At 67.6% G+C, this 110,806-nt stretch carries 110 protein-coding genes and 4 tRNA genes (2 of these 114 only partly in view); 60 read left to right on the plus strand and 54 right to left on the minus strand.

The window, feature by feature from the left end; translation table 11 throughout:
* The 5 genes from infB to VA613_RS03850 form a co-directional block, all read right to left on the minus strand.
* A protein-coding gene (gene infB, locus VA613_RS03830) for a translation initiation factor IF-2 (protein ID WP_324780539.1) crosses the window boundary here: on the minus strand, positions 1 to 1,636 show its 5' portion. The gene continues 1,100 nt to the left of window position 1, outside the view; 1,636 of the gene's 2,736 nt are visible here — the first part of the coding sequence; the start codon lies at positions 1,634 to 1,636; its stop codon lies off the left edge, out of view.
* 17 nt (positions 1,637 to 1,653) lie between these two features.
* Positions 1,654 to 3,132: a transcription termination factor NusA gene (gene nusA, locus VA613_RS03835; RefSeq protein ID WP_324780540.1), complete on the minus strand. Its 1,479-nt coding sequence runs from the start codon at positions 3,130 to 3,132 to the stop codon at positions 1,654 to 1,656.
* Between the two features lie 21 nt (positions 3,133 to 3,153).
* Complete coding sequence (gene rimP / locus VA613_RS03840; RefSeq protein WP_407702879.1) at positions 3,154 to 3,579, minus strand: ribosome maturation factor RimP; 426 nt, start codon at positions 3,577 to 3,579, stop codon at positions 3,154 to 3,156.
* Between the two features lie 246 nt (positions 3,580 to 3,825).
* The gene (locus VA613_RS03845; protein ID WP_324780542.1) at positions 3,826 to 5,670 is read right to left on the minus strand and encodes a replication endonuclease; all 1,845 of its coding nucleotides are present in this window, start codon (positions 5,668 to 5,670) and stop codon (positions 3,826 to 3,828) included.
* Between the two features lie 146 nt (positions 5,671 to 5,816).
* Positions 5,817 to 6,617: a replication-relaxation family protein gene (locus VA613_RS03850; RefSeq protein ID WP_324780543.1), complete on the minus strand. Its 801-nt coding sequence runs from the start codon at positions 6,615 to 6,617 to the stop codon at positions 5,817 to 5,819.
* Positions 6,618 to 7,557: 940 nt separating this feature from the next.
* On the opposite strand from VA613_RS03850, the gene VA613_RS03855 reads away from it, so the two are divergent.
* Positions 7,558 to 7,812, plus strand: coding sequence for a hypothetical protein (locus VA613_RS03855; protein WP_324780544.1), 255 nt, complete (start codon positions 7,558 to 7,560; stop codon positions 7,810 to 7,812).
* A gap of 8 nt (positions 7,813 to 7,820) precedes the next feature.
* Here the strand turns inward: VA613_RS03855 and VA613_RS03860 are convergent, their stop codons facing one another.
* The 20 genes from VA613_RS03860 to VA613_RS03955 all read right to left on the minus strand — a co-directional run bounded on the left by VA613_RS03860 (position 7,821) and on the right by VA613_RS03955 (position 24,431).
* Positions 7,821 to 8,471, minus strand: coding sequence for an Eco29kI family restriction endonuclease (locus VA613_RS03860; protein ID WP_324780545.1), 651 nt, complete (start codon positions 8,469 to 8,471; stop codon positions 7,821 to 7,823).
* Positions 8,468 to 9,682, minus strand: coding sequence for a DNA cytosine methyltransferase (locus VA613_RS03865; RefSeq protein WP_324780546.1), 1,215 nt, complete (start codon positions 9,680 to 9,682; stop codon positions 8,468 to 8,470). Before VA613_RS03865 ends, VA613_RS03860 begins: the two co-directional genes overlap by 4 nt.
* Positions 9,679 to 10,101, minus strand: coding sequence for a very short patch repair endonuclease (locus VA613_RS03870; protein ID WP_324780547.1), 423 nt, complete (start codon positions 10,099 to 10,101; stop codon positions 9,679 to 9,681). Before VA613_RS03870 ends, VA613_RS03865 begins: the two co-directional genes overlap by 4 nt.
* Positions 10,102 to 10,118: 17 nt before the next feature.
* The gene (locus VA613_RS03875; RefSeq protein WP_324780548.1) at positions 10,119 to 11,444 is read right to left on the minus strand and encodes a site-specific integrase; all 1,326 of its coding nucleotides are present in this window, start codon (positions 11,442 to 11,444) and stop codon (positions 10,119 to 10,121) included.
* An 85-nt stretch (positions 11,445 to 11,529) separates the two neighbouring features.
* Positions 11,530 to 11,616, minus strand: a tRNA-Leu gene (locus VA613_RS03880).
* Between the two features lie 25 nt (positions 11,617 to 11,641).
* A tRNA-Cys gene (locus VA613_RS03885) sits at positions 11,642 to 11,715 on the minus strand.
* A 65-nt stretch (positions 11,716 to 11,780) separates the two neighbouring features.
* Positions 11,781 to 11,856, minus strand: a tRNA-Gly gene (locus VA613_RS03890).
* A gap of 62 nt (positions 11,857 to 11,918) precedes the next feature.
* Positions 11,919 to 12,485 (minus strand): CDP-diacylglycerol--glycerol-3-phosphate 3-phosphatidyltransferase, encoded by a 567-nt coding sequence (pgsA, locus tag VA613_RS03895; RefSeq protein WP_324780549.1) that lies wholly within the window; start codon positions 12,483 to 12,485, stop codon positions 11,919 to 11,921.
* A gap of 9 nt (positions 12,486 to 12,494) precedes the next feature.
* Positions 12,495 to 14,291 (minus strand): excinuclease ABC subunit UvrC, encoded by a 1,797-nt coding sequence (gene uvrC, locus VA613_RS03900; RefSeq protein ID WP_324780550.1) that lies wholly within the window; start codon positions 14,289 to 14,291, stop codon positions 12,495 to 12,497.
* Between the two features lie 3 nt (positions 14,292 to 14,294).
* Positions 14,295 to 14,480 carry a tautomerase family protein gene (locus VA613_RS03905; RefSeq protein ID WP_324780551.1) on the minus strand — a complete coding sequence of 62 codons (186 nt, stop codon included), beginning with the start codon at positions 14,478 to 14,480 and terminating at the stop codon, positions 14,295 to 14,297.
* Positions 14,481 to 14,482: 2 nt separating this feature from the next.
* A complete protein-coding gene (locus VA613_RS03910; protein WP_324780552.1) occupies positions 14,483 to 15,106 on the minus strand; it encodes a uracil-DNA glycosylase in 624 nt (207 codons plus the stop codon).
* Positions 15,107 to 15,171: 65 nt separating this feature from the next.
* On the minus strand, positions 15,172 to 17,058 hold the full coding sequence (feoB, locus tag VA613_RS03915) for a ferrous iron transporter B (protein WP_324780553.1): 1,887 nt from the start codon (positions 17,056 to 17,058) through the stop codon (positions 15,172 to 15,174).
* Positions 17,055 to 17,321, minus strand: coding sequence for a FeoA family protein (locus VA613_RS03920; RefSeq protein ID WP_324780554.1), 267 nt, complete (start codon positions 17,319 to 17,321; stop codon positions 17,055 to 17,057). Before VA613_RS03920 ends, feoB begins: the two co-directional genes overlap by 4 nt.
* Positions 17,322 to 17,446: 125 nt before the next feature.
* Positions 17,447 to 18,382 (minus strand): cation diffusion facilitator family transporter, encoded by a 936-nt coding sequence (locus VA613_RS03925; RefSeq protein WP_324780555.1) that lies wholly within the window; start codon positions 18,380 to 18,382, stop codon positions 17,447 to 17,449.
* Positions 18,369 to 19,448, minus strand: coding sequence for a beta-N-acetylhexosaminidase (gene nagZ / locus VA613_RS03930; RefSeq protein WP_324780556.1), 1,080 nt, complete (start codon positions 19,446 to 19,448; stop codon positions 18,369 to 18,371). The genes VA613_RS03925 and nagZ overlap by 14 nt, the downstream gene beginning before the upstream one ends.
* Before the next feature lie 25 nt (positions 19,449 to 19,473).
* A complete protein-coding gene (gene acpS / locus VA613_RS03935; protein WP_324780557.1) occupies positions 19,474 to 19,875 on the minus strand; it encodes a holo-ACP synthase in 402 nt (133 codons plus the stop codon).
* The gene (locus VA613_RS03940; RefSeq protein ID WP_324781216.1) at positions 19,872 to 20,675 is read right to left on the minus strand and encodes a radical SAM protein; all 804 of its coding nucleotides are present in this window, start codon (positions 20,673 to 20,675) and stop codon (positions 19,872 to 19,874) included. The genes acpS and VA613_RS03940 overlap by 4 nt, the downstream gene beginning before the upstream one ends.
* A 134-nt stretch (positions 20,676 to 20,809) precedes the next feature.
* Positions 20,810 to 22,312: a glycosyltransferase family 39 protein gene (locus VA613_RS03945; protein WP_324780558.1), complete on the minus strand. Its 1,503-nt coding sequence runs from the start codon at positions 22,310 to 22,312 to the stop codon at positions 20,810 to 20,812.
* Between the two features lie 51 nt (positions 22,313 to 22,363).
* Positions 22,364 to 23,764 (minus strand): sensor histidine kinase, encoded by a 1,401-nt coding sequence (locus VA613_RS03950; protein ID WP_324780559.1) that lies wholly within the window; start codon positions 23,762 to 23,764, stop codon positions 22,364 to 22,366.
* Positions 23,748 to 24,431, minus strand: coding sequence for a response regulator transcription factor (locus VA613_RS03955; RefSeq protein WP_324780560.1), 684 nt, complete (start codon positions 24,429 to 24,431; stop codon positions 23,748 to 23,750). Before VA613_RS03955 ends, VA613_RS03950 begins: the two co-directional genes overlap by 17 nt.
* A gap of 179 nt (positions 24,432 to 24,610) precedes the next feature.
* Here VA613_RS03955 and VA613_RS03960 point away from each other — a divergent pair, with 179 nt between their 5' ends.
* Entirely contained in the window at positions 24,611 to 25,585 is a 975-nt protein-coding gene (locus VA613_RS03960) for a glycosyltransferase family 2 protein (RefSeq protein WP_324780561.1), read from the plus strand.
* Complete coding sequence (locus VA613_RS03965) at positions 25,582 to 27,126, plus strand: ArnT family glycosyltransferase (protein WP_324780562.1); 1,545 nt, start codon at positions 25,582 to 25,584, stop codon at positions 27,124 to 27,126. The genes VA613_RS03960 and VA613_RS03965 overlap by 4 nt, the downstream gene beginning before the upstream one ends.
* Here VA613_RS03965 and VA613_RS03970 read toward each other — a convergent pair.
* Positions 27,089 to 27,481 carry a GtrA family protein gene (locus VA613_RS03970; protein WP_324780563.1) on the minus strand — a complete coding sequence of 131 codons (393 nt, stop codon included), beginning with the start codon at positions 27,479 to 27,481 and terminating at the stop codon, positions 27,089 to 27,091. The two genes, VA613_RS03965 and VA613_RS03970, sit on opposite strands and share 38 nt — an antisense overlap.
* A gap of 47 nt (positions 27,482 to 27,528) precedes the next feature.
* Between VA613_RS03970 and VA613_RS03975 the strand changes: the two genes are divergently transcribed.
* Positions 27,529 to 28,368, plus strand: a complete 840-nt coding sequence (locus tag VA613_RS03975) for a ChbG/HpnK family deacetylase (protein ID WP_324780564.1) — start codon at positions 27,529 to 27,531, stop codon at positions 28,366 to 28,368.
* A gap of 27 nt (positions 28,369 to 28,395) precedes the next feature.
* Here the strand turns inward: VA613_RS03975 and VA613_RS03980 are convergent.
* A tRNA-Ser gene (locus VA613_RS03980) sits at positions 28,396 to 28,485 on the minus strand.
* Positions 28,486 to 28,724: 239 nt separating this feature from the next.
* Between VA613_RS03980 and VA613_RS03985 the strand changes: the two genes are divergently transcribed.
* Positions 28,725 to 30,230 carry a hypothetical protein gene (locus tag VA613_RS03985; protein ID WP_324780565.1) on the plus strand — a complete coding sequence of 502 codons (1,506 nt, stop codon included), beginning with the start codon at positions 28,725 to 28,727 and terminating at the stop codon, positions 30,228 to 30,230.
* Here VA613_RS03985 and VA613_RS03990 read toward each other — a convergent pair.
* Entirely contained in the window at positions 30,227 to 30,760 is a 534-nt protein-coding gene (locus VA613_RS03990; protein WP_324780566.1) for an NUDIX hydrolase, read from the minus strand. The genes VA613_RS03985 and VA613_RS03990 overlap by 4 nt on opposite strands.
* A 168-nt stretch (positions 30,761 to 30,928) precedes the next feature.
* Between VA613_RS03990 and VA613_RS03995 the strand changes: the two genes are divergently transcribed.
* Genes VA613_RS03995 through VA613_RS04010 form a run of 4 tightly spaced genes read left to right on the plus strand, consistent with a single transcriptional unit; the run spans position 30,929 to position 34,420 of the window.
* Positions 30,929 to 31,972, plus strand: coding sequence for a MoxR family ATPase (locus VA613_RS03995; RefSeq protein ID WP_324780567.1), 1,044 nt, complete (start codon positions 30,929 to 30,931; stop codon positions 31,970 to 31,972).
* Positions 31,973 to 31,986: 14 nt separating this feature from the next.
* Positions 31,987 to 33,243, plus strand: coding sequence for a vWA domain-containing protein (locus tag VA613_RS04000; RefSeq protein ID WP_324780568.1), 1,257 nt, complete (start codon positions 31,987 to 31,989; stop codon positions 33,241 to 33,243).
* The gene (gene hslO, locus VA613_RS04005; RefSeq protein ID WP_324780569.1) at positions 33,240 to 34,109 is read left to right on the plus strand and encodes an Hsp33 family molecular chaperone HslO; all 870 of its coding nucleotides are present in this window, start codon (positions 33,240 to 33,242) and stop codon (positions 34,107 to 34,109) included. Before VA613_RS04000 ends, hslO begins: the two co-directional genes overlap by 4 nt.
* Positions 34,110 to 34,120: 11 nt before the next feature.
* Entirely contained in the window at positions 34,121 to 34,420 is a 300-nt protein-coding gene (locus tag VA613_RS04010; protein WP_324780570.1) for a hypothetical protein, read from the plus strand.
* Between the two features lie 572 nt (positions 34,421 to 34,992).
* Here VA613_RS04010 and VA613_RS04015 read toward each other — a convergent pair.
* The 9 genes from VA613_RS04015 to ampD form a co-directional block, all read right to left on the minus strand.
* Positions 34,993 to 36,159 (minus strand): pyridoxal phosphate-dependent aminotransferase, encoded by a 1,167-nt coding sequence (locus VA613_RS04015; RefSeq protein ID WP_324780571.1) that lies wholly within the window; start codon positions 36,157 to 36,159, stop codon positions 34,993 to 34,995.
* Entirely contained in the window at positions 36,156 to 36,929 is a 774-nt protein-coding gene (locus VA613_RS04020; RefSeq protein ID WP_324780572.1) for a M90 family metallopeptidase, read from the minus strand. The genes VA613_RS04015 and VA613_RS04020 overlap by 4 nt, the downstream gene beginning before the upstream one ends.
* Positions 36,926 to 38,218: a DNA recombination protein RmuC gene (locus tag VA613_RS04025; protein ID WP_324780573.1), complete on the minus strand. Its 1,293-nt coding sequence runs from the start codon at positions 38,216 to 38,218 to the stop codon at positions 36,926 to 36,928. Before VA613_RS04025 ends, VA613_RS04020 begins: the two co-directional genes overlap by 4 nt.
* A gap of 73 nt (positions 38,219 to 38,291) precedes the next feature.
* The gene (gene typA / locus VA613_RS04030) at positions 38,292 to 40,124 is read right to left on the minus strand and encodes a translational GTPase TypA (RefSeq protein ID WP_324780574.1); all 1,833 of its coding nucleotides are present in this window, start codon (positions 40,122 to 40,124) and stop codon (positions 38,292 to 38,294) included.
* Positions 40,125 to 40,189: 65 nt separating this feature from the next.
* Positions 40,190 to 41,464 (minus strand): hypothetical protein, encoded by a 1,275-nt coding sequence (locus VA613_RS04035; RefSeq protein ID WP_324780575.1) that lies wholly within the window; start codon positions 41,462 to 41,464, stop codon positions 40,190 to 40,192.
* Position 41,465: 1 nt separating this feature from the next.
* The gene (locus tag VA613_RS04040; protein WP_324780576.1) at positions 41,466 to 41,846 is read right to left on the minus strand and encodes a group II truncated hemoglobin; all 381 of its coding nucleotides are present in this window, start codon (positions 41,844 to 41,846) and stop codon (positions 41,466 to 41,468) included.
* 3 nt (positions 41,847 to 41,849) lie between these two features.
* Positions 41,850 to 43,046, minus strand: coding sequence for a formate-dependent phosphoribosylglycinamide formyltransferase (purT, locus tag VA613_RS04045; protein WP_324780577.1), 1,197 nt, complete (start codon positions 43,044 to 43,046; stop codon positions 41,850 to 41,852).
* Positions 43,047 to 43,088: 42 nt separating this feature from the next.
* Positions 43,089 to 44,669, minus strand: a complete 1,581-nt coding sequence (locus VA613_RS04050) for a phospholipase D family protein (RefSeq protein WP_324780578.1) — start codon at positions 44,667 to 44,669, stop codon at positions 43,089 to 43,091.
* Positions 44,653 to 45,213, minus strand: coding sequence for a 1,6-anhydro-N-acetylmuramyl-L-alanine amidase AmpD (gene ampD, locus VA613_RS04055; RefSeq protein WP_324780579.1), 561 nt, complete (start codon positions 45,211 to 45,213; stop codon positions 44,653 to 44,655). Before ampD ends, VA613_RS04050 begins: the two co-directional genes overlap by 17 nt.
* A gap of 88 nt (positions 45,214 to 45,301) precedes the next feature.
* On the opposite strand from ampD, the gene VA613_RS04060 reads away from it, so the two are divergent.
* The 6 genes from VA613_RS04060 (at position 45,302) to VA613_RS04085 (ending at position 48,587) form a co-directional block, all read left to right on the plus strand.
* A complete protein-coding gene (locus tag VA613_RS04060) occupies positions 45,302 to 45,847 on the plus strand; it encodes a hypoxanthine-guanine phosphoribosyltransferase (RefSeq protein ID WP_324780580.1) in 546 nt (181 codons plus the stop codon).
* Position 45,848: 1 nt separating this feature from the next.
* Positions 45,849 to 46,610, plus strand: a complete 762-nt coding sequence (locus VA613_RS04065; protein WP_324780581.1) for an S-methyl-5'-thioinosine phosphorylase — start codon at positions 45,849 to 45,851, stop codon at positions 46,608 to 46,610.
* Positions 46,611 to 46,631: 21 nt separating this feature from the next.
* Positions 46,632 to 47,354 carry a 16S rRNA pseudouridine(516) synthase gene (locus VA613_RS04070; RefSeq protein ID WP_324780582.1) on the plus strand — a complete coding sequence of 241 codons (723 nt, stop codon included), beginning with the start codon at positions 46,632 to 46,634 and terminating at the stop codon, positions 47,352 to 47,354.
* Positions 47,333 to 47,866: a peptide deformylase gene (def, locus tag VA613_RS04075; protein ID WP_324780583.1), complete on the plus strand. Its 534-nt coding sequence runs from the start codon at positions 47,333 to 47,335 to the stop codon at positions 47,864 to 47,866. The genes VA613_RS04070 and def overlap by 22 nt, the downstream gene beginning before the upstream one ends.
* Positions 47,867 to 47,982: 116 nt before the next feature.
* On the plus strand, positions 47,983 to 48,366 hold the full coding sequence (locus tag VA613_RS04080) for a flagellar biosynthesis regulator FlaF (protein ID WP_324780584.1): 384 nt from the start codon (positions 47,983 to 47,985) through the stop codon (positions 48,364 to 48,366).
* Positions 48,363 to 48,587, plus strand: coding sequence for a hypothetical protein (locus tag VA613_RS04085; protein WP_324780585.1), 225 nt, complete (start codon positions 48,363 to 48,365; stop codon positions 48,585 to 48,587). The genes VA613_RS04080 and VA613_RS04085 overlap by 4 nt, the downstream gene beginning before the upstream one ends.
* A 10-nt stretch (positions 48,588 to 48,597) precedes the next feature.
* On the opposite strand, the gene VA613_RS04090 is transcribed toward VA613_RS04085, so the two are convergent.
* The 4 genes from VA613_RS04090 to VA613_RS04105 all read right to left on the minus strand — a co-directional run bounded on the left by VA613_RS04090 (position 48,598) and on the right by VA613_RS04105 (position 52,753).
* A complete protein-coding gene (locus VA613_RS04090) occupies positions 48,598 to 51,147 on the minus strand; it encodes a [protein-PII] uridylyltransferase (RefSeq protein WP_324780586.1) in 2,550 nt (849 codons plus the stop codon).
* Positions 51,144 to 51,953: a type I methionyl aminopeptidase gene (gene map, locus VA613_RS04095; RefSeq protein ID WP_324780587.1), complete on the minus strand. Its 810-nt coding sequence runs from the start codon at positions 51,951 to 51,953 to the stop codon at positions 51,144 to 51,146. Before map ends, VA613_RS04090 begins: the two co-directional genes overlap by 4 nt.
* A gap of 140 nt (positions 51,954 to 52,093) precedes the next feature.
* Positions 52,094 to 52,381, minus strand: a complete 288-nt coding sequence (locus VA613_RS04100; protein ID WP_324780588.1) for a hypothetical protein — start codon at positions 52,379 to 52,381, stop codon at positions 52,094 to 52,096.
* A gap of 24 nt (positions 52,382 to 52,405) precedes the next feature.
* On the minus strand, positions 52,406 to 52,753 hold the full coding sequence (locus VA613_RS04105; RefSeq protein WP_324780589.1) for a hypothetical protein: 348 nt from the start codon (positions 52,751 to 52,753) through the stop codon (positions 52,406 to 52,408).
* 299 nt (positions 52,754 to 53,052) lie between these two features.
* Between VA613_RS04105 and VA613_RS04110 the strand changes: the two genes are divergently transcribed.
* From VA613_RS04110 to VA613_RS04195, 18 genes are all read left to right on the plus strand, one after another.
* Positions 53,053 to 53,769 (plus strand): response regulator, encoded by a 717-nt coding sequence (locus VA613_RS04110; RefSeq protein WP_324780590.1) that lies wholly within the window; start codon positions 53,053 to 53,055, stop codon positions 53,767 to 53,769.
* A complete protein-coding gene (locus VA613_RS04115; RefSeq protein ID WP_324780591.1) occupies positions 53,766 to 55,094 on the plus strand; it encodes an ATP-binding protein in 1,329 nt (442 codons plus the stop codon). The genes VA613_RS04110 and VA613_RS04115 overlap by 4 nt, the downstream gene beginning before the upstream one ends.
* 148 nt (positions 55,095 to 55,242) lie before the next feature.
* The gene (gene rpsB / locus VA613_RS04120) at positions 55,243 to 55,986 is read left to right on the plus strand and encodes a 30S ribosomal protein S2 (protein ID WP_324780592.1); all 744 of its coding nucleotides are present in this window, start codon (positions 55,243 to 55,245) and stop codon (positions 55,984 to 55,986) included.
* 111 nt (positions 55,987 to 56,097) lie between these two features.
* Positions 56,098 to 56,970, plus strand: coding sequence for a translation elongation factor Ts (gene tsf / locus VA613_RS04125; protein WP_324780593.1), 873 nt, complete (start codon positions 56,098 to 56,100; stop codon positions 56,968 to 56,970).
* A gap of 5 nt (positions 56,971 to 56,975) precedes the next feature.
* Positions 56,976 to 57,689, plus strand: a complete 714-nt coding sequence (pyrH, locus tag VA613_RS04130; RefSeq protein WP_324780594.1) for a UMP kinase — start codon at positions 56,976 to 56,978, stop codon at positions 57,687 to 57,689.
* 10 nt (positions 57,690 to 57,699) lie between these two features.
* Positions 57,700 to 58,269, plus strand: a complete 570-nt coding sequence (gene frr, locus VA613_RS04135; protein WP_324780595.1) for a ribosome recycling factor — start codon at positions 57,700 to 57,702, stop codon at positions 58,267 to 58,269.
* Positions 58,270 to 58,292: 23 nt separating this feature from the next.
* Positions 58,293 to 59,039 (plus strand): polyprenyl diphosphate synthase, encoded by a 747-nt coding sequence (uppS, locus tag VA613_RS04140; protein WP_324780596.1) that lies wholly within the window; start codon positions 58,293 to 58,295, stop codon positions 59,037 to 59,039.
* A 22-nt stretch (positions 59,040 to 59,061) separates the two neighbouring features.
* Positions 59,062 to 59,865 carry a phosphatidate cytidylyltransferase gene (locus VA613_RS04145; RefSeq protein WP_324780597.1) on the plus strand — a complete coding sequence of 268 codons (804 nt, stop codon included), beginning with the start codon at positions 59,062 to 59,064 and terminating at the stop codon, positions 59,863 to 59,865.
* Positions 59,862 to 61,043 carry a 1-deoxy-D-xylulose-5-phosphate reductoisomerase gene (gene ispC, locus VA613_RS04150; protein ID WP_324780598.1) on the plus strand — a complete coding sequence of 394 codons (1,182 nt, stop codon included), beginning with the start codon at positions 59,862 to 59,864 and terminating at the stop codon, positions 61,041 to 61,043. The genes VA613_RS04145 and ispC overlap by 4 nt, the downstream gene beginning before the upstream one ends.
* A complete protein-coding gene (rseP, locus tag VA613_RS04155; RefSeq protein ID WP_324780599.1) occupies positions 61,040 to 62,392 on the plus strand; it encodes an RIP metalloprotease RseP in 1,353 nt (450 codons plus the stop codon). The genes ispC and rseP overlap by 4 nt, the downstream gene beginning before the upstream one ends.
* 8 nt (positions 62,393 to 62,400) lie before the next feature.
* Complete coding sequence (gene bamA, locus VA613_RS04160) at positions 62,401 to 64,707, plus strand: outer membrane protein assembly factor BamA (RefSeq protein ID WP_324780600.1); 2,307 nt, start codon at positions 62,401 to 62,403, stop codon at positions 64,705 to 64,707.
* A 24-nt stretch (positions 64,708 to 64,731) separates the two neighbouring features.
* Positions 64,732 to 65,235 (plus strand): OmpH family outer membrane protein, encoded by a 504-nt coding sequence (locus VA613_RS04165; protein ID WP_324780601.1) that lies wholly within the window; start codon positions 64,732 to 64,734, stop codon positions 65,233 to 65,235.
* A 25-nt stretch (positions 65,236 to 65,260) separates the two neighbouring features.
* Complete coding sequence (gene lpxD, locus VA613_RS04170; RefSeq protein ID WP_324780602.1) at positions 65,261 to 66,292, plus strand: UDP-3-O-(3-hydroxymyristoyl)glucosamine N-acyltransferase; 1,032 nt, start codon at positions 65,261 to 65,263, stop codon at positions 66,290 to 66,292.
* On the plus strand, positions 66,289 to 66,729 hold the full coding sequence (gene fabZ, locus VA613_RS04175) for a 3-hydroxyacyl-ACP dehydratase FabZ (protein ID WP_324780603.1): 441 nt from the start codon (positions 66,289 to 66,291) through the stop codon (positions 66,727 to 66,729). Before lpxD ends, fabZ begins: the two co-directional genes overlap by 4 nt.
* A gap of 2 nt (positions 66,730 to 66,731) precedes the next feature.
* Positions 66,732 to 67,508, plus strand: a complete 777-nt coding sequence (gene lpxA, locus VA613_RS04180; protein ID WP_324780604.1) for an acyl-ACP--UDP-N-acetylglucosamine O-acyltransferase — start codon at positions 66,732 to 66,734, stop codon at positions 67,506 to 67,508.
* Positions 67,505 to 68,635 (plus strand): lipid-A-disaccharide synthase, encoded by a 1,131-nt coding sequence (gene lpxB, locus VA613_RS04185; RefSeq protein WP_324780605.1) that lies wholly within the window; start codon positions 67,505 to 67,507, stop codon positions 68,633 to 68,635. The genes lpxA and lpxB overlap by 4 nt, the downstream gene beginning before the upstream one ends.
* The gene (gene rnhB, locus VA613_RS04190) at positions 68,635 to 69,246 is read left to right on the plus strand and encodes a ribonuclease HII (protein ID WP_324780606.1); all 612 of its coding nucleotides are present in this window, start codon (positions 68,635 to 68,637) and stop codon (positions 69,244 to 69,246) included. Before lpxB ends, rnhB begins: the two co-directional genes overlap by 1 nt.
* Positions 69,247 to 69,268: 22 nt before the next feature.
* Entirely contained in the window at positions 69,269 to 69,730 is a 462-nt protein-coding gene (locus tag VA613_RS04195) for a CopD family protein (RefSeq protein ID WP_324780607.1), read from the plus strand.
* 7 nt (positions 69,731 to 69,737) lie between these two features.
* Here VA613_RS04195 and VA613_RS04200 read toward each other — a convergent pair whose 3' ends face one another.
* Entirely contained in the window at positions 69,738 to 70,133 is a 396-nt protein-coding gene (locus VA613_RS04200; protein ID WP_324780608.1) for a thioredoxin family protein, read from the minus strand.
* Here VA613_RS04200 and VA613_RS04205 point away from each other — a divergent pair.
* Positions 70,132 to 71,133 (plus strand): sodium:calcium antiporter, encoded by a 1,002-nt coding sequence (locus VA613_RS04205; protein ID WP_324780609.1) that lies wholly within the window; start codon positions 70,132 to 70,134, stop codon positions 71,131 to 71,133. The genes VA613_RS04200 and VA613_RS04205 overlap by 2 nt on opposite strands.
* 37 nt (positions 71,134 to 71,170) lie before the next feature.
* Here the strand turns inward: VA613_RS04205 and VA613_RS04210 are convergent, their stop codons facing one another.
* Entirely contained in the window at positions 71,171 to 72,331 is a 1,161-nt protein-coding gene (locus VA613_RS04210) for a GNAT family N-acetyltransferase (RefSeq protein WP_324780610.1), read from the minus strand.
* Positions 72,332 to 72,357: 26 nt separating this feature from the next.
* Between VA613_RS04210 and sucC the strand changes: the two genes are divergently transcribed.
* The 4 genes from sucC to VA613_RS04230 all read left to right on the plus strand — a co-directional run bounded on the left by sucC (position 72,358) and on the right by VA613_RS04230 (position 76,648).
* Positions 72,358 to 73,518, plus strand: a complete 1,161-nt coding sequence (gene sucC / locus VA613_RS04215; protein ID WP_324780611.1) for an ADP-forming succinate--CoA ligase subunit beta — start codon at positions 72,358 to 72,360, stop codon at positions 73,516 to 73,518.
* Positions 73,515 to 74,390, plus strand: a complete 876-nt coding sequence (gene sucD / locus VA613_RS04220) for a succinate--CoA ligase subunit alpha (RefSeq protein WP_324780612.1) — start codon at positions 73,515 to 73,517, stop codon at positions 74,388 to 74,390. Before sucC ends, sucD begins: the two co-directional genes overlap by 4 nt.
* Positions 74,391 to 74,399: 9 nt before the next feature.
* Positions 74,400 to 76,007, plus strand: coding sequence for an NAD+ synthase (locus VA613_RS04225; RefSeq protein WP_324780613.1), 1,608 nt, complete (start codon positions 74,400 to 74,402; stop codon positions 76,005 to 76,007).
* A 302-nt stretch (positions 76,008 to 76,309) separates the two neighbouring features.
* Entirely contained in the window at positions 76,310 to 76,648 is a 339-nt protein-coding gene (locus VA613_RS04230) for a P-II family nitrogen regulator (protein ID WP_324780614.1), read from the plus strand.
* A 40-nt stretch (positions 76,649 to 76,688) separates the two neighbouring features.
* Here the strand turns inward: VA613_RS04230 and VA613_RS04235 are convergent, their stop codons facing one another.
* Complete coding sequence (locus tag VA613_RS04235) at positions 76,689 to 77,516, minus strand: outer membrane protein assembly factor BamD (RefSeq protein ID WP_324780615.1); 828 nt, start codon at positions 77,514 to 77,516, stop codon at positions 76,689 to 76,691.
* Between VA613_RS04235 and rluD the strand changes: the two genes are divergently transcribed.
* The 3 genes from rluD (at position 77,515) to VA613_RS04250 (ending at position 79,754) form a co-directional block, all read left to right on the plus strand.
* Positions 77,515 to 78,492 (plus strand): 23S rRNA pseudouridine(1911/1915/1917) synthase RluD, encoded by a 978-nt coding sequence (rluD, locus tag VA613_RS04240; protein WP_324780616.1) that lies wholly within the window; start codon positions 77,515 to 77,517, stop codon positions 78,490 to 78,492. The two genes, VA613_RS04235 and rluD, sit on opposite strands and share 2 nt — an antisense overlap.
* Before the next feature lie 49 nt (positions 78,493 to 78,541).
* The gene (gene pgeF / locus VA613_RS04245; RefSeq protein ID WP_324780617.1) at positions 78,542 to 79,213 is read left to right on the plus strand and encodes a peptidoglycan editing factor PgeF; all 672 of its coding nucleotides are present in this window, start codon (positions 78,542 to 78,544) and stop codon (positions 79,211 to 79,213) included.
* 136 nt (positions 79,214 to 79,349) lie between these two features.
* On the plus strand, positions 79,350 to 79,754 hold the full coding sequence (locus VA613_RS04250; RefSeq protein ID WP_324780618.1) for a globin: 405 nt from the start codon (positions 79,350 to 79,352) through the stop codon (positions 79,752 to 79,754).
* Between the two features lie 33 nt (positions 79,755 to 79,787).
* Here VA613_RS04250 and VA613_RS04255 read toward each other — a convergent pair whose 3' ends face one another.
* Together VA613_RS04255 and nadC are read right to left on the minus strand one after the other, a co-directional pair.
* On the minus strand, positions 79,788 to 80,270 hold the full coding sequence (locus VA613_RS04255; RefSeq protein WP_324780619.1) for a GNAT family N-acetyltransferase: 483 nt from the start codon (positions 80,268 to 80,270) through the stop codon (positions 79,788 to 79,790).
* Positions 80,267 to 81,109 (minus strand): carboxylating nicotinate-nucleotide diphosphorylase, encoded by an 843-nt coding sequence (nadC, locus tag VA613_RS04260; RefSeq protein WP_324780620.1) that lies wholly within the window; start codon positions 81,107 to 81,109, stop codon positions 80,267 to 80,269. The genes VA613_RS04255 and nadC overlap by 4 nt, the downstream gene beginning before the upstream one ends.
* An 86-nt stretch (positions 81,110 to 81,195) precedes the next feature.
* Between nadC and clpB the strand changes: the two genes are divergently transcribed.
* The gene (clpB, locus tag VA613_RS04265) at positions 81,196 to 83,787 is read left to right on the plus strand and encodes an ATP-dependent chaperone ClpB (protein WP_324780621.1); all 2,592 of its coding nucleotides are present in this window, start codon (positions 81,196 to 81,198) and stop codon (positions 83,785 to 83,787) included.
* Positions 83,788 to 83,923: 136 nt separating this feature from the next.
* Entirely contained in the window at positions 83,924 to 84,589 is a 666-nt protein-coding gene (locus VA613_RS04270; RefSeq protein ID WP_324780622.1) for a phosphatase PAP2 family protein, read from the plus strand.
* A 12-nt stretch (positions 84,590 to 84,601) separates the two neighbouring features.
* Here the strand turns inward: VA613_RS04270 and VA613_RS04275 are convergent, their stop codons facing one another.
* Positions 84,602 to 85,339 carry a M48 family metalloprotease gene (locus VA613_RS04275; protein ID WP_324780623.1) on the minus strand — a complete coding sequence of 246 codons (738 nt, stop codon included), beginning with the start codon at positions 85,337 to 85,339 and terminating at the stop codon, positions 84,602 to 84,604.
* Positions 85,340 to 85,452: 113 nt separating this feature from the next.
* On the opposite strand from VA613_RS04275, the gene VA613_RS04280 reads away from it, so the two are divergent.
* The 7 genes from VA613_RS04280 (at position 85,453) to yrfG (ending at position 95,120) form a co-directional block, all read left to right on the plus strand.
* Positions 85,453 to 87,183, plus strand: coding sequence for an autotransporter assembly complex protein TamA (locus VA613_RS04280; protein WP_324780624.1), 1,731 nt, complete (start codon positions 85,453 to 85,455; stop codon positions 87,181 to 87,183).
* The gene (locus VA613_RS04285) at positions 87,180 to 90,950 is read left to right on the plus strand and encodes a translocation/assembly module TamB domain-containing protein (RefSeq protein ID WP_324780625.1); all 3,771 of its coding nucleotides are present in this window, start codon (positions 87,180 to 87,182) and stop codon (positions 90,948 to 90,950) included. Before VA613_RS04280 ends, VA613_RS04285 begins: the two co-directional genes overlap by 4 nt.
* Positions 90,951 to 91,102: 152 nt before the next feature.
* Positions 91,103 to 91,846 carry a 5'/3'-nucleotidase SurE gene (gene surE, locus VA613_RS04290; RefSeq protein WP_324780626.1) on the plus strand — a complete coding sequence of 248 codons (744 nt, stop codon included), beginning with the start codon at positions 91,103 to 91,105 and terminating at the stop codon, positions 91,844 to 91,846.
* The gene (locus VA613_RS04295) at positions 91,831 to 92,511 is read left to right on the plus strand and encodes a protein-L-isoaspartate(D-aspartate) O-methyltransferase (RefSeq protein ID WP_324780627.1); all 681 of its coding nucleotides are present in this window, start codon (positions 91,831 to 91,833) and stop codon (positions 92,509 to 92,511) included. The genes surE and VA613_RS04295 overlap by 16 nt, the downstream gene beginning before the upstream one ends.
* A 26-nt stretch (positions 92,512 to 92,537) precedes the next feature.
* Positions 92,538 to 93,464, plus strand: coding sequence for a peptidoglycan DD-metalloendopeptidase family protein (locus tag VA613_RS04300; protein ID WP_324780628.1), 927 nt, complete (start codon positions 92,538 to 92,540; stop codon positions 93,462 to 93,464).
* Positions 93,461 to 94,417 (plus strand): RNA polymerase sigma factor RpoS, encoded by a 957-nt coding sequence (gene rpoS / locus VA613_RS04305; RefSeq protein WP_324780629.1) that lies wholly within the window; start codon positions 93,461 to 93,463, stop codon positions 94,415 to 94,417. Before VA613_RS04300 ends, rpoS begins: the two co-directional genes overlap by 4 nt.
* Positions 94,418 to 94,439: 22 nt before the next feature.
* Positions 94,440 to 95,120, plus strand: coding sequence for a GMP/IMP nucleotidase (gene yrfG / locus VA613_RS04310; RefSeq protein ID WP_324780630.1), 681 nt, complete (start codon positions 94,440 to 94,442; stop codon positions 95,118 to 95,120).
* 16 nt (positions 95,121 to 95,136) lie between these two features.
* Here the strand turns inward: yrfG and VA613_RS04315 are convergent, their stop codons facing one another.
* A complete protein-coding gene (locus tag VA613_RS04315; protein ID WP_324780631.1) occupies positions 95,137 to 95,517 on the minus strand; it encodes an Mth938-like domain-containing protein in 381 nt (126 codons plus the stop codon).
* Between the two features lie 123 nt (positions 95,518 to 95,640).
* Between VA613_RS04315 and VA613_RS04320 the strand changes: the two genes are divergently transcribed.
* The 6 genes from VA613_RS04320 (at position 95,641) to msrA (ending at position 101,670) form a co-directional block, all read left to right on the plus strand.
* Entirely contained in the window at positions 95,641 to 96,891 is a 1,251-nt protein-coding gene (locus VA613_RS04320; protein ID WP_324780632.1) for a pyridoxal phosphate-dependent aminotransferase, read from the plus strand.
* Positions 96,892 to 96,920: 29 nt separating this feature from the next.
* On the plus strand, positions 96,921 to 98,234 hold the full coding sequence (locus VA613_RS04325; RefSeq protein ID WP_324780633.1) for a homoserine dehydrogenase: 1,314 nt from the start codon (positions 96,921 to 96,923) through the stop codon (positions 98,232 to 98,234).
* Positions 98,235 to 98,248: 14 nt separating this feature from the next.
* The gene (gene thrC, locus VA613_RS04330; RefSeq protein WP_324780634.1) at positions 98,249 to 99,691 is read left to right on the plus strand and encodes a threonine synthase; all 1,443 of its coding nucleotides are present in this window, start codon (positions 98,249 to 98,251) and stop codon (positions 99,689 to 99,691) included.
* Positions 99,692 to 99,743: 52 nt separating this feature from the next.
* Positions 99,744 to 100,421: a uracil-DNA glycosylase family protein gene (locus VA613_RS04335; protein WP_324780635.1), complete on the plus strand. Its 678-nt coding sequence runs from the start codon at positions 99,744 to 99,746 to the stop codon at positions 100,419 to 100,421.
* Between the two features lie 21 nt (positions 100,422 to 100,442).
* Positions 100,443 to 101,051: a glutathione S-transferase gene (locus VA613_RS04340; RefSeq protein WP_324780636.1), complete on the plus strand. Its 609-nt coding sequence runs from the start codon at positions 100,443 to 100,445 to the stop codon at positions 101,049 to 101,051.
* A gap of 85 nt (positions 101,052 to 101,136) precedes the next feature.
* Positions 101,137 to 101,670 carry a peptide-methionine (S)-S-oxide reductase MsrA gene (gene msrA, locus VA613_RS04345; protein WP_324780637.1) on the plus strand — a complete coding sequence of 178 codons (534 nt, stop codon included), beginning with the start codon at positions 101,137 to 101,139 and terminating at the stop codon, positions 101,668 to 101,670.
* Between the two features lie 147 nt (positions 101,671 to 101,817).
* On the opposite strand, the gene VA613_RS04350 is transcribed toward msrA, so the two are convergent.
* Complete coding sequence (locus VA613_RS04350) at positions 101,818 to 102,954, minus strand: helix-turn-helix transcriptional regulator (RefSeq protein ID WP_324780638.1); 1,137 nt, start codon at positions 102,952 to 102,954, stop codon at positions 101,818 to 101,820.
* Positions 102,955 to 103,148: 194 nt separating this feature from the next.
* On the opposite strand from VA613_RS04350, the gene VA613_RS14945 reads away from it, so the two are divergent.
* Together VA613_RS14945 and VA613_RS04360 are read left to right on the plus strand one after the other, a co-directional pair.
* Entirely contained in the window at positions 103,149 to 104,132 is a 984-nt protein-coding gene (locus tag VA613_RS14945; protein WP_407702863.1) for an FxDxF family PEP-CTERM protein, read from the plus strand.
* Positions 104,133 to 104,211: 79 nt separating this feature from the next.
* Positions 104,212 to 104,760 carry a hypothetical protein gene (locus tag VA613_RS04360; protein WP_324780639.1) on the plus strand — a complete coding sequence of 183 codons (549 nt, stop codon included), beginning with the start codon at positions 104,212 to 104,214 and terminating at the stop codon, positions 104,758 to 104,760.
* A 76-nt stretch (positions 104,761 to 104,836) separates the two neighbouring features.
* On the opposite strand, the gene VA613_RS04365 is transcribed toward VA613_RS04360, so the two are convergent.
* From VA613_RS04365 to VA613_RS04380, 4 genes are read right to left on the minus strand one after another with little or no spacing between them, the layout of a single operon-like run.
* Positions 104,837 to 106,564, minus strand: a complete 1,728-nt coding sequence (locus VA613_RS04365) for a glutamine--tRNA ligase/YqeY domain fusion protein (RefSeq protein ID WP_324780640.1) — start codon at positions 106,562 to 106,564, stop codon at positions 104,837 to 104,839.
* Positions 106,565 to 106,604: 40 nt separating this feature from the next.
* On the minus strand, positions 106,605 to 107,681 hold the full coding sequence (gene mnmA / locus VA613_RS04370; protein WP_324780641.1) for a tRNA 2-thiouridine(34) synthase MnmA: 1,077 nt from the start codon (positions 107,679 to 107,681) through the stop codon (positions 106,605 to 106,607).
* Positions 107,678 to 108,127: an NUDIX hydrolase gene (locus tag VA613_RS04375; protein WP_324780642.1), complete on the minus strand. Its 450-nt coding sequence runs from the start codon at positions 108,125 to 108,127 to the stop codon at positions 107,678 to 107,680. The genes mnmA and VA613_RS04375 overlap by 4 nt, the downstream gene beginning before the upstream one ends.
* Positions 108,120 to 108,662 carry a pseudouridine synthase gene (locus VA613_RS04380; RefSeq protein WP_324780643.1) on the minus strand — a complete coding sequence of 181 codons (543 nt, stop codon included), beginning with the start codon at positions 108,660 to 108,662 and terminating at the stop codon, positions 108,120 to 108,122. Before VA613_RS04380 ends, VA613_RS04375 begins: the two co-directional genes overlap by 8 nt.
* Positions 108,663 to 108,731: 69 nt before the next feature.
* Between VA613_RS04380 and icd the strand changes: the two genes are divergently transcribed.
* Positions 108,732 to 109,973 (plus strand): NADP-dependent isocitrate dehydrogenase, encoded by a 1,242-nt coding sequence (gene icd, locus VA613_RS04385; RefSeq protein ID WP_324780644.1) that lies wholly within the window; start codon positions 108,732 to 108,734, stop codon positions 109,971 to 109,973.
* A 60-nt stretch (positions 109,974 to 110,033) separates the two neighbouring features.
* Here icd and VA613_RS04390 read toward each other — a convergent pair whose 3' ends face one another.
* Positions 110,034 to 110,240: a cold-shock protein gene (locus VA613_RS04390; protein WP_312536198.1), complete on the minus strand. Its 207-nt coding sequence runs from the start codon at positions 110,238 to 110,240 to the stop codon at positions 110,034 to 110,036.
* A 272-nt stretch (positions 110,241 to 110,512) separates the two neighbouring features.
* Here VA613_RS04390 and VA613_RS04395 point away from each other — a divergent pair, with 272 nt between their 5' ends.
* A protein-coding gene (locus VA613_RS04395) for a PsiF family protein (RefSeq protein ID WP_407702865.1) crosses the window boundary here: on the plus strand, positions 110,513 to 110,806 show its 5' portion. 9 nt of this gene lie beyond the right edge of the window; only the first 294 of its 303 coding nucleotides appear in the window; its start codon is at positions 110,513 to 110,515; its stop codon lies beyond the right edge, outside the window.

The following is a 110,806-nucleotide window of genomic DNA, read 5'->3' on the forward strand; positions in this document are numbered from 1 at the left end:
ATTCCTCGGGCGTGACACCCTGGGCGACGAGCTCCTGGCGAATGCGCTCGGGGTTGGCGTCGGGCTTGTCGATCTTGTTGACGGCGACGACCAGCGGAACGCCGGCGGCCTTGGCGTGGTGGATCGCCTCGATCGTCTGCGGCATGACGCCGTCGTCGGCGGCGACGACCAGCACCACGATGTCGGTCGCCTTGGCGCCGCGGGCGCGCATGGCGGTGAACGCCTCGTGGCCCGGCGTGTCGAGGAACGTGATGACGCCTTTCTCCGTTTCGACGTGGTAGGCGCCGATGTGCTGGGTGATGCCGCCGGCTTCGCCGCTGGCGACGCGGGTGCGGCGGATGGTGTCGAGCAGCGACGTCTTGCCGTGGTCGACGTGGCCCATGACCGTGACGACCGGCGGGCGCGGATGCAGCTCGGCCTCGGTCGCCTCGCCGGCTTCGACGAGGAAGGCCTCGGGCGTGTCGAGCGCCGCCGGCTTGCCGATGTGCCCCATTTCCTCGACGACGATCATCGCCGTTTCCTGGTCGAGCACCTGGTTGATGGTGACCATGCTGCCCAGCTTCATCAGGGCCTTGATGACCTCCGCAGCCTTGACCGACATCTTGTGGGCCAGTTCGGCGACCGTGATCGTTTCGGGCACCAGCACCTCGCGCACGATGGGCTCGGTGGGGGCGACGAAGGTGGTTTCTTCCTGGCCACCCTTGGTCTTGCCCTTGCGACCGCGCCAGCCCGCCTCGGGGGCGGCGCCACCACGGGTCTTGAGCCCGCCCTTGCGGCGTGCGGCGTCGTCCTTCCAGCCGGCTTCCGCCTTCTTGACGGGTTTCTTCTCGCCTTTCGCCGCGCCGGGTTTCTCCGGCTTGTGCAGCGTCTTTTCAGTCGGCGCGGCGGGTGCGGCGGGCGCGGCCGCCTTCTGGGCTTCCGCGAGCTTGGCGGCCTCGCGGGCCGCTTCCGCCTGCTTGCGCAGGGCTTCGCGCTGCGCGCGGTCGGCGGCCTGGCGTTCCAGCAGCGCCTGGTGGCGGCGGGCTTCGTCCTCGCGCGCCTTGACTTCCGCTTCGTTGAGGATCGAGGCCTTCTTGACGCGGGTGCTCTTCTTCACCGCAGGCGCCGCTTCCGGCGCCGGTGCGGGCGCTTCGACCGGTGCAGGCGCCGCCTCGGCGACCGCAGGGGGCGGAGGCAGTTCGGGTGCGGCTGGCGGTTCGATCACGGGGGGCTGGGGGGCGGGCGCCTCGGCCTTGAGTTCCACGACGGGCGGGGTCGGCTCCGCGGCCTCCGGCGCGGGTGCGGGCGGGGCGGCCACTGCAGCTTCCGCGGCGGCCTGCGCCTCCGCTGCCAGGGCGGCCGGATCGCGTTTCACGTAGGTGCGCGACTTGCGCACCTCGACCTGGATGGTGCGCGACTTGCCCGAGCTGTCGGTCTTGCGGATCTCGCCGGTCTGCTTGCGCGTGATGGTGATCTTGGTCTTGCCGGTTTCGGCGGCGCCGCCATGCATCTTGCGCAGATAGTCCAGCAAGTGCGCCTTGTCCGCCTCGGTGACGGAGTCGGCGACATCGTTCTTGCTGACGCCAGCCGCCTTCAGCTGCTCCAGCAAGAGCTGGGGCGGCAGTTTCAGTTCCTGTGCAAATTGTTCAACGTTCATGCAGTCCTCGTGGCGTATCAGCCTTGGGCGAACCAGGGCGCGCGTGCGGCCATGATCAGTTGTTTGGCGCGGTCGGCGTCCATCGCGGCGATCTCGGTCAGTTCGTCGACCGCCAGCTCGGCCAGGTCCTCGGTCGTGTGGACGCCCTTGCTTGCCAGCAGGCGGGCAGTCTCGGCGTCCATGCCCTCGAGCGACAGCAGGTCGCCGGCGGAGGCCTCGACCTGCTCCTCGCCGACGATGGCGGCGGTCAGGAGGGCATTGCGCGCGCGGTTGCGCAGCTCGTTGACGAGTTCCTCGTCGAAGGCCTCGATCTCGAGCATTTCATTGAGCGGGACGTAGGCGACTTCCTCCAGCGTGGAGAAGCCCTCGTCGACCAGGATCTGGGCGACTTCCTCGTCGACGTCGAGCTTGGAAATGAACAGGTCGAGCGTCTTGCGGCTTTCGGTCTGCTGCTTTTCCTCGGCGGTCTCGCGCGACATGATGTTCAGTTCCCAGCCGGTCAGCTCGGACGCCAGGCGCACGTTCTGGCCGCCGCGGCCGATCGCCATCGCGAGCTGTTCCTCGTCGACCACCACGTCCATGCTGTGCTTGTCCTCGTCGACGACGATGGAGCTGACCTCGGCCGGCGCCAGCGCGTTGATGACGTACTGCGCGGGGTCGGCCGACCAGTGGATGATGTCGACGCGCTCGCCGGCGAGCTCGTTGGTCACCGAGGTGACGCGCGAACCGCGCAGGCCGATGCAGGTGCCGATCGGGTCGATGCGCGGATCGTGCGAGACGACGGCGATCTTGGCGCGCAGGCCGGGATCGCGCGCGGCCGCCTTGATCTCGAGCAGGCCTTCCTCGATTTCCGGCACTTCCAGCTCGAACAGCTTCATGATGAATTCGGGCGCGGTGCGCGACAGGATCACCTGCGGGCCGCGCGCGCCGCGGTCGATGCGCAGCAGATAGGCGCGCACGCGGTCGCCGACGCGCAGGTTCTCGCGCGGAATCATCTGGTCGCGGTGGAGGAAGCCCTCGACGCGGCCCGATTCGATGATCGCGTTGCCGCGGTCGATGCGCTTCACGACGCCGTTGACGAGGTGCTCCTTGCGGGCGAGGAAGTCCTGGATGATCTGTTCGCGCTCGGCGTCGCGGATCTTCTGCAGGATGACCTGCTTGGCGGCCTGGGCGCCGATGCGGCCGAACTCGACGTTTTCCAGCGGCTCCTCGATGTAATCGCCGATCTCGATGTCGGGATGCGTGTCCTGCGCGTCGATCAGCAGGATCTGGTAGCCCTCGTTCTCGAGGTCGGCTTCCGACACCACCTGCCAGCGACGGAAGGACTCGTAGTCGCCGGTGTTGCGGTCGATCGACACGCGCACGTCGGATTCTTCCTTGAAGCGCTTCTTGGTCGCGGAGGCGAGCGCCTGCTCGAGTGCCTCGAACACCACTTCCTTGTCCACGTTCTTTTCGCGTGCCAGCGCGTCGGCCAGCATCAACATTTCACGGCTCATATTCCCTCCAGCGCCTGCCGCTCAAACCATCGGTTTCAGCCGGGCCACGTCCACATTTCTCAGGTCGACCGACACTTCGGTGCCGTCGACGATCACCTTCACCACATCCGCTTCCAGACCGATGAGCTGGCCGCTCAGGCGGCGCCGGTTGTCCATCGGCACCCGCAGCTTCAGCGTCACCGGCTGGCCGGCGAAGCGCGCGTAATCCTGCGGCTTGACCAGCGGCCGGTCGAGTCCGGGCGAGGACACCTCGAGCCTGTCGTAGTCGATGTTCTCGACCGTGAACAGATGCGTCAGGTGGTTGCTCACCGCGACGCAATCGTCGATCGTGATGCCGCCCGGCTTGTCGATGAAGATCCGGATCAGGCCGCGCCCGGCACGCTCCAGCATCACCAGCTCGTAGCCAAGGCCGGCTAGCACGGGTTCCAGGCGGGCGGACAGATCCATCATCGCAAATCCATTGGCGTGCCGTGGTTTGGCACAAATAAAAAATGGGCGAACCGCCCATCGTCATTAAAAAACCGCAAAAATTATACCACTCGGGCCGGCGAACTGGAAGGTGGTGCCCGGAACCGGAATCGAACCGGTACGCCATCGCTGGCGAGGGATTTTAAGTCCTAAAGCGGACTCGCAACCCATTGAAGAAAAACGAAAATTCAACACAACTGGACACGATATTGGGCATCCTATTGTTTAAATTGGACATTTTTTGGACATGGGGAAGACTGCTTTTCCTTTGTCGACCCTCTTGACAACCTTCTGGCGCCGATTTACCGCCTTTTTCGGCACGCGCCCTTCAGGGCGGGGCCGATTATGCTCCCCCTCGACCGGGTTTTTCGGTTTACTTGGATAAATTTGTTTAACTGTAACCGTGGGCGCGGGGGGTGGCCGGTGGGTCATAAGCTTCCATTCATGTGGCCGCGTGATGGCAGGTTCGCCTCCCAGCAAATAGCCCACGAGCCTGGCGCCATCCTCGCCATAAGCCGTCCTGGTGTGCGCCATGAGTGGTTGGGATGGCGCTGTTTTCCCACCACCGGCGGCTAGGCCGCCGAGCAGGCGCAAGAAGGCGGCGGCGTCCTTAGTGGTGGCAGCCTGCCAAAGACTAGACGCCAGTTCACCCGGGGGAGCCGTCGAGAGTCGGCGAAGCTCCCGCCACTTGGTGAGCGCGCTGCGTATGCCAAACCATTGGATTCCGCGAATTCCCCACGTCGAGCGCCAAGCGCCGGCTCGGTCATCCTCGCTCTGTTTGATGACGTATTTCGTTACGTATGCGGCTATGGAGGCGTGAGCCGTATTAATCACAGCGAGTTCGGCCTGAGTTCCCTCATTCCCGAGCGCCGGTCGCCAGGTACCGGTAAGCGCATCTTCGGGATCGCCGAAGATGCAGCGGTGGTCCTCGCCTTGATGGTCGCGGATGCGAAGAGCGATTTTGCCCGGGAATACCTTAAGGGTCTCCGCCAGAACGGTGGCCCGTATGTCTGGCCGATATATCAGAAATAAATGCCAGTGTGGACATCCGTCCCCGTGCGGTTCGGCGGCCCGGAATCCACTGAGCGTAATATCTTGCTTAGCCAGGGAGGCCCGTATTTGCGCCCATCTACGGCCTATTTCTCTGTTGGCCAGGTCTGGCGTCGTGCCATCCCAGGAGGTTTTCCCAATCGCCGGGGCCGGGTGAAAACTTGGCTCTAGGGTCAGGGTGAGCATTGCCATTTCTAGGCCGTCAGCCTGCGCCAAGGCCTGCACCCCCGCGCACCACGCCCAAAATTCCGCGAGCTTGGCCTTGGTGGCTGCCTCCCGGGTAGGAAGGGGCTTGCAAATGACTTCTCCCGTGGCGGCATCCACTCGCTCGGCGGTCGTGTTTTTGAGCCACTCGTCTTGTCTCGCCAAGTTTTGCTGGCGCACCCTTACCGCGTGGTTACTCGCATACTTCATTCGCCCTCTGCCAACCATCCCAGCCAAGAGGTGCGCGTTTTCAACTGCCCGCATAATGATGCGGCGGATGGTTCTGCGCCACCACCTAGGCGTTTGAAGCCTGGCGCGCTTGGCTTTCGCGGTTTTGCCCGGGACCTCAAACGGGACGCCGAGCCAATGTTGAGAAACCCGGAGGATTTGCTCGTCGCCCCAAGCCGGCGTGTTGCATCGCTCGGCCAATACCTCGGCCGCGTCGCGGATGTCGGTCTCATTCCAGCGGAGGTGCCGTTTCCCAGCCACCTGGACCGCTTCGGCAATGCGGGCAACGGCCGCGTGCTCATCCCGTTCCTGCTGCTCGTGCAGCGTCCGAAGGACGTGCTGGCCGACCCTTTCTTGCAGGCTGCCATATCGGCCCTGGAGCAACCTTGCTGCTGGTGCAAAGGGCGCCGCCTCCGACGGGGAAAGCCGCCCGAATATTGGTAAGGCATCCCGACGCTGCTTATAGGCGCTGGCGATATCCGCCAGGAGCGCGCTTGCGTGTACGCGCAACTCATCAGGAAGGCCTTCTAGCAGGACTTCCGTGGGCGCGGGGGCGTATGGGGTAGGGAACAGGCCATGCGAACTCATGACCTGTATAGCCACCGCTGTTCAAACGAGAACGGCAGGGCAATAAAAAAGCCCGGGGAACCGGCCCCGGGCTGCCACGGCGTTGATTTATGCCGCGGTCTGAATAAGCAAAATTGTCGAGCGGTCCGGCCTGCCCCGCTCCTAACTCAAAAAAATGAAATTGCCTTGAAACTGTATAGCAACGACTCAAACGAAACGCGGTGGTCAATTAACTCGTCGGACCATCCAAGGTGCTTTAGGTCCTCCTTTAGGCGACTGGCAAAGGTTGGGGTGCAGATGAACACCACTCGCGCAAGCTCTACCCCGTCAGTTAACGGGGCGGGCTGCCAGATGTTGCCGTTACCAGTCCATATCCGTTTCAGCCAATCCAGGAGCTTTTGGTAGTCAGCCTGATTGCGTCGGCTGCGCTCGACCTCAATCCAGAATGCCCTACGACCATCCCGGACCAGGGCGTCGGGGCGCTTGCCGAATACACCAGATGACCCACCAAGCCAAAGGCCTTGCGCAATCTCGCGTTCAGTTGCAACTCGGAAGCCGTCGACGATGGCGCTGATCGCCAACTCGTTGGCGATGCAGCGGTGCAGATAGTGCTGGCTGCTATAGCGTCTCATCATGTCCTTGCCGGATTTTGCCGGGACCCCCAGTCGCTGGAGCAGCCTGGCACCGCTTTCCGCAAGCCCATATATCACCCCCCCGTCTGGAGCTTGCGCGCATAGCACGATGCGCTTGTCACGCAGCCGGCGGATGGTTCGCTGTGCCATACGCAGGCTGGAAGCGGTCGGCTCCAATGGCGTAAGGCTGGGGCCAGCTTTTGGCGGCTGGCTGCGCCATGACCGCCAGACGAGGACCGCGAGGTCCCGACTCCGCAGCCAACCAAATCGATGAAGGGCGCGCAGGATATTGGACTCGTTCTTTCTGGCGAGAGCACGACCGTCTTTAGCTTTCATGAGGTAACTCCGTAGTGGACATACCTCATATAGCTACGGCCTTGCCGTTCTGCTCCCCGTGCGCCACGGGGCGAACAGCGAGGGCGAATAGGAACAAAACCGACCAAGGCCACCACCACCTACCCGCATGCTGGACGCATGCTCGGCGGCTCGTGCGTCTGAACACCGCACGTGTCCCAAGACCAGGGGCGCCCCATGCCTTTCCTGACTCGCCGAGCGTGTCCCTCAACGCGTGGGAAACCCACTCCCCCCGGGCCCTTGGCGCGGGCTCCGGCTGCCGCCTCCGGCGCGTCGTCTTCGACTTGCGCTGAACTGGGTTTCCCACGCCTTTCGGCATGGGGCGCGGGCAAGCCCCCGCGCGTCATCGGCACCGTGGGCGGTTCCTGCCTCGGGCTGGGACGCCCGATTCTGACGGCGGCTCCCCCAACCCCAGGGCGTCCCCGCTTGGGCGGGGAGGCACCCTGGCGGGCTGCGGGCTGAACGCCCTGGCCCCACGCTCACCACGCGGCGATGGTTTCACCCTCGGCTTGGGTGGCGCGGCTCCCCACCCCGTCCAGCTTCGCTCGACGGCGTTCGCTGACTCGCCTGATGGCACGGACTGTGGCCAGACCGTGCCGAGCCTCGGCTTCGCAGCTAGGTCGTCCCCGTCGCGGTTACGACTATGGCCATCGCTTTTCCCTCGTTCTGCGCTGATGCCGGCAACTTGGTCCAACCCCGCCATGCCGCAAGGGTCTGGCACTCCGTGCACCCCGTCACCCGGTCCCTGCTGGGCTGCGGCTTCGGTGGTGCCCCTGGCGGTTTGGCTTAGTGGCTTGGTCCTGTCGCGTTCCGGGCGAAGAACTCAGGAAAGACGGCAGCACATAAACAGCCACCCCCTAACGCCGAGGCCGGAAGGCAGGGGGCTCGGAATCTTGGAATCCGGTCGAAATGGAGAGCGTTTATGAACTTTTGGGGTGACGTATGGCAGTGGTTGGGGTTTGGAAACCGTGCCGAGGATCGGCACGGCGGTATTCAGCACGAAAGCTGCATTAACCCCGCCAACGGGCTGCCGATGGCTGGCGGTTGCGGGGGCGTGGATATCGAGGGCAATCCCTATGGAGCGGATAAGCACACCTGGGGTGGCAGTTCTGTGGACACCGGCTGGCATAACGACAGCTGGGGTGGTGATAGTGGGTTTGGCGGTTGGGACGATTGACGTGTCGGTTACGTATCTGTCCCGATGAACCTGTCCGAGGCCGGGAACACCATGGTGCGTAGGTGGTTTTCCACGTCCCGTGCAACGTCCTCGGCGGTCTCCGGGCGTTCCTTGCATTTCACTGCCCACGGCCTGCCAGGATGCAGAGTGTCCCAGCGCGGTTTCATTCCCTCAAAACGGCCTTTGCCTGGTGTATGGCTTCCGAAGCCTTCACCGATGGAGTTCCAGACGGGTGCATAGCGGGCAATGAGAAGAGATTCACCCAGCGGTATCCAGATATCCTCGACAACCAGGAAGCGACAGTAGAAGTCGGCAATGTCCAGATTCTCGGCCTGATTGATGCTCTTGGCATGCTCTTTAAGGCGCTTCATCAGGTGCTTCCCGTTGTTGCCCGCGCCTACGCCACCCCCTTTTCGGGCGCCTTCGGGGATAGCCTTGCCGACGTATATTGGAGCCGCAAACTTATTGTCCTTGTTGCGCTTTGCAAGCTCGGCGTAAGGCTGGAGGTTGCCAGTGTAGTAGAGGGCGTAAATGCCCGCTCCATTAAAGTCGGGCAGCGCGCCAAGTGGATGGACCGCTTGGGATAGCAGGGCTTCAGCGACGGAGGCTCCGAGGTTTTTCCTGTCGAGCGGGTTGAACGGAATGATGTCGGCGGTCATGCGACGTTCCTGGCCCGTTGGATTTCGCGGGCGAGGTCGCGGGCTTGCGCGAGAATCAGCCGCTCGGCGACGCTAGAGGCCACCGTGCGCGCCAACATCACGGGCACCGCGTTTCCGAGTTGCCTCATGGTCTCGGTCCAGGAGCCGTGGAAGCGGTATCCGTCTGGAAAGGTCTGCAAGCGGGCCGACTCGCGGATGGTGAAATAGCGAACGCTGCCGTCGTCCTTCACCAGCATGTTCTCCCCGCCGGGGACGCCATGGTCTCCGGCTTTTAGGGTCTTGGCCGGCATGTCGAAAGGGCTGCCCGTGTGGCCGGGGTATGTCCGCGCTCCAGGCTGGAAGCGATGGTCGGGGATGTGCCTGTTGGACCGCTTCTCGGGGTTTGGCAAACCAATCAATGCATCCCTTACCGTGCGCCATGGAAGCGTATCCGGCGCAGCCGGATCGCTCGCGAGCCGGCGGACCCGTGCGGCGTATTTCTCGGGCATGGCAGGAGCGCGCATGCCATGGCGCCGCCAATACTCTCCCGTGACCCATTGGTCATACAAAAGTGCGTCAAGGCTATGGGTCGCGCGGGGGAAGGACCACTCGACACCAAGGTCGGAACGGAAACCAACGATAAAGACGCGCTCCCGCCGCTGGGGGACGCCATAGTCAGCGGCATTCACGAGGGTTGGCAGGACGTTGTAGGTAAGTCCCTTTCCTACCGCCTTGCCCGATGCCTTCTCCCGCTGGAGGCGCCGAAAATGGTCCAGCCAGTCCTCGCGCTTGCGGCGGACGATTTCGGGGAATGTCAGTTGCAGGAGGATGTATTGGTAATAGTTGGCGAAGGTCGAGCGAGTCAGCCCTTTGACGTTCTCAACGATGAAGGCGCGGGGTCTCAACCGACGAACGACATCGACTGTCGAGGGGAACATATCCCGGTTATCGTCATGCGCCTTATGTTTTCCGCCCATCGAGAAGGGCTGGCACGGGGGGCCGCCCGCCACGAGGTCGATGTCCGCGCCGGCGCTTTCCCAATCGAACTCGCGCACGTCTCCCTCATACACGTTCCAGTCGGCGACAAGGGGGTAAGCGCGTTTGCTGTTCTCGCGGATGGTGTCGCAGGCCCAGCGGTCCCACTCGGCCACTACCGCGGGCTTGAAGCCGGCAAGGCCCACGCCCATTGCTAGGCCCCCGGCCCCGGCGAACAACTCGACGCATTTCATCATTGGTTTTCTTCCCCCTCAAGGAAACGCCGGAGTCTAACCGCCAGCGCGTCCAGGTTCTTTGTTTCGCATTCCCACACAACAAACACTCGCCACCCGGCGTCCTGCAATGCCGCCACCTTGCGCGCGTCCCGGGCTTTATTGCCTTCCAGCTTGGGCACCCAGAACTCCTTGCGCGACTTTGGTAAGCGCGCAAGCGCGCAACCCTCGTGCCGGTGCCAGAAGCAGCCGTGTACCAATACGACAGCCCGCCGCCCGGGGAACACCAAATCGGGCGTACCTGGCAAGTCACGGCGATGCAGCCTGTACCGATAGCCCATGCCGTGAAGCAGGCGGCGGACTCGCATCTCAGGCCCCGTGTCGGTCGAGCGCACCAAGGCCATCCGGCGGCTGCGTTCCTCGGTCGACAGAGTGTCCGCCATTTTACGTAGCCAGCCCGCTATTTGGATAGGGGCTTGGTTCCCAGCTTGGTGACGCTGGGGGTCTCATGCCTTGTTCCCTTTGCGTTCTTGGTTAATTGCTTCGCTTTCACCGGGTCTGACGGTAGCCCTGGCAATTTCCGTAGCTTGTTCGCCGTCCGTTTCCCGAGAACCCGCTGAATCCACTCCCAGTCCGGGCTCTCGGCAGTAAGCGCGTCCGTCATGGCCTTGTGAATTTCGTCCTCGACCTCCTGCATGACGTCCCGCTGCACCAGCTCCAATGCGTGTGACTCGATTACCGGGCGCATTTGCTCGCTGCGCAGGTGCTTGTAGCGCCACAATGCCTGCGGGGATTTATGGCCGCTAAGGGCGGCGATTTGGCCGTCGGATAGCTGGGTTTTCTCGAATAGCCGGCTCACGAACTCGTGGCGCAGGTCGTGAAACCTCAGATTCTCGATGCCGGCCGCCTTCAGGGTTTCTCGCCAAGCACTGGAATACGAGAAGGGGACGTAGGCGCCGCCCGCTCGCGAGCGGGAGGTGAAGATGTAAGGCGAGTCCGCCGGGGAGTCGGCCAGTGCGTGCCGCAAGACGGAGCACATTTCATCCGACAGCGGAATCAATCTCGATTCGCTGTTCTTCGTCGACTCAAGAACAATCTGTTTCTTGTCGAGCTTCAGCGACCGCTTTTCCAGCTTGGCGATTTCACCCGCTCGCATGCCCGTGTAGAAAGCGGTGAGAACGAATCTAGTAAGGCGCTTCTGATCGCTCCGGGCATACAGGGCCACACGGAGGCGCCTTTCCTCTTCTTCACTCAAGCGACGCTTGCGCTCGACCCCGGATGGCTTGCTGACACCCCGGCAAGGATTGCTCGGTATCAGCGACCATTCCCCTGCGGCGAGGCTCATCACTGTGCACAGCAAGGCCATTTCAAGTCTTACCTGGTCCCCAGATAGAGGCTTGCCCCGGTGTCCAATGGAACTCATCCGGGTATCGCGGTAGGCCGCAATCAGCGCGGAGTTGATATGGACGATGGAATAGTCGCCAAGATGGAGGATTACAGGCTTGCTCTTGGTCAGTTCACCTTTCCTAGTCGTCTCCGCCTTCTTGGAGTGGTTCCAGGAGCTGAAATATCGAGTGAACAGGTCTCGAAGGGTCAAGTTCTTGGCTTCGCGGTACTCGCGTATGGCCAGCGGCAGGGCCACCGCTCCGCCTAGAGCCGCCTCCTGCTCATCCGACCAGCGTTCCGCCGCCTTCTTCGTTGGGAAGGTCCGCGTTATCAGGGGCACGCCGACACGTCGGATGCGTACTCTATAGGCGCCGGACGGGAGTTTGGTGATGGTGGCCATTGTCGACTGGACACGAATTGGACACGGCCATGATATCCCTTGGCGTTCCGCATGCAAGGGATTTCTGTAAGTGCTTGATTTTGGATGGTGCCCGGAGCGGGAATCGAACCCGCACGCCATCGCTGGCGAGGGATTTTAAGTCCCTTGTGTCTACCAATTTCACCATCCGGGCGAAGCGGACGGCCGCCCGAGGAATCTGGAGGCGCGGGCCGGAGTCGAACCGACCTACACGGATTTGCAATCCGGTGCATAACCGCTTTGCTACCGCGCCATGAAAAGGCAAAGCCACAGCTTAAGCGAAAAGGGGAAAACGTTTGACCGTTTTCCCCGGAATGCTGGAGCGGGAAACGAGGTTCGAACTCGCGACCTCAACCTTGGCAAGGTTGCGCTCTACCAGCTGAGCTATTCCCGCGTTGAAGGCTGCGCATTATGGGGATTCCGCTTTTTTCTGTCAACAGCCCGAGGCAATTTTTCTCAGGATTTTTGCAGCGCGCGTGCCGCCATCACGAGGTAGTACACCATCGACACCAGCGTGAGCACGGCGGCGATCCAGATCAGCACGCTGCCGATGGTCGAGACCGGCACGCCGGCGACGGGTTCGAAGTACAGCAGCAGCACGATGGCGATCATCTGCGCGGTCGTCTTCAGCTTGCCGACGAAGGAGACCGCGACGCTGGCCGACTTGCCCGCCTTGGCCATCCACTCGCGCAGCGCGGAGATGGTGATCTCGCGGCCGATGATGATGAGCGCGATCAGCGGCGCGACGCGATCGAGGTCGATCAGCACAATCAGTGCGGCGGCCACCATCAGCTTGTCGGCGACCGGGTCGAGGAAGGCGCCGAAGGCCGAGGTCTGGCCGAGTGCGCGGGCCAGATAGCCGTCCAGCCAGTCGGTGACCGCGGCGACGCCGAAGAAGGCTGCAGCGAGCAGGTTGGCCTCGGACGGTGCGAGCCAGCCGTCGGGCAGATAGAACACGCCCGCCATCAGCGGAATGAGGACGATGCGCAGCCAGGTGAGCAGGTTGGGGACGTTGAGCGGCATCGGTTCGGTTCAGTGGAGGGCGTTGTAGATGGTTTCCGCCAATTCTCGGCTGATACCGTTCACCGTGGCAAGCGCGTCGACGCCGGCATTGCGCACGCCCTGCAGGCCGCCGAAGTGTTCCAGCAGCTGCTTGCGCCGCTTGGGGCCGATGCCGGGAATGTCCTCCAGCGTCGACTGCACGCGTGCCTTGCCGCGCTTGGCGCGGTGGCCGGTGATGGCGAAACGGTGGGCCTCGTCGCGGATCTGCTGGATCAGGTGGAAGCCCGGGTGGTCCTTGGCGAGCCTGAGTTCGCGGCCGTCGGCGAAGATCAGGGTCTCCAGGCCGGGCTTGCGTGCCTCGCCCTTGGCGACGCCGAGCAGCAGCACCTCGCCCAGCCCCAGCTCGGCCATGGCGTCGACGGCCATCGCGACCTGGCCCTTGCCGCCGTCGATCAGCAGCAGGTCCGGCAGCACGCCGTTCTCCTCGACGCTTCGGTGGAAGCGCTTGATCAGCGCGGCGTGCATCGCGGCATAGTCGTCGCCCGGCGTGATGCCGCCGATGTTGTAGCGGCGGTAGTCGGACTTCTTCATGTCGTCGCCCTCGTAGACGACGCACGACGCCACCGTCGCCTCGCCCATGGTGTGCGAGATGTCGAAGCACTCGATGCGATTCAGCGCCGGCAGTTCGAGCGTGTCGCGCAGGGCGGCGAGGCGCTGCGACTGGTGCGTGCGGTCGGCGCTGCGGCGCTCGGCCGACAGGCGGGCGTTGGCCTGGGCCATCGTGACCCACACGCGGCGCTCGCCGGTCGCGCGGTGCTGCACGCTGACCTTCCGGCCGGCCTGCTCGCTGAGCAGCGCCTCCAGCGCATCGGTCTCGATCGCCTCGCTGACGAAGATGCGTGCCGGAACCGGGTGCTCGAGGTAGTGCTGCAGCAGGAAGGCCTCGAGCGCTTCCGCGGGGCTCGCCCCTTCGCCGTGCTGGGGGAAGAAGCTGCGGTCGCCCAGGTGGCGTCCGCCGCGGATCATCGTGAGGTTGACCGCGATCACGCCGCCGGCTTCGGCCACCGCGACCACGTCGGCATCGGCGTCGCTTCCCGTGGTGTCGACGAACTGCTTCTCGCGCACGGTCGCCAGCATGCGCAGGCGGTCGCGCAGGAAGGCCGCGGTCTCGAAGTCCAGTGACGCGGCGGCGGCATTCATCTGCGCCGTGAGCTGTTCGGTCAGCGCGTTGGCCTCGCCTTTCAAGAGCTGGGCGGCCTCGGCGACGTCGCGCGCGTAGGCGTCCTCCGTGACGAGCTCGACGCAAGGCGCGGTGCAGCGCTTGATCTGGTGCAGCAGGCAGGGGCGCGAGCGGTTGGCGAACACCGTGTCCTCGCAGGTGCGCAGCAGGAACACCTTCTGCAGCAGCTGGATGCTTTCGCGCACCGCGTAGCTGTTGGGGTAGGGGCCGAACGCCTGGTCGGTCTTTTTCGGCGTGCCGCGGAAATAGGCCAGCCGCGGAAAGCGATGGCCGGTCAGCAGCAGGTAGGGGTAGGACTTGTCGTCGCGGAACAGGATGTTGAAGCGCGGCTTCAGCCCCTTGATCAGGTTGTTCTCCAGCAGCAGCGCCTCGGCCTCGGTGCGCGTGACCGTGGTGTCGATGCGGTCGACGCTCCGCAGCATGAGCTGGATGCGCGGGCTCTGGTCGGTCTTCTGGAAGTAGCTGGAGACGCGCTTCCTGAGGTCCTTCGCCTTGCCGACGTAGAGCACCGCGCCCTCCGCGTCGATCATGCGATAGACGCCGGGCAGGGTGGGCAGCGAGGCGAGGAAATCCTTGTCGACGGCCAAGACTCAGTCTTCGTCCAGCAGCTTGCCGGCGATCGCCCAGTTCTCGTCGGGTAGTTCCTCGAACGCGATGTAGGTGTACGAGGCCGGCTTGTTCGCGTGGCGCTCCGGCGTCGCGGTGATTTCCTCGGCGACCTTCTTCTTCTGCTCGCGGGTGAGCGTGCCGGCGAGCTTGATAGTGACGACGGGCATGGTCAGTCCTTGCGTTGGATTTGCCGGAACACCGCCTCGAACATCTCGGGGGTGAGGCGGCGCGTCTGGGTATTGTAGCGGGAGCAGTGGTAGCTGCTGACGAGCCGCAAGCCGCCGGGTAGGCGGTGGTCGCTGGCGTGCGCGAAGGGATAATCCCTGAGCTTGAGCCCGAGCGCGCGCAGCACCGCCTGGTGGGCGATCTGGCCGAGCGCGAGCAGGGTCGCGCCGGCGGGCAGGCCGGCGAGCTCGGCGGCGAGGAAGCCGTTGCACGCGCGGATCTCGCCGGGCTCGGGCTTGTTGGCCGGCGGCAGGCATTTGACCGCGTTGGTGATGCGGCAGCCGGTGAGCACGAGGCCGTCGTCGACCGCGACAGAAGCGGGCGCGCTGGCGTAGCCGAACTTGTGCAGGGTCTCGTACAGCAGGATGCCGGCGTAGTCGCCGGTGAAGGGGCGGCCGCTGCGGTTGGCGCCGTGCATGCCGGGCGCGAGCCCGACGATCAGCAACCGGGCCGCGGGGTCGCCGAATGGCGGCACCGGACGGGCGTGATAGTCGGGGTGCTTGACGCGCACGGCGTCGAGAAAGGTGGCCAGGCGCGGGCAGGCGCGGCAGTCGGGATCGAAATGCATCGGCGGAAACGAAAACGCCCCACGGCGGGGGCGTTCATTGTACGCGCGCGGGGGCGCCGCGTCGGTCATCCCCAGCCGAGCGCCAGGGCGGCGTGGTAGGTGACGAACGAGGCCAGGTAGGCGAGGCCGAACAGGTAGGTGACCATGATCAGCGGCATGCGCCAGCCGCCGGTCTCGCGCTTGACGGTGGCAAGCGTCGCGAGGCACTGCGGGGCGAACACGAACCAGGCCAGCAGGGACAGGGCGGTGGCCAGGCTCCAGCTGTGCGAGATCAGCGGGGCCAGCGCCCTTGCGGTGTCGTCGCCGGTCGCCGACAGCGCGTAGACCGTGCCGAGCGCGCCGACCACGACTTCGCGCGCGGCCATGCCGGGCACCAGCGAGACGCTGATCTGCCAGTTGAAGCCGATCGGCTCGAACACGACCGCGAGGGCGCGCCCGAGCATGCCGGCGAGGCTGTATTCGATCGGTGCGCCCGTCGCGCCCGCCGGCGGGGTGGGGAAGCTGGCGAGGAACCACAGCAGGACGGTCAGGCCGAGGATGATGCCGCCGACGCGGCGCAGGAAGATCTTGACCCGTTGCCACAGGCCGAGCGCGATGTTGCGCAGCCGCGGCCAGTGGTAGGTCGGCAGTTCCATCATCAGCGGATGCATCAGGGTCCGCGCGGTGAAGCGCTTGAGCAGCCAGGCGACGACCAGCGCCCCGACGATGCCCGCGACATAGAGGCAGAACAGGACCAGGCCCTGCAACTGGAGCCCGCCCCATAGCGTGCGCTGCGGGACGAAGGCACCGATCAGCAGCGCATACACCGGCAGCCGCGCCGAGCAGGTCATCATCGGGGCGATCATGATGGTGACCAGGCGGTCGCGCGTGTTGGTGATCGTGCGCGCCGCCATGATGCCCGGGATCGCGCAGGCGAAGCTCGACAAGAGCGGGATGAACGAGCGCCCCGAGAGCCCGACGCCGCCCATCAGGCGGTCGAGCAGGAAGGCGGCGCGCGGCAGGTAGCCGGATTCCTCCAGCATCAGGATGAAGAAGAACAGGATGATGATCTGCGGCAGGAACACGACCACGCCGCCCGCACCCGCGATCACGCCGTCGACGATCAGGCTTTGCAGCCAGCCCGCCGGCAGCAGGCCGCCGACCGCATGGCCCAGCCATTCGGTGGCGGCCTCGATCCAGTTCATCGGCGTCTCGGCCCACGCGAACACCGCCTGGAAGATCAGGAACAGGATCACCGCCAGCAGCGGCGGGCCGGCGAGCGGATGCAGCACGACGCGGTCGATGCGGTCGCTGGCGAGGTGCGGAATCGCCTTGTCCAGGCCCAGGCCCTGCAGGATACGGCGCACCGTCTCGTGGTCGGCCTCGATGTTGTCGGCGCCGGACACGCGCTCGCCGATGGGCGTCGTCCGTTGCCAGGTGTCCGGCCGGTCGAGCTGGGTGAGGAGCGCGGCGGCGCCGTCCGCATCCACCGCGACGGTGTTGACGACGGGCAGGCCGAGCGCGGCCGACAAGGCGGCGCCGTCGACGCGGATGCCGCTCTGCGCGGCGAGATCGGTCATGTTGAGCGCCACCACGCAGGGCAGGCCCAGCCGTTTCACGGCCAGCACCAGGCGCAGGTTGCGCCGCAGGTTGGTGGCGTCGACCACGCACACCACCAGGTCGGGGCGCTTCTCGCCTTCGGCATGGCCGGTGAGGACGTCGCAGGTCACCTTCTCGTCGGGCGAACGCGGATTCAGGCTGTAGGTGCCCGGCAGGTCGAGCACGCGCAAGTGCTTGCCGGCCGGGGTGACGAGTTTGCCTTCCTTGCGCTCGACGGTGACGCCGGCGTAGTTGGCGACCTTCTGGTGACTGCCGGTGAGCCGGTTGAACAGCGCGGTCTTGCCGCAGTTGGGGTTGCCGACCAGCGCGAGCAGCGGGCCGCCGCGGTGGACGTGGACGACGGCCTGCTTCATGCGCCCGTCCCGCCCGGCGCGGGCTCGACCGTCACCTGCACGCAGGCGGCTTCGACGCGCCGCAGGGCGAAGGTCGAGGAGCCGACCCGCACCATCAGCGGGTCGCCGCCGGGGAGCGCGCGGGTCATCACCATCAGGCGCTCGCCGGGGAGGAAGCCGATCTCCTCGAGCCAGTCGTGCCATTCGGGCGCATTGGCGGGCGGGACGATGCGCAGCACCGTGCAGGGCTGAAGGTCGGGGAGTTGGTCGAGGGGCAGGCTCATGGGGGTCCTTGGATGCCGGTCCGGGCGCCCATGGCGGACGACTCAGTGAAACGATGTTATTTTAATAATAACGATTCGCATTTGTATAATCAAGTGCCTGCATCGTGCGATCCGCGTGCTGATCCTCAGCGGGACGTTCGCGAATACGTGCTGCGCACCATTGGCGCTACCGCCAAAGGTTCCGGCTGCAGGGTCACATGGCGGATTCCGTGGCGCGCGGCCAGCAGTTCGCGCGCGTCGGCGAGCACGTGCGGCCAGTCGGCAAGGTCGCGCACGTCGAGGTGTGCCGACAGCGCAATGCTGCCGGAAGACAGCGTCCACACGTGCAGGTCGTGCACGCGCAGCACGCCGTCCAGCGCGGCCAGATCGCGGCCGACGGCGTCGAGCCGGACGTGGCCGGGCACGCCTTCCATCAGCACGTGCACGACCTCGCGCGTCAGGCGCAGCGCGGAGACGAGGATGAGCGCGGAGACCACCAGCGACAGCAGCGGGTCGATCGGCGCCCAGCCCGTCGTGACGATGACGACGCCGGCGCTGATCGCCGCCACCGAGCCGAGGGCGTCGCCGAGCACGTGCAGCAGCGCCGCGCGGCTGTTCAGCGAATGCTCGCCGCGGCTGAGGATCCACGCGACGAGCAGGTTGACGGCGAGCCCCAGCGCGGCGACGCCGATGACCGCGCCGCCGGCGATTTCGCGTGGTGCATAGAAACGGTCGATCGCTTCGTGCACGATGAAGCCGATCAGCACCAGCATCATCAGGCTGTTGAACAGCGCAGCCAGCACCTCGGCGCGGGCGAGGCCGTAGGAATGCCGCAGCGACGGCGGGCGCCGCGCCAGCCAGGCCGCGGCCGCCGCAAGCCCCAGCGCCGACGCGTCGGTGAGCATGTGGGCCGCGTCGGAGAGCAGTGCCAGCGAGCCGGCCCACCACCCCGCCAGCGCTTCCACGCCGGCGAAGGCCAGCGTGAGGAGCAGCGCGGCGATCAGCTTGCCGTTGTCGCCGGCATGGTGGTGATGGGCGTGATGATGTCCTGCGCCCTCATTAGGGTGGCTATGCGCGCCCACAGTAGTCCGTCGGATCGACCTGCAGGTTCAGGTCGGCGCTGTCCTGGCCCAGCCCGGCGATGTGATGCAGCGCGTTGACATAGCGCGCCGACTCGCGCAGCCGGGTCATCGCGGGCGGGTGGGGGTGGCCGTGCATGCGTGCCAGCCGCGCGCGCGCGGGCGCCGGCCAGTCGACGTCGAGCCGCGCCAGGACCTCGTCCGCGAGATCGGGACGGTTGCACACGAGCGCCATGTCGCAGCCCGCCTCGAGCGCCGCCGCGACCCGTTCGACCACGCCGCCGGCGACGGCGGCGCCGGCCATGCAGAGGTCGTCGCTGAACACCGCGCCGTCGAATCCGAGCTGCTGGCGCAGCACCTTCTGCAGCCAGACGCGCGAGAAGCCCGCGGGCCGGGCGTCGACCTGCGGGTAGATCACGTGGGCCGGCATCACGGCGGCGAGCCCTGCCTCGATCATCAGGCGGAACGGCACCAGGTCGGCGATGGCGATGTCGGCCAGCGTGCGTGCATCGACCGGGATGTCCACGTGCGAATCGGCGACGACGTAGCCGTGGCCGGGGAAGTGCTTGCCGCAGGCGGCCATGCCGGCATCCTTCATTCCCAGCATCACCGCCTGTCCGAGCTGGAACACGGCGTGCGGGTCGGCGTGGAAGGCGCGGTCGCCGATCACCGAGGAGGCGCCGTAATCGAGGTCGAGCACCGGCGCGAAGCTGAAATCGATGCCGTGCGCGCGCAGTTCGCTCGCCAGCACGTAGCCGGTTTCGCGCGCCAGCTCGCGGGCGCGCTGCGGGTGGGCATTCCAGATCTGGCCGAAGGCGCGCATCGGCGGCAGGCGCGTGAATCCCTCGCGAAAGCGCTGGACGCGGCCGCCTTCGTGGTCGACGCCGATCAGCAGCGGGGCCGGCTTGAGCGCGTGGATCTCGGCGGTCAGCGCGGCGAGCTGCGCGGGATCGCGGTAGTTGCGGGAAAACAGGATGACGCCGCCGACCAGCGGATGGGCGAGGCGGCGGCGGTCGTCGTCGGTCAGTTCCGTGCCCGCGACATCGAGCATCAGGGGGCCCAGCGTCATGATGGCTCCTTTCTGAAATGAGGCGTCACGCGGTGCCCTCCGGAAGCGGGGCGCGCTCCAGCACGACGTAGGCGAGCACCAGGTCGCCTTCGTCCGACAGCGAGACATGGTGCGCCGTGATGCCGCGCACCGCCAGCCATTCGGCGAGTTCGGGCGCGCACTCGATCACGGGCTTGCCGTGGGGGTCGCGCAACACCGCGATGTTGCGCAGCGTGACGGGGGCGCGCAAGCCGGTCCCGGCGGCCTTCGCGAAGGCCTCCTTGGCAGCAAAGCATTTGGCGAGAAAACGCGCCGGATCGGAACTGGAACGGTAGCGGGCCTGCTCGGCCGGCGCGAGGATGCGCTCGGCATACGGCTCGCCGAAGCGGTCGAGGCCTTGGCGGATCCGCTGCGCATCGAGGAGGTCGGTGCCGATGCCGTGGATCATGGCGACACCCTGACCGGCAGGCCGGCGGCGCGGATCTGTTCGGCGAAGGCCTCGAGCCAGGCCGCGGGCAGTGCGGAGAGCCGCGCGGCCTGCGGCTGCATCGAGGGTCGCGCGAGTCCGTACAGCAGCACGCCCTTGATCGGCAACTGCCGCTGCCGGATGCGCGCCACCGCGTCCAGGTAGGCGGCCTGCTCGGCGGCGGACGGCGGGGCGCCGTCGAGGGCGAACACGCAGGTCTGCAGCCACGTCGGGCAGAGCTGCGCAGCCACGGCGAGCCGCTCGAAATGCCGCTCGGGCGGAATGCGCGTCTGGTTCACGCTGCGCATGCCGTTCGCGGTCGCGCTGTCGAACTTGAACCATACTTCGCCGTTCAGGTCGGCCATCCGTCGCAGCCCCTCCTGGACGCGCGGGCGGTCGGCGAGGCTGCCGTTGGTGATCAGGACCAGCTTGATGCGGCCGACGAGATCGAAGTCGGCCATCACCCGGCCGATGAGTTCGATGACCTCGGGAAAGGCCCTGGCGCTGGTCGGCTCGCCGTTGCCCGACAGCGCGATGTCGTTCAGCCGCCGCGCATCTTCGGGGACGCGCGTCTGCATGAAATCGCCGTGCAGGATCTCGCCGAGAAGCGCACGCAGTTCGGCTTCCAGCTGGGCGAGGTCGATGTCCGGTGCACTGCCGCGGGTGAGGTCCGGAACCTGGCAATACACGCAGGCCCAGTTGCACGCATTGTTGGGATTGAGGTTCACGCCGACCGAGACGCCCCCTGCCCGGCGCGAAATGACGGGATAGACGTAGGTCATCCCCGCGCTGTCGCGATCGTGGTTGGCGGGAGTGAGCTGGGCGGGCACGGTGCAGGGGCGGGTGTCGGGAAGCGCACCATTCTACTTGAGGCGGCCCCGGCCGTCCGTGGCCCCGGCGCGGCGCCGGCAGCCCATCAAGGCTTCTCGTGCGGCTTCCACATCAGCACGTCGTAGCGCTGTCGGTCGAGGCGGCGGGTCTTGGGGTCGTACACGGAGTAGAGCAGCCCGCGGGTCTGGTCCGGCGGGCCGAACAGGGCGCGTGCGGCGGCCGGGCAGGCATGGTCGTCGGCCTTGGCGAACTGAAGCGTTCCGCACACCGCGATCTTGTTGCCGACCCGTAGTGCACGGGCGTCGATCCACGGGGATTGCGCGAGGTCGGTGCCGCCGAGGTCGAATCCGTAGAGCCCGTGCGGATGATCGGGCGAATAGAAGCTCAGGATGTAGGGCAGCGGAAAGGTGCCGGCGGCAAATTCGACCGGCTGCCCGTACGCATCGCGGTACAGGCGCGTCGCGTCTTCCGCGATGCGCTGGGGAAGGGCGTACGCGGGCGGGGCGGGATAGGCACGGTAATGCCGTTCCCACCACACGCCGCCCGCGATGGCCAGTGCCAGACAGGCGAGGCCGACGCGATAGACCCGGCCGGCGAGCGCACGCGTATCGAAGCGCGCCGGCGTGAGGTCGACCAGCGCCCAGCCCACGAACAGGAGCGCGGGAATCAGCCAGGAGGAGACGGGACTGACCTGCTGCAGCGTGGAGGCGAGGACGGTGAACACCACGCTCAGGGCGAGGATGCCCAGGCCCAGCCGCGGCACGCGCGCGTCGTCGACGGGCGACGAAGGCAGCCGGACGAGACAGCCCGCCCATGCCAGGACGGGGAGCGCAGCGAACCCCAGCACGCCCGCGAGGGCGATGGCGTAAGCCGCGATGCCGCCGTGCTCGTGCGCCGCGTGCATGTACTGGAGCGTCGGCCAGCCGTGCTCGACCGACCAGGCGAGGTGGGGCGACACCAGCAGCAGCGCCACCGCGCCGGCGAGGACGGTGCCCTTGAGCAAGGGTGCGGGGGGCGGGCGCAGGGTGAGCAGCACGGCGAGCCAGATCGCCGCGAACATGACCAGCGCGTAATACTTGGTGAGCAGTGCGGCGGCCGCGAAGAAGCCCGCCAGCACGAACCAGCCCGCCCGGCCCCGTTCGACCGCACGCAGCAGGCTCCACGTGAACCCGGCGACGAAGGGCAGGAGGGCCGTGTTGGCGTTGTACTTGAAGCCGCTGTCGGGGCCGAAATGGCTACCCAGCGAGGTCAGTACCAGCGCGATCAGCACCTTGTGCCAGGGCAGGACGCGCCGCATCGCGAGTGCGAGCAGGCCCAGCGCGATCGCGAGGTTGAGCTGGTTCAGCAGGTAATAGGCGTTGTCGCCGACGGGAAGGACCTTGAACCAGGCCGCCGTGATCCAGCCGAACAGCGGCGGATGCTTGTTGGTGCCCCACTGCCACTCCATGCCCCAGGCGTAGTTTTCCACCATGTCGGCGCCGTCCAGGTAGTGGCGCGTGGCGGCGAAGATGCCCCACCAGACGAGGCAGAAGAGCAGGACGTAGGAAAAGGTGCGGCGTGCTGCCGCGCGATCGGCGGGGGCGTTCAAGGCGGTTCGTGGAGGTCGGCTGGAAACGCGGTGCAGTTTCCGCACCGAGGATTACGGTTGGCTTACAGCCTCGTCTTCGAAGCGGAACTCGAACAGCGCGCCGCCCAGCGCACTTCGGCCTGCCGTGACCACCGCGCCGTGCTTGCGCGCGACCTCCTGGACGATCGCCAGCCCCAGCCCGCTGCCTTCGGTCGTATTGCTGTCGGCCGCCCGGTGGAAGCGCTGGAAGATCAGCGGCAGCTCCGCGTCCGGGATGCCGGGCCCGCTGTCGGCCACGGCAAAAACCGGCGGCCCCGAGCGAACCGAGGCGGTGACGGTGCCCCCTTCCGGCGCGAACTTGAGCGCGTTGTCGACCAGGTTCTTCATCGCCTCGCGGACCAGCACCACGTTGCCGCGGACGGGGATCGCATGCTCCGGCCCTTCGAAGCCGAGGTCGATCCGCTTGCGCGCGGCAGCCGGGAGAAACTCCCCGGTCACGTCACGCGCGACTTCCGCGAGATCGAACGGCGCATGCGCCCGGTCGGCATCGGATTCCGAGTGCGCGAGCGCCAGCAGCTGGCCGACCAGATGGGTCAGGCGGGAGACGGCCGCCTGCAGCCGCGCGTAGGTCGGCTGGGCACAGGTGCAGCCCTTGTCGGACAGGGCCAGGTCGATCTCGGCGGTCAGCACTGCCAGCGGCGTTTTGATCTGATGCGCGGCATCGGCGATGAAGCGGCGCTGCTCCTGCTGCACGGCCTTGAAGCGCAGCAGCAGGTCGTTGAGGGCGGAGACGACCGGCAGCAGTTCGCGCGGCGTGTGGTCGACCGGGATCGCGTCGAGATCCTGGGCGGAGCGGCCGGAGATGCGGCGGCGCAGCAGTTCGAGCGGGTGCAGGCCGCGGCTGATGCCGAACCAGATGAGCGGAATCGACAGCAGGATCACGATGGCCTGCGGCACGAGCACGCCTCGCAGCAGATGCAGGGCGAGCCGCTCGCGCCTCACCGTGGTCTCCGCGACCTGGATTTCGAATCCCGGCATGTCCTCGTTGTCCCGCAGCACGGCGCGCCGCACGGTCCGGCCGTCCAGCACGAGATCGTCGTACACGGTGCGCGGGGCGTCGATGCGGTCGTCCGCCAGGCGCCGCAGGCGCCGGTCGCCGGCGAGCAGCCTGCCGCTGCCGTCGTACACGGCGAAATAGCGCCGATCGCGGGCGTCACCGATGAGCAGGCTGATCGTCAGCGCGCCGGGGTCGAGCGGCTGGCGGCTTTCGAGCGTGCTGGAGACATATTCCTTCAGGTCGTCCGTGATGCCTTCGAGAACGAGGTCGCGCTCCGTCTGCGCGAGCTGGTTGGCGTTCCGGTAGGTGCTGTAGGCGCTGACGGCGAGCGCGACGACGAGCGGCAGGATCAGCCATCCCAGGAGGGCGCGGGTCAGCGTGGGTTCGCCGCGGCGGCGTTCAGGCGGACGGCTCATCGGATGACTCGATCACGTAGCCGAGGCCGCGGACGGTGCGGATGACGATGCCCGCCGGCTCCAGCTTCTTGCGCAAGCGGTGGACGTAGACCTCGACCGCGTTCGACCCGACGCTCGCTTCCCAGGTCGAGATCGAGGCGGCCAGTGCCTGCTTGGAGAGTACCTTGCCGGCCTTGTGCAGCAGGCTGGACAGGATCTCCCGCTCGCGGCTGGACAGTTCGATTTCCTGGTCGCCGAGGAAGACCTGCCTGCTTGTCGTGTCATAGCGCAACGATCCCAGGCTCAGGCACGACGACGCGGGGCCGCCCTGGTTTCGGCGGACGAGCGCGCGCAGGCGGGCCTGCAGTTCGGCGACGGCGAAAGGCTTGGAGAGGTAGTCGTCGGCGCCGCTGTCGAGTCCGGCCACGCGGTCGGCGATCGCGTCGCGCGCGGTCAGGATCATGACCGGCAGGCGGCTCCCGCGCTGGCGCAGCCGCTTCAGCACATGCAGGCCGTCCATCCGCGGCAGGCCCAGGTCGAGTATGAGCGCGTCGTAGGTTTCGGTCGTCAGCGCAAGATCGGCGGCGACGCCGTCGCTGACCTGGTCGACGCGGTAGCCGGCCTGGGTGCAGGCGCGCACCAGCAGGTCGGCAAGCGCGGGATCGTCTTCGGTCAGCAGGATGCGCATTCCCGGGCTGCGTGTAAGGAGATTGAAAGGCAGTCTGCGGCATTCTGCATCAAGCCGAACTGGATATGAACCGGGAACCGATGCGTCAGAACAAGCTTCACACTCATGACCTTTCCGTTGTACCTGCCGTGCCATGGCCGCCGTCCTCGCGGGATCGCGCGCCGGAGACGGCGCCGCACATGGACTTCACCCTCAAGCCGCGTCCGCGGGTTCCGGGGCTCTCCATCATCATCCCGTGCTACAACGAGGCTGACAATCTGAACCGCCTTCTGCCGCGTCTGCAGGACATGCTGCAGGGGCTGGTTAGCGACTGGGAAGTCATTCTCGTGGATGACGGCAGCCGCGACAACACCGCTGAGGTCTTCGCCTTCTGGTCGGCCCAGCCGGGCTTCCAGGCGATCCAGCTGTCGCGCAACTTCGGCAAGGAGGCGGCGCTCACGGCAGGCCTCGAGGCCGCCCGCTGCGAAACCTGCCTGATGATGGACGCCGACCTGCAGCATTCGCCGGACCTGATTCCCGCGATGCTTGCGCAATGGCAGCAGGGCTACGACGTCGTCTACGCGGTGCGCGAGCACCGCCGCGACGAGCGCCTGCTCAAGCGCCTGGGAGCCGGGTGGTTCTACCGGCTGGTCAATGCCGGCGCGCGTTTCCGGGTGCCGGCCGACGCCGGCGACTTCCGCCTGATGGACCGCGCGGTGGTCGACGCGCTGCTCGACCTGCCGGAACGCAACCGCTTCATGAAGGGGCTGTACGCGTGGGTCGGCTTCAAATCGGTCGAAATCGCCTATGTGCCGGAAGCGCGTGCCGCCGGGCGCACCACGTTCAATCCGCTCCGGTTGCTGCGCCTGTCGCTCGACGGGCTGACCGCGTTCACCACCTGGCCGCTGCACATCGCGAGCCTGATGGGATTCGTGCTCGCGTTGCTGGCCTTCTCCTACGGGGGCTATCTGACGCTCGACTATCTCCTCCACGGCCACAAGGTCCCCGGCTGGACCACGATCGTGGTGGGCCTGATGTTCTTCTCCGCAATCCAGCTGATCGGTCTCGGCGTGCTCGGCGAGTACGTCAGCCGCATCTTCGAGGAGGTCAAGGGGCGTCCGCTGTATGTCGTTCGCCACCGGGCGGGACGCGCTCTGCGGGATAGCCAGTCGTGACCGCGGGTTGGAGCAGAAAGGACGCGGGACTGTTTCTCCTCGCGCTGGGATGGCTTGCCCTGACGCTCGGGGTCCGGCCGCTGGCCCTGCCCGACGAGGGACGCTACGTCTCGGTCGCGTGGGAAATGCTCACTTCCGGCAACTGGCTTTATCCGACTCTCGACGGCCTGCCGTTCTTCCACAAGCCGCCGCTCTTCTACTGGATCACCGCGGCCAGCCTGAGCGTGTTCGGCATGCGCGAATGGGCCGCGCGTCTCGCGCCGTATCTCGGCGCGGCCGTCGCGGCATTCACCCTGTACGGATTCGCGCTGCGGCAGAAGGGTACGACGGTGGCACGCGGGGCGCTGCTGATCCTCGTCACGCAGCCGTTCTTCTTCGGCGGGGCCCAGTTCGCCAATCTCGACATGCTGGTGGCCGGTCTCATCGGTGCCACGATCGTGCTGGCCGCGGAAGCCGGGATGAATGCGGATCGGGGCAGGCCCTACAAGGCGCTGTTGACCAGCGCCTATCTGGCGGCGGCGCTCGGTGTGCTGGCCAAAGGCCTGATCGGCATCGTGCTGCCGGGCATGGTGATCGTCGTCTGGCTGGCCTGGAACCGGCGGCTTCCGCTGTTGCGCCAGCTCCTCTGGATCCCCGGCCTGATCGTGTTCCTGCTGGCCGGGGCACCGTGGTTCGTCGCGATGCAGGCGCGCTTTCCCGATTTCCTGCACTACTTCTTCATTTACCACCAGTTCCAGCGCTTTGCCGAGGGCGGGTTCAACAATCCCATGCCGTTCTGGTTCTACGCGCCGGTCATCCTGATACTGATCCTGCCGTGGTCCCTGTGGCTGCCCGCCGCTTTGAAAAACCTCCGGCAGAATCCCGAGGCCAAGCCGACCGTGCGCTCCCTGATGTGGATCTGGATCCTGGGGATCGTGGGCTTCTTCTCCATCCCGTCGTCCAAGATCGTGGGATACGTGCTGCCGGTGCTGCCGCCGCTCGCCTACCTGATCGCGGAGGGGCTGGCGCGCCGCCGGGGGGGCGCGACGCCCCCGCGCATGCCGATAGGGCCTGCCGTTCTGGCCGGCACGATCTGCCTGGGAGCGATCGCCGCCAACAACATCTTCAACCACAAGACCGACAGAAGCCTGAGCGCGCGGATTGCCGCGCAGCGCCAGCCCAACGAAGCGGTCGTGTTCCTGCGGAACCAGTTCTTCGACGTGCCGTTCTACCTGGGGCTGAAGGCACCGGTCCGGATATTCGACGACTGGCGTGCGACGAAGACCTCGAAGGCGGACAACTGGCGCAAGGCGATGGCCGATGCGGGGCGGTTCGATCCGCAGCGGGCCGCGCAGCTGTTGTTCGACGTCGCGCAACTCGACCGCACCCTGTGCGCGTCACCGGTGACGTGGCTGATCGCGCCGAAGGGGGCGGAGGGCACCGAGGCCTTCCTGAAGCAGATCGCGCCGTTCGCGACGCACGAGGGGACGACGGTGTGGCGGGTCACGCGCGGCGAGCTGGCCGCTAGGGGCGGGTGCGGGCAAACGCCCAGTGGCGGCTGAGGAGGTAGGTCGCGACCGCCACGCCTATCAGGATGATCGCGAGCAGCACGTAATAGGGCACTCGGCTGGCGTGCAGCAGGATGGCGTAGGCGGCTTCATTGATGGCGAAGCCCGCGGCCGACAGGAGGAAAAAGCGGCTGGCCGACTGCAGCAGCGGCGCATCATGATCCGCAAACGTCAGCAGGGCATGTCCGCCGTACGACACGGCGAATGCGCACAGCCAGCCGCCGACATTGGCGACCAGCGGCACGATCGCCAGCTTTTCCACCAGCAGGACGACAGTCAGCAGGTGAACGAACGCGGCGGCGCTCCCGACCAGAATGAAGGTGATCGGGCGGTAACGAAGCAGGAACATCGAGGACTCGCCAGGAAGGAACCCTGGCATTCTACGGAAGGATTCCCTTGTCACAATCCACACGGTTGCCAGTGTCGCGCGCGATCAGTGTCTGCGTGGACGATTTTGGCCAACACGAGGGTATCAACCAGGCGGCGCTGGAGCTGGCGACGCGTGGGCGGGTGAGCGCGCTCAGCTGTCTCGTCGACGGGCCGGCGTGGCACGCGGGTGCGCAGGCCTTGCGGACCGGAAGCGTGGCCGCCGAGGTGGGGCTGCATCTCAATTTCACCGAGGACTTCGGCCAGGGCGGATGCCTTCCGCTCGGAATCCTGATCGCGCGTTGCTATGCCCGGCTGCTTGATCGCGCCGCCATCCGGAGGGCGATCGAGCGGCAGTTCGACCGCTTCGAGGCCGCCATGGGGCGCCTGCCTGCATTTGTCGATGGCCATCAGCACGTGCACCAGCTGCCGGTCATCCGGGACGTTCTCATCGAGGTGATGGACCGACGCTGCGGCGCGGCACGGCCGTGGCTGCGCGCGACGCTGCCGCCTGCGGCCTGTCGCCGCGCGGGCTTGTCGCGTGCAACAGCGCTGAAGACCTGGCTCATTGCCAGGCTGGGGGCACGGCCCTTGGCGAGGATCGCCCATCGCCACGGCTATCGGCAGAACGGGCACCTCGTGGGGGTATACGGGTTCGAACCGTCGGAAGCCGATTACCTGGTGAAGCTCAGGCATTGGCTCGCCTGTGCGGGCGATGGGGACGTCCTGATGTGCCATCCTTCGCTTCCCTGGGAAGGCGCGGATCCCCTGCGTGCGGTGCGTGCGATGGAATACCGCGTGCTCGCCGGCGAGGAATTTTCCGCCTTGCTGAAGGCGACCGGCATCGTGGTCGGGCCGTTATCGTGTTGACCAGCGCCAGGGCGGGCGGTGCCGGCGTGGCGGAAGCGGTGAGATTCGAACTCACGGATGGCTCGCGCCATCGCCGGTTTTCAAGACCGGTGCCTTAAACCGCTCGGCCACGCTTCCACGGCGCGCATTGTAGCGAGTTCACCCTGCTTTGTCCGGGCGCGCAGGCGCCGCGCGGACTGACGTGGCTTCAACATGGGATGTCGGATTTTCGTTAGCGCCCGGCGGGACGGCCGTTCCGGAGACGCTTGAATCCGAGCAAAACCAAGGTGTTGACCCTGACCGGGTGCGGCGCCGGCACTGGCACAATTGGTGCTGGTCTGCAGGCGTCCCCGACAAGAAGACCACACGACGCCACCATGAGCGATTTCTTCGAAATGCTGACCACGATCACCCGCCGCAGGAAGGCCGAGTCGGGATCGCCGTTCGCGTCCGTGAAAGCGACCGAGAAGTGGTTGAAGAACCTGCATGCGGACTCGGAATATGACGCGCATCACGCGCTGGTCGAGGGGCTCGAACGGTTCAACGCGGAAAACGAGGCCGCGTCGGTCGAGCGCATGAAATCGCTGATGAAGCTGGAAGAGGCCGGCCTGGCCATGCAGGCGCGCATCGTCGACCAGTATGTGCGCAACCAGGCCGCATTCCGCCTGGCGCGCCAGGCCTTGTGGCGCGAGTCCTGGCTGTTCTGGTCGATGCTCGCGGAAGCCTGGCTGGGCATGCTGAAGCAGGCATACCGGAATCCCCAGAGCGGGGCGCTCAAGCCCTTCGCCGCCGAACTCGGCGCGCGTGCGCTGCGCTACGCAGGCCTGGTGATGCGTTGGGATTACCATCAGGCGCGAAGCCCGGCGGCCTCCACCTGGCGGCGGGTGCACAAGGTCTATCGCCTCATGGAACGGGAAGGAGGCGCCACGCGCGACGTACGGATCGGTGGACAGTCCACCCAGTGCGCCCGCGAGTACACGCTGATCGTCTTGCTGGGGCTGATCCACCCGCTCGGGTACCGCCCCCAGGAGATCGAGGCGATCGCGCAGATACTCGAGGGATACGAGCCCTTGCCGTTGCCGGTGACGGTTCCGCAACGTGGCGTGCATACCCATGTGGTGGACCTGTCGCTGAGCGAGGGGGCCTCCATGCTGGAGCACGACTGGGTTCAGGGCAGGCGCCTGCGCTACTTCGCACTGGGGCCGCTGGTCGATTACCTGAAGGCGCTGGACGAGCGCACGCCGGAGGTGGGCAACGGCCTCACCCGCCAGGTGGCGAGCCTGATCGAGCGTGGGGGCATCCGCCGGAGCCGCCAGCGGACCCATCGCTTCGGTCGGGTGTGGGTCGCTGCCGGGATGGGCAATATCCTGAATGCGCTCGCGCACCCGGAGTCGGCCAAGGGGCGTCCGCTGCTGGAGCCTTGGATGCTGCGCGACGAGAGCACCGAGGGGATGGGGTTTTCCCTGTCCGAGACGGCCGCGCTGCCGCATGGCAGGCTGGTCGCGGTCACATGGGATCCGGCGGAGAGCGTCTGGCAATTGCTGGCGATTCGCTGGGACCGCGAGGAAGACGGCCAGCATCTGGTCGGCACGCAGCGCCTTTCGCGCCATCCCAAGCGGGTGGATATCTACTTCGAGACCGACGTGCCGGGCGTGACGCGCGAGCCGACGTCAGCCGTGTTCCTGCCGATGACGCATACGGAGCAGGGTGTCAGCAACCTGCTGCTGCCGAAGACGCATTACCAGCTGGGCGCGCCCCTGATGCTGCGCGACGGTGACGTCGCCTACCGGCTTCGCCTGGGCGAGGTGCAGGAAACCCACGAAGGCTGGCTGCGCGTGGGCATGGACGTCATCGGCCGGGAGCAGTTCGCCGCCGCGGCCTAGCGCGTGCGGATGTCGCCGAAATGAAAATCGAATGAGCCGGTGCGGCGGTCCCTGAAATACTGCTCCAGCGTCGCGCGCACGGTGCGGAAGGCGATCTCCTCCCAGGGAATTTCCGCTTCGGAAAAGAGGCGGGCCTCGAGCGATTCGATGCCGGGCTGGAAGTCGAGATCGAGCAGGCGGGCGCGGAACATGAAGTAGACCTGGTTGATATGCGGCAGGTTGTACAGCGTATAGAGCTTGCCCACCTCGATGCGTGCCCCGGCTTCCTCCCAGGTCTCCCGTGCAGCGCCTTCCAGCGTCGTCTCGCCGTTTTCCATGAAACCGGCCGGCAGCGTCCACAGCCCGTACTTCGGCTCGATCGCGCGACGGCACAGCAGCACCTTGTCTTCCCACTCGGGGATGCAGCCGACCACCATCTTGGGGTTCTGGTAATGGATGGTGCCGCAGTCGGGGCACACGTGGCGCGGCAGATGGTCGCCGGCCGGCACGCGCAGCACGACGGCGCTGCCACATTCACTGCAAAAATTCATGCTGCATCCATCCATAGGGTTTGCCATGCAATCGGTACGCGCATCCCGGGGCCGACCAGGTCCTGCCGGCACGGTAGCAAAATCCCCCCACCTCGAGCAAGGGCGAAGCTGGAATGCAGGTGCGCGAGCGATTATCATTTGAGGCCATTCCCGTTGTCGTGTCCGGCCATGCGTCCCTCCCACATCGAAACCATCCTCAACCGCGAATTCGAAAGCGCCGCTGACGGCCACCACACGCCGGTGATGCTGTGGGGCCCGCCGGGTGTCGGCAAGTCGCAGATCGTCGCCAAGATCGCGCAGCAGCATGGCGTGCCGCTGATCGACATCCGCCTCTCGCAGATGGAGCCGACCGACCTGCGCGGCATCCCGTTCCGCAGCGGCCAGCTGGTCGAGTGGTCGATTCCGGCGGTGCTGCCGGACGCCGAACGCCACGGGCCGGCGGGCATCCTGTTCCTCGACGAGATCACCTCGGCGCCGCCGACGGTTTCGGCCGCGGCCTATCAGCTGATCCTCGACCGCCGCCTCGGCGAGTACAAGGTGCCGGAGGGCTGGGTGATCTTCGCGGCGGGCAACCGCCAGGGCGACCGCGGCGTGACCTACGCGATGCCGGCGCCGCTCGCGAACCGCTTCACCCACTACGAAGTCGAGGTCTTCCTCGACGACTGGGTGCACTGGGCGCACAGCGAGGACATCGATCCGCGCGTCATCGCCTTCCTGCGCTTCCGCCCGGACCTGCTGTTCAGCTTCGATCCGGCACACACGCCGATCGCCTTCCCCAGCCCGCGCTCGTGGGAATTCGCCCACCGCGCCCTGCAGAAGTTCGACCAGACCGGCCTGCTGGCCGACGCGCTGATCGCCTGCGTCGGGCAGTCGGCGGGCCTCGAGCTCAAGACCTTCGTCGACAACATGGCCCAGATGCCCGACATCGACGCCATCATCGAGGGCAAGGACGCCGAGGTGCCGCAGGGTGTCGACCTGCAGTACGGCGTCGCCGCCGCGCTGGTGCGGAAGGCCGTACAGGCCGCCGATGCCGGCAACGCCGCGACGATCTACGGCAACATCCTCAAGTACGCGCACCGCTTCCCGCAGCGCGAACTGGGCGTGATGCTGGTGTCCGACCTGCACCGTGCCGTCGGCCGGCCGCTGTTCGCGGTGCCGGCGTTCGCCGAGTGGGCGAACAGCATTGCGGACCTCGTCCTGTACGAGCATTGATCGGATCGCCTGGCATGTCCGACGCAGACGACGCCGCTCTCCAGCCCATCCTGACGAAGCTTGCCGCCGCGCGCACGCGGCTGATCATGGAGCGGCCTTTCCTGGGGTCGCTGGTGATGCACCTGCCGCTGAAGCCCGCGCCCGACTGGTGCAAGACCACCGCGACCGATGCCAAGGCCTTCTACTTCAACCCGGGCTTCATCGAGCACCTCAACCTCGCGCAGACCCAGTTCGTGCTGGCGCACGAGGCGATGCACTGCGCGATGGGCCACGACCACCGTCGCCAGGGACGCATCAAGCGGCGCTGGGACGTCGCCTGCGAACACGCCGTGAATCTCGTGCTGATCGAGGACGGCATGAAGCCGCCGCTGCACGGCATCCTCGCCGACCAGAACTACCTCACGCTGTCGGCGGAGGAGATCTATCCGCTGATTCCGGAGGACACGCCGGAAGAATCGTTCGACGAGCACCTGTTCGACGATGACAACGAGGCGGGGGCGAGCCCCGACGAAAACCAGCGCCAGGACAATCCGGAGGCCGGCGAATCCGGCGGCCAGGGCAAGGAAGGACAGAGCGAGGCCGAGGAGCGCGACGGCAGCGGCAGCCAGGCTTCGCAGAAACCCGATCCGCTGTCGCAGAGCGAACGCGAGGAGTTGGCCGAACAGTGGAAGAACCGCCTCGCCGCCGCGGCGCAGGCGGCGCGCCAGGCCGGCAAGCTGTCGCAGTCGATGATGCGCTGGGTCGACGACCTGCTCGCGCCGAGCCTGCCCTGGCGCGCGCTGCTGGCGCGCTTCTTCGCGGTCAACCAGCGCGACGATTACTCGTGGCGGCGGCCGTCCCGGCGCGAGGGCGACGCGCTGCTGCCGCGCCTGTCGAGCGAGGGCATCGACGTGATCGCCGCGATCGACACCAGCGGATCGATCTCCGACGACGAGCTGCGCGAATTCATCACCGAGCTCGATGCGCTCAAGGGCCAGGTACGCGCGCGCATCACGCTGCTGGCGTGCGACAACCGTGTCGCCGAGAAGGCGCCGTGGGAATTCGAGCCGTGGGACACGATGCAGCTGCCGTCCGAGATCGAAGGCGGCGGCGGTACGGACTTCCGCCCGGTGTTCGACTGGGTCGAGCACGAGAATCGCAGTCCCAACATGCTGGTCTATTTCACCGACGCCGAAGGTGATTTTCCCAAGCTGCCGCCCAACTACCCCGTGATCTGGCTGGTCAAGGGCAAGGGAAGCGTTCCCTGGGGCGAGCGGGTGCAGCTCAATTGAACGTGCCGGAACAGCAGCCGAACCGGGTGCGCAGCTTCCTCTTCGAAGCGCTCGATATCCGCGGCGCCTGGGTGCAGCTCGGCGGCGCCTGGCGCGAAATGACCGCCGGCCGCGCCTACCCCGATGCCGCGGTCGCACTCCTGGGCCAGCTGGCCGCGGTGACGACGCTCATCGCAGCCAATCTCAAGCAATCGGGTCGCTTGACCTTTCAGCTGCGGGGCGACGGCGACGTCTCCATGCTGGTGATGGATTGCGATGAACAATTGCGCCTGCGCGGAATGGCGCGTACCCGGACGGGCATGAACTCCGCCCTGGACGGGCCTGCCGGCGACCTGCGCGCACTGCTGGGCGACGGCGCACTGACGCTGACGCTCGATACCGCAGACATGCGGCATCCTTACCAGAGTCATGTTCCGCTGCAGGGCGACGCGCTGGCGGCGGTGTTCGAGCATTATCTCGCGCAGTCCGAGCAGTTGCCGACCCGGCTGTGGCTGGCGGCCGACCGCGAGACGGCTGCCGGGCTGTTCCTGCAGGCGCTGCCGGGCGCCGCCGCGCGCGACGCCGACGGCTGGAACCGCGTGCAGATCCTGGCCAATACCGTGCGCGACGATGAACTGCTTCGCCTCGGCGCGATCAAGCTGATCGAACGCCTGTTCCCGGAAGAGGACGTGCGCGTCTACGATCCGCGCCCGGTCAGCTACCATTGCCCTTACGACCTGGCCAAGATCTATTCCATGCTGCGCGGCGTGGGGCGCGCCGAGTGCGAGGCCATCATCGCGGAGCAGGGTGAGATTCGCGTCCACGACGATATCTGCAATCACGAATACGTGCTGGATGCGGCCGACGTGTCGGCCTTGTTCAGATGAAAGGAGGCGCGATGCGGGGAAGATGGATGCTGGCGGGTGTGCTGTGGCTCGCCACGGGGGCCCATGCGGATGACGGGCGCGCGGGGATCGGCCGCTACGAGGCCCTGCCCCTGGCTGGCGCGGATGGCGGCAAGGGCGGCGCGCGGGCGCTCATACTCGATACCCGCGACGGCCACGTGTGGGTGTGGAGCGAGAACGAACTCATCACGACGTCCGACGGTCAGCGCCGTTACGGCACGGGCTTCATTTATCAGGGCAGGCTGCGTCCCGGCAGCCAGCCGGGGGAGTTCATCGAGCCGCAGGCGAAATAGGCGGCCGGCGGCTTCCGGATGGCCGATGGCGGCGGTCGCCGGACGTCCAGTTCGAGCGTGCTGACCGGCACGCGATGCCTTCGCCGCGAAGCGGGTGCGTTCCTTGTGGTTATTTCGCAACGCAAAGAGGCTGCCCAGGAAGAAAATTAATAGATTGTGGTTTTCTTTTGCCGATTTGCTAGAATTCCGCGCGTCGGCTGGATCACAAGTCCCGGACCGATCTCTGGTGTGGGTTTTTATATAAAGTAAAGGGAAATCAAATGAAATATTCCGTTCTCCTGGCTGCTCTGCTGGCTGTTTCCATGACCGCTTGCGGCAAAAAAGAAGAAGCTGCTGCTCCCGCTGAAGCGCCCGCCGCTGCTGCGCCCGCTCCGGAAGCTGCTGCTCCCGCTGCTCCGGAAGCTGCTGCTCCGGCTGCTCCCGCTGCTGACGCTGCCGCTCCGGCTGCTCCGGCTGCTGACGCTGCTGCTCCGGCCGCTCCCGCTGCCGACGCCGCTGCTCCCGCTGGCGACGCTGCCAAGAAGTAATTTCTTGCGAGTCAGCAAAGAAAACCGGCCTTCGGGCCGGTTTTTTTATGTCTGCAGGAATTGATCGAGGCGGTTCATCGCTTCGGCCAGGCGTGGCAGGGGCTGGGTGTACGCGAAGCGCACGTGGCGGTCGCCCCCGTGCCGGCCGAAATCGATGCCAGGCGTGACGGCGACGCCGGCCTGCTCGAGCAGGCGGCGCGCGAAATCCTGGCTGTCCGAGGTGAAGCGACTGCACTCGGCATACACATAGAACGCGCCGTGCGGCGTCACGGGAATCGCGAAGCCGCGGTCGCGCAGGGCGGGCAGCAGGAAGTCGCGGCGGGTCCGGAGTTCGGCCTTGCAGGCCTCGAACAGCGCAAGCGCGGACGGAGCGAATGCCGCCAGCGCCGCGTGCTGCGCGGGCGTCGGGGCCGCCAGGAACAGGTTTTGCGCCAGCCTCTCCAGCGCCGGCATCGCCCAGCGAGGCGCCACCAGCCAGCCGAGCCGCCATCCGGTCATCAGGAAATATTTCGAGAAGCTGTTGACGACGAAGACATCGTCCCACCGTGCGGCGGTGTGCTCGCCGCCGTCGTAGGTGAGGGCGAGATAGATCTCGTCGACGATCAGCGCGATGCCGCGTGCTGCGCACCACGCGTGAATGCGCTCGAGTTCGCCGGGCGCGATCGCGGTGCCGGTCGGGTTCGACGGGCTGGCGACCAGCACGGCGCGGGTTGCGGGCGTGGCGTGGCGATCGATCAGGTCGAGCGTGAGCTGGAAGCCGGTCGCCGCGTCGACCGGAACGCTCACGGGCCTTGCCTCGCAGAAGCGGGCGAAATGGCGGTTGCAGGGATAGCCGGGATCGGCCATCAGCACCTCGTCGCCGGGGCCGGAGAGCAGGCCCAGCGCCAGCAGCAGCGCGCCCGATGCGCCGGGCGTGACGACGACCTGCGCAGGGTCGACCGTGGCCTGCCAGCGCGTCGCGTGGAAGCGGGCGATGGCCTCGCGCAATGCCGGCAGGCCGAGCGCACCGGTGTAATGGGTATGGCCGGCGCGCAGCGCGGCGACGCCCGCTTCGACGACGGGGGCCGGCGTCACGAAATCGGGCTCGCCGATTTCGAGGTGGATGATGTCGCGTCCGGCCGCTTCCATGGCCTGCGCACGCGCCAGGATGTCCATGACGTGAAACGGCGCGATGTCGTCCATGCGCGCGGCGACGTGCGGGCCCTCGCTCATGCGCGGCCGCCTGCGCGCGCCAGCGGATGTTGGCGGTAGAACTGCTGCAATTGCCCATATACCGCCGGATACTCGGCATGCAAGAGCGCCGGCGTCTCGAAGAACGCCTCGGTCAGGACCGCAAAGAATTCAGCCGGTGCGTTGCTGGCGTAGGGATCGAGATCGGTGTCTTCTCCGGCGTCGACGCGCGCGCAGAAGGCCTCGTACGCCGCGCCGAAATCCTGCGCCCAGGCCTTCGCGCTCATGCCGCGATGCAGGGGCGGGAAGCCGTTGGCGTCGCCGTTGAGCATGTCGAGCTTGTGGGCGAACTCGTGCAGCACGACGTTGAAGCCGTCGCGCTGCCCGCTCGCCGCGACGTCGGCGAGCGAAAGGACCAGCGGGCCGCCGTGCCAGGATTCGCCGGCAAGAATATCGCGCGTGTGGTGCACCACGCCGGCCTCGTCCATCTCCTCGCGCGGACGCAGGAATTCGTCGGGGTAGAGGATGATCTCGCTCCAGCCGCGGTAGCTCGCCTCGTCGAGGTTCAGCGTGAGCAGGCTGGCCTGCACGGCGATGGCGAGCTGCATGCGTGCGTCGACCACGGCGCCGCCGGCGGCCGAGAAGGTCTTGTCGTGGAGCAGCAGGCTCGCCTGTTCACGCAGGCGCTGCAGTTCGTCGTCCGCGAGACCCTCAAGGATGGGCAGCGCATCGACGGTCTGGTTGAAGGCCCCGGCGGGGATGAGATGATGGCGCAGGATGCGTTCGCGCCGCCAGCGGCTGAACCAGCTCATTCGTCGGCGTCGAGCAGGCGCGCGCTCGCCGCGTCCGGATGCTCGAGCTCGACGCGCTCGATCTGCGCGAAGCGCTTGCTGATCTTGTCGCTCGAGATTCGCACCTCGCTGACGTCCTTGTTCGCCTGCTCGATGTGGGTGGCGAGCTTCTTCATGCGTTCGTCGAAGCGCGCGAAATCCTTCGCCAGCTTGGCGAGCTCGTCCTTGATGACGTGCGCCATGCGCCGCGTCTCCGAATCGCGGATGACTGCGCGCGCGGTGTTGAGCACCGCCATCAGCGTCGTCGGCGAAGTGAGCCAGACGCGCTGCTTCTGCGCGTGTTCGACGAGGTCGGGATGATAGGCGTGGATCTCGGCGAACACGGCCTCGGCGGGCAGGAAAAGCACCGCGCCGTCCGAGGTTTCGCCGGCGACGATGTACTTGGCGGCGATGTCGTCGACGTGCTTCTTCACATCCATCTTGAACTGCCGCCGCGCCGCGTCTCGCTCGGCGGGCGGCAGGGCGTCGTCGAACATGCGGCTGTAGTTTTCCAGCGGGAACTTGGCGTCGACGCAGACGGTGCCCGTCGGCTCGGGCAGGATCAGCACGCAGTCGGCGCGTGCGCCGCTCTTCAAGGTGTGCTGGAAGGCGTAGGCGTCGGGGGGCAGGCTGTTCCGCACCAGGGCTTCGAGCTGCACCTCGCCGAAGGCGCCGCGTGAGCGCTTGTCGCCGAGGATCTCCTGCAGGCTGACGACGTTGGACGCCAGCCCCTCGATCTTCTTCTGCGCCTCGTCGATCACGGCGAGCCGCGTCATCACCGAGGTGAAGGTCTCGTTGGTCTTCTTGAAGCCCTCGTCGAGCCGTTCGGCGACCTTGCCGGATATCTCGTTGAGGCGGCCGTCGACGGTCTGCGACAGCTGCTGCACGCGATCGCCGAACTGCGCGCTCATGCCTTTCAGCGTGTCCTGCAGCAGGCTCTGCTCGGCGCGGCCCTGCTCGATCAGCTTTTCCAGCATCGCCGTCTGGAACTGGCCGAGATGCTCGGTGACGCTCGCGCGCGTGTCGGACAGGCGCTCGGTCTGCGCGACCTGCAGGGCGGCGAGCTGGGCCTGCACGCGGTCGGACTGCTGGGTGAGGCCGGCGTGGAGGTCGGTCAGCACGGCACGGTGACGCGCCTCCATGTCCTGCACGAGCTGGGCGGGCAGGGCCAGCTGATCGCGGCGCAGCGCCTGCAGGCGCACGAGCAGGATCAAGCTGACGACGAGTAGGGCGGCAAGGCCGATCAGGAGGCCGATTTCGACGGGTTGCATGGCGTCGATTCTACCCGCTGGCGGCCAGAAAAAACCCGGCGCGGGGCCGGGTTCGGGCATGCCATCGCTTGGCTTATGCGGCTTCGCGCGCCGCGCGCTTGCGATCGTGCTCCTGCAGGTGGCGCTTGCGGATGCGGATCGATTTGGGCGTGATCTCGACCAGTTCGTCGTCGTCGATGAACTCGACCGCGGATTCCAGCGTGAGCTTGATCGGCGGCGTCAGGCGAACCGCCTCATCCGTGCCGGAGGCCCGCACGTTGGTGAGCTTCTTGCCCTTGATCGGGTTGACCACCAGGTCGTTGTCGCGGCTGTGGATGCCGATGATCATGCCTTCGTACAGCTTGTCGCCGGGCGAGACGAACATGCGGCCGCGGTCTTCCAGGTTCCACAGCGCATAGGCCACCGCCTCGCCGTTCTCCTGCGAAACGAGCACGCCGTTGTGGCGGCCGGGCAGGTCGGCCTTGACCGGGCCGTAGTCATCGAACACGTGGCTCATCAGGCCGGTGCCGCGCGTCATGGTCATGAAGTCGGACTGGAAGCCGATCAGGCCCCGCGCCGGGATGTGGTATTCGAGGCGGGTGCGGCCCTGGCCGTCGGATTCCATGTTGGTGAGTTCGCCGCGGCGGCGGCCGATCTCTTCCATCACCGCGCCCTGGTGCTCGTCCTCGAGGTCGATCGTGAGGTTCTCGTACGGCTCGCACTTCTCGCCGTCGATCTCCTTGTAGACCACGCGCGGCTTGGCGACCGCCAGCTCGAAGCCCTCGCGGCGCATGTTCTCCAGCAGGATCGTCAGGTGCAGCTCGCCGCGCCCGGAGACGCGGAAGACGTCGGCGTCTCCGGTGTCCTCGACGCGCAGCGCCACGTTGGTCAGCAGCTCCTTGGTCAGGCGGTCGCGGATCTGGCGGCTGGTGACGAACTTGCCCTCGGTGCCGGCGAGCGGCGAGGAGTTGACCATGAAATCCATGGTCAGCGTCGGCTCGTCGACCGACAGCATCGGCAGGCCGACCGGGCTGTCCTTGTCGCAGATGGTGACGCCGATGCCGATGTCCTCGAGGCCCGAGATGATGATGATGTCGCCGGCCTCGGCTTCGTCGACCGGGATGCGCTCGAGCCCCTTGAAGCCGAGCACCTGGTTGATGCGGCCGGTTGCGACCTGTTCCTCGTGGTTCATCACCGCGACCTGCATGCCGGGCTTGATGCGGCCGTTGAGGATGCGGCCGACGCCCAGCCGGCCGGTGTAGGTCGAGTAATCCAGCGCGGCGATCTGCAGCTGCAGCGGCGCGTCGGACGAGCCGGGCGGGGTGGGGACGTGCGCCAGCACGGTCTCGAACAGCGGCGTCATGTCGGCCGCGCTGCCACCTTTGGAGGGGGCGTCCTTGAGGTCGAGGCAGGCCCAGCCGTTGAGGCCGGACGCGTAGATGATGGGGAAGTCGAGCTGCTCGTCCGTTGCCCCCAGTTTGTCGAACAGATCGAAGGTCTGGTCGACCACCCAGTCCGGACGCGAACCGGGGCGGTCGACCTTGTTGATCACGACGATCGGGCGCAGGCCCAGCGCGAGCGCCTTCTTGGTGACGAAGCGCGTCTGCGGCATCGGGCCTTCGACGGCGTCGACCAGCAGCACCACGCCGTCGACCATGCCGAGGACGCGCTCGACCTCGCCGCCGAAGTCGGCGTGGCCGGGGGTGTCGACGATGTTGATGTGGGTATCGCCGTATTCGATCGCGGTGTTCTTCGCCAGGATGGTGATGCCGCGTTCCTTCTCCAGGTCGTTCGAGTCCATGACGCGCTCGTCGACGGCCTGGTTGTCGCGGAAGGTGCCGGACTGCTTGAGGAGCTGGTCGACCAGCGTGGTCTTGCCATGGTCGACGTGCGCGATGATGGCGATATTGCGGAGCTTGCGGGACATGATTGGGTGCCTGTGTGGGGCCGGATTCGGGGAAACCCGGCATTGTAGCACGGTCGTGCGACGGCTTATCGAGTCAGGGGGTGGGCGGCGAGGCGGGCGTCGATGCGTTCGATGATGCGTTCGTAGCGCGGGCTGCCGACCGGCCCGAAGCGGCGGTCGAATTCGGCCTGCGGCATGAATTCCGGCAAGTCGCGGAAGTCGGGCAGCAGGGCGTCGTCGGTGTGCGCCAGCGCCAGCTGCTGCCGCACCCTGTCGGCCGCATCGCCGACCGCCCGCTGGCCGAGCCTGACCCCGGCGCGGTCGTTGGCGAGATCGGTGAAGCTGAAGCCCGAGCCCTTGCTCGCGTCCTCTTCCTCCTTGACCAGCCCGATCGCGTTGGCGAGGCGGCTGCCGCCATTCACCGAGAGCGCGGCGGAGATCACGAAATGCTCGGCAAAATCGCGCCGGCCGTGCAGCGACAGCAGCACGGGCGGCGCCCGGCGGATCGAGTGGCTGTCGCCTTCCAGCAGCCTGGGCAGGCTGATGCCGGCCAGATACGCGGCAAGGGCGGTGATGGCGGCGCGGTTCTCTCCACGGGCGTCGGCGCCGGCCTGCAGGGCATGGTCGAACAGGGGCGCCGTGACATTCACGAGCGGCACCGTGCTGCCGCGCGGGTGGTGCTTCAGCAGGGCGTCGAGCCGTTCCGCATAGGCCAGCATGCGCGCCTGGTCGTCCGGGGCGATCAGCAGTTCGGCACTCTTGCGCTCGATGCGGGTCAGCAGTTCGGGCTGCCAGCGATAGTCGAGTGTGGCCTGGTTCTCGCCGAAGCCGATACGGACGACGGCGTCGGACAACGCGGCATAGGTCGGGTCGCGCCGCAGCCAGCGATGCGCCAGCCGTGCGGTCCAGTCGGCCAGGGCGCCCGGAAGCGGCAGGCTGCCGAGCTGCAGGCTGTCGATGCGAACGCCGCCGGGGACTTCGACGACCTCGGCTGTGAGATTGAGGTAGCGGCCGAACGGCGTGCACCCTGACGGGCACAAGGACGGGACGGTCAGCGTGGCCGTCAGCGTGGCCACCCCCGGATCCAGTTCCGCCGCGATGCCGCTGACGCGCCGCAGCTCGACCGCGTAATTGAGCAGGCGGTTGAGGTCGGCTTCGTCGAGCTGGACCGTCTGCACGACGCCGGGCGTCTGCCCGCGCGGGTCGTGCTTCTCGAACAGCGACTTGATCCAGGCAAGATCGGCGCGGCGGAATTGCGACGGCGGCTCAACTGCGGGGGCGTCGTCCAGCATCAGCCAGGGCAGCCCGACGATTGCCGCCAGCACGACGAACAGCGCCCCCCAGCCGACGAGTTTCTTCATGTCAGCCCGGCTGGTTGCGCATGAAGTCGGCCGTCTTGAAGAAGGCGGCCGTCAGTTCCTTCTGCAGCGCAGGCTCCACGCCGACGTCCTGCATCGCACGGATCATGCATGCCATCCACTGGTCGCGCTCGGCCTCGCCGATGGCGAAGGGCATGTGCCGGCGCCGCAGGAACGGATGGCCGAAGCGGTCGGTATATTCGGGCGGCCCGCCGGTCCAGCCGGACAGGAACCAGTAGAGCTTGTTGCGTGATTCGGTCAGGTCCGCCGGATGGAGCTTGCGGATGCCGTAGTAGTCCGGGTCCTCGTCCATGAGGTCGTAGAAGCGGTCGACCAGCGTGCGGATGAGCTCGCTGCCGCCGAGGCGTTCGTAATGGGTCTGCATGCGTCAGGCTTTCACGGGCTTGATGGCGGCTGCGGCCGCCTTGGCGCGGCGTCGCGCTTCGTCGGCGTTCTCCGCCGCGGCGAGCGCCACCCCCATGCGGCGGCGGGGGAAGGCTTCCGGCTTGCCGAACAGGCGCACGTCGACGCCCGCCGCCCGCAGGGCGTCGGCGACACCGTCGAAGGCGATGCCGCCGGCGTCCATCGCGCCGTAGATGACGGCGGAGGCGCCCGGCTCGCGCAGCCCGACGTCGACCGGCAGGCCGAGGATGGCGCGCGCGTGCAGCTCGAACTCGTTCAGCCGCTGCGTGGCCATCGTCACCATGCCGGTGTCGTGCGGCCGCGGGCTGACTTCGGAGAACCACACCGCGTCGCCCTTGACGAACAGCTCCACGCCGAAGACGCCGCGCCCCCCGAGGTTGCCGGTGACGGCGGCGGCGATCTCCTGCGCCCGTTGCAGCGCGACGGGCGACATCGGCTGCGGCTGCCACGACTCGACATAATCGCCCTTCACCTGGACGTGGCCGATGGGCTCGCAGAAATGCGTCTCGACCGCGCCGGAAGCACCGAGCGCACGCACCGTCAGCAGCGTGATCTCGTAGTCGAAGTCGATCAGGCCCTCGACGATGACGCGGCCCTTGTGCACGCGCCCGCCGGCGGCCGCATAGTCCCACGCGGCCGCGAGCTGGCTGGCGTCGTCGACGCGCGACTGCCCCTTGCCGGACGATGACATCACCGGCTTGACGATCACCGGATAGCCAAGCTTGGCGGCGGCTTCGCTCATGGCGGCAAGGCTGTCGGCGAACACGTAGGGCGACGTCGGCAGCCCGAGCGTCTCCGCGGCGAGGCGGCGGATGCCCTCGCGGTTCATGGTGAGATTGGCGGCGCGTGCGGTGGGGATGACCTCCGCGAGCCCGGCGGCTTCGATCTCGAGCAGGGCCTCGGTGGCGATCGCCTCGATCTCGGGCACCACGAGCTGCGGTTGCTCCGCTTCGATCAGCGCGCGCAGCGCGGCGCCGTCGGTCATGTCGATGACGTGCGCGCGATGCGCGACCTGGTGCCCGGGCGCATGCGCATAGCGGTCGACGGCGATGGTTTCGACGCCCAGGCGCTGCAGGGCGATGATGACTTCCTTGCCGAGTTCGCCCGCACCCAGGAGCATGACGCGGGTGGCGGAAGGCGAGAGGGGCGTGCCGAGGCGCATACGGAGATCCAGCAGAACCGAAAAAACAGATTTTACCGCGGCTTACAGGTAGTCCTCGATCGGCAGCGCCTGCAGGATGCGCAGCAGGCCGCGCTGGATCGGAGTGGTCTCCGGCTCGAGGTCGAAGGTGCGCGGGGTGCCCTGGTGGACGTCGGTCCACTGCAGCCGCCTCACCGCCTTGGCGCCGACGGTCTCGACCACCAGGCGGGGGCGGAAGCTGCGCTCGGGGCGCATGGCGTCCTCCGCGATCGCGGTGACCTCGCGGGCGATCTCGGGAGAATGGATGACCAGCCCCATTTCGGTGTTGAGCAGGGTCGAACGCGGATCGAAGTTGAAGCTGCCGATGAATACGTATTCGTCGTCGAAGACGAAGGTCTTGGCATGCAGGCTGGCGCGCGAGGAGCCCCGGCGCAGGTCGCGCAGGCGGCCCCCGATGGGTTCGGCCACCGGCTTCAGCTCGTACAGGTTGACCCCGGCTTCCAGCAGCGGGACGCGATAGTTGGCGTAGCCGGCATGCACGATCGGCACGTCGCTGGCGGAATACGCGTTGGTGAGCACGTCCACCTGCACGCCGCGGCTCCGCCAGTATTCGAAATAGGCCATGCCCGTGGCGCCGGGCACGAAATAGGGCGACACGATGAGCGCGCGCCGCGCGGGATTGAGGCCCAGGCCGGCGAACTGGCCGAGCAGCAGCTGCGAGGTGGCTTCGTGGCGCTTGAGTACCTTGTCCGGCGGGTCGACGATCAGGTCGGCGCGCGCGATGCGCCACGGAATCGTGCCTTGCAGGAGCCCCGGCAGCGGGTCGGCCGCGGTGAGCGCGCGGCCGTACTCGCTGTCCAGCTGCTGGGCCCTGAACGTGACGAGGCGCTCGATGGTGCGCTGCAGCCGCTGCTCGCTGGTCCTTACCGGCAGGGCGGAGGCGGGGACCGCGGCCTGGCTGTTCCAGTAGGCGTCGAACGCGTGCGACATGGCGTCGACGACCGCGCCTCCCGCGAGGACGTCGAGGTCGACGAAGGCGACCCGGTGGTCGGCGCCGAAATATTCGTCGCCGATGTTGCGCCCGCCGGTGATCCCGAGCTGGTTGTCGGCGATGAAGAGCTTGTTGTGCATGCGGCGGTTGAGGCGCACGCGCTCGCGCAGCGCCTGCCAGCCCTTCACCAGGAGGCTGGTGCTGCGGGTGTGGAAGGGGTTGAACAGGCGCACCTGGATGTTCGGATGGGCGTTGAGCGTGGCGAGTCCGAGGTCCTTGTCGGCGGCGTCGATGTCGTCGATCAGCAGCCGCACGCGCACGCCGCGTTCGGCCGCGGCCAGCAGCGCGGCGGCGACCATCTTGCCGGTGGTGTCGTTGTGGAACAGGTAGTACTGCACGTCGAGCGTGCGGCTCGCGCGCGCAGCCAGCGCGAGCCGGGCGGCCAGCGCCGCCCGGTCGTCCTCCAGCAGGTGGAAGCCCGATTCGCCAGGCGGAATCCAGGCGGCCAGCCGCTCTTTCAGGGGGCTCTCTTCGCGGGTGGATATCGCCTGCGAGGGCAGGCGCCTGGCGTCGAGATTGAGGGTCGGGGCACAGCCGGCGAGCAGCGCCGCGGCCAGCGCGAGGCAGGCGAGCCGCTCAGGCCGTCTGCTCATCCAGCCGGTGCCAGGCGAAATGAGGGCCGGGATCGGTCTTGCGGCCGGGCGCGATGTCGCTGTGGCCGACCACGCCGCGGATCGGATAACGTGTCTTCAGGCAGGCCACGAGCGGACGGAGCGTGGCGTACTGGGCGTCGGTGAACGGGCGGTCGTCGGCACCCTCCAGCTCGATGCCGATGGAGAAGTCGTTGCAGTGCTCGCGTCCCTCCCAGTTCGACAGCCCGGCATGCCAGGCGCGCAGCGTGCAGGGCACGAACTGGATCAGTGCGCCGTCGCGGCGGACGAAGAAGTGCGCCGAGACCCGGAGGCCGCGGATGCCCGCGTAATAGGGATGCGCGTCCCAGTCGAGCCGGTTGGTGAACAGCTCGATCACCGCGTCGCCGTCGAAGACGCCCGGCGGCAGCGAGATGTTGTGGATGACGACCAGTTCGATCGCCATGTCCTGCGGGCGCGCGTCGCAGTTCGGCGAGGGGATGTGCCGGGCGGCGGACAGCCAGCCGGAGGCATCGAAATCGCAGGGTGGCGGGGGCGCAATCGACATGGCGCAAGCTTACTCGACCGGTGCCGAGTCTGGAAACATCGGCCGACAGTCCGTAGACTGCCGGTTTTTCAGGAGATCCGGGGACGCCATGACACGGCACGACGCGCAAGCAATGCTGGACCGCGCCGAGCGCATCGCCACCGAAACGGAGGTTCAGGCGGCGCTCGACCGGCTGGCCGCGGAGATCGGGCGCGAGCTCGCCGGGGCTTTCCCGCTGGTGCTGGCCGTCATGGGCGGCGCCGTGGTGTTCGCGGGCCAGCTGCTGCCGCGGCTGCGCTTTCCGCTCGAATTCGACTATCTGCATGTCACCCGCTATCGGGGCAAGACGCAGGGCGGCGAGATGGAATGGCGCGTGCTGCCCGGGCAGAACGTGGCCGGAAGGACCGTGCTGGTGCTCGACGACATCCTGGACGAAGGCGAAACCCTGGCGGCGATCCGCGACAAGCTGGTGCAGATGGGGGCAGCGCGCGTGACGTCGGCGGTGCTCACCGACAAGGCCAACGGGCTCGCCAAGCCGATCCGCGCGGATTTCGTCGGCCTGGAGGTGCCGGACCGCTACGTGTTCGGCTGCGGCATGGACGCCTACGGACTGTGGCGCAACCTGCCTGCCATTTACGCATTGAAGGACGCATGACATGTTAGCCATCATCGGCGGCACCGGACTGACGCAGCTCGCCAATCTCGAGATCACCCACCGCAAGGTGGCCCGCACGCCCTGGGGGGAACCCTCGGGTGCGCTCACCTTCGGCCGCATCTGCGGCCAGGAGGTGATCTTCCTTGCGCGGCACGGCTACGGCCACACCATCCCGCCGCACGAGGTCAACTACCGTGCCAACCTGTGGGCGCTGAAGGATCACGGCGTCGACCGCGTCGTTTCGGTGGCGACGGTCGGCGGCATCCTGCCCGAGCTGATTCCGGGCACCCTGGTGATTCCCGACCAGGTCATCGACTACACCCACAGCCGGGGGGCGACGTATTTCGTGCAGAGCGAGAAGCCGGTGACCCATGTCGATTTCACCTATCCGTATTGCGAGGCGATGCGCGCTGCGCTGCTGCAGGCGGCCGACAATGCCGGCATCCGCCTGCGCGCGGGCGGGGTGTACGGTGCGGTGCAGGGCCCGCGTCTGGAGACCGCGGCCGAAATCAACCGCATGGAACGCGACGGCGCCGACATGGTCGGCATGACCGGCATGCCCGAGGCCTACCTGGCGCGCGAGCTGGGGCTCTGCTATGCGACGGTGGGCGCGGTCGTGAACTACGCGGCCGGCCGCGGGCTGTCGGCCGACGGCATCCAGATGGAGGAAATCCAGGCGGTGGTCGGCGAGGTGATGCATCAGGTGCGCCACCTGCTCGAGCAGCTGGTGACCGACGACGCGGCAGGCCTGTGCGCAATCTGATTGCGCCGTGACGCGGGGACGATGAAGCTCTATCGCATCCTGCAGTCGCAGGGCTTCGGCTCGCGCAAGGGCTGCATGGCACGCGTGCGTGCGGGGGCGGTCGCAGTCAACGGGGCCGTCTGCGACGATCCCGAAGCCGAGATCGATACCACGGGCCTCGAGCTGACGCTCGACGGTGCCGTCTGGGCCTATCGCGAGAAGGCCTATCTCATGATGCACAAGCCGGCCGGCTACGAGTGCTCGCATCACCCGAGCCACCATCCCGGCGTCTTCAGCCTGTTGCCTGCGCCGCTGCTGCAGCGCGGCGTGCAGTGCGTCGGGCGGCTCGACCAGGACACCACCGGGCTGCTGCTGTTTTCCGACGACGGCCAGTTCATCCATCGCATGATCGCGCCCAGAAAACGCATCGCCAAGGTCTATCGTGCACGCTGCGCCGAGCCGGTGACCGATGCCATGCTCGAGGCGCTTCGCGCCGGCGTCCAGCTCAATGACGAGCCGGCGCCGATCGCGGCGCTGGCGTGCGAAAGGCTGGATGCGATCACCCTGCGCCTCACGCTCGCCGAGGGAAAATACCACCAGGTCAAGCGCATGATTGCCGCGGCCGGCAGCCGGGTGGAGGCGCTCCATCGCGAAGCGATGGGCGCCTTCGCACTGCCCGTCGACCTGGCTCCCGGCGCCTGGCGCTGGCTGGAGGCGGCGGACCTGCAACGACTGGAGCAAGCATGGCCATCCAACCCGTACTGAAGATGGGCGACCCGCGCCTGTTGGCGCAGGCACGTGCGGTCGAGGACTTCGGCTCGCCCGAGCTTGCCCGGCTGATCGTCGACATGCACGACACCATGCGCGCGCTCAACGGCGCCGGGCTCGCCGCGCCGCAGATCGGGGTCGGCCTGCAGGTGGTGATCTTCGAAGTCGCGTCGAATCCGCGTTATCCGGATGCCGAAGGCGTGCCGTTCACGGTCCTGATCAACCCCGTCCTGACGCCGCTGTCGGACGTGATGGAAGAGGGCTGGGAGGGCTGCCTGTCGGTACCGGGCATGCGGGGACTGGTGCCGCGCCACGCGAGCCTGCGCTACCAGGGGTTCGATGCCGCCGGGCATCCGATCGACCGCAGCGTGAGCGGGTTCCACGCACGCGTGGTGCAGCACGAGGTCGACCATCTGCGCGGTATCCTGTATCCGATGCGGATCCGCGACCTGCGCAATTTCGGCTTCACCGAGACGCTTTTTCCCGGGCAGAGCCTGCAGGACGACTGACGGGAATCCGACGCATTCAGGCATGCATTTAGCTTGCCTAAAGTTGGGCCCGTCGCCGCCGCTAACTTGCTACGTAACCGTGGGCGAGGTGCCCCGGTCGAGCAGCAAGGACGACAATGAGCCCGGAAAACGAGATCAGGCAGGCGCAGCGCCGCATCCGCCACGCAGACGTGATGATGGACGAAGCGACCCAGCTCGACGAAATCGCCGCCCAGTTGATGGCCGTGCAGCGGCACTGGCATGCCCCCGATCGTTCGCTTCAGTTGATGACCGCGCTGGAGGCCAGCCGCAGCGTCTGGCACGCGATCCAGGCGGCGCTCGCGCACGGAAGCCTGCTGCTTCCGCCGGAAGTGCAGCACAACCTGCTGATTCTGTCCGTCTACGCCGACAGCAAGATCACCGCGTGCGAATCCTGTCCCGACGCCGATACGCTGGCCAGCCTGATCGCGCTGACGCGCACGCTGGCAGGCAGCCTCAAGGAATGGCGGGAGGCGGCATGAAGGCGAGGCAGGCATCGGCGCATCGTCCCGCCCTCGAATTCGCCAGCCCGGTCGGCGCCGGCACCTCGGTGCGTCCGGGACGGGGGCGCAGCCGCGTCAAGTCCGACGCCGACGAGAAGGTCAAGAAGCCGGCCGACGGTGTCCGCAAGAAGGCGCCTCAGCCGCGCAAGGCGCCGTCCCGCGGCCGCTACGTCGACGAATACGCGCGCCCGGCTTGCTAGCCGCGGCGCTTCATTCCAGCGCTTCCCGGATTTCCGCTTCCAGCGCCTCGCGTTCCGCTGCCGCCTGCAGGCGCGCTCCGCGGATCAGGAAGGTGTCCTCGACGCGCTCGCCGAGCGTGTCGATCTTCGCGGCATAGACGCTGACCCCATGGCGCATCAGCACGTCGGCCACGGCGAACAGCAGGCCGCCGCGGTCCGCGCAGGTGATCGACAACTGGTAGCCCTTGCCCTGCGCGTCGGCGTCCAGCTGCACCGTCGTCGGATAGGGATGATGGCGCTGGTGGCGCGACAGGCGGCCGCGCGGAACCGGCTGCAGCGGGCGCGCCGGCTCGAGGTCGCGCGCCAGCTCGTGCTCGACGAAGCTGAGGAAGTCGCGGTAATGAATGCCGCGATGCACCAGGTCCATGACCTGGAAGCTGTCGAGCGCATAGCCGTTGCCGGTCGTGTGGATCTTCGCCTCGAGAATCGTGTAGCGGATGCGGGCGAAGAAGCCGCAGATGCGCGCGAAGATGTCGGGACGGTCGGGCGCGTAGACCAGCACCTGGATCCCCTCGCCCGCCGGTGACAGCCGCGCCCGCACCACGGCGTCGCGGCCGTCGGTGCGGCGCCACAGCATGCGCGCCTGCCAGGCCATGTCGCGGGCATCGAAACGGATGAAATAGCGCTCGTCGAGATGCCGCCACAGCGCGTCGGCGGCGTCGGCCGGCAGGCCATAGAGGGCGAGGTTGATCCGGGCCTCGTCCTGCTTGGCGGCGATGTCGGATCGCGCCGCTTCGCCGCCGGCCAGACAGGCGCGTGCGGCGTGGTAGAGGTCTTCCAGCAGCTTGCCCTTCCAGGCGTTCCAGACCGTGGGGCTGGTGCCGCGGATGTCGGCGACGGTCAGCAGGTAGAGCGCGTCGAGCCGGCGCGCGTCGCCGACCCGCGCGGCGAAGGCGGCGATTACCTCGGGGTCGCTGATGTCCTCCTTCTGCGAGGTCCGCGACATCACCAGGTGCATCTCCACCAGCCACGCGACCAGCGCGCTGTCCGCCTTGTCGAGCCCGTGCCGGCGACAGAAGCGGCGTGCGTCAGCGGCGCCGAGTTCCGAATGGTCGCCGCCGCGGCCCTTGGCGATGTCGTGGAACAGCGCGGCGAGATACAGCAGCTCGGGCTTGTCGAATGCGGTGATGAGCCGGCTGGCGAGCGGGAATTCGTGGGCCAGTTCGGGGACCGTGAAGCGCCGCACGTTGCGCAGCACGGTGAGGATGTGCTCGTCGACCGTGTAGACGTGGAAGAGATCGTGCTGCATCTGCCCGACGATCCGTCCGAACGCCGGAATGTAGCGTCCGAGCAGGCCGTAGCGGTGCATCGCGCGCAGCGCCCGGGTGACGCCGGCCGGCTGGCGCAGCAGCGTCATGAACAGGCCGTGGTGCAGCGGGTTGGCGCGAAAGGCCGCATCGATGCGGGTGCTGCCGCGCCACAGCGCACGCAGCGTCGCCGGCTCGAAACCGGCGATCCCCGGGTGACGGGCGTACACGATGAACGCGCGCAGGAGCGCGTCGGGCTTGCGCTCGAACAGGTCCGCGGCGCGTGCCTCGAGCAGGTTGGCGCGCAGCTGGAAATCGGCGTCGATCGGCTGCGGCGGCGCGGCGACCGGAAACAGGCGCACGCGCAGCGACTGGATCAGGATGTCGTTGACGCGCTGGATCAGCTTGGCCGCCCGGTAATAGCCCTGCATCAGGCGTTCGCCCGGGCGGCGGTGGGGCGTCGCGGCGAGCCCGAGGCAGGCGGCGAGCTCGGTCTGATAGTCGAAGGCGAGGCGATCCTCGCGGCGTCCTGCCAGCAGGTGCAGGCGGATGCGCAGGGCCGACAGCGCGCGCTCCTCGCGGGCGATGCGGCGTGCCTCGGCGTGGGTGAGCAGGCCGGCGCGCGCGACGCCGCTCCAGCCGCCCTGGATGCCGCAGGCCTGCGCCAGCCAGTGGACCGTGTGCAGGTCGCGCAGACCGCCCGGGCTGTCCTTGAGGTTGGGCTCGAGCTTGTAGGCGCTGTCGTCGAAGCGCGCGTGGCGGGCCTGCTGCTCGGCGAGCTTGCCGTCGAAGAAGCGCTGCGCGTCGAAACGCGCCTGGAAGCGGCGACCGAAGGTGTCGAACAGGTCGAGTGCGCCCCACACCGGACGCGCTTCCAGCAGATTGGTCTCGACGGTCAGGTCGGCATCGGCCTCGGCGAGGCAGGCTTCGACGGTGCGCACGCTGTGGCCGATTTCCAGCCCGATGTCCCAGCAGGCCTGCACCCAGCGTTCGAGGGCGGCCTGCTCGTCGGGCGCCGGTTCGTGCGGCAGCAGCAGCAGCACGTCGACGTCGGAGCCGGGAAACAGCTCGCCGCGGCCGTAGCCGCCCACCGCCGCCAGGCAGGCGTGCGACGGCAGGCCAACGCGTCGCGACAGTTCGACGAGCACGTCGTCGACCAGCGCCGCGTGGCGGGTCAGATAGCGGGTGGCGTGTCTGTCGAGGAAAGCCGCCGCGAGGGCGGCGCGGCCGGACTTGAGCCGCTCGCGCAGGTCGGCGAACGGCGGGGCGCTCACGCCGCGTGGCGAATGCGGTCGGGGACGGCGGGCGTGCCGGCCGACACCGTCAGCACCTCGTAGCCGCTGTCGGTGACCAGCACGGTGTGCTCCCATTGCGCCGACAGGCTGCGGTCCTTGGTGACGATGGTCCAGCCGTCGGGCAACTGGCGGATGTCGCGCTTGCCGGCATTGACCATTGGCTCGATCGTGAAGGTCATGCCGGGCTCCAGCATGAGGCCGGTGCCGGGCTTGCCGTAGTGCAGCACCTGGGGATCCTCGTGGAAATTGCGGCCGATGCCGTGGCCGCAGAATTCGCGCACGATGCTGTATCCGTGATTCTCGGCGAAGCGCTGGATGGCGTGGCCGATGTCGCCGAGGCGCACGCCGGGCTTGACGTGGTCGATGCCGACCCACATCGCCTCATAGGTCACCTGAATCAGGCGCTTGGCCTGGATCGACGCCTCGCCGACGGCGAACATGCGGCTGGTGTCGCCGTGCCAGCCGTCCTTGATGACGGTGATGTCGAGGTTCACGATGTCGCCGTTCTTCAGCACCTTTTCGCCAGGCACGCCGTGACACACCTGGTTGTTGACCGAGGTGCAGATCGACTTCGGATACGGGACGTGGCCGTTCGGCGCGTAGTTGAGCGGGGCGGGGACGGTGCCCTGCACGTTCACCATGTATTCGTGGCAGAGGCGGTCGAGCTCGCCGGTGGTGACGCCGGGCTTGACGAAGGGGGTGATGTAGTCGAGCACTTCCGAGGCGAGGCGGCCCGCGACGCGCATGCCCTCGATTTCGGCGCCGGTTTTGATCGTGACGGTCATGTAGAGGCTGGGCGGGGAAACTAAAGCCGCATTCTAGCGCCGCCGCCCACGCCCGAAAAACCTTTTTCCCAGTGCGGCAAAAAGAACGGGATGCCTCGGGGCATCCCGTCCGTGCCACCGATGAGGCGCGATGTGCGGGTTCAGCGTCCGGGCGCGGATGCCCCTTCGCTGCGGGTCTGCTCGCGGGTTTCGGTGCGGATCTGCTCGCGGTTCTGGTTGCGCTGCGCGTCGCCCGCGTGTCCGGCGTCGCGCGTCTGCAGGCGTTTCTCGTCGCGGCTCTGGGTACGCGTTTCTTGCGGCTGCACGGCGCCGCTCATGGCGCCGTTGCCCATGCCCATGCCCATGCCCATGCCACCGCGTGCGTGGGCCGTGCCGCTGGCAAGCCCGGCCGCGAACAGAACCAGGGGGAGAAGTTTCAGTGCTTTCATCATTACACTCCTTGTCGATTGAAGTCAGCGCCCATGCCGCCCCGCGCCGCCGCCTGCACCGCCGCCTGCCGCTGCCGCCCCGCCGCCTGGCGCGGCGCCGCCGATCTCCATCTGGCGAAGCTCGTAGCCCGCGCCGTAGCGCAGGTGGGCCGGGGCGTTGCCGGGAAGCGGGGCGGGCGCGCGCAGGTTGCGCTGCACGGGGTCGGCGGCTGCATTGCCGCCCGGCGACGCAACGACGTCGGGGGGCAGGGACAGGTTCAGCGGGTGTGCCTGCGTGGCCTTCCCGTGGGCCTGGCGCGCCTCCGCCCAGCCCGGGGAGGCCAGGGCAAGGACCGAAGGAAGCAGGACCAGATTCAGGCGCGTCAGACTCATGTGCAGCTCGGTTGCGAAGGGGGCCGCGGGATTGCGGCCGATGTGCAGTATCGGCCGGGGATGTCACGGCCCCGTGTCGTGGCGGTGGCGCTCGGTGTCAGTGTGTGTCTGTTTGTGACAGGCGGGCGGCGATGCCCCTCTTCTGGAGTAGGATGAACGGCGTTCGGTTCGTCGGCCGCGCCACGGTGCGGGTGCGCCGCATCCCTCCGGAATATACGCGTGAACTCCACTGTCCGTCTGAATTTGCCCTCAACGCAGCCCCCCCAGCGCGCCGTGCGCCCGTCCGGACGAGGCGGCGCGTGACGGACAACGCTACCGCACGCGTCCTGGTGGTGGACGACGATCCCGGCCTGCGCAGCCTGCTCGAAGCCTATCTCGGCGACAGCGGCTTCGTCGTCGAGACCGCGCCGGATGGCGCCGCGATGTGGCAGCTCCTGCAGCACGGCATGCCCGACGCCATCGTGCTCGACCTGATGATGCCCGGCGAGGACGGCCTGACGCTGGCACGCCGCCTGCGCAGCGCGTCCAACGTGCCGATCCTCATGTTGTCGGCGCGCGGCGAGGAGGTCGACCGCGTGGTCGGGCTCGAAATGGGGGCCGACGACTACCTTGCCAAGCCCTTCAGTCCGCGGGAACTGCTTGCCCGCCTGCGCGCGCTGCTGCGGCGCAGCCAGGGCCCGCCCGAGGCGCTTCCGCAGCCCGGCATGCCCGTTTTCGGTCCCTTCCGCCTGGACCTCGCCTCGCATCGCCTGACCCGCGACGGCGCCGAGGTGAAGCTCTCGGGGGCCGAGTTCGCGCTGCTGCGCATCCTGGTCGAGCATCCCTTGCGCGTGCTGTCGCGCGACGTGCTGATCGACATGCTGAAGGGCTACGAGCGCGATCCCTTCGACCGCAGCGTCGATACGCGCGTCACCCGCCTGCGCCGCAAGATCGAGCCGAACCCCGGCGAGCCGGTCTACATCCGCACCGTGCGCGGCGAGGGCTACCTCTTCAATCCGCGCGGCGGCGAGGCGTGAGGCTGTCGTCGCGCCTGAGCCTCACGCAGCAGAATGCGCTGCTGCTGGTGGTGTTCTTCGTCGTGTTCGAGGCCCTGGTGGCCGCGGCGATCACCTATTTCCTGATGCTGCCGATGGCGCGCCGCTCGGCCGCCGACCTGGCCGGCCTGATGACGCTGTCGGCGCAGACCTGGAGCGAGTTGCCGCCCGTCACGCGTCCGGCCTTCGAATACGAACTGGCGCGTTCGCACGCGCTGGCGCTGCGCGCCGAGCCGCCGCGCGATCCGGCGCCGCCCTCCTGGCGGGAACCTTATCTGCGCTTCCTGGTGGCGTCGCTGAACGCGCGCACAGGGGGGCCGGTCGCCACCTCGCGCGAGGAAATCCGCGGCGAAGAGTGGTTCTGGGCTTCGCTGCCGGCAGGCGACGGCCGGCTTTCGGTCGGTTTTCCGCATGAGCGCATCGGCCCGCGGCCGATCCATGCGTTGCTCGCCTCGCTTGCCGCCAGCGTCGTGATGACGCTGCTCGCCGCATGGTGGCTCGCGCGCCGCGCCCTGCGGCCGCTCGAACGCCTGCAGCAGGCGGTGACCTCGCTCGGTCAGGGGCAGACGCCGGAGCGCCTGCCGGAGACCGGACCGCGCGAGATCGCGATCCTGAGCCGCCGCTTCAACGAAATGGCGAAGCAGGTCGAAGACCTGCTCGCTGCGCGCACCGTGCTGCTGGCGGGCGTGTCGCACGACCTGCGCACGCCGCTGGCGAGGCTGCGCCTCGCGGTCGAGATGCTGGTGAAGAAGCCGGGCGCGGAACTCGCGGCCCAGGTGGAGGGCGACATCGAGGCGATGGATCGCCTGATTGCCGACGTGCTGACGCTGGCGCGCGGCTTCGGCCACGAGCCGGCGCGGCACGTGGCACTGCCGGAGCTGCTGGCGGAACTGGTGGCGGCGACGCCGGGCGCGCGCGAGCGTGTCCGGATCGAGACCGCCGATCTGGCATTTGACGCCCCGGCCGGCGCCTTGCGCCGCATCCTCGGCAATCTGCTGGAAAACGCCCTGCGCTACGGCGACGGGCAGCCCGTGACCGTGCATGCCGAGGCCTCGGCCAACGGCATTCGCATCGGCATCCTCGACCGCGGCCCCGGCATCCCGGCGGCCGAGCGCGAGGCCGTATTCCGCCCGTTCTACCGGCTCGAGGGCTCGCGCAGCGCGAGCACCGGCGGCTCGGGCCTCGGCCTGGCGATCGTGCGCCAGCTGGCGGCCGCGCAGGGCTGGGAGGTCGGCCTGGAGGCGCGCCCCGGCGGCGGCCTGGCGGCGTGGCTGCGGATTCCCCTGCGGCCCGCCGGGGCGCCTTGAAATCAGGCCCTGTTCGAATTAGAATTGCCGGCTGTCCGAAATGGTTCGGACAAATTCGCACACCTGTCGTTAAAGGGTGGTCGCGGGGGCGGACAAGCCTTCCTTGCGGCTGCTGACGGGTGGAGGCTCAACCCTTTAGGAGATTCAAATGTCCGTCACCATGCGTCAAATGCTGGAGGCCGGTGTCCATTTCGGCCACCAGACCCGCTTCTGGAACCCCAAGATGGCTCCGTTCATCTTCGGCCATCGCAACAAGATCCACATCGTCAACCTGGAAAAGTCGCTGCCGATGTTCCAGGAGGCGCAGAAATTCGTGCGCCAGCTCGCCGCCAACAAGGGTACCGTGCTGTTCGTCGGCACCAAGCGTGCTGCGCGTGACATCGTGCGCGAGGAAGCCCAGCGCGCCGGCGTGCCCTTCGTCGACAACCGCTGGCTCGGCGGCATGCTGACCAACTACAAGACCGTCAAGCAGTCGATCAAGCGTCTGAACGACCTCGAGGCGCAGATCGCCGAACCCGGCCGCCTGTCGAAGAAGGAAATCCTCACCGTCCAGCGCGAAGTCGACAAGCTCAACCGCAGCCTCGGCGGTATCCGCGAAATGGGCGGCCTGCCCGACGCGCTGTTCATCATCGACGTCGGCTACCAGAAGGGCGCCGTGGTCGAGGCCAAGAAGCTGGGCATCCCGGTGATCGGCGTCGTCGACACCAACAACAGCCCCGACGGCGTGGACTATGTGATCCCCGGCAATGACGACTCCGCCCGCGCGATCCGCCTGTACGCCCGCGGCATGGCTGACGCCGTGCTCGAGGGCCGCGCCCAGGTGATCAGCGAGATCGTCGGCGGCGAGGAATTCGTCGAGGTGGAAGAAGAAGGCGGCGTCGCCGCCGAATAAGCGCGCAGCGCCGTGACAGCGCCGGGTGTGACGCCCAGCGAACGGATATGAGGAGGGGCATCGGCCCCTCTTTCTGTATTGGCTGAATTTAATCTGGGATAGGAGTACGAAATGGCTGAAATCACTGCAAGCATGGTCAAGGATCTGCGCGAGAAGACCGACGCGCCGATGATGGACTGCAAGAAGGCGCTGACCGAGGCGGGCGGCGACATGCAGAAGGCCGAGGAAATCCTGCGCGTGCGCTTCGGCAACAAGGCCGCCAAGAGCGCCGGCCGCGTGGCGGCCGAAGGCATCGTCACCATCGCGATTGCCGCCGACGGCAAGTCCGCCGCCATGGTCGAAGTGAACTGCGAGACCGATTTCGTGGCCAAGAACGACGACTTCATGGCGCTCTCCAATGCGCTCGCCGACATGGTGCTCAACCAGAACCCGGCCGACGTCGCCGCGCTGTCCGCGCTGCCCTACAAGGGCACTACCGTGGAAGCCTTCCGTACCGAGCTGGTCGGCAAGATCGGCGAGAACATGTCGGTGCGCCGCTTCTCGCGCCTCGCCGCCCAGGGCAAGTTCGCCAGCTACATCCACGGCGGCAAGATCGGCGTGCTGGTCGACGTGACGGGCGACGAAGGCGTGGCAAAGGACATCGCGATGCACATCGCCGCCGCCAAGCCGAAGTCGCTCGACGCCTCCGGCGTGTCGCAGGAACTCATCGATACCGAACGCCGCGTCGCGATCGAGAAGGCCAAGGAGGCCGGCAAGCCCGAAGCGATGCTGGAGAAGATCGCCGAAGGCACCGTGCAGAAGTTCCTCAAGGAAGTCACCCTGCTGTCGCAGCCCTTCGTCAAGGATGACAAGCAGACCGTCGAGCAGGTGCTGAAGTCGAAGGGCTCGCAGTGCCACGGCTTCATGATGTACGTGGTGGGCGAGGGCATCGAGAAGAAGGTGTCGGACTTCGCCGCCGAAGTCGCCGCGGCCGCCAAGGTCTGATCCGCATGGCGCCGGTCCGACGCATCCTGCTGAAGCTGTCCGGCGAGGCCCTGATGGGGCCGGACGCCTTCGGCTACCATGCCGACACCCTGGCCGGTTTCGTCGCCCAGATCCGCGAAGTGACGGAGCTCGGGGTGCAGGTCGGCATCGTCGTCGGCGGCGGCAACCTGTTTCGGGGTGCCACCGGGGCGCTGTCGGGGATGAATCGCGCGACCGCCGACTCGATGGGCATGCTGGCGACGGTGATGAACGCGCTGGCGCTGAAGGATGCGCTGGTGCAGGCGGGGGTGCCGGCGCGGGTGCAAACCGCGGTCGCCATCGCCCACGTCGGCGAGGGCTTCGAGCGCGACGCCGCGGTGCGGGAACTCGAGGCCGGCAACGTCGTCATTTTCGGCGGCGGTACCGGCAATCCGTTCTTCACCACCGATACGGCCGCCGCGCTGCGTGCGGCCGAGATTGGCGCCGGACTGCTGCTGAAGGCGACCAAGGTCGACGGCGTCTACACCGCCGATCCGAAGAAGGACCCGAGTGCCAAGCGCTACGAGGCGCTCTCGTTCGACGAAGCGATCGCGAGGAACCTGGGCGTGCTCGACACCGCCGCCTTCGCCCTGTGCCGCGAACAGAACCTGTCGCTCGTCGTGTTCAACGTCTTCAAGCCCGGTGCGCTCAAGCGCGTCGTGATGGGCGAGGACGAGGGCACGCGGGTCAGCAACCATTGAGGAGTTGAGCATGGCTGAAACCACCATCGCCGAAGTCAAGCAGTCTGCCCAGCAGAAGATGGGCAAGACGCTGGACGCCCTGAAGAACGACCTCGCCAAGGTACGCACCGGCCGGGCGCACGCCGGCATCCTCGATCACGTGATGGTCGATTACTACGGCAACCCGACGCCGGTGCCGCAGGTCGCGAACGTCTCGCTGGTCGACAGCCGCACCCTCGGCGTGCAGCCGTATGAAAAGAACATGGTCGGCAAGATCGAGAAGGCGATCCGCGATTCCGACCTCGGCCTCAATCCGGCCGCGCACGGCGACGTCATCCGCGTGCCGATGCCGGCGCTGACCGAGGAGCGCCGCAAGGACCTGATCAAGGTCGTGCGCAACGAGGCCGAAGGGGCGCGCGTCGCGGTGCGCAACATCCGCCGCGACGCCAACGGCGCGCTGAAGGACATGGTCAAGGCCAAGACCGCGACCGAGGACGAGGAGCGCCGCACCCAGGACGAGGTGCAGAAGCTGACCGACAGGTTCATCGGCGAGATCGACAAGATGCTGGCCGACAAGGAAAAGGACCTGCTCGCCGTCTGAGCGGTCCGGCGAGCGTATCCGGCGTGTCTATCCGCACGAAGCAGGCGAAGCCGGCCGGCACCGAGGTGCCGCGGCACATCGCCATCATCATGGACGGCAACGGTCGTTGGGCGAAGCGCCGCTTCATGCCGCGCGTCGCCGGGCACCGCAAGGGGGTCGAGGCGTTGCGCGGGGTGATCCGCGCGTGCGCCGAGCGTGGCATCACCCATCTCACCGTGTTCGCGTTCAGTTCGGAAAACTGGCGCCGTCCGCAGGAGGAGGTGACGCTGCTGATGGAACTCTTCATGCGCGCGCTGGAGAACGAGGTCGCGAAGCTGCACGAAAACGGCATCCGCTTCCGCGTGATCGGGGATCTGTCGGGCTTTTCGGAGCGCATCCAGAACCTGATTCGGGACGCCGAGGCGCTGACGCGCGACAACACCCGCCTCACCTTCACCGTCGCGGCCAATTACGGCGGCCGCTGGGACATCGTGCAGGCGGTGAAGAAGCTGATGCTCTCCGGAGCGTCGCCCGGGTCGATCAACGAGGCGACGCTGGCCGAGCAGCTCAGCATGGCGGGCGAACCCGAACCGGATCTGTTCATTCGCACGGGGGGCGAGCAGCGCATCAGCAATTTCCTGCTGTGGCAGCTGACCTACACCGAACTCTATTTCACCGAGGCCTTGTGGCCCGATTTCGACGCGGCGGCGCTGGATAATGCGATCGCCTCCTACCGCACCCGCGAGCGCCGCTTCGGCCGCACCAGCGAGCAGGTGCAGGCGGCGTCGTGAGCGTTTCCGGTTCCCTCTGTCCATGACGCCGCTTCTTCGACGGATCAGCACGGCCCTGCTGCTGCTCGCGGTCTTCGTGCCGGCCGTGCTGTGGGCGCCGGCCTGGCTGTGGGCGGCGCTGATGGCGGCGGTGGTCGGCATGGCGGCGCACGAGTGGGCGAAGCTGAGCCATTTCCCGCCGGTGACGGCGACGGTCTACGCCGCGCTGCTGCCGCTGTGCGCGCTCGCGCTGCCGTTTGCGCTGGCGGCGGACTGGCCGCTGTTCCAGCGGTCGCTGATCGTGCTGGCGGTCGCTTTCTGGCTGCTCGTCGCGCCGCTCTGGCTGCTCGGCCGCTGGCAGGCGACGCATCCCTTCGTCCGCGCGCTGACCGGCGTCATGGTGCTGCTGCCCACCTGGGCGGCGCTGCTCTACCTGCAGGCACGCGGCCCCGCCGTGCTGCTCGGCGTGATGGCGGTGGTCTGGATTGCCGATACGGCCGCCTATTTCTCCGGGCGCCATTTCGGGCGACACAAGCTGGCGCCGCATATCAGCCCGGGCAAGACCTGGGAAGGCGTGGCCGGTGCGGCGGCCGCGCTCGCGCTCTACGCCATCGGCCTGAGCGTCGCGGCAGGACTGTCCCTCGTGCCCGTCATGCTGATCGTCGGCGGCCTGCTCTATCTGTCGGTGCTCGGCGATCTCTTCGAATCCTGGATCAAGCGGGTATCCGGCATGAAGGACAGCGGCGGCACGCTGCCGGGGCACGGCGGCGTGCTCGACCGCATCGACGCGCTGACGTCGACCCTGCCGATCGCCGCCGGCGTGCTGATGTGGCTGGAGCGGGCATGACGCCGCGCACGCTGACCATCCTCGGCGCCACCGGCACGATCGGCGTCAACACCCTCGACGTCGTGGCGCGCCATCCCGGGCGATTCCGGGTGTTCGCACTGACCGGGGCGACCCAGGTCGAGCGCATGCTCGAGCAGTGCCGCATGCATCGCCCGCGCTTCGCCGTGATGAGCGAGCCGGCCGCCGCTGCGGAATTGCGCGTTCGCGTGGGCGCTGCCGGGCTGGCGGTCGAGGTGCTCGAAGGGGCCGCCGCGCTGACCGAGGTGGCGACCGCGCCCGAGGTCGATACCGTGATGGCCGCGATCGTCGGTGCGGCGGGCCTTCCCGCCACGCTCGCCGCCGCGCAGGCCGGCAAGCGCATCCTGCTCGCCAACAAGGAAACCCTGGTCGTCTCCGGCCAGCTGTTCATGGACGCCGTCGCCGCCAGCGGCGCCGAGCTGCTGCCGATCGATTCGGAGCACAACGCGATCTTCCAGGCGCTGCCGCGCGACTTCGACGGCGACTTCCAGCGCGCCGGGATCAACGCATTGTGGCTCACGGCCTCGGGCGGACCGTTCCGCACCCTGTCGGCCGAGGCGATCGCCGCCGCCACCCCGGCACAGGCGGTCGCCCATCCCAACTGGGTGATGGGGAAGAAGATCTCGGTCGATTCCGCGAGCCTCATGAACAAGGGACTGGAGGTGATCGAGGCGCGCTGGCTGTTCAATGCACGCCCGGAGCAGATCAAGGTCGTGGTGCATCCGCAGAGCATCGTCCATTCGATGGTCGAATACGCCGACGGCTCGGTGATCGCGCAGATGGGCACCCCCGACATGCGCACGCCGATCGCCTACGCGCTCGGCTTCCCGGAGCGCATCGACGCCGGCGTATCGGCGCTCGAGCTGATGGGCAGGCAGCTCACCTTCGAGGCACCCGACACCGCGCGCTTTCCCTGCCTGCAGCTCGCGTTCGACGCCTTGGCCGCCGGCGGCAACGCCGCCGCCGTGCTGAATGCCGCCAACGAAGTCGCGGTCGCGCGCTTCCTCGACGGCGCCGCGTCCTTCGGCGCCATTGCGGCCAGCATCGCCCACGCGCTCGACGTGGTCGCGGGCGGCGCGGCCGCCACGCTCGACGACCTGCTCGAAGCGGACCGCCGCGCGCGCCGCGTGGCGGGCGAATACCTCGCGGGGCGTGCGTGAGCGTGCTGCACACGGTCGTCTGGTTCCTCGTCGCCATCGGCATCCTGGTGGTGGCGCACGAATTCGGGCATTACCTCGCCGCGCGCCTGGCCGGCGTGAAGGTGTTGCGCTTCTCGCTCGGTTTCGGCCGGCCGGTGTTCAGCCGTCGCCTCGGTCGCGACCGCACGGAGTGGGCCGTCGCCGCGCTGCCTTTCGGCGGCTACGTGAAGATGCTCGACGAGCGCGAGGGCGAGGTGCCCCCGGCGGAGGCGCATCGCAGCTTCAACCGCGCGAGCGTCTGGCGCCGCATCGGCATCGTCGTCGCAGGCCCCGTCGCCAATTTCCTGCTGGCCGTCGTGCTTTACTGGGCGCTCTTCCTGCACGGCATGCCGGCGATGAAGCCGCTCATCGGCGAGCCACCCGCCGGCAGTCCGGCGGCGCGCGCGGGGCTCGTCGCGGGCGACGAAATCCGGCGCGTCGATGGCGCCGACACGCCCTCGTTCCAGGATCTGCGTCTGGAACTGCTGCGCGCCGGCGTGGCGGGCGATGCGCTCACGCTGGAGCTCGCCGACGGGCGCCGCGTCCGGCTCGACGCGCCGCCGCTGGCGTCCGAGAATCTGGAACGGGACACGCTGCGCCCGCTGGGGATCGTTCCCTACACGCCGCAGATCGATCCGGTCATCGGCGAGGTGCTGCCCGACGGGGCGGCGGCGCGCGCCGGATTCAGGCGCGGCGACCGCCTCATCGCAGCTGACGGGGCGTTCGTGCCGGACTGGCAGGCGTGGGTCACGGTGGTGCGCGCCCACCCCTCGAAGCCCATGCGCATCGCCTACGAGCGCGACGGACAGCGGGGCGAATTGACCGTCGTGCCCGACACCGTCGAGGAAAAGGGCCAGCGCGTCGGCAAGATCGGCGCCGGCCCCGAGGTCGACGAAGCGATGATGGCGGGCCTCCCGACCGAAGTGCGCTACGGCCCCGTCGAGGCGCTCGTGCGCGGCGCCCAGAAGACCTGGGAGATGAGCGCATTCACGCTGGAGATGATGGGGCGGATGGTGATCGGCCAGATCTCCTGGCGCAACCTCTCGGGACCGCTCACCATCGCCGATTACGCGGGGCAGAGCGCGACCCTGGGATGGATCAGCTTCGTCGGCTTTCTCGCACTCGTCAGCGTGAGCCTGGGCGTGCTCAACCTGCTCCCGGTGCCGCTGTTGGACGGCGGACACCTCATGTATTATGTCGCCGAAGCTCTGACTGGCCGCCCCGTGTCGGAGCGCGCGATGGAAATCGGCAGCCGGATCGGCATGGCGCTGCTGCTGCTGCTCATGTCGTTTGCCCTGTTCAATGATCTGCAACGCCTGCTAGGCGGATGATAAGAACCATGACCCTGAACCGTTTGACGCTCGCCCTTGCCGCCGTCTTCGCCGCGCAGCCGGTGTTCGCTGCAGAGCCCTTCGTCGTCAAGGACATCCGGGTCGAGGGCATCCAGCGCACCGAGGCGGGCACGGTGTTCAGCTATCTCCCGGTCAAGGTCGGCGACACCATGACCGACGAGAAGACCGAGGCGGCGATCAAGGCGCTCTACGCCACCGGCTTTTTCAAGGATGTGCGGCTCGAGGCCCGCGACGGCGTGCTGATCGTCTCGGTCGCGGAGCGACCGTCGATCGCCAAGATCACGCTCAACGGCATCAAGGAATTCTCCCAGGACGACCTGAAAAAGGGCCTCAAGGAAACCGGTCTCGCCGAGGGCCGCGTGCTCGACCGCTCGCTGCTGGACAAGGCCGAGCAGGAACTGCGGCGGCAGTATTTCAACCGCGGCAAGTATGCGGTCCAGATCACGTCGACCCTCACGCCGCTGGAGCGCAACCGGGTCGCGGTGCAGTTCGACGTGGTCGAAGGCAAGAGCGCGAAGATCCGGCAGATCAACGTCGTCGGTAACCATGCGTTCAAGGAAAAGCAACTGCTGAAGGAGTTCAAGTCGACCACGCCCGGCTGGCTGACCTGGTACACGAAGACCGATCAGTATTCGAAGTCGCGCCTGGCCGGGGACATCGAGGCGCTGCGCTCGTTCTATCTCAACCGCGGCTACCTGGAATTCAACGTCGATTCCACGCAGGTGGAAATTTCACCCGACAAGCAGGACATCTACATCACGGTCAACGTCACCGAGGGGCCGCAATACAAGGTGTCGGACGTGAAGCTGGCGGGCCAGACCCTGGTGCCGGAAGCCGAGCTGAAGAAGCTCATCACGATCAAGCAGGGCGAGGTGTTCGCGCGCGACCGTCTCACCGAGACCACCAAGAAGATCGGCGACCGCCTCGGCAACGACGGCTACGCGTTCGCCAACGTCAATGCCGTGCCCGATCTCGACAAGGAGAAGCACACGGTCGCCTTCACCCTGTTCGTCGATCCGGGCCGCCGCGTCTACGTCCAGCGCGTCAACGTGACCGGCAACACCAAGACCCGCGACGAGGTCGTGCGCCGCGAAGTGCGCCAGATGGAAGGGGCCTATTACGACGCGGACAAGATCAACCTGTCGCGCGACCGGCTGAACCGACTGGGCTACTTCAACGAGGTGAACATCGAGACGCCCGCCGTCGAGGGCACCACCGACCAGGTCGATGTCAACATCAACGTCACCGAGAAGTCCACCGGCAGCGTGATGCTCGGCGCCGGCTTCTCGTCGTCCGAGGGACTCGTGCTGTCGGGTTCGATCTCGCAAAGCAACGTGTTCGGTACCGGCAACCGGCTGTCGGCGCAGATCAACTCGGGCAGCGTCAACAAGGTCTACGCGCTCTCGTACACGAACCCGTACTACACCATCGACGGGATCAGCCTCGGCTACGACGTGTATCGCCGCGACGTCGACGCGACCGCGCTCAACTCCGTCAGCCCCTACAAGACCTCGACCTACGGGGCGGGCGTGCGCTTCGGCCTGCCGGTCAGCGAGCGCGACTTCCTCTCGCTCGGCCTGACCTACGAGCAGACCTCGATCACGCTGACGAGCGCGAGCCCCTGGCCTTACCAGAACTTCTGCGGCAACGCCGTCGGATGCGACAACGACACGGTGCGCCTCGATACGGGCTGGTCGCGCGATACGCGCGACAGCTACCTGTTCCCCACCAAGGGCCTCCTGCAGCGCGTGGCGGCCGAAATCGGCACCCCGGCGGGCAGCCTGCAGTACTACAAGCTGACCTTCCAGCACCAGCAATACTTCCCGCTCAGCAAGCGCTTCACGCTGATGCTGAACGGCGAGGTCGGCTACGGGGAGGGCTACGGCAACAACACGAACCTGCCGTTCTACAAGAATTTCTACGCCGGCGGCAGCAGCTCGGTTCGCGGCTTCCGCAACGGCACGCTCGGGCCCAAGGACATCAACGGCGACGCACTCGGCGGCAACGAGCGCATCGTCGGTAACGCCGAGCTCTTCTTCCCGCTGCCGGGCGTCAAGGACGAGCAGTCGCTGCGCATGTCGGCGTTCTTCGATGCGGGTGCGACGTTCGGGCCGTTCGACGTGAATGGCCAATACGGGACCTTTGCCATCGGCGACCTGCGCTATTCGGCGGGCCTTGCGATCCTCTGGGTGTCGCCGCTCGGGCCGCTCAAGTTCAGCCTGGCCGAACCGCTCGCGAAGAAGTCGGGCGACAAGACCGAGATGTTTCAATTTACCCTGGGTACCGTGTTCTGACGGTAGGCCGTTACTGGAGTATTCATGATGACGTTCAAGCAGCTTGCAGTTCCCGTGATCCTCGCCGCGGCGTTCCTGGCGGCCCCCGTCCTGGCTGACACCAAGATCGGCTTCGTCAACACCGAACGGCTGCTGCGCGAGGCGCCGGTCTCGGTCGCGGCGCAGAAGAAGCTCGAGCGCGAATTCGCGGGGCGCGACCAGGAACTGCAGAAGATGGCGAAGCAGGCGCGCGACCTGCAGGCGCAGCTCGACAAGGACGGCGTGACCATGTCGGACAGCGAGCGCAAGTCGAAGGAGACCGCGCTGGCGAACCTCAACCGCGAACTGCAGCGCCAGGGCCGCGAGTTCCGCGAGGACCTGAACCTGCGCCGCAACGAAGAGCTCGGCGTGATCCAGGACAAGGCCCGCAAGGCGATCCAGGACATCGCCAAGGCCGAGAAATTCGACATCATCATCGAGCAGGCCGTCTACGTCGATCCCAAGAGCGACATCACCGACCGGGTGATGAAGGCCTTGGGCGGCAAGTAAGGTCGGCGCGGAAGCCAACCGTCCGATGGCCTCGACGCTGGCCGACCTGGCCGCGCGTTTTGGCGGGGAGTTGCTGGGCGACGGCAAGGTCGTGATTCGGCAGGTGGCGCCGCTCGAGCGTGCGCAGCCCGACGAGATCGGCTTCGTCTCGCAAGCCAGGTATCTGGCGCAGTTGGCGCACACGCGCGCCGCGGCAGTGATCCTGCCGCCGGACGCGCGCGACGCCACCGGCCTGCCGCGCATCCTGACGCCCAACCCGTATCTGTATTTCGCGCGCGTATCGGCGCTGCTGAATCCGCCCGCGCGGCCGCCGGCCGGCATCCATCCCGCGGCGACCGTGGCGCCCGATGCGGTGATCGCGGACGACGCCAGCATCGGCGCGGGTGCGGTGATCGGCAGTGGCGCGGCGATCGGCGCGCGCACCGTGATCGGTCCGAACTGCGTGGTGGGCGATCACGCCCGTATCGGCGCCGACTGCCTGCTGCACGCCAACGTCACCGTGTACCACCGCTGCGAGGTCGGCGCGCGGGCGATCCTCCACTCGGGATGCGTCATCGGCGCGGACGGCTTCGGCTTCGCGCCGAACGCGGGCGCGTGGGAAAAGATCCCGCAGATCGGACGCGTGCTGATCGGCGACGACGTCGAGGTCGGCGCGTGCACCACCATCGACCGCGGCGCGCTCGAGGACACGGTGATCGAGGCGGGCGTCAAGCTCGACAACCTGATCCAGGTCGCCCACAACGTCTCGATCGGCGCGCATACCGCGATCGCGGCCTGCACCGGCATCGCCGGCAGCGCGAAGATCGGGCGCCACTGCACGATCGGCGGCGCCGCGATGATCTTCGGCCACATCGAGATCGCCGATGGCACGCGCATCTCGACGAATACGCTGATCACCAAGTCGCTGCCCAGGGCGGGGACCTACACCTCGGCGTTGCCGTTTTCCGAGCACGAGGTCTGGCAGAAGAACGCGGTCCACATGCGCAACCTCGACAAGCTGGTGACCCGCGTCAAGGACCTGGAAAAGAAACTGAAAGAACTGGAATCGAAATCATGATCATGGACATCGAGCAGGTGATGCAGTATCTGCCGCACCGCTATCCCTTCCTGCTGATCGACAAGGTGATCGAGATGGAACTCGGCAAGTCCATCACCGCGATCAAGAACGTCACCATCAACGAGCCCTTCTTCAACGGCCACTTTCCCGGCGCGCCCGTGATGCCCGGCGTCCTGATCCTCGAGGCGATGGCGCAGGCGGCCGGCATCCTGTCGTTCAAGACCAAGAACTACACGCCCGAGCAGGTCGGCATCATCTACTTCGCCGGAATCGACGGCGCGCGCTTCAAGAAGCCGGTCAAGCCCGGCGACCAGCTGGTGCTCAAGGCCGAGATCGTGCGCGAGATGCGCGGCATCTGGAAATACACCGGGCGCGCCGAGGTCGACGGGGCGCTGGTCGCGGAAGCCGAGCTGATGGCGACCCTGCGCGACAAGTGACCATGGCACGGATCCACCCTACTGCGCTGGTCGCGACGGGCGCACGGCTGGCCGATGACGTCGAGATCGGCCCCTACAGCATCATCGGCGAGCACGTCGAGATCGGGGCCGGCACCACGGTGGGCGCCCATGCGGTCATTACGGGCCATACCACGATCGGCGCACGCAACCGCATCTTCCATTTCGTCTCGCTCGGCGAGGCGCCACAGGACAAGAAATACGCCGGCGAGCCGACGCGGCTGGAAATCGGCGACGACAACGTCATCCGCGAGTTCTGCACGTTCAACACGGGCACCGTGCAGGATCGCGGCGTCACCACGATCGGCAGCCACAACTGGATCATGGCCTACGTCCACATCGCGCACGACTGCGTGGTGGGCGATCGCACGATCTTTGCCAACAACGCCTCGCTGGCGGGGCATGCAGAAGTCGGCGACTGGGCGATCCTCGGCGGCTTCACGGGCGTGCACCAGTTCTGCAAGGTCGGCGCCCACGTCATGACCGGCATTTCCAGCGTGGTGTTCAAGGACATCCCGCCCTTCGTCATGGCGTCCGGCCAGCCCGCCGCGCCGCACGGTCTCAACAACGAAGGCCTCAGGCGGCGCGGATTTTCTGCCGAAGCGCTGGCGGCGCTGAAGCGCGCCTACAAGATCCTCTACCGCGAGGGCAACACGCTCGCCGAGGCGCAGGCCAGGCTCGCCCCCGAGGCGGAGCAGCACGCCGAGGTGCGGCAGCTGCTCGATTTCCTCGGGCGTGCCGAGCGCGGCATCATCCGGTGATCGACCTCGGAGTCGTTGCCGGCGAAGCGTCGGGCGATCTCCTCGGGGCGCATTTCGTCCAGGCGCTGAAACAGGGCCATCCGGAACTTCGGGCCGCCGGCATCGCCGGCCCGCGCCTTGTCGAGACCGGCGTCCGCGCCATCTATCCGAGCGACAAGCTGGCGGTCAACGGCTACGTCGAGGTGCTGCGCCACCTGCCCGAGCTGCTGTGGATCCGCTCGCGCATCGGCCGCTATTTCCTGCGCGAGCGGCCGCGCGTCTTCGTCGGCATCGACGCGCCGGATTTCAATTTCACGCTGGAGGCAAGGCTCAAGGCGGGCGACATCCCCACCGTGCATTTCGTCAGCCCGTCGATCTGGGCGTGGCGTCCCGAGCGCATCCACCGCATCCGGCAGGCGGTCTCGCACATGCTGGTGGTGTTTCCGTTCGAGGAAGCGATCTATCGCGACGCCGGCATTCCGGTCACCTATGTCGGCCACCCGCTTGCCGATGCGATTCCGCTCGAGCCGGACGTCGCGGGCGCCCGCGCGGCGCTGGGGGTGGCTGGCGGCCCGGTCGTCGCGCTGCTGCCGGGCAGCCGGCTGTCCGAAGTCGAACGGCATGCGCGCCTGATGCTCGATGCCGCGCGCCTCGTCCACGCGCGCTATCCCGATGCCCAATTCGTCCTGCCCGCGGCGAGCGAAGCGGCGGCTCGCCTCGTCGATCAGGCCCGGCGCGCGCTCGAGCTGCCGCTTCGGGTGCTGGCGGGACAATCGCACGCGGCGCTGGCTGCCTGCGACGTCGCGCTGGTCGCGTCCGGGACGGCCACGCTGGAGACCGCCCTGTTCAAGAAGCCGATGGTCATCACCTACCGCGTGCCCGCGCTCACCGCGCACCTGATGCGCAAGAAGGCGCTGCTGCCGTGGATCGGGCTGCCGAACATCCTGACGCACGAGTTCATCGTGCCGGAGCGGGTGCAGGAAGCCGCGACGCCGCAGAACCTCGCGGACGACGCGCTGGCCTGGCTCGACGACGCGACGCGCCGCGAGGCCGTCGCCGCGCGCTTCCGGGCCCTGCACGAATCGCTGCGCCGGGATGCCGGTCGCCGCATCGCCGAAGCGCTCGAACCCTATCTGGAGGCTGCGTGATGGCACGCCCATCCGTCGTACTCGAGGTCGGCCCGCTCGGCCTGTGCGGCGTCGACGAAGCCGGCCGCGGGCCGCTGGCCGGCCCGGTGATGGCGGCGGCCGTGATGCTCGACCCGGCGCGGCCGATCGACGGCCTGCGCGATTCGAAGAAGCTCTCCGCCGCAGCGCGCGAGCGGCTCGCCGACCTCATCCGCGAGCGGGCCGCCGCCTGGTGCGTCGCCGAGGCGAGCGTCGCCGAGATCGACGCGATGAACATCCTCAATGCGACGATGCTGGCGATGCAGCGCGCGGTCGCCGGTCTCGGGCGCGCGCCGGACGAGGTGCTCGTCGACGGCAATCGCTGCCCCAAGTGGGCGTGGCGGTCGCAGGCGGTGGTGAAGGGGGACGACAGGGTTGCGGCCATCGCCGCTGCCTCGATCCTCGCCAAGACCGCGCGCGACGCCTTCATGGGGCGCCTGCACGAGGCCTATCCCGTCTACGGCTTCGCGCAGCACATGGGCTACGGCACCGCCGTGCATCTCGACGCGTTGAAGGCGCACGGGGCGTGCCCGCAGCATCGCCGGAGCTTCGCGCCGGTGAAGCAGGTGCTCGACCAGGCTGTCCTGTTCTGAATCCGTCCTGAAAGGAAAATCCGTGAATCTGACTCTGCTTCTGCATGTGCTCGGTGTCGTCGTCTGGGTCGGCGGCATGTTCTTCGCCTACATGGCGCTGCGGCCGGTTGCGGCGAGCGTGCTCGAACCGCCGCAGCGGCTGACGCTGTGGGCGGGCGTCTTCGGCAGGTTCTTTCCGTGGGTCTGGGCCGCGGTCGCGCTGATTCTCGGCTCCGGCCTGCACATGCTGGCCAAGCTCGGCGGCATGGAAGCGCCGCACTACGCGCTGACGATGCTGGCGCTCGGCCTGGCCATGATGCTGATCTTCGCGCACGTGTTCTTCGCCCCGTACGGCCGGCTCAAGCGCGCGGTCGCCGGGCAGGACTGGAAGGCGGGCGGCGCCGCGCTGGGGCAGATCCGCAGTCTGATCGGCATCAATCTCAGCCTCGGCCTGCTGACGATCGCCGTGGTGTTCGTCGGACGCTGGCTGCTGCTGGCGAGCTAGCGTCCGGCTAGGGCTCGTCCTGCGCCGGCGCGGCCAGCAGCGCGCGCGCGGTCTCGCGGATGGCGTCGTGCCGCGCCGGGCATTGCAGTTCGGCGTGGAAGGCGCCGTCGCGATAGAGGTAGACCGCCGGCAGATGGAAGATGCCGAAGGCGCGTGCGACGCCCGTGGCTTCGCTGACGTCGACTTCGTAGAACGCGGAAGCCAGGTCGCCGAGCGCCTCGGGCAGCAGCCGCTTCCAGGCACGGCAGGCGCCGCAGCCGGGCGCGCTGAACAGCACCACGGCGATGCCGTCGCTGGCGGCAAGGCGCGCATGGAAGCTGCCCTCGGCGAGGCGCAGGAAGCCCGTCGGGGCAACCCGGTCGTCGCTGGTAGAATCGCGCTTTTCCTCGCGGCGGCCTGTCATGCTGTTTCTCGAACTTTTCGGCTTTCTGCTGCTCATCCTCGTGGCGGCGGAAATCTTTGTCAACGCGCTCGAACACCTCGGCGAGAAACTGAACATCTCGGAAGGCGTGACGGGCTCGCTGTTCGCGGCGATCGGTACCGCCATGCCGGAGACGCTGGTGCCGCTGCTGGCGATCTTCGCGGGCGGGAGCAGCGTGAAGACCAGCGAGGAAATCGGCGTCGGTGCGATTCTCGGCGCGCCGCTGATGCTGTCGACGCTGTCGCTGTCACTGATGGGGCTGGCGGTGCTGAAGCGGCGCGGCCTGCAGGGGCCTCTCGTGCCGGAAAGGACCGGCCTCAAGCGCGACCTCGACTTCTTCCTGATGGCCTTCCTGCTGGCGTTCGTCGCGATGTTCGTTCCCCACGGCGACGGCTGGGTGCGCGGCACGCTCGCCTTCGTCATGGTGATGATCTACTTCGTCTACGTGATGCTGACGCTGCGCGCGTCGAGCAAGCTCGTCGAGGAGGGGCACGGCACGGAGGCCGAGTCGCCGATGCTGCTGGCGCGCCTCGGGCTGCCGCAGAACCTGCTCGTCATCGTGATGCAGCTGGCGCTCGGGCTGGCGCTCCTGGTCGCCGGCGCCAAGGGCTTCATCCACGGGGTCGAGCAGGCCGCGCCGATCATCGGCATTTCCGCGCTGCTGCTGTCGCTGATGATCATCCCGATCGCCACCGAGCTGCCGGAGAAGGTGAATTCGATCCTGTGGATCCGCAAGCACAAGGATACGCTCGCCTTCGGCAACATCACGGGGGCGATGGTGTTCCAGGGCACGCTGCTGCCGGCGATCGGCATCTCGCTCACGCCCTGGGCGCCGCAGAAGGAAGTGCTGCTGGGCGTGCTGATCACGCTGGCCGCCGCGTTCTGGCTGCGCTGGGCGGCGCTGAGCGGCGGCCTGCGGGTGTGGCACCTGCTGGTCAACGGCGCCCTCTACGCGACCTACCTGACCGCGGTCCTGGCCTGAGGCCAACCGGGGCCCGCGCCGGCCGGCGGCTGCCGCGCTACGCAGGTTCGCGGTTTTCGCGCCGGAACGGACCTTCGAGCTCGTCGATGTAGTGTGTGATGGCGTCGGCTTCGCGTTCGACGAAGCGGTCGACCGCCGCGCGGAATTCGGGATTCTCCAGCCAGTGCCAGGAGTGCGTCGCGGTCGGAACGAGACCGCGCGCGAGCTTGTGCTCGCCCTGCGCGCCGCCCTCGAAGACCGCGAGCCCGTGCGCGATCGCGTATTCGATGCCCTGCTGGTAGCAGGTCTCGAAGTGCAGTCCGGGCAGATACTCGAGCGTGCCCCAGTGACGGCCGTAGAGCCGTTCGCCGTCCTTCATGCAGAAGGAGCAGGCGACCGGTTCGCCATGCTTCTCGGCCACGATCAGCAGCAGCTTGTCCGGCATCGTCTCCCGCAGCGTGGCGAAGAAGGCCCGATTGAGGTGCGGCTCGCTGCGGTGGCGGGCGTAGGTGTCGGCGTAGCAGCGATGGAAGAAATCCCAGTCGGCGTCGGTGCTGTCGCGCCCCTCGACCCAGCGGAACGTCACGCCCAGGCCCGCGAGCTTCTTCCTTTCCTGGCGGATCTTCTTGCGCTTGTCGTGCGTGAGCGCGGCGAGGAAGTCCTCGAAGCTGGCGTAGCCCCGGTTATGCCAGTGGAACTGGAAGCCGCTGCGATGCAGCAATGGGGTCGTCTGCAGCGCCGCATGATCGGGCTCGGCCGGGAACAGGACGTGGAAGGACGAGCAGCCGAGGTCGCGGGTGAGCTTGAGCCCCGCCTGGATCAGCATGCCGCGGTCGGCGTCGTTCCGCGCGAGGAGGCGCGGGCCGGGCACCGGCGAGAAGGGCACGCAACACACCAGCTTGGGATAGTAGTCGAGGCCATGGCGGCGGTAGGCGTCCGCCCATGCCCAGTCGAAAACGAATTCGCCCCAGGAGTGATGCTTGATGTAGAGCGGCATCGCGGCCGCGAGCCCGCCGTCGCGGAAGAGGGCGAGGTGCACGGGTTCCCAGCCGATGTCGGAGCCGACGCAGCCGGTGGATTCCAGCGCGGCGAGGAAGGCATGCTGCACGAAGGGCGACGGCCCGGCCAGCGCGTTCCAGGCGTCGGCCGGCAGCTCGGCCATGCGCGTCACGACGCGGACGACAGCTTCCGTCCCGGGAGGGTTTGCTTCAAAATGCACGTTTCGGCGAGCTTTCTTCAAGAACAATGAACCTGCACGAATACCAGGCCAAACAGATTCTTCGCACGGGCAACATTAGCACGCCGCGCGGCATCGCTGCGGCGAATGCCGAGGCGGCTGTCGAGGCCGCTCGCGAACTCGGCGGCGTGGCCTGGGTGGTGAAGGCGCAGATTCACGCCGGCGGCCGCGGCAAGGCCGGCGGCGTCAAGGTGGTGAAGTCGCTCGACGACGTGCGCGCGGTGGCTGCCTCGCTGCTGGGGCGCAAGCTCGTCACGCTCCAGAACGCGCCCGACGGCCAGCCCGTCAACGAGGTGCTGGTCGAGGAAACGCTCCCCATCGCGCGCGAGTTGTATCTTTCGCTGCTGGTCGACCGCGAGACCGAGCGCGTCGCCTTCGTCGCCTCCGCCGCCGGCGGCATGGACATCGAGGAGGTCGCCCACGCCACGCCGGAGAAGGTGCTGACCGAGACCTGCGATCCGCTGCTCGGCGTGCAGGACTACCAGTGCCGCGCGCTCGCCTTCGCGCTGGACCTGAAGGGCGACGCGTTCAAGGACTTCTGCCGCCTGCTGCCGCAGCTCTACCGCGTGTTCGTCGCCAACGATCTCTCGCTGCTCGAAATCAATCCGCTGGTCGTGACCGCCGACAACCGCGTGCTGCCGCTCGATTGCAAGATGAGCGTCGACGACAACGCGCTGTATCGCCGGAAGAGCCTGGCCGAACTGCGCGATGACAGCCAGGTCGACGCCAAGGAAGCGGCGGCCAACGCGGCGAACGTCAACTACGTCGCGCTCACCGGCAACATCGGCTGCATGGTCAACGGCGCCGGCCTCGCGATGGCGACGATGGACCTGATCCAGCTGGAGGGTGGCGCGCCCGCGAACTTTCTCGACGTCGGCGGCGGCGCCACGCCGGAGACGGTGGCACAGGGCTTCAAGATCATCCTGCTCGATCCCAACGTCAAGGCGGTGCTGATCAACATCTTCGGCGGCATCGTGCGCTGCGACGTCATCGCCGAAGGCATCATCCAGGCGGTCAAGGAGGTCGACGTGAAAGTCCCGGTGGTGGTGCGACTGGAGGGGACCAACGCTGAACTGGGGCGCAAACTGCTGGCCGAATCGGGGCTGGCGATCCTGGCGGCCGAAAGTCTGACCCAGGCCGCCAGGCTTGCAGTGGAGCGCGCACAATGAGCATCCTCGTCAACAAAGATACGAAAGTCATCTGCCAGGGCTTCACCGGCAAGCAGGGCACGTTCCATTCCGAGCAGGCGATCGCCTACGGCACCAGGATGGTCGGTGGCGTGACGCCGGGCAAGGGCGGGCAGACGCATCTGAACCTGCCCGTCTTCAATACCGTGCGCGACGCGGTGCGCGAAACCGGCGCACAGGCCACGATGATCTACGTGCCGGCCGCGTTCGCCGCCGACTCGATCCTCGAAGCGGCCGACGCCGGCATCGAAGTCATCGTCTGCATCACCGAGGGCATCCCGGTGCTCGACATGCTCAACGTGAAAGCCGCGCTGCGGGCCAACGGCGCCAAGCTGATCGGCCCGAATTGTCCTGGAGTGATCACCTCGGGCGAGTGCAAGATCGGCATCATGCCGGGCGTCATCCACCAGAAGGGCAAGGTCGGCATCGTCTCGCGCTCCGGCACGCTGACCTACGAGGCGGTGCACCAGACCACGCAGCTCGGGCTGGGGCAGTCGACCTGCGTCGGCATCGGTGGCGACCCGATCAAGGGCCTGGACTTCATCGACTGCCTCGAGATGTTCGAGGCCGACCCCCAGACCGAGGCGGTGATCCTGGTCGGCGAGATCGGCGGCAGCCGCGAGGAAGAGGCCGCCGAGTTCATCCGCGCCCACATGAAGAAGCCGGTTGCCGCCTACATCGCCGGGCGCACCGCCCCCAAGGGCAAGCGCATGGGCCACGCCGGCGCGATCATCGCGGGCGGCGCGGGCACGGCCGATGCCAAGATCCGTGCGCTCGAAGGCGCCGGCGTCGTCGTTGCGCAGAGCCCCGCGGGACTGGGCGAGGCCGTGCAGCGCGCGCTGGGTGCCCGCTAAGGGCGCAGGATGAAGCTCGGCGTCGCGCAGCTCAATCTTGTGGTCGGCGATATCGCCGGCAACACCGCGCGTCTGCTCGCGGCGGCGCGCGACGCCCACGCGGCGGGGGCCGCGCTGCTGCTGACGCCGGAGATGTCGGTGTGCGGCTACCCGGCCGAGGATCTGGTGCTGCGGCGCGATTTCACCGCCGCGTGCGATGCGGCGGTGCGCCAGCTGGCGGCAGAGGCGCCTGCCGAACTGGCGCTCGTCGTCGGCCTTCCCGAGCGCAGCGAAGACGGCCTGTTCAATGCGGCGGCCCTGCTGCGCGGCGGCCGGATCGAGGCGGTCTACCGCAAGCGCCACCTGCCCAACCATTCCGTGTTCGACGAGCAGCGCGTGTTCGACAGTGGCGACGCGCCCTGCGTGTTCGACTGCGGCGGCGTGAGGTTCGGCCTCAACATCTGCGGCGACATCTGGGAGCCCGGCCCGGCGACGCGCGCCATGGAGGCGGGCGCCGACTGGCTGCTGGTACCCAACGCCTCGCCCTACCACCTCAACAAGGAACGCGATCGCTACGCCGTGGCACGCTCGCGCCAGGTCGAGACCGGCCTGCCGATCGTCTACGCGAACCTGGTCGGCGGACAGGACGAACTCGTGTTCGACGGCGCCTCCTTCGTCCTCGATGCCGAGGGCGAAATCGCCGCGCAGTGCCCGGCCTGGGAGGAGGGGCTGTTCTATTTCGACATCGAGGGCGGGCGCTGCGCGGGGCCACGCGCGACGCTGCCCGGCGAGGATGCCGCGGTCTACGATGCGCTGGTGCTCGCGGTGCGCGATTATGTCGGCAAGAACGGCTTCAACGGCGTGCACCTCGGCCTGTCTGGCGGCATCGATTCCGCGCTGACGCTGGCGATCGCCGCCGACGCGATCGGGCCGGAGCGGGTGCACGCGGTGATGATGCCGTCCGACTATACCGCCTCGATCAGCGTCGAGGACTCGCGCGACATGGTGAAGCGTCTGGGCGTGAAGTATTCCGAGATCGCGATCCGCCCCATCTACGACGCCTTCGTCGGCCAGTTGGCCGGCGAATTCGCCGGCCGCGCCGCCGACACCACCGAGGAGAACCTGCAGGCGCGTACGCGCGGCACGCTCCTGATGGCGCTGTCCAACAAGTTCGGCACGCTGGTGCTGACGACCGGCAACAAGAGCGAGATGGGCACCGGCTACGCGACGCTGTATGGCGACATGGCGGGTGGCTTCGCCGTGCTGAAGGATGTCGCGAAGACGCGTGTCTATCGGCTGGCGAACCATCGCAATGGCCGTTCCGCGGTCATTCCGCAGCGCATCATCGACCGTCCGCCGTCGGCCGAGCTGCGTCCGGACCAGAAGGACCAGGACAGCCTGCCGCCCTACGACGTGCTCGACGCGATCATGGCGGCCTACGTCGAGCGCGATCTTTCCGTCGCCGACATCGTCGCGGCGGGCCATGACGCGGCGACCGTGAAGAAGGTGATCCGCATGGTCGACCTCGCCGAATACAAGCGCCGTCAGGCGCCGCCCGGCCCGCGCATCACCCCGCGCAATTTCGGCAAGGACCGGCGCTACCCGATCACCTCGAAATACCGACCCGACCTCGCCTGACCGAACGACATGCTTCAGGATTGCGCCCTGCGGGCTCGCCCTCTCCCCAACCCGCTCCCACAAGCGGGCGAGGGGGCGAACGCAATGCCCAAACCGATCCACCCGCTCCCCAACCCTCTCCCGCTTGCGGGCGAGGGGGCGAACGCAATGCCCAAACCGATCCGCCCGCTCCCCAACCCTCTCCCACTTGCGGGAGAGGGAGCGAACGCAATGCCCAAAGCGATCCGCCCTCTCCCCAACCCTCTCCCGCTTGCGGGAGAGGGAGCGAACGTAATGCCCAAACCGATTAATGGAGACCTGCCATGAAGAAGATTGAAGCCATCATCAAGCCGTTCAAGCTCGACGAGGTGCGCGAAGCGCTGTCGGAAATCGGCGTGACCGGCCTGACCGTGACCGAGGTCAAGGGCTTCGGCCGCCAGAAGGGCCACACCGAGCTCTACCGCGGCGCCGAGTACGTGGTGGATTTCCTGCCCAAGGTGAAGCTGGAAGTCGTGGTGGAGGACGCCTTGCTGGAGCGCGCGATGGAGGCGATCACCCATGCCGCGCGGACCGGCAAGATCGGCGACGGCAAGATTTTCGTGACGGCGGTGGAGCAGGTGGTGCGGATCCGCACCGGCGAGTCGGGCGAAGCGGCCGTCTGACGACGCGCGCGGGGGGATGTCCCCTGCGCTCAGGCGCGCCCTACCAGAAGCGGTACCACGCCTTTTCCTTGACGCTGACGCCCTTGAGATACGTGCTGTTGGGATAATTCAGCTCGAGCACCCGTTTCGCATCGTCGCGCGGCGTGGTCAGATGCAGGTTGTCGTAGGCCACCACCATGATGCCGAGCGCTTCTTCCACCGCCGGGGCTTCCGGGTAATCGGTCAACACCGTCTTGGCGCGGTTGGCTGCAGCCACCCAGGCCTTGCGCTTCAGGTAGTAGCGCGCGACGTGCACTTCGTTGCCGGCCAGCGCGTTGACCAGATACTTCATGCGGGCGGTGGCATCGTCCGCGTACTTGCTGTTGGGGAAGCGCGTCACCAGTTCCTTGAACGCGAGGAAGGCCTCGCGTGCGGCCTTCGGGTCGCGCTCGCTCATGTCCTGATCGACCAGGCCGCCCAGCAGCCCGAGATCGTCGTTAAAATTCGCCAGGCCCTTCAGATAGTACGCATAATCGACGTTAGGGTGATTAGGGTGCAGCTTGATGAAGCGGTCGCACGCGGCCACGGCGGAGATGGGCTCGTTGTCCTTGTAATAGGCATAGGCCACTTCCAGCTGTGCCTGCTGCGCATAGCGCCCGAAGGGATAGCGCGATTCCAGCGTCTCGAACAGCTTGACGGCGCGCTCGTAGTTGCCTTCGTTCAGGTTGTCCTTGGCTTCGGAATAGAGGCGCTGCGCCGACCAGCCGGCGGTTTCATCCTTGACCTCGGGCAACAGGCCGCAGCCGCCGAGGCTCAGCGCCGCGGCGAGCAGCACGCCGCCGAGCGCCCGATTGTATGCAGTGAAACCGGATAGACGTTGCTTAAGCATGGGAAAACACACGGAAAATTTGTCGGACGATTATAAGGGAAATAGCGAGGGCGGCGTCCGCGAACTCGTAATCCCGGACGCGCAGGGCGGACAGCGCCTCGACCAGGCGCTGTCCGCCCTGCTGCCGGAATTCTCGCGCAACCGCATCCAGAACTGGATCCGCGCGCGCCGGATCTCGGTCGACGAGGCCTGGGGCACGACCCGGATGAAAGTCAGCGGCGGCGAAGCGGTGCGCGTCGAGATCGAACCCGATGCGACGGCCACGCCCGACGCGCCCGAGGCGATTCCGCTCGACGTGGTGTTCGAGGATCCGGTGCTGCTCGTGATCAACAAGCCGGTCGGGCTGGTGGTCCATCCCGGCAGCGGCAATCCGCGCGGCACGCTGCTCAACGCGCTGCTGCACCGCGTGCCGCAGGTGGCCGAGCTGCCGCGCGCCGGCATCGTGCACCGCCTCGACAAGGACACCTCGGGGCTGCTCGTCGTCGCCAAGACGCTTACGGCGCACACCGACCTGGTGCGCCAGCTGCAGGCCCGCACGGTCAAGCGTGAATACCTCGCCCTGGTGTACGGCGAGATCGACCGCGCCGGCACCGTCGATGCGCCGCTGGCGCGCGACCCGCACAACCGCACCAAGCGCACCGTGCACAGCATGGGCAAGGAGGCGGTGACGCACTACGACGTGGTCGAGCGCTTTCCGGGGGTGACGCTGCTGCGCTGCAACCTCGAAACCGGCCGTACCCACCAGATCCGCGTCCACATGCAGCACATCGGGCATCCGCTGGTGGGCGAGCAGGTCTACGCCGCAAGCCGCCGCAGCCATGTCAAGATCCCGTTCCCGCGCCAGGCGCTCCACGCGGCGAAGCTCGGCCTCGTCCACCCGGTGACGCACGAGCCGATGCAGTGGGAGTGCCCGCTGCCGCCCGATTTCGCCTCGCTCGTGCAGGCGCTGCGCGACAACACGGTGTGGGGCAAGTGATCCGGTGATTCGTCCCGACTGGCCTGCACCGGCAAACGTCCGAAGCCTGATGACGACCCGCGCCGGCGGCGTGAGCGGTGCGCCCTGGGACAGTTTCAATCTCGGCGACCACGTCGGCGACGATTCGGCCCACGTTGCCGCCAACCGTGCGCGCCTGCGCCGCGACCTGCCCGGCGAGCCCGGCTGGCTCAGGCAGGTGCACAGCGCGCGGGTCGTCCGGCTCGGTGACGCGCCGAACCCGGAAGCCGACGCGGCGTTCACCCGCGAACGCGGGCGGGTGTGCGCCGTGCTGACCGCCGACTGCCTGCCCGTTCTGTTCTGCGACCGCGCGGGCAGCGTCGTCGCCGCCGCGCACGCCGGCTGGCGAGGCCTGGTGGGCGGCGTGCTGGAGGCCACGGTGGCAGCGATGCAGGTACCGCCGGGCGAGATCATCGCCTGGATGGGCGCCGCCATCGGCCCGCAGGCCTTCGAGGTGGGCGACGACGTGCGCGACGCCTTCGTCACCCAGCACGCCGCCGCCGCGGAGGCCTTCGCGCCGCACGCGACGCCGGGCAAGTGGCTCGCCGACATTTACCGGCTTGCGCGCCTGCGTCTCGGCGCGGTCGGCGTGCAGGCCGTGCACGGCGGGGGGCGCTGCACCTTCAGCGAGGCGGACAACTTTTTCTCCTATCGCCGCGACGGCGTGACCGGACGCATGGCCGCGCTCGTCTGGCTCGCCTAGACCCATCGCACGTCAATCGTCCTTCCCGGCCTGCCCATCGCCGCGGGTGAGGGCGCTGGATGCGGCCTCCGGTTTTTGCGGAATGCGGATAAAGACGATTAAGATATCGTCTTTATCCGTAATGTGGCGGGGTGCGATGAGCAGCAACTACGACGATCTGCAGCAGAGCTACGGCCGCTGCCTGCGCGAAAAGAATTTCATCGCGCGCTTCTACGAGATCTTTCTGGACAGCCATCCGGCCATTGCGCCGATGTTCGCCGCGACGGATTTTCAGAAGCAGCGCATGGCGCTGCGCCGCGGCATCAGCGCGGCGATCTCGCACGCGGGCGGCAGCTCGCTGAGCAAGCGCACCGTCGACCGGATGGCCGACGTGCATTCCCGCACGGGCCACGCGCCCGTGCTGCCCGAACTGTATCCCTACTGGGTGGACAGCCTGGTGCAGGCGGTGGGCGAAGTCGACCCGGAGGCGACGCCGCAGCTGCTCGAGCGCTGGCGCGAGGGCATGTCGGTCGTCACCGACGCCTTCATCCGGCGCTACTGAGCCGCGCCGTCGGCTGGCCCCCGCCGAGACGGCCTACTCCAGCCATTTCTGCATGAACTGCGCTGCACCCAGCGCCGGGTCGAGCCGGTAGTCGTCGAATCCCAGCCGCTCGTAGAGCCGGCGCGCGGCGCGGTTGCCGGCAAGCACTTCCAGCGTCAGCTTGCAGGCCCCGCGTTCCCGCGCGATGGCCTCGACCTCGGCGAACATCTGCGCCGCGATGCCGCGCCCGCGATGGCTGGCGCGCACGACCACGTCGTGCACGTTGACGAGCGGCCGGCAGGCGAAGGTCGAGAAGCCCTCGATCGCGTTGACCAGGCCGACCGGCATCGCGCCGTCGAACGCGAGCACGCTGAAGATGAACGGGCGTGCGGCTAGCGCGCTGACCAGACTCGCACGCACGGCGTCGGCGAGCGGCGCGCCGCCGCCCGTCGGATCGCGCGCGTAGGCATCCAGCAGGTCGACCAGTGCGGCGGCGTCGGCAGGGTCGTCGTAGCGGGCGCGGCGGACGACGATCATGCCGCGTCGATGCGCATCGACAGGTCGACCGCGCGGATGTGCTTGGTGAGGCCGCCGACCGAGATGCGGTCGACGCTCGTCTCCGCGTAGGCGCGCACGGTCTCCAGCGTGATGTTGCCCGAGGCTTCCAGCTCGGCGCGGCCGGCCGTCAGCGCGACCGCCTCGCGCATCCGGGCCGGCGTGAAATTGTCGAGCAGCACCAGCCGGGCGCCGGCGGCGAGGGCCTCGTGCAGCTGGTCGAGCGTCTCCACCTCGATCTGCACGCTGGCCTTGCCGGCGGCCAGTTCGAACGCCGCCTGCAGCGCCGGGCCGATGCCGCCGGCCGCGGCGATGTGGTTTTCCTTGATGAGGATGCCGTCGTAGAGGCCCATGCGCTGGTTGCGCCCGCCGCCGACGCGCACCGCGTATTTCTCGGCGATGCGCAGGCCGGGCAGCGTCTTGCGGGTGTCGTAGATCGCCGCGCGCGTGCCGCGCACGGCCTCGACGTAGGGGCGCGTCGCGGTGGCGACGGCCGACAGCGTCTGCAGGAAATTCAGCGCGGGCCGCTCGGCGGTGAGCAGGGCGCGTGCGTTGCCGCTGATCTCCAGCAGCACGTCGCCGGCGGCGACGGCGTCGCCCTCGCTGACGCGCCAGTCGATCGCGCAGCCGAGATCGAGCGCCCTGAAGCAGGCGTCGAACCATGGCCGGCCGGCGATCACGGCGGCCTCGCGGGTCACCACCCGCGCGCGGGCGGTCTGCGTCGGCGGGATCAGTAGGGCGGTCAGGTCGCCGCTGCCGACGTCCTCGGCCAGCGCCCGGTTGACATCGATTTCGACGGCGGAAGTGAGCAAATCGGACATGGCGGGCCTGAATTCGGACAAGACGGGTTGAAATCGGCGGAATCGCCTCTACTTGGGTGGCATTGAATATACCGCAGAGGGTTCCCATGCGCTTCGACAAGCTCACCACCCAGTTCCAGCAGGCCTTCGCCGACGCCCAGAGCCTCGCGGTCGGCGGCGATCACGCCTATATCGAGCCGCAGCACCTGCTGCTGGCGCTCCTGAACCAGGAAGGTGGCGGCGCCGCGGCGATCCTGTCGCGCGCCGGCGTCCAGGTGCCGGCGCTGAAGGCCTCGCTGACCCAGGCCCTGGGCCGTCTGCCCAAGGTCGAGGGCCAGGGCGGCGAGGTGAGCATTTCGCGCGACCTCAACAACCTGCTGAATCTCACCGACAAGGACGCGATGAAGCGCGGCGACGCCTACATCGCGTCCGAGCTGTTCCTGCTCGCCGCGCTCGACGACAAGGGCGAGACCGGGCGGCTGATGAAGCAGCACGGCGCGCAGAAGGCCGCGCTCGAGTCAGCGATCGCCGCCGTGCGCGGCGGCGAGGGCGTGAGCTCGCAGGAGGCCGAAGGCCAGCGCGAGGCGCTGAAGAAGTACACGCTCGACCTGACCGAGCGCGCCCGCGACGGCAAGCTCGACCCGGTGATCGGCCGCGACGACGAGATCCGCCGCGCGATCCAGATCCTGCAGCGGCGCACCAAGAACAACCCGGTGCTGATCGGCGAGCCGGGCGTCGGCAAGACCGCGATCGTCGAGGGGCTCGCGCAGCGCATCGTCAACGACGAGGTGCCGGAGACGCTCAAGGGCAAGTCGGTACTGGTGCTCGACCTCGCCGCGCTGCTCGCCGGCGCCAAGTACCGCGGCGAATTCGAGGAGCGCCTGAAGGCGGTGCTGAAGGAGCTGGCGATGGATGCGGGGCGCTACATCGTGTTCCTCGACGAGATCCATACGCTCGTCGGCGCCGGCAAGGCCGAAGGCGCGATCGACGCCGGCAACATGCTGAAGCCGGCGCTGGCCAGGGGTGAATTGCATCTCATCGGCGCGACCACGCTCGACGAATACCGCAAGTACATCGAGAAGGACGCCGCGCTCGAGCGCCGCTTCCAGAAGGTGCTGGTCGACGAGCCGAGCGTCGAGTCGACGATCGCGATCCTGCGCGGGCTGCAGGAAAAGTACGAGCTGCACCACGGCGTCGACATCACCGACCCGGCGATCGTCGCTGCCGCGGAATTGAGCCATCGCTACATCACCGACCGCTTCCTGCCGGACAAGGCGATCGACCTGATCGACGAGGCGGCGGCGCGCATCAAGATGGAGATCGACTCCAAGCCGGAGTCGATGGACAAGCTCGACCGCCGCATCATCCAGCTGAAGATCGAGCGCGAGGCGGTGAAGAAGGAACGCGACGAAGCCTCGAAAAAGCGTCTGACCCTGCTGGAAGACGAGATCGAGAAACTCGGTCGCGAATACGCCGACCTGGAGGAAATCTGGAAGGCCGAGAAGGCCCAGGTGCAGGGCAGCGCGCACATCAAGGAGGAAATCGACAAGCTGCGCGGCGAAATGGTCGACCTGCAGCGCCAGGGCAAGCTCGACAAGGTCGCCGAGATCCAGTACGGCCAGCTGCCGCAGCTGGAGGCGCAGTTGAAGAGCGCCGAAGCCGCCGGCGCGAAGCCGGCGTTCAAGCTGCTGCGCACGCAAGTGGGTGCGGAAGAGATCGCCGAGGTGGTCTCGCGCGCGACCGGCATCCCGGTCTCCAAGATGCTGCAGGGCGAGCGCGACAAGCTGCTGCACATGGAAGACAAGCTGCACGCGCGCGTCGTCGGCCAGGACGAGGCGGTGAGCGTGGTGTCGGATGCGATCCGCCGTTCGCGCGCGGGCCTGTCGGATCCCAACCGGCCGCTCGGCTCCTTCCTTTTCCTGGGGCCCACGGGCGTCGGCAAGACCGAGCTGTGCAAGACGCTGGCCGAATACCTGTTCGACTCCGCCGACCACATGATCCGCATCGACATGAGCGAGTTCATGGAGAAGCATTCGGTCGCGCGCCTGATCGGCGCGCCCCCGGGATACGTCGGCTACGAGGAGGGCGGCTACCTGACCGAGGCGGTGCGCCGCAAGCCGTACAGCGTCATCCTGATGGACGAGGTCGAGAAGGCGCACCCGGACGTGTTCAACGTGCTGCTGCAGGTGCTCGACGACGGGCGGCTGACCGACGGCCAGGGCCGCACGGTCGATTTCCGCAACACCGTGATCGTGATGACGTCCAATCTCGGTTCGCAGATGATCCAGTCGATGGCCGGCGACGACTACCAGGTCGTCAAGCTCGCGGTGCTGGGCGAGGTGAAGTCCTACTTCCGTCCCGAGTTCATCAACCGCATCGACGAGGTGGTCGTGTTCCACGCGCTCGGCGAGGCGCATATCGCGAGCATCGCGAAGATCCAGCTGAAGGGCCTGGAAGCGCGGCTGGCGCAGATGGACATGAGGCTCGAGGTCACGGACGCCGCGCTCGCCGAAATCGCCAGGGCCGGCTTCGACCCGGTCTACGGCGCGCGGCCGCTCAAGCGCGCGATCCAGGGCCAGCTGGAAAACGCGCTGGCGAAGGAGATCCTGGCCGGGCATTTCGCGCCGAAGGACACGATTCGCGTGGATGCGCGGGGCGGTGTCTTCAGCTTCGAGAAGGGCACGCCGGCGCAAGGCTGATCCGCTCGCCCGGCGCGGCAAAAGGGGGCGCATGCGCCCCCTTCGCTTTTCCAGTGACCGGGCGCGGCACCGCTGCGCCGTCGGCCGGGATGGTGATAGGCTGATGCTTTCCGACGCGTCGCCCGCTCGTCCCGCCATGCTTCCTCAGCCGTCCGCAAACTGGCTCCTCGTCACCCATCTGGGGGCGGCCGGTATCGTCCTGCCGCTGCTCGCGACGATCGCCGTCGCGCTGCGGCTGGCAGGCCAGCGGCCGGCCCTGCGGGCCTGGGTCCTGGCGATGGCGGCCGGCGTTACCGTCGTGCTGGCGACCAAGGTCGCGTTCATCGGCTGGGGATGGGGCAGTGCCGCGCTCGACTTCACGGGGATCAGCGGCCACACCATGCTCGCCGCCTCGGTCTTCCCGCTTTGGCTGGGCTGGCTGCTGGCCGGGCCGGGCCGACGCGCCAGCCCGTGGGGCACCGTGCTGGGGCTCGCCATCGCCGGTGCCGTCGGCTGGTCGAGGCTGGCGCTGGGGGCGCACAGCCCGAGCGAGGTGGTCATCGGCTGGCTCGTCGGCGCCGCGGTCAGTCTCGTCGCGTGCGCTTCGCTCGCGGCGCAGGAACGCCCGCGGGGATGGGCTGGCCTCGTGGCCGGGGCGGTGCTGCTGTCGGCGCTCAGCCCCTCCGTCGCCGGCTATCTTCCGACGCACAAATGGGAGGTCCGCGTCGCCCTGGCGCTGTCGGGGCACGCGCGGCCCTATGTCCGGCAGGATCTCCACCGCCAGCCGAAGCCCGATCTTGCACAAGCCGCCGGGCCGGGCTAGCCGGTTGTCGCGTCATTCGTGCGCAACGGCGCGAAGCCGCCAGCGCAGTGGCGGATGGAGGCTGAACCACGCGGGGTGAGGCGGCATGACCGCGAGCCACGCGCACAGCGCATCCTGCGCGCCCGCGCCGCTCGCCTGCGCCGCCTGTCGATCGGCGGCGAGTTCGAACCTCCAGTGCAGCATGAGCCAGATGCCGAGGAATCCGCCGCTCGCGAGCCAGGCCGTGAGGGAGGCGGGATCATCCGGCAGCGCGACCGTGAAGATCAGCAGCGGCACGAGCGCCGCCAGCCGGTGGCGGAGCGTGGCGTGGACCGCGGCGCGCGCGAGCAGGAAGCGCAGTGCCGGCGGCGTTAGCCGGCTCGCCAGGCCGGTCGACAGGAACACCTCGCAGCGGCGGGGCAACAGGCCGGCGGTGAGGACAAACGGCATCGCGTGCTCGAACAGCACGACGGGCGGCGCGGGCAGATTGTCCCTGTCGACATCGTCGTTAGCCTGGTCGATCGTTGCAGCAAGCGGTCCGCCCGAAACGGCACCGACCATCAACGCCCGGCACAGCGCGGGCCCAAAGACGAACCCGGCCAGCACCAGCAGGCCCTGATAGAGCGCCGAGCCGATTGGATAGGCCGGCGTCGCGGCCCAGGCAGCCGGTACCAGCAGGTCGGGGCCGAAGTACGCGAGGCAGCTCGCGACGAGGAACAGTCCGATGCGGCGGGGAGACGAGGGGATCACGTGGAGGCGACAGCGACGCAAGCGGCTCGGTTCAGGGTGACAGCGCGCTAGTGTACGTCGCGGCGGCGGCGCCGTTTGGTTCGCGCCAGGCCACCCCCTAGAATGGCCGGACGAACATTGTCGCGTGGATAGCCTTGCCTCATCGACTCCTGAAAGCCTCGCTGCTGCTGGCCGTGCTGTGCGCGCCGCCGGCGCACGCGCTGACGGTCGAGGTGGACGCGCCGGACGCGCTCAAGCCGCTTCTGTTACAGCATCTTGAAGCGGCGCGCGCGGCACGGCGGGGCGAGCAACCCGACGCCGACGAAGTCGCGCGGCTGCGGCAGCAGAGCGATATGACGGCGCGCGATCTGCTCGCGACCGAGGGGTATTTCTCGCCGACCATCGATAGCTCGGCGGAACGCGTGGGCGACGACTGGCGACTGAACTACCGCGTCGATCCCGGCCCGCTCACCCGGGTGCGCAGCGTGAAGCTGACGTTCGAGGGCGCCCTGACGATGCGCGGTAGTGGCCTTGCGGGGCGCATCGAGCGGGGCTTTTCGCTGAAGCCGGGGATGCCGTTCCGCCAGGCCGACTGGAACGCGGCAAAGGTGGCGGTGCTGCGCCCGCTGCTCGCGGGCGCCTATCCGGCGGCGCAGATCACCGCCAGTGAGGCGCGCATCGATCCTTCCGAGCAGGCGGCCGACCTGACGCTGACGATCGACAGCGGCCCGGCCTTCTTCTATGGCGAGCCGGTCGTCAGCGGGGCCCGGCGCTACCCGGTGTCGATCGCCCGCAACCTCAACCCGACCCGGCCCGGCAGGCCGGTTCGCCAGCAGGACCTGCTCGACTATCAGATGGCGCTGGAAGCCAGCGGCTATTACGCGCAGGCGACGGTGCGCATCGATGCGGACCCGGCGCAGGCGGCGGCGGTGCCGATCCGGGTCGACGTGGTCGAACGCCCCGAGAAGCGCTTCAGCGTGGGCGCGGGCGTGAGCACGGACACGGGGGCGCGGCTGCAGGCGGGATGGCTGGCGCGCGACGTCGCCGACCGCGGCTTGCGCCTTAAGCTCGACGCCCGCGCCGAAGCCCGCCAGCAGTCCGGCGCCGCCGAGCTCGCGTGGCCGCGCACGTCCGCCGGCTACGAGAACAGCCTCGGCGCCCAGCTCAAGCAGGAGGACATCAAGGGGCAGAAGACGCGCTCGGCGCTGGCCGCGGCCAAGCGCACCCGCATCCGCGGGCCGATCCAGACGACACTGTCGCTGCAATACCAGACCGAGGAACAGCGCATCGGCAACGTCGTCAACGCGCGCAACCAGGCGTTGACCGCGACCTATGCGTGGACGCATCGCACGACGGGACGCGCCTTCTTCCCGCGCAGCGGCCACGTGCTCACGCTGCAGGCCGGTGGCGCGGCAGCGGCCCTGCTGTCGGACACCAGTTTTGTCCGGCTGTACGGGCGCCATACCCAGTATTTCCGCGTCGGCGACACGGGCCGCCTGATCCTGCGCGGCGAGCTTGGCAGCGTGCTGGCCGACACGCGCGATGGCATTCCCACCGATTTCCTGTTTCGCGCCGGCGGCGACAACTCGGTACGCGGCTACGCCTACCAGAGCCTCGGGCGTACGCTCGCGGGCGGCGTGGCATCCGTGCGCTACCTCGCCACCGGCAGCATCGAGTACAACTATTTCTTCCGGCCGGCGTGGGGCGCGGCGCTGTTCGTCGACGCCGGCGATGCCGCCGACACGCCGCGCCAGCTCTCGCCTGTCGTCGGCTACGGCGTCGGCGCCCGCTACCGCTCGCCGGTGGGGCCGGTGAACCTCGACGTCGCCTACGGCGAAGCCACGCGCGAATTCCGCCTGCACTTCTCGCTCGGGGTGTCGTTTTGAGGCGCAGCGTCGCTGTCCTGGCGGGCCTGGCGGCCGCGCTTGTGCTCGCGATCGCCGCGCTCCTCGCGACCGCGGCGACCGACGCCGGCTTGCGCGGGCTCGCCAACGCGGCAGCCGGCCTGAGCGGCGGACGGCTCGCCGTCGCCGGCGTCGAAGGCCATCTGGGCGGCCCCATCCGCGTCGGCAGGGTCGTCGTCACCACGGCGGCGAAGCGCATCACGGTGGAGGGCGCGCGGCTGGAATGGCAGCCCGGCGCGCTGCTGCACGGAACGCTCGACGTCGGCCTGCTCGCGGCGCAAGGCGTGCGCGTCGAGGTGCTGAAGCCGGACACGACGCCGCTGCAGCCGCCGTCCAGCCTGCGCCTGCCGGTGCGCGTGCGGATCGCGGCCTGGGACGTGGCGCAGCTCGTGCTCGTCGACGCCGGTACGACGCGGGTGTTCCGCATGCTGCACGGTCGCGTCGACGACGCCGGCGATCGCTATCGCTTCACCGGCATGCGCGCGGCCACGCCCTGGGCCGACGTCGGGGGCGCGCTCGAGCTCGGCAAGGACGCGCCGTTCCCGGTACGTGGGCGCCTCGATGCGACGCGTGCGGAGCCGGTGCCGCTGCGGGCGACGCTTGCCGTGGACGGCCCGCTGGCGGCGCTCGCGTTCCGGCTGGACGCCGAAGCGCGCGGCATGCGCGCCAGCGCCCGCGGCGAAGTCGCGCCGTTTGCGCCGGTCCGGCTGCCGCGGCTGCTGGTGGCGGGCGAGGGCGTCGACCCGCGCCAGTTCCTCGCCGGCGCACCGGCAGCCGACTTCGCGTTTTCCGGCGTGTTCGAAGGCTTGCCGGGAGAGCGCCTGCTCGGCAGCTTCAGCCTCAGCAACCGGCTTGCCGGCCGCCTCGACGCGGGCCGCCTGCCGCTGGCGGATCTGAGCGGCGCCGTGGTGGGCGACGTCCGGCGCGCCGACTTCAGCGCGCTGTCGATCGATCTCGGCGCGGCGGGCCGACTGGGCGGGAGCGGGCGATGGCAGAACGGCCGCCTGCACCTGCGCCTCGACAGTCCCCGTCTCGATCTCGCGGGACTGCATCGCCGGCTGCATGCGACGCGGCTGCAGACGGTGCTGCAGCTCGACGGCGACGCCACGCGCCAGACGCTCACCGCCGACGTCAGCGAACGATGGGGGCAGGGGCGGGTCGCGCTGAGCCACGGCGACGCGGTGGTGCGCCTGGATTCGGCGAATTTCGCGGGACAGGCCGGGCGACTGAGCGCGCATGGCGAACTCCGCCTCGATGCCGCGCGCGCCTTCAGCCTGGCGTTCGATGCAGCACAGATCAATCCGGCGCGGTTCGGGAAATTTCCCCGCGGGCGCCTCAACGCACGCGGCGAGGCGAGCGGTGCGCTCCTGCCCGCAGCGCGCCTGCAGGCGCAGTTCGTCCTGCCGCCGGGCGAACTCGAGGGCCGCCCCGTGAAGGGGCAGGGGCGGCTGCGCTATGACAGCGGGCACCTGGCCGACGCCGACGTCGACGTGGACCTTGCCGGCAACCGTGCGACGCTCAAGGGCGCGTATGGACGGGCAGGCGACCGCCTCGCGTGGAACGTCGACGCGCCCGCGCTGGCGCGCCTGAACCTTGGTGTCGCCGGGCGCCTCGCCAGCCGCGGCAGCGCCAGCGGGGACCCCGCCCGCCCGCAGGTCGAGGGGCAGGTGCGCGCGAGCGGCCTGCGCCTTCCCGGCGGCGTCGCGGTCGACTCGCTGGACGCGCTGGCGAACCTGCAGGCCGCCGCGAACGGCCCTTTCAGCGGGAAACTCGACGCGGTCGGCGTGCGGCTGGCCGGCCGGCGCGTCGACGCGGTCCACGCGACCCTGACCGGCCGCCGCGACGCGCATGCACTCGCGCTCGAGGCCCGGCTGCCGGGCTGGCACGCGACCGCGCGGCTGGCCGGCGGGCTCGATGCGAACGGAACGTGGCGCGGCCAGCTGGACCAGGCGCAGGCGCAGGGCGCGTGGCCGCTGGCGCTGCTGGCGCCCGCCCGCCTGCAGCTGTCGCGCGACCGGCAGCAGGTCGACAACCTGTCGCTCGCCTGGGCCGGCGGCCGGCTGACGCTCGCGCATCTGGACCGCGAGGGATCGACGCTTGCCAGCCGCGGCACGCTCGCCAACCTGCCGCTGGCGCCCCTCCTCGGCCTGCTGCAGCCGGCGCCGCCGCTGACCACCGATCTGCGCGTAGGCGGCGACTGGGACCTGCGCGCCGCGGCCGCGCTCGACGGCCGGCTGCGGCTGCGCCGCGAGGCGGGCGACGTGCGGCTGAACGACCCGGCGCTGGCGATGGGACTGACGGCGCTCACGCTCGATGCCGAGGCGGCGGCTGGCAAGGCGCGGCTGCAGCTGGCTGCCGACACGCGCGATGCGGGCCGGCTGCGGCTCGACGGCCAGGGGACGCTGGTGCGCGAAGGCGCCGCGTTCACGCTGTCGCGCAGCGCGCCGCTGGCGTGGACTGCGCGGTTCGATGCCCCCGACCTGCGCCTGCTCCGGCCCTTCCTGCCGCTCGGGGTGCGCGCCGACGCGCGCCTCGCGGCGCGGCTGACCGGCAGCGGCAGCCTCGCCGCGCCGCAGGTCGAGGGCGAGGTCCGCGCCGACGCCATCCGCTTCGCCATGCCCGAGGAGGGCGTGGCGATCACCGGCGGCACGCTGCAGCTGGCGCTCGCGGACGACCGCGTGCGGGTGGCGACGGGAGAACTGAAGGGAACGAGCGGCCGCATCGTGGTGAGCGGCGAAGCGCAGCTGAGCAATCCGCAGGCCGGGCTCAAGCTCGATTTCCAGCAGTTCGCGGCGACCAACCGCAGCGACCGCCGCGTGGTGGTCTCCGGCGCCACGACGCTCGATCTCGACCCCCGGCAGGTGCGCCTCACCGGCACCCTCACCGCCGACCGCGCGCGCCTGGAGATGCCCGAGGCGAGCCGGCCCGAGCTGTCGAGCGACGTCGTCGTCGTCGGCCGGCCGCCGCGCGAGCAGCCCGCGGCGCAGCGCATCCCGCTGGCGCTCGATCTCACGCTGCGGCTCGGCAACGACTTCCTGTTCAAGGGCGCCGGGCTCGACGCGCGGCTCGGCGGGCAATTGCGCGTATTCACGATCGTGCAGGCGGTCCCTGCGCCGGGGCCGCGCCTGGCGGCGGCCCCGGCGCAGCAGCTGCGCGCCGAGGGCACGATCCAGGTGGTGAAGGGGCGCTACGCCGCGTATGCGCAGACGCTCGACATCGAGCGCGGCGTGATGCGCTTCGTCGGCCCGATCGACAATCCCGGGCTGGACGTGCTGGCGGTGCGCACGACGCCGAGCGTGAAGGTCGGCGTCGAGGTCGGCGGCACCGTGCAGCGCCCGGTCGTGACGCTCTATTCCGATCCGCCGCTGCCCGACACCGAGAAGCTCGCCTGGCTGGTGCTGGGGCACGGCCTGGAGAGCAGCGGGCAGCAGGAATTCGTGCTGCTGCAGGTGGCCGCCGGCGCCCTGCTGAGCCAGACCGAGTCGGTCAACCTGCAGGCGAAGATGGCGGAGACCCTCGGCATCGACAGCTTCGACGTGCGTGCCGGGAGCGGCGAAGCGCTGACCGGCACGGTCGTCAGCGTCGGCAAGCGGCTTTCGTCGCGTGCGACGCTGAGCTACGAGCAGAGCCTCGACGGCCTCAGCCAGGTGGTCAAGGTGCTGTACCAGCTGTCGAAGCATGTGCGCCTCGAAGCGCAGGCGGGGCAGCAGAACAGCCTCGACGCCTTCTATACCCGCGAATACGACTGAATCGCGCGTGGGCGCGTGGGATGACCCGGAGGCTTCATCGGCTGGCTCAATCGCTCAAATCCCGATGTTAGAATCGGCCCAATGTCAGACCTTCGCATCATCGCCATGAATTTCCCGTGCCGAATGCCTGCCGTTTCCGGAGGGGGCCGCTGATGCGTATCCTGCTGTCCAACGACGACGGCTATTTCGCGCCCGGCCTCGCCGCGCTGCAGGCGGCGCTCGCGCCGCTGGCGGACGTCACCGTGGTGGCGCCCGAGCGCGACCGCAGCGGCGCCTCCAACTCGCTCACGCTCGATCGTCCGCTGATGCTGCGCCAGGCGCCGGGCGGCTTCTACTACGTCAACGGCACGCCGACCGACTGCGTGCACCTCGCCGTCACCGGCATGCTCGACCACCTGCCCGACATGGTGATCTCCGGCATCAACCACGGCGCCAACATGGGCGACGACACCATCTATTCCGGCACCGTCGCCGCCGCCACCGAGGGCTACCTGCTGGGCATCCCGTCGATCGCCGTGTCGCTCGCGAGCCACAACGCGAAGCACTTCGACACGGCGGGGCGCGTTGTCGCCGACCTCGTGCGGCGCATCCAGACGGCGCCGCCGGCCGAGCCGATGCTGCTCAACGTCAACGTCCCCGACCGTGCGTGGGACGATGTCGAAGGGCTTGCCGTGACCCGCCTCGGCAAGCGCCACAAGGCGGAATCGGTGGTGAAGACGACCAATCCGCGCGGCCAGACGGTCTACTGGGTGGGCGCGGCCGGCGCCGCGCAGGATGCGGGCGAGGGCACCGATTTTCACGCCGTGGCCGACGGCTTCGTATCGATCACCCCGCTGCAAATGGACTTGACCCGTTTCAGCCAGATGGACAGTGTCAGCAAATGGTTGAAGCCATGAATTCGCGCGCCGGCATCGGCATGACCTCGGCGCGCACCCGCGGCCGCATGGTCGAACGCCTGCGCGAGCAGGGCATCAAGGACGAGATGGTGCTGGCGGCGATGGGCGCCGTGCCGCGGCATCTCTACGTCGACCAGGCGCTCGAGTCGCGTGCCTACGAGGACACCGCGCTCCCGATCGGCTTCGGCCAGACGATCTCCAACCCCTACATCGTCGCGCGCATGGCCGAACTGGCCCGCCACGGCGAGAACGGCCAGGGCCGCGAACTCGGCCGGGTGCTCGAGATCGGGCTCGGCTGCGGCTACCAGGCCGCCGTGCTGGCGAAGCTGGCGCGGGAGGTGGTGTCGATCGAGCGCATCGCCCAGCTGGTCGGCAAGACGCGTGCGCGCCTGCGCGAGCTGCGCGTCAACAACGTCCGGCCCAAGCACGGCGACGGCATGCACGGGGCGAAGGATTTCGCCCCCTTCGATGCCATCGTCGTCGCGGCCGCGTTCGGCGAAGTGCCGCAGGCCCTGCTCGCCCAGCTGGCCGATGGCGGGCGCCTGGTGATGCCGCGCGGCAGCGCCACGCAGACGCTATGCGTGATCGAGCGCCAGGGCGACACCTTCACCGAGCGCCTGCTCGAAGGCGTGAAATTCGTTCCGCTGCTGCCGGGGGTGGCCTGATGGGGGTGCGCCGGTCTGGAAGCCGTGTGCGCGCCGCCGCGCTGGTGGCGGTCGTTCTGGCGCTGGCCGGGTGCGCGTCGAACGGGATGGCCCCTGTCGACGACCGCGCGCCGGCGCATGCCGCGACGGCGCGGCCCGCCACGCCGCAGATCGCGCCCTCGACCAACGGCCTGCACACCGTCCAGCGCGGCGACACGCTGTATGCGATCGCCTTCGCCAACGGCCTTGATTACCGCGAGGTCGCCATCTGGAACCGTCTCGAATCCGCCGATCGCATCCTGGTCGGCCAGGTGCTGCGGCTGACGCCGCCGGACGATGGCGTCGAGATCAAGCCGCTCGACGACGAGCCGGCGCCGAGCGCCCGTCCGCTCGTCGAGGCGCCGCTCGTTCGCGAGCCGCAGGCGCAGGTGCTGCCCTATTCCGAGGCGAACTGGGCGCGGGTGTCGAGCGTGCCGTCAACGACAATCGCCGCCACGCCTGCCGCGAAGCCTGCTGCGGCGGCACCCGCTGCGCCCGCGCCCGCGCCAGCCGCGACGGCGGCGACCGAACCGGCGGCGAAATCGGCGCCGGCCGCCAACGGCCTGGTCGACGCCTGGCTGTGGCCGGCCGACGGCACGGTGATCGGCCGCTTCGGCGCGGCGGGCGGCAAGGGCATCGACATCGCCGGTGCGCGCAACACGCCGGTGCGGGCGGTGGCACCCGGCAAGGTGGTCTACAGCGGCAGCGGCCTGCGCGGCTACGGGCGTCTGCTCATCATCAAGCACGCAGGCGAGTTTCTCTCGGCCTACGCGCACAACGAGGCCATCCTGGTGAAGGAAGGCGACACGGTGACGGCCGGCCAGAAGATCGCCCTGATGGGCGACAGCGACGCCAGCCGTGTCGAACTGCATTTCGAGATCCGCCGTTACGGAAAGCCGCTTGATCCCCTCACTTACCTGCCGGAGCGTTCATGACCCGCGAAGCCAGCGACGAACCCGATGAAGTGATGCCAGACGAGGACGAGGCCGAGACCGAGGCCGAGCCTCGGACGGCGGCGGATTCCAGCGAGGAACTGGCGTCGGCCATCCTCGACGAGCCGCAGGTCGACGTCACCCAGCTGTACCTCAACGAGATCGGCCAGGCGCCGCTGCTGACGGCCGAGGAGGAGGTGGCCCTGGCGCGACGCACGGTGCAGGGCGACTTCGCGGCGCGGCAGACGATGATCGAGCGCAACCTGCGCCTGGTGGTCAACATCGCCAAGCACTACTCCAACCGCGGGCTGACGCTGCTCGACCTCGTGGAGGAGGGCAACCTCGGCCTCATCCACGCGCTGGAAAAATTCGACCCCGAGCGCGGCTTCCGCTTCTCGACCTACGCGACCTGGTGGATCCGCCAGAACATCGAGCGCGCGATCATGAACCAGTCGCGCACGATCCGCCTGCCGGTGCATGTCATCAAGGAACTGAACATCTACCTGCGGGCGCAGCGCCACCTCGAAACGCACGGCGTGACCGACGCCACCGCGGACGACATCGCCGCGCTGACGGGCCACCCGGTCGAGGACGTGCGCCGCATCATGCAGCTGAACGAGCGCGTCGCCTCGCTCGACGCCCCGCTCGACGTCGACCCGACGCTTTCGCTCGGCGAAGCGATCCCCGACGACAACGCGCACCTGCCGGACGAGATGCTGCAGCTCGAGGAAATCGAGCACCACGTCCAGGAATGGCTGGGCCAGCTCAACGACAAGCAGCGCTGGGTGATCGAGCGGCGCTTCGGCCTGAACAACTGTGAGGCGTGCACGCTGGAGGACCTGGCGCTCGAACTGCAGGTGACGCGCGAGCGCGTGCGGCAGATCCAGATGGAGTCGCTGCGCATACTGCGCCAGCTGCTGCGCCGGCGCGGCGTCTCCAAGGACGAGCTGTTCTGAAGCCGGCCGCGCGGGGTCTGCCATGATCGACTGGTCGCGGATCGACACCGTCCTGCTCGACATGGACGGCACGCTGCTCGATCTCTACTTCGACAACCACTTCTGGCGCGAGCACATGCCGCGCCGCTACGCCGAGTACCACGGGCTCGACGAGGCCGTGGCGCGCGCGCACCTCGACGCCCACTACGAGCGCCACGCCGGCACGCTGAACTGGTACTGCCTCGATTTCTGGAGCAGCGAGCTCGCGCTCGACATCGTGCAGCTGAAGGAGGAGGTCGCCCATCTGATCGCGGTGCGGCCCGACGTCCCCGCCTTCCTGCAGACCGTGCGCGCGTCGGGACGGCGCGTCGTGATGGTGACCAACGCCCACCCCAAGAGCCTCGGGCTGAAGATGCGCGAGACCCGCATCGACGTGTATTTCGACGCGCTGATCTCCTCGCACCGCGTCGGCCTGCCGAAGGAGCATCCGGATTTCTGGCAGGGCCTGCAGGCGATCGAGCCGTTCGACCGCCTGCGCACCGTGTTCGTCGACGACAGCCTGCCGGTGCTCAGGAGCGCGCGCGCCTATGGCATCGCGCAGCTGCTGGCGGTGGCCAATCCGGATTCGCGGCAGCCGCTCAAGGATACGGGCGAATTCGACGCGATCACGAGCTTCGCCCAGGTGATGCCGCCGGCGCTCGCGGCCGGCGCGCAATCCGCCTGACGCGACGCGGAAAACGTCAGGCCGGCTCGATCAGCACGGCGGCGCCCACGTTGCGGCCTTCGGCGATCAGGATGTTGTAGGTGCGGCAGAGCGCGCCGATGTCCATGACTTCGAGCCCGATGCGCGCCTCGACCAGCGCCCGCGTGAGCGACGGGTGGGGAAAGCGCAGGCGGGTGCCGGTCCCCAGCAGCAGGATGTCCAGCTCGCGGCCGGCGATCCATTCGAAATGCGCAGGGACCAGCTCCGCGAAGCCGAGGCCGGCCCACGGCGCGGGCTCGACGCCGCGCGCGGTGAGCAGCAGGCCGGCGTCGAAGCGCTGGCCGTTGATGAGGACGTGGTCGGCGCCGTAGCCGGTGAACGTCAGCTGGCCGGCGCCGCTGTTGAGGTGCAGCTTCATGCCCGAACCTTAGCAGATTCGACCGGCCGCCGGACGCCCGTCCGGTTTGCCGGGGCAGGGCGCGTCCGGTAAAATCGGGCGTTTTCCAAGGCTTTGTTTTGCCTTGGTTTTACGCACCGGGAAATGACTGTGACGGCTGACCACAAGCCCCGCTTACGCACCATCCACAAATCGTCCAAGCTCGACAACGTCTGCTACGACATCCGCGGCCCGGTCATGGCGCGCGCGCGGCAGATGGAGGAAGAAGGCCACCGCATCATCAAGCTGAACATCGGCAATCCCGCGCCGTTCGGCTTCGAGGCGCCCGAGGAGATCGTCCAGGACGTCATCCTCAACCTGCCCAACGCGTCCGGCTACAGCGATTCCAAGGGGCTGTTCTCGGCGCGCAAGGCGATCATGCACGAGACCCAGCGCAAGGGCATCGCCGGCGTCACGATCGACGACGTCATCGTCGGCAACGGCGTCTCCGAGCTGATCGTGATGTCGATGCAGGCGCTGCTGAACAACGGCGACGAGGTGCTGGTGCCGGCACCCGACTACCCGCTATGGACCGCGGCGGTGAGCCTGGGCGGCGGCAAGCCGCGCCACTACCAGTGCGACGAGGAGGCGGGCTGGCTGCCGGACCTCGACGACATCCGGTCCAAGATCACGCCCAACACGCGTGCGATCGTCATCATCAATCCGAACAATCCGACCGGCGCACTCTATCCGACGGAGCTGCTGCTGGAACTCCTCGAGATCGCGCGCCGGCACCAGCTCATCGTCTACGCCGACGAGATCTACGACAAGGTGCTGTTCGACGGCGTGCAGCACACCTCGATCGCCTCGCTCGCCGACGACGTGCTGATCGTCACCTTCAACGGCCTGTCGAAGAACTACCGCGCCTGCGGCTACCGCTCGGGCTGGCTGATCGTGTCGGGCGACAAGCGCCACGCCAAGGACTACCTGGAAGGCCTCAACATGCTGGCGTCAATGCGCCTGTGCTCGAACGTCCCGGGGCAGTATGCGATCCAGACCGCGCTGGGCGGCTACCAGAGCATCAACGACCTCGTTGCGCCGAACGGGCGGCTGACGCGCCAGCGCGACCTCGCGCACGAGCTGCTGACCTTGATCCCGGGCGTGAGCTGCGTGAAGCCGAAGGCGGCGATGTACCTGTTCCCGAAGCTCGATCCGAAGATGTATCCCATCCACGACGACCAGAAATTCATCCTCAACCTGCTGGAAGAGGAGCGCGTGCTGGTGGTGCAGGGGACCGGCTTCAACTGGCCCAGGCCCGACCACTTCCGCGTGGTGTTCCTGCCGCACGAGGAAGACCTGACCGAGGCGATCGGCCGCATGAGCCGCTTCCTCGACCGCCAGCGGGCGCATCGGTGAACTGAAGATTTTTTGAACGAGACCAATCAATGAAACCCATCCACGTCGGCCTGCTGGGCCTGGGAACCGTCGGCGGCGGCACGCTCACCGTGCTGCGCCGCAATGCCGAAGAAATCACCCGCCGCGCCGGGCGCGAGATCCGCGTCGTGCGCGCCGCGGTGCGCAACCTCGACAAGGCCAAGAAGCTCGCCGGCGACCTGCCGCTCACCACCAACCCCTTCGACGTCGTCGACGATCCCGCGATCGACATCGTGGTCGAGCTGATCGGCGGACTCGAGCCCGCGCGCGAACTCGTGATGCAGGCCATCGCCAACGGCAAGCACGTGGTCACCGCCAACAAGCACCTGGTCGCCAAGCACGGCAACGAGATCTTCGCCGCGGCCCAGGCGAAAGGCGTGATGGTCGCGTTCGAGGCCGCGGTCGCCGGCGGCATCCCCATCATCAAGGCGCTGCGCGAAGGCCTCACCGCCAACCGCATCGAGTGGCTCGCCGGCATCATCAACGGCACCAGCAACTTCATCCTCAGCGAGATGCGCGACAAGGGCGCGGCCTTCGACGACGTGCTGAAGGAGGCGCAGCGCCTGGGCTATGCCGAGGCCGATCCCACCTTCGACATCGAGGGCATCGACGCCGCGCACAAGCTCACGATCCTGTCGGCGATCGCGTTCGGCATCCCGATGCAGTTCGACCGCGCCTACACCGAGGGCATTTCGAAGCTCACGCGCGAGGACGTCAAGTATGCCGAGGAGCTGGGCTACCGCATCAAGCTGCTGGGCATCGCGCGCCGCGCCGAGAAGGGCATCGAACTGCGCGTGCATCCGACGCTGATTCCCGAGCGCCGCCTGATCGCCAACGTCGATGGCGCGATGAACGCGGTGCTGGTGAAGGGCGACGCCGTCGGCCCGACGCTCTACTACGGCGCTGGCGCCGGCGCCGAGCCGACCGCGTCCGCGGTGGTCGCCGACCTCGTCGACGTCACGCGGCTGCATACGGCCGACCCGCACCACCGCGTGCCGCACCTGGCGTTCCAGCCGGACCAGCTGGCCGACACGCCTATCCTGCCGATGGACGAGGTGCGCACCGCCTACTACCTGCGGCTGCGCGCGTTCGACCGCCCCGGCGTGCTCGCCGACATCACCCGCATTCTCGCCGACAGCGACATCTCGATCGACGCGATGGTGCAGAAGGAGCCGGCCGAAGGCGAGGAACAGGTCGACATCATCCTGCTGACCCATGTGACGCAGGAGAAGAACGTCAACGCGGCGATCGCCAGGATCGAGCGCCTCGACACCGTCGCTGGCAAGGTGATGCGCATCCGCCTCGAAGAGCTGGCGTCCAAATAATCCAGGGTCAGGCCATGAACTACCTCAGCACCCGCGGCCTCGCCCCGCAACTCCGCTTCTCCGAAATCCTGCTCGGCGGGCTGGCCAGCGACGGCGGCCTCTACGTGCCGGAAGCCTATCCGCGCTTCACCGCCGCCGAGCTCGACGCGATGCGCGGCATGAGCTACCGCGAGCTGGCGTTCGCCGTGCTGTCGCGCCTCGTCGACGACATCCCGGCGGATGACCTGCGCGCCCTGATCGACAAGACCTACACGGCCGACGTCTACCGCCATGTCGGCCCCGGCGAGAACGCGGCGGACATCACCCCGCTGAAGACGCTGGAGCCCGGCCTGCACGTGCTGGCGCTGTCGAACGGCCCGACGCTGGCGTTCAAGGACATGGCGATGCAGCTCCTGGGCAACCTGTTCGAGTACGTGCTCGACAAGACCCACGGCGAGCTCAACATCCTCGGCGCGACCTCGGGCGACACCGGTTCCGCCGCCGAATACGCGATGCGCGGCAAGCGCGGCATCCGCGTCTTCATGCTCTCGCCCGAGCACGGCATGACGCGCTTCCAGCAGGCACAGATGTATGCGCTGCAGGACGCGAACATCCACAACCTGGTGATCCGCGGCGTGTTCGACCAGTGCCAGGACATCGTCAAGGCCGTCTCGAACGACCTCGATTTCAAGTCCAGGCACCACATCGGCGCGGTCAACTCGATCAACTGGGCGCGCGTCGCGGCGCAGAGCGTGTACTACTTCAAGGCCTATTTCGCCGCGACCCAGAGCAACGACCAGCAGGTGTCGTTCTCGGTGCCGTCGGGCAATTTCGGCAACGTCTGCGCCGGCCACATCGCCAGGCAGATGGGCCTGCCGATCAGGAAGCTGATCGTCGCCACCAACGAGAACGACGTACTCGACGAATTCTTCCGCACCGGCGTCTACCGCCCGCGCCCGGAGACGAAGCACACCTCGAGCCCGAGCATGGACATCTCGAAGGCGTCGAACTTCGAACGCTTCGTGTTCGATCTCTCCGGCCGCGACGCCGCCAGGGTGCGCAGCCTGTGGAGCGCGGTCGAATCCGGCGGCAGCTTCGATCTCAAGGCCCATTCGGCTCCCAATGGAGGCAACCTGTTCGACCGCGTCGCCGACTTCGGCATGGTGTCGGGTGCGAGCAGCCACGCCAACCGCATGGACACGATCCGCACGGTCTACGAGGTCTACGGCACGATGATCGACCCGCACACGGCCGACGGCCTGAAAGTCGGCCTGGAGCACCGCGAGCCGGGCGTGCCGCTCGTCTGCATGGAAACCGCGCAGCCGGCCAAGTTCGAGGACGCGATCCGCGAGGCGCTCGGCATCGAGCCGGTGCGGCCGGCCGAACTCGCCGACCTGGAGGCGAAGCCGCAGAAGAAGCACGTCATGGACGCCGACGTGAACGCCGTCAAGCAGTTCATCGTCGCGCACGGCCATTGATCCGGCCTTACCGGACTTGAACGCTTCCCGCTCCCGCCGGGCCGTGCCCCCCATGCCCGCTGGCGGGGATGGGGTCGGAGGAGAGGGAACGGTCCGGCCCGCCTCGCCCTGGCAGAGCGAGTCGTTCGATGCCTTGATCGCGCAGGCGCGGGCCTGCACCGTCTGTGCCGCCAGCCTGCCGCATGCGCCCCGTCCCGTGCTGCGCGCCTCGCCGACCGCGCGGCTGCTGATCGTCGGCCAGGCGCCCGGGCGGCGCGTGCACGAGACCGGCATTCCCTGGAACGACCCGTCCGGCGACGAATTGCGCCGCTGGCTCGGCATGACGCGCGACGCCTTCTACGACGCGTCGCGCATCGCCATCGTCCCGACCGGGCTGTGCTATCCGGGCACCGCCAGGGGCGGCGACCTGCCGCCGCGGCCGGAATGCGCGCCGCTGTGGCATCCGCCGCTGCGCGCGGCGATGCCCGGCATCCGGCTGACGCTCCTCATCGGCGCCTACGCGCAGGCCTACTACCTCGGCAAGCGCCGCGGCCGCACGCTCGCCGACACCGTCCACGCCTGGCGCGACTTCCTGCCCGAGTATTTCCCCCTGCCGCATCCGAGCCCGCGCAATCGCCTGTGGTTCAGGCGCCATCCCTGGTTCGAAGCGGAGGTGCTGCCGGCCCTGCGCGAGCGGGTTGGAGCGGTGCTCGCATCGGGCGATAATGGCGTCGACGACAACCTGCCCTGATTCTCCGGAACCGAGATCCGCATGAAACTGATCACCTCGCTCACCAGCCCCTATGGCCGCAAGGCCCGCGTGGTCCTGCTGGAAAAGAAGATTCCCTTCCAGCTCCAGGTCGAGAATCCCTGGTCGCCGGACAGCCCGGTCACGACGTTCAACCCCCTCGGCAAGGTGCCCGTGCTGGTGCTGGAGGACGGCGAGTCCGTGTTCGACTCGCGCGTGATCGTCGAATATCTCGACCACGCGAGTCCGGTCGCGCACCTGATCCCCGGCGACCAGACGGGGAAAATGGTCGTGCGCGGCGTCGAGGCACTGGCCGACGGCGTCACCGACGCGGCGGTCGCGCTCTTCGTGGAACGCAAGCGCCCGGCCGACAAGCAGAGCGCCGACTGGCTCACGCTGCAGGAAAAGACGCTGTTCCGCGGCCTCGAAGCCCTGTCCGAGGCGCTTGGCGAGAAGCCCTGGTATCTCGGCAACGGCATGACGCTGGCCGACATCGCCTGCGGCTGCACGCTGGGTTATCTGGGCCTGCGTTTCCCCGAGATCGACTGGCGCACCGCGCACCCCAACCTGGCGAAGCTGTTCGACAAACTGATGACCCGGCCCTCGTTCCAGGAAACCGTTCCGGTCGTCTGAACGGCATCAACATATCGCCGTTCGCCCTGAGCCAGTCGAAGGGCCCTGTCGGGGGACTTGAATCGCTCAACGAAGGAGCCGCACCATGCCACGTCAAATCGCCACCCTCGCCGGCGGCTGCTTCTGGTGCATCGAGACCGTCTTCAACCGCCTGCGCGGCGTCGAATCCGCGATCTCCGGCTACATGGGCGGCCACACGTTGAATCCCACCTATAAGGCCATCTGCAACGGCGACACCGGCCACGCCGAAGTCGTGCAGATCACGTTCGACCCGGACGTGATTTCGTACCGCGACCTGCTCGACGTCTTCTTCACGATCCACGACCCCACGCAGCTCAACCGCCAGGGCAACGACGTCGGCACCCAGTACCGCTCGGCGATCTTCTGGCACACGCCGGAGCAGAAGGCCGAGGCGGAAGCGGTGATCGCCGAACTCACCGCGTCAAGGCAGTTCGGCGCGCCCATCGTCACGGAAGTCACCGAGGCGACGGTGTTTTATCCGGCCGAGGACTACCACCAGCGCTACTTTGAACAGAACCCGTATCAGCCGTATTGCCAGTACGTGGTCGCGCCGAAGGTGGCGAAGGCGGAGGGGAAGTTTGGCAGCCGTCTGAAGTGATTTGCGAATTGTTTATCGCGCGGTATGGGGATGTTGTTTTGCAGGACCTGACCCCAGGCATGTGTTTGACGGACTGAGTGCCGGCCACCGCCCGTCCCGTGTGTTCATTCGGGGTGGCGTGCGCTCCCCAGCACCGCGGCCGCCTGGTCACAGTCGTGGAAAGCTCAGCACCATTCGAATCAGCTCCGCCTGCCGGTGTGCGCCGGTCTTGCTGAAGATCGATTTGAGGTGAGTCTTGATCGTGTTGTCGCTGAGCCGCAAGTGCGATGCAGCTGCCCGGACCGATCCGGTTTTCAGCAAGGCCTTCACCACGCCGGACTCGGCGGCCGTGAGCGCGTAGCGCGCGCACAGGGCCGCGACGCGCCCCTGCGTGTTCACCTCGGGATCGTGGATCAGCACGACCAGGTGGGGGCGCCGGGCATCCGGTGTCGCCACGTCCTCGGTCACCTGCACGCGTGTCGCAAGATAGCCCTGCCTGCCGCTTCGACGGCTGATGCTGAGCAGCGCCGCCGATTGGGAAGGGACGTCCGGGTCGGTCGGCTCGTCGGAATGCTTCACGCCGAATAGGCGTTGCAATGCGCGGTTTTCCGCTGTGTTGGCTGCCGTCAGCCGTTCGTCGAGCATGCGCAGGCCGTCGTCCTGTGCCAGCAAGCGCTGCGCCGCTTGATTGAGGTAGACAACGCGCCCTGAGCGGTCCGCGAAGAATAGCGCGTCGGTGAACAGGTCGATGGAGGCCTGCGCGATGTCGAGGCGCTGGTCACGTTCGGCAAGATGGAAATTGACCGCAGTCGCGTTCTGCAGGTGCGGCAGCAGATCCTGCAACTTCTTTCGGTCGCCGGCACCGAAAGCCTTGTCTTCTTCGCCGCGGAATATCGAGATGTGCACCGTCGGCACGACCGCGCCCGCATGGTCGGCGTGGTGCACGACGCCCAACAGCAGTTGGGCATAATCGAACCGCTTCAGAAACGCGCGGTAGAACTCTGATTGGGCGAATGCCGGACGCGGCACCAGCATGTCCCCCGTCAGCACGTCGCCCGCCCGGCAGCCCTGCGCAACCCTGGCCTCCATCCAGACGTCCTTCTGGTGGTAATGGCGCCCGTATTCCGCCACCCAATCCGGATGCAGTCGGCACGGCACCCACAGCCCGAACGCTCCCCGTATGGCCTGGTGCGACCACAGCATTCCGCCCCGGGCGCCCAGATGATCGAGTATCCGGCTCAGCGCCGCATGCCAGTGGACGGGATGCAGCGCGCAGCCGTGTATCGCCGAAATGATATCCAGCATTTTCCCTCTCCCCAAGGGACTCGATGTCCCCCGCTTGTCCTTGTTAGTGCTTGTTTTTTCGGGGAATTATGCCACCTGAAATTATTTTCGTGCCTCACCCGTTTGGGTGAAGACAAACAGCGCGGTGCCGAAAGACACTGGCAAGCGGATGCAAACGAAGCATCCCATGATGATGACGAACGGGAGGAGAGAACATGAATACACGGAGAATACGCGTGGCGGCGCTCGCGCTGGCCGCCACTCTTTCGGGCACGGCGCAGGCGACCCTGTACGACCGCGGTGGCGGCCTGATTTACGACAGTGACCTCAATGTCACCTGGCTGCAGGACGCGAACTATGCCAGGACCAGCGGCTACGATGCCGACGGCCAGATGACCTGGAGTCAGGCCAACGCGTGGGCGGCCAACCTAAGCTACTACGACAGCGTGCGCAACGTGACCTATACTGACTGGCAACTCCCCACCATGATCGATACTGGCGCACCTGGCTGCGACTTCGGGTATAGCGGCACTGACTGCGGCTACAACGTCAATACGGCCACCAGCGAAATGGCGCACCTGTTCTTCACTGAACTGGGCAACCGGTCGGCCTATTCCACCAGCGGCACGTTTCTTGGGCTGAACACAACCCTGGCTACAGGTCCCTTCACCAATCTTCAGGCTTGGGGGGGCTATTGGTACGGAACGTTGTACGCACCGGACCCCAGCCAAGCGTGGTATCTCAGCACCAACTGGGGTTCGCAGGACCGTGCTGGTCTGACTTGGACGAATATCTACGCGTTGCCTTTTCGCCCCGGCGACATCGCCAACCTGCTCCCCGTGTCGCTGATCGGCGGCCCCTATAGTATCAACCAGGGTACCAACCTGTTGCTGAATGGCGCCGCCTCCTATGATCCCGACTACGTTGCCGACTCGATTATCCAATACGCTTGGGATCTGAATGGCGACGCCACCTACGATGTCTTCGGTGCCACGCCCGATGTCGACTACGCCACGCTAGTGGGGCTGGGAATGGGCACAGGTACCTACACCATGTCCCTCAAGGTCACCGACACTCACGGCACTTACGGTGTCAGCACCGCGACACTCACCATCGCAGCAGTTCCCGAGCCCGAGACCTACGCCATGATGCTGATAGGTGTGGGGATAGTTGGTATGGCTGCGAGACGGCGCTTATGACAGTTCTTTGAATTAAGTGAAATTTTCGGTCGCGGCACTGTTTTGCGGTTGGAGCGACACACCTAATCAAGGAGTCCTTATGCGGGCACAAGCGTCATGTTTATTTCCAGCTATCAGCTTTATTTTCATGTCCGGCTGCACCGGGCATGTTTATACGGTCATAAAGCCGGTATTCCCACCTGAGGGGCAACGAGTTCAAGGCGTAATCGTATATCCGCCAGTAAATGTTTTGGACGTATACAAGACCACGGCCTTGATAGAAGAGGGGAGTGGGAAAATACTTGGTACCGCTGACGCGAAAAAATGTGTACCGCAAAACAAAGTCAAGTTTGCCGTAAGGGCCGACTTCAGTAAACCGATGATTGTGGGTTATGAGCCTGGCGTGTTTGAGAAAAATAAGTTTTCTGTGACGCTAAAAGATGGGCTGCTGGCGTCAGTCAATTCGGACTCAGATCCATCGTCCGCGCTAAAAGATCTGGCTGAGTTCATGCCGTTTGTCCGGGCGCCTTACGACAAGAAACCAGCTATGTCAGAGATAGGGGAAGGGCAAGTTTACTGCAATGCAGGTGAGACATATCTCGGAACATATCTTGCCCCGGAATTCCTTCCTGTGGAAAAACGGCCCTGATAATAACTAAAAGGACATTCAGTTCTGCTGCTGGAGGATATTCCTGTGAAAACAGACTGATGAGGAATTCGTGCCGTCATTTTGCATCACGTGGCGACTTGGCGGCAATCTGTGTTTCCGCTTTCACCCACGAATCCTTCAGTGTCACCGTCCGGTTGAACACCGGCGCCCCCGGCCTGGTATCCGACCGATCCGCAACAAAATAGCCGTGCCGCTCGAACTGGAACGAAGCTTCGGGCGCGGCATCCTTCAACGCGGGCTCGAGTTGCGCGCGGATCACCTTCACCGAATCGGCGTTGAGGTCGTCGAGGAAGTTGCCTGTTTCCTGACCCGGTTGCGCGGTCCTGAACAGGCGGTCGTAGAGGCGCACTTCGGTCTCGATGGCGTGCGCGGCGCTGACCCAGTGGATGTTGCCCTTGACCTTGACCGAGTCGGCGCCGGGAGTGCCGGACTTGGTGTCGGGCAGGTAGTCGCAGTGCACGGCGGTGATGTTGCCGGCGGCGTCCTTGTCGCAGCCGGTGCATTTGACGACGTAGCCGTAGCGCAGGCGCACCGAGTTGCCGGGGAATAAACGGAAGTAACCCTTGGGCGGTGTTTCCTCGAAGTCCTCGCGCTCGATCCACAGTTCGCGTGAGAACGGGATGGCGCGCTTGCCGAGCTCGGGCTGCTGCGGATGGTTGGGGGCGAAGCAGTCTTCGCTCTGGCCTTCCGGGTAGTTGTCGATGATCAATCTCACCGGGTCGAGCACGGCGACGCGGCGCAGCGCGCTGTCGTTCAGCACGTCGCGCTGGCAGGCCTCGAACACGCTGTAGTCGATCCAGCCATCGGACTTCGACACGCCGATCTGGTCGGTGAAGCGGCGGAAGCCCTCGGGCGTGTAGCCGCGGCGGCGCGCGCCGACGAGCGTGGGCATGCGCGGGTCGTCCCAGCCGGAGACGTGCTTCTCTTCGACGAGCTGGATCAGCTTGCGCTTCGAGAGCACGACATAGGTCAGGTTCAGGCGCGCGAACTCGATCTGCTGCGGCAGCGGGCGGGTGAAGAAGCCCCCAATGGCGAGCTTGTCGAGCAGCCAGTCATAGAACGGACGCTGGTCCTCGAATTCCAGGGTGCAGATCGAGTGGGTGATGTGCTCGATCGCATCCTCGATCGGGTGCGCGTAGGTGTACATCGGGTAGATGCACCAGGTATCGCCCGTGTTGTGGTGGGTGGCGTGCTTGATGCGGTAGATCGCCGGGTCGCGCAGGTTGATGTTGGGCGAGGCCATGTCGATTTTCGCACGCAGCACGTGCGCGCCGTCGGGGAACTCGCCCGCCTTCATACGACGGAACAGGTCGAGGTTCTCCTCGACCGAGCGATTCCGATAGGGGCTGTCTTTGCCTTTTTCAGTCAGCGTGCCGCGGTACGCGCGCATCTCGTCGGCGGTGAGCGAATCGACGTAGGCGTGGCCGGCCTGGATCAGGTACTCGGCGCAGGCGTACATGGTGTCGAAGTAGTTCGACGCGAAGTAGAGGTGCGTGCCCCAGTCGAAGCCCAGCCACTTCACCGACTCGACGATGGAGTCGACGTATTCCTGCTCCTCCTTCTCCGGGTTGGTGTCGTCGAAGCGCAGGTGGCAGACGCCGCCGTAGTCGCGCGCCAGGCCGAAGTTCAGGCAGATCGATTTCGCGTGGCCGAGGTGGAGGTAGCCGTTGGGCTCGGGCGGGAAGCGCGTCTCGACGCGGCCGCCCCATTTACCGGCGGCGTTCTGCTCGTCGATGATGTTGCGGATGAAGTTGGCGGCGGGGGCGGGGGCTTCGTGCGACATGGTGGGATGCGGGTCTGGAATGCGTGGATTGTAGCGGGGTTCAGCAGATGATGCCGCCGCCGAGGCAGACCTCGCCGTCATAGAGCACGACGGACTGGCCGGGCGTCACCGCCCATTGTCGGGCGTCGAAGGCGAGCTCCAGCGTGTCGGCGTCGAGCTTCGTGATGCGGCAGGGCGCGTCGGTCTGGCGGTAGCGGGTCTTGGCCGTGTAGGGCTTGGCGGGATCGGGCGCGACGCCGGCGATCCAGCTGAGCTGGCCGGCCGTGAGCGTGCTGCGCTGCAGCAGCGGGTGGTCGTGGCCCTGCACGACGACCAGCGTATTCGTCGCCATGTCCTTGGCGGCGACGAACCACGGTTCGGTGTTGCCGTCCTTCTGCCCGCCGATGCCGAGGCCCTGGCGCTGCCCCAGCGTGTAGTACATCAGCCCCTGGTGCCGGCCGACGACGCGGCCCTCGGGCGTCTTCATGTCGCCGGGGTCGCGCGGCAGGTAGCGCTCGAGGAATTCGCGGAAGTTGCGCTCGCCGATGAAGCAGATGCCGGTGCTGTCCTTCTTGGTGGCGTTGGGCAGCCCGATCTCGGCGGCGATCCTGCGCACCTCGGGCTTCCGCAGGTGTGCGAGAGGAAACAGGGCAGGGCGGAGCTGCGCCTGGCAGAGGCGGTATAGGAAGTAGCTCTGGTCCTTGTTGGCGTCGTTCGCGCGCAGCAGCGTGGCGCGGCCGAACGGATCGTGGCCCTTGCCGACGTAGTGGCCGGTGGCGATGTACTCGGCGCCGCGCGCGATGGCGTCGTCGAGAAAGGCCTTGAACTTGATCTCGGCGTTGCACAGCACGTCGGGGTTGGGTGTGCGGCCGGCCTTGTATTCGGCGAGGAAGTAGCTGAACACGCGCTCCTTGTACTCGGCGGCGAAGTTGACCGCCTCGACCTCGATGCCGAGCACGTCGGCGACCGCCAGCACGTCGAGGAAATCCTGCCGTGCGGTGCAGTGCTCGGTGTTGTCGTCGTCGTCCCAGTTCTTCATGAAGACGCCGAGCACGTCGTAGCCCTGCTGCTTCAGCAGATACGCGGCGACGGCGGAGTCGACCCCGCCCGACAGGCCGACGACGACCCTGGTGCTCACGCGTGCCTCACGAAGTCGAGCGGGAAGCGCCGTCCCGCGAGATAGTCCTCGACGCAGCGCATCACCAGCGGGCTGCGGTGCGGCGTGGGGTGCGCCGCGAGTTCCTCGGGCGTGAGCCAGAGCGCGCGCACGATGCCGTGGTCGAGCGTGCGTTCGGCGTCGAAGCCGGTGACGTCGCAGACGTAGGCGAAGCGCAGGTAGGTGATGTCGCGCTGCGGGTAGTGCGTCGTGTAGCAGCCGACGAGCGCGGTCGGCTCGACGCGGTGCGCGGTTTCCTCGAGCGCCTCGCGGCGCACCGCCTCGACCAGCGTCTCGCCGCGCTCCCAGTGGCCGGCCGGCTGGTTGAGGCGCAGGCCTTCGGCGGTGTGTTCCTCGACCAGCAGGAACTTGCCGTCGCGTTCGGCAAGCGCCGCGACGACTACATGGGGCAGCCAGCTCTCAGACATGAATTTCTTTCCATTCTCCGGGCTTGAGGCCGCCCAGTCTCCAGTCGCCGACGGCGGCGCGCACGAGGCGCAGCGTCGGAAAGCCGATCTTCGCCGTCATGCGTCGCACCTGGCGGTTCTTGCCCTCGGCGATCACGAGCTCGATCCATGCGGTGGGGATGCTGGCGCGAAAGCGGATCGGCGGGGTGCGCGGCCAAAGATCGGCGGGCTCGTCGATCAGGCGCGCCTGCGCCGGCCGGGTGACGAAGTCGCCGAGATCGACGCCGCGGCGCAAGGGCTCGAGGTCGGCGTCGGTGGGTGAGCCTTCGACCTGCGCCCAGTAGGTCTTGGGCAGCTTGTGCCGGGGGTCGGCGATGCGGGCCTGCAGGGCGCCGTCATCGGTTAAAATCAGCAGTCCCTCGCTGTCGGCATCGAGCCGGCCGGCCGCGTACACGCCCGGAATGTCGAGGTGGTCGCGCAGGCCCTGCCAGCGCCCCTCCGGGGTGAACTGGCTCAGCACGCCATAGGGTTTGTTGAACACGATCAATCGCGCCACGCTGAGACGAACTTCTCTAGAAGCCCACATTTTAACGTTACAAGAGCACCGGACTTAATTAATCCAGCCATGACCTACCAGCACATCCAGATCCCCGCACAGGGCAAGAAGATCACCGTCAACGCCGACAACACGCTGAACGTGCCCGACACCCCGATCATTCCCTTCATCGAGGGCGACGGCACCGGCGTCGACATCACCCCGGCGATGAAGAAGGTCGTCGATGCCGCGGTCGCCAAGGCCTACGGCGGCAAGAAGAGGATCGCGTGGATGGAGGTCTACGCCGGCGAGAAGGCGGTCAAGGTCTACGGCGGCGACCAGTGGCTGCCCGACGAGACCGTGAAGGCGGTGAGGGATTACGTGATCTCGATCAAGGGCCCGCTGACCACGCCGACCTCGGGCGGCATCCGCTCGCTCAACGTCGCGCTGCGCCAGCTGCTCGACCTGTACGTGTGCCTGCGCCCGGTACGCTACTTCACCGGCGTGCCTTCCCCCGTGAAGGAGCCCGAGAAGGTCGACATGGTGATCTTCCGCGAGAACACCGAGGACATCTACGCCGGCGTCGAGTGGGAGGCCAACTCCGACGAAGCGAAGCGCGTCATCAAGTACCTGCAGCGGCAGATGGGCGTGAAGAAGATCCGCTTCCCCGGGACCTCGGCCATCGGCATCAAGCCGGTGTCGATCGAGGGTTCCGAACGTCTGATCCGCAAGGCCATCCAGTACGCGATCGACAACAAGCGCAAGTCGGTGACCCTGGTGCACAAGGGCAACATCATGAAGTTCACCGAGGGCGGCTTCAAGAAGTGGGGCTACGAGCTCGCCGCGCGCGAATTCGGCGCCAAAGTGATTGGCGAAGGCCCGTGGATGCAACTCCCGAACGGCATCGTCATCAAGGACGTCATCGCCGACGCCTTCCTGCAGCAGATCCTGCTGCGCCCGGCCGAATACGACGTGATCGCCACGCTCAACCTCAACGGCGACTACATCTCCGACGCGCTCGCGGCGGAAGTCGGCGGCATCGGCATCGCGCCGGGGGCGAACCTCTCCGACACCGTCGCGATGTTCGAGGCGACCCACGGCACGGCGCCGAAGTATGCCGGCAAGGACTACGTGAACCCGGGCTCGCTGATCCTGTCGGCCGAGATGATGCTGCGCCACCTCGGCTGGACCGAGGCGGCGGACCTGATCATCGCCAGCATGGAACGGACGATCCAGGCCAAGACCGTGACCTACGACTTCGCCCGCCTGATGGACGGCGCGACCGAGGTGAAGTGCTCGGCCTTCGCCGAGGCGATGGTCGCGAAGATGTAAGCGGCACGCAGCCAACAAAAAGCCCCGCCTAGGCGGGGCTTTTTGTTGGACCGAGCCGGCTCAGCCCTGGGGCTGGATGTTGGAAGCCTGCTTGCCCTTCGGACCCTGGCTGACTTCAAAGCTGACCTTCTGGCCTTCCTTGAGCGTCTTGAAGCCGCTGGTCTGGATGGCGGAGAAATGCGCGAACACATCCTCGCCGCCATCGTCCGGGGTGATGAAACCGAACCCCTTGGCGTCGCTGAACCACTTGACAGTACCTGTTGCCATTAACACTTCCCTCCTTGGCGTAACACTAAACACAACCGCGATAAGCGCAAAGCTCCGGCGGATGACAGGACGGCTTGTTTTTTATGGCCGTCGGTCTGAGTTCAAGCGCGCTACCCGGTGATTCCCCCTGCGGTAATGCCAAACCTGCACGGTTCTTGAAACCAAACTTCTGGCTTTTTACTCCCGTGCTCCGGTTTTTACAAGAGGAATGCGAGAAAAAACAAGGGACTCGGCTAGACTGTGGTTTCCATTCAACCCGAGGAGACGAGACGATGCTGAAAACCATGCTGATCGGCCTGATGGCCGGAACCCTGCTGGCGACGGCCGCCTGGGCGGAGACGGCCCAGCAGGCGCGGATGAAATCCTGCAACACCGAGGCGTCGGGCAAGGACCTCAAGGGCGACGCCCGCAAGGCCTTCATGAAATCCTGCCTGTCGGGCGGCGCCCAGGCCGACGGCAGGGCCGCGCAGCAGCAACGGATGAAGGACTGCAACGCGGAGGCGTCGAGCAAGGCGCTCAAGGGCGATGCGCGCAAGGCCTTCATGAAATCCTGCCTGTCGGGCAAG

Source organism: Thiobacillus sp. SCUT-2 (assembly GCF_035621355.1).
GTDB lineage: Bacteria > Pseudomonadota > Gammaproteobacteria > Burkholderiales > Thiobacillaceae > Thiobacillus > Thiobacillus sedimenti.

Bases quoted from the DNA above. Each gene is read 5' to 3' on its own strand.
- nusA (WP_324780540.1), bottom strand. From the start codon at position 3,132: ATGAGCCGTGAAATGTTGATGCTGGCCGACGCGCTGGCACGCGAAAAG.
- rimP (WP_407702879.1), bottom strand. From the start codon at position 3,579: ATGGATCTGTCCGCCCGCCTGGAACCCGTGCTAGCCGGCCTTGGCTAC.
- VA613_RS03845 (WP_324780542.1), bottom strand. From the start codon at position 5,670: ATGAGTTCGCATGGCCTGTTCCCTACCCCATACGCCCCCGCGCCCACG.
- VA613_RS03850 (WP_324780543.1), bottom strand. From the start codon at position 6,617: ATGAAAGCTAAAGACGGTCGTGCTCTCGCCAGAAAGAACGAGTCCAAT.
- VA613_RS03855 (WP_324780544.1), top strand. From the start codon at position 7,558: ATGAACTTTTGGGGTGACGTATGGCAGTGGTTGGGGTTTGGAAACCGT.
- VA613_RS03860 (WP_324780545.1), bottom strand. From the start codon at position 8,471: ATGACCGCCGACATCATTCCGTTCAACCCGCTCGACAGGAAAAACCTC.
- VA613_RS03865 (WP_324780546.1), bottom strand. From the start codon at position 9,682: ATGATGAAATGCGTCGAGTTGTTCGCCGGGGCCGGGGGCCTAGCAATG.
- VA613_RS03870 (WP_324780547.1), bottom strand. From the start codon at position 10,101: ATGGCGGACACTCTGTCGACCGAGGAACGCAGCCGCCGGATGGCCTTG.
- VA613_RS03875 (WP_324780548.1), bottom strand. From the start codon at position 11,444: ATGGCCACCATCACCAAACTCCCGTCCGGCGCCTATAGAGTACGCATC.
- pgsA (WP_324780549.1), bottom strand. From the start codon at position 12,485: ATGCCGCTCAACGTCCCCAACCTGCTCACCTGGCTGCGCATCGTCCTC.
- VA613_RS03905 (WP_324780551.1), bottom strand. From the start codon at position 14,480: ATGCCCGTCGTCACTATCAAGCTCGCCGGCACGCTCACCCGCGAGCAG.
- VA613_RS03910 (WP_324780552.1), bottom strand. From the start codon at position 15,106: ATGCATTTCGATCCCGACTGCCGCGCCTGCCCGCGCCTGGCCACCTTT.
- feoB (WP_324780553.1), bottom strand. From the start codon at position 17,058: ATGAAGCAGGCCGTCGTCCACGTCCACCGCGGCGGCCCGCTGCTCGCG.
- VA613_RS03920 (WP_324780554.1), bottom strand. From the start codon at position 17,321: ATGAGCCTGCCCCTCGACCAACTCCCCGACCTTCAGCCCTGCACGGTG.
- nagZ (WP_324780556.1), bottom strand. From the start codon at position 19,448: ATGACGCTGGGCCCCCTGATGCTCGATGTCGCGGGCACGGAACTGACC.
- acpS (WP_324780557.1), bottom strand. From the start codon at position 19,875: ATGATCCACGGCATCGGCACCGACCTCCTCGATGCGCAGCGGATCCGC.
- VA613_RS03940 (WP_324781216.1), bottom strand. From the start codon at position 20,675: ATGACCTACGTCTATCCCGTCATTTCGCGCCGGGCAGGGGGCGTCTCG.
- VA613_RS03950 (WP_324780559.1), bottom strand. From the start codon at position 23,764: ATGAGCCGTCCGCCTGAACGCCGCCGCGGCGAACCCACGCTGACCCGC.
- VA613_RS03955 (WP_324780560.1), bottom strand. From the start codon at position 24,431: ATGCGCATCCTGCTGACCGAAGACGATCCCGCGCTTGCCGACCTGCTG.
- VA613_RS03960 (WP_324780561.1), top strand. From the start codon at position 24,611: ATGGACTTCACCCTCAAGCCGCGTCCGCGGGTTCCGGGGCTCTCCATC.
- VA613_RS03970 (WP_324780563.1), bottom strand. From the start codon at position 27,481: ATGTTCCTGCTTCGTTACCGCCCGATCACCTTCATTCTGGTCGGGAGC.
- VA613_RS03985 (WP_324780565.1), top strand. From the start codon at position 28,725: ATGAGCGATTTCTTCGAAATGCTGACCACGATCACCCGCCGCAGGAAG.
- VA613_RS03990 (WP_324780566.1), bottom strand. From the start codon at position 30,760: ATGAATTTTTGCAGTGAATGTGGCAGCGCCGTCGTGCTGCGCGTGCCG.
- VA613_RS03995 (WP_324780567.1), top strand. From the start codon at position 30,929: ATGCGTCCCTCCCACATCGAAACCATCCTCAACCGCGAATTCGAAAGC.
- VA613_RS04000 (WP_324780568.1), top strand. From the start codon at position 31,987: ATGTCCGACGCAGACGACGCCGCTCTCCAGCCCATCCTGACGAAGCTT.
- VA613_RS04010 (WP_324780570.1), top strand. From the start codon at position 34,121: ATGCGGGGAAGATGGATGCTGGCGGGTGTGCTGTGGCTCGCCACGGGG.
- VA613_RS04015 (WP_324780571.1), bottom strand. From the start codon at position 36,159: ATGAGCGAGGGCCCGCACGTCGCCGCGCGCATGGACGACATCGCGCCG.
- VA613_RS04020 (WP_324780572.1), bottom strand. From the start codon at position 36,929: ATGAGCTGGTTCAGCCGCTGGCGGCGCGAACGCATCCTGCGCCATCAT.
- VA613_RS04025 (WP_324780573.1), bottom strand. From the start codon at position 38,218: ATGCAACCCGTCGAAATCGGCCTCCTGATCGGCCTTGCCGCCCTACTC.
- typA (WP_324780574.1), bottom strand. From the start codon at position 40,124: ATGTCCCGCAAGCTCCGCAATATCGCCATCATCGCGCACGTCGACCAT.
- VA613_RS04035 (WP_324780575.1), bottom strand. From the start codon at position 41,464: ATGAAGAAACTCGTCGGCTGGGGGGCGCTGTTCGTCGTGCTGGCGGCA.
- VA613_RS04040 (WP_324780576.1), bottom strand. From the start codon at position 41,846: ATGCAGACCCATTACGAACGCCTCGGCGGCAGCGAGCTCATCCGCACG.
- purT (WP_324780577.1), bottom strand. From the start codon at position 43,046: ATGCGCCTCGGCACGCCCCTCTCGCCTTCCGCCACCCGCGTCATGCTC.
- VA613_RS04050 (WP_324780578.1), bottom strand. From the start codon at position 44,669: ATGAGCAGACGGCCTGAGCGGCTCGCCTGCCTCGCGCTGGCCGCGGCG.
- ampD (WP_324780579.1), bottom strand. From the start codon at position 45,213: ATGTCGATTGCGCCCCCGCCACCCTGCGATTTCGATGCCTCCGGCTGG.
- VA613_RS04060 (WP_324780580.1), top strand. From the start codon at position 45,302: ATGACACGGCACGACGCGCAAGCAATGCTGGACCGCGCCGAGCGCATC.
- VA613_RS04065 (WP_324780581.1), top strand. From the start codon at position 45,849: ATGTTAGCCATCATCGGCGGCACCGGACTGACGCAGCTCGCCAATCTC.
- VA613_RS04070 (WP_324780582.1), top strand. From the start codon at position 46,632: ATGAAGCTCTATCGCATCCTGCAGTCGCAGGGCTTCGGCTCGCGCAAG.
- def (WP_324780583.1), top strand. From the start codon at position 47,333: ATGGCCATCCAACCCGTACTGAAGATGGGCGACCCGCGCCTGTTGGCG.
- VA613_RS04080 (WP_324780584.1), top strand. From the start codon at position 47,983: ATGAGCCCGGAAAACGAGATCAGGCAGGCGCAGCGCCGCATCCGCCAC.
- VA613_RS04085 (WP_324780585.1), top strand. From the start codon at position 48,363: ATGAAGGCGAGGCAGGCATCGGCGCATCGTCCCGCCCTCGAATTCGCC.
- map (WP_324780587.1), bottom strand. From the start codon at position 51,953: ATGACCGTCACGATCAAAACCGGCGCCGAAATCGAGGGCATGCGCGTC.
- VA613_RS04100 (WP_324780588.1), bottom strand. From the start codon at position 52,381: ATGAAAGCACTGAAACTTCTCCCCCTGGTTCTGTTCGCGGCCGGGCTT.
- VA613_RS04105 (WP_324780589.1), bottom strand. From the start codon at position 52,753: ATGAGTCTGACGCGCCTGAATCTGGTCCTGCTTCCTTCGGTCCTTGCC.
- rpsB (WP_324780592.1), top strand. From the start codon at position 55,243: ATGTCCGTCACCATGCGTCAAATGCTGGAGGCCGGTGTCCATTTCGGC.
- tsf (WP_324780593.1), top strand. From the start codon at position 56,098: ATGGCTGAAATCACTGCAAGCATGGTCAAGGATCTGCGCGAGAAGACC.
- pyrH (WP_324780594.1), top strand. From the start codon at position 56,976: ATGGCGCCGGTCCGACGCATCCTGCTGAAGCTGTCCGGCGAGGCCCTG.
- frr (WP_324780595.1), top strand. From the start codon at position 57,700: ATGGCTGAAACCACCATCGCCGAAGTCAAGCAGTCTGCCCAGCAGAAG.
- VA613_RS04145 (WP_324780597.1), top strand. From the start codon at position 59,062: ATGACGCCGCTTCTTCGACGGATCAGCACGGCCCTGCTGCTGCTCGCG.
- ispC (WP_324780598.1), top strand. From the start codon at position 59,862: ATGACGCCGCGCACGCTGACCATCCTCGGCGCCACCGGCACGATCGGC.
- bamA (WP_324780600.1), top strand. From the start codon at position 62,401: ATGACCCTGAACCGTTTGACGCTCGCCCTTGCCGCCGTCTTCGCCGCG.
- VA613_RS04165 (WP_324780601.1), top strand. From the start codon at position 64,732: ATGATGACGTTCAAGCAGCTTGCAGTTCCCGTGATCCTCGCCGCGGCG.
- lpxD (WP_324780602.1), top strand. From the start codon at position 65,261: ATGGCCTCGACGCTGGCCGACCTGGCCGCGCGTTTTGGCGGGGAGTTG.
- fabZ (WP_324780603.1), top strand. From the start codon at position 66,289: ATGATCATGGACATCGAGCAGGTGATGCAGTATCTGCCGCACCGCTAT.
- lpxA (WP_324780604.1), top strand. From the start codon at position 66,732: ATGGCACGGATCCACCCTACTGCGCTGGTCGCGACGGGCGCACGGCTG.
- rnhB (WP_324780606.1), top strand. From the start codon at position 68,635: ATGGCACGCCCATCCGTCGTACTCGAGGTCGGCCCGCTCGGCCTGTGC.
- VA613_RS04205 (WP_324780609.1), top strand. From the start codon at position 70,132: ATGCTGTTTCTCGAACTTTTCGGCTTTCTGCTGCTCATCCTCGTGGCG.
- VA613_RS04200 (WP_324780608.1), bottom strand. From the start codon at position 70,133: ATGACAGGCCGCCGCGAGGAAAAGCGCGATTCTACCAGCGACGACCGG.
- sucC (WP_324780611.1), top strand. From the start codon at position 72,358: ATGAACCTGCACGAATACCAGGCCAAACAGATTCTTCGCACGGGCAAC.
- sucD (WP_324780612.1), top strand. From the start codon at position 73,515: ATGAGCATCCTCGTCAACAAAGATACGAAAGTCATCTGCCAGGGCTTC.
- VA613_RS04225 (WP_324780613.1), top strand. From the start codon at position 74,400: ATGAAGCTCGGCGTCGCGCAGCTCAATCTTGTGGTCGGCGATATCGCC.
- VA613_RS04230 (WP_324780614.1), top strand. From the start codon at position 76,310: ATGAAGAAGATTGAAGCCATCATCAAGCCGTTCAAGCTCGACGAGGTG.
- rluD (WP_324780616.1), top strand. From the start codon at position 77,515: ATGGGAAAACACACGGAAAATTTGTCGGACGATTATAAGGGAAATAGC.
- VA613_RS04235 (WP_324780615.1), bottom strand. From the start codon at position 77,516: ATGCTTAAGCAACGTCTATCCGGTTTCACTGCATACAATCGGGCGCTC.
- pgeF (WP_324780617.1), top strand. From the start codon at position 78,542: ATGACGACCCGCGCCGGCGGCGTGAGCGGTGCGCCCTGGGACAGTTTC.
- VA613_RS04250 (WP_324780618.1), top strand. From the start codon at position 79,350: ATGAGCAGCAACTACGACGATCTGCAGCAGAGCTACGGCCGCTGCCTG.
- VA613_RS04255 (WP_324780619.1), bottom strand. From the start codon at position 80,270: ATGATCGTCGTCCGCCGCGCCCGCTACGACGACCCTGCCGACGCCGCC.
- nadC (WP_324780620.1), bottom strand. From the start codon at position 81,109: ATGTCCGATTTGCTCACTTCCGCCGTCGAAATCGATGTCAACCGGGCG.
- clpB (WP_324780621.1), top strand. From the start codon at position 81,196: ATGCGCTTCGACAAGCTCACCACCCAGTTCCAGCAGGCCTTCGCCGAC.
- VA613_RS04270 (WP_324780622.1), top strand. From the start codon at position 83,924: ATGCTTCCTCAGCCGTCCGCAAACTGGCTCCTCGTCACCCATCTGGGG.
- surE (WP_324780626.1), top strand. From the start codon at position 91,103: ATGCGTATCCTGCTGTCCAACGACGACGGCTATTTCGCGCCCGGCCTC.
- VA613_RS04295 (WP_324780627.1), top strand. From the start codon at position 91,831: ATGGTTGAAGCCATGAATTCGCGCGCCGGCATCGGCATGACCTCGGCG.
- rpoS (WP_324780629.1), top strand. From the start codon at position 93,461: ATGACCCGCGAAGCCAGCGACGAACCCGATGAAGTGATGCCAGACGAG.
- yrfG (WP_324780630.1), top strand. From the start codon at position 94,440: ATGATCGACTGGTCGCGGATCGACACCGTCCTGCTCGACATGGACGGC.
- VA613_RS04315 (WP_324780631.1), bottom strand. From the start codon at position 95,517: ATGAAGCTGCACCTCAACAGCGGCGCCGGCCAGCTGACGTTCACCGGC.
- VA613_RS04320 (WP_324780632.1), top strand. From the start codon at position 95,641: ATGACTGTGACGGCTGACCACAAGCCCCGCTTACGCACCATCCACAAA.
- VA613_RS04325 (WP_324780633.1), top strand. From the start codon at position 96,921: ATGAAACCCATCCACGTCGGCCTGCTGGGCCTGGGAACCGTCGGCGGC.
- thrC (WP_324780634.1), top strand. From the start codon at position 98,249: ATGAACTACCTCAGCACCCGCGGCCTCGCCCCGCAACTCCGCTTCTCC.
- VA613_RS04335 (WP_324780635.1), top strand. From the start codon at position 99,744: ATGCCCGCTGGCGGGGATGGGGTCGGAGGAGAGGGAACGGTCCGGCCC.
- VA613_RS04340 (WP_324780636.1), top strand. From the start codon at position 100,443: ATGAAACTGATCACCTCGCTCACCAGCCCCTATGGCCGCAAGGCCCGC.
- msrA (WP_324780637.1), top strand. From the start codon at position 101,137: ATGCCACGTCAAATCGCCACCCTCGCCGGCGGCTGCTTCTGGTGCATC.
- VA613_RS04350 (WP_324780638.1), bottom strand. From the start codon at position 102,954: ATGCTGGATATCATTTCGGCGATACACGGCTGCGCGCTGCATCCCGTC.
- VA613_RS14945 (WP_407702863.1), top strand. From the start codon at position 103,149: ATGAATACACGGAGAATACGCGTGGCGGCGCTCGCGCTGGCCGCCACT.
- VA613_RS04360 (WP_324780639.1), top strand. From the start codon at position 104,212: ATGCGGGCACAAGCGTCATGTTTATTTCCAGCTATCAGCTTTATTTTC.
- VA613_RS04365 (WP_324780640.1), bottom strand. From the start codon at position 106,564: ATGTCGCACGAAGCCCCCGCCCCCGCCGCCAACTTCATCCGCAACATC.
- VA613_RS04375 (WP_324780642.1), bottom strand. From the start codon at position 108,127: ATGTCTGAGAGCTGGCTGCCCCATGTAGTCGTCGCGGCGCTTGCCGAA.
- icd (WP_324780644.1), top strand. From the start codon at position 108,732: ATGACCTACCAGCACATCCAGATCCCCGCACAGGGCAAGAAGATCACC.
- VA613_RS04390 (WP_312536198.1), bottom strand. From the start codon at position 110,240: ATGGCAACAGGTACTGTCAAGTGGTTCAGCGACGCCAAGGGGTTCGGT.